Below are 113,050 nucleotides of genomic sequence, written 5' to 3'. Positions count from 1 at the left end.
CGCGGCCAAATACATGCCCGCACTGGCCGATAAGATCGAACACTATTCCGGGCAGCGCCCCATCTTCGACATGTACGGCGTTGAAGATGAAATCCAGCGCGCGCTGGATAAAGAAGTGCCGCTGAAATCTGGTGGCTATTTAGTGATCGATCAAACCGAGGCGATGACCACGGTGGACGTGAACACCGGCAGTTTCTTGGGGCAGCGCAATTTAGAAGAAACGGTTTACCGCACTAATTTGGAAGCTGCGCAGGCGGTGGCGCGACAACTGCGCCTGCGTAATTTGGGCGGGATTATCATTATTGATTTTATCGATATGCATGATGTCGAGCACCGTCGGCAAGTGCTGCGCACGCTAGAAAAATCATTGCTGCGCGACCACGCCAAAACAACGGTGTATGACTTCTCGCCACTAGGCCTTGTGGAGATGACCCGCAAACGCACGGTGGAAAGTCTTGAGCGGCGTCTGTGTGAGCCCTGCCATGAATGCAGCGGGCGTGGCATGGTGAAGACAGGGGAAACCGTCACTTACGAAATTTTCCGCGAGATCGTGCGTGCAGTGCGCCAGTTCGACGCAGCACGGCTGCTGGTGATCGCTTCACCCAAAGTGGTGGCGCGGATTACCGATGAAGAGTCTAATGCGGTGGTGGAGCTGGAAGAGTTTATTGGCAAGTCGATCCGTTTTCAGGCCGATGCGCAGTATCTGCAAGAGCAGTTTGATGTTGTATTGCTCTAATCCGTCTGCGGGGCAAGCATGAGACGCCACTGGCATCTATTTAAGCGTGGAACGTGGTACACGCTGGTGCTGCTATTGGTGCTTGTGGCCGGGCTGAGTATCGCGGCGCGCCAGCTATTACCCGAAATTGATCGCCACCCACAACAGATTCAACAATGGCTAAGTGCGCGTGCGCAGCGGCCGGTACGCTTTGATGCCGTACACACCCGTTGGACACGGTTGGGGCCGCTGCTGGAGCTGAAAAACCTGCGTGTGGGTGAGCCGGCAGATCCGCTTCGTATTGGTGATGCCGAATTAGTGGTATCACCTTTTATCGGCCTGTTGCCAAGTCGCTCGATGACCGAGCTACGCCTGCGCGGTTTAGATTTAACCCTGCAGCGCCAAGCCAACGGGCAGTGGCGGGTGCGTGGCCTGCCGGGGCAGCAGGATGAGGGTGATCCGCTGCAGGCGCTGGAACACCTAGGTGAACTGCAGATTGTCCAAGCCAAACTGCGTGTGTTTGCGCCTGAGCTTGGTCTTGATCTGCGCGTGCCGCGTATCGATCTGCGGCTCAAAGTAAATGGTTCACGGCTGCGCGCAGGCGCGCGCGCATGGCTGCGCGGCACCGGTACTCCGGTAGAAGCGGCGATTGATCTGGATCGCAGCACCGGCAACGGCCGCGTGTATGCAGGCAGCAGGCAAGCCGACCTCAGCGAGCTGGCGGGAACCTTTCGTGTGGGTGGGGTTTCGTTACTTAGTGGGCGTGGCCGTTTGCGCGGCTGGGCTAAATTGGATGCGCATCGAATCGTGGGCATTCGTGTTGATGCTGGGCTGCTTGACGTGCAGCTGCGCGGCGCGCCGCTGCAAGGAAAAGCGCTTGCCTCGCACACGCTTGGCGAGCTGGTGGTGGATGCCAGCTGGGCCGGTACCGTGCAGCAGTGGACGCTGCACATGCCGCGCCTGCGGGTGGGTACAGGTAACCGGCGGCAAACTTTGGATGACTTGATGGTGGCAGGTGGCGCGCACTATGGCTTGCGCGCAAAACAACTCGATGCTGCGCCGCTGCTGCAGTTAGCAACGCTGAGTGATGTGCTGCCCGTGGGCTTGCGGCACTGGCTGCGCACCACAACGCCAGACGTGCGCTTACAGGATGTCGATGTAGTGGGGCAGCGCGGCGGCAGTATGCGTGCGAGTGCCTACATCGGGGACTTCCGCTTCGATCCGGTAGGCCATGCGCCGGGGATGCGCGGCGTGAGCGGCTGGGTCGAGGCCGATCAAAGCGGGCTGCGCATGCGCTTTGATAAAACCGCACAAGTGACCTTCGACTGGCCTGCAGGTTTTGGTGTTCCACATGCCTTCACTCTGGACGGTGAAGCCGTGCTCTGGCATGAACCCGATGGCTGGGCGGTGCGTACGCCTGGGCTTGCGATTGCAGGGGCAGAGATCAATGCAAACGCGCGCGGCGGGATTACCTTTCAAAATGATGGCAGCCATCCGCATTTAGATATTGCAGCCGATATTGGTGATACACCGGTATCGGTGGCGCATGGGTTTTGGATCCACCACCTGATGCCAGAAGGTACGGTGAAGTGGTTAGATGCTGCCCTGCAGGGCGGCACACTGCGCAATACACATGCTGTGGTGGCTGGTGATTTGGACGACTGGCCGTTCCGCAACGAGCCGGGAATGGCGGGGGCGGGCGTATTCCGCGCCGAAACGCGCATCGACAATGGCACGATTAAGTTTCAGCCTGATTGGCCTGCTGCTGATCATTTGGATGCGGATGTGAGCTTTATCGCAGATGGCTTTACCGTCAACGGTCGGGCGCAGCTGGCGGGTGTGATTGTTCCGAATCTGCAGGCAGGCATCGCGCGTTTTGGTGAGGCCGAACTCACAGTGGATGCGGCGACAACAGGCGATGCAAAGCAGTTTCTCAGCCTGCTTCGCGCCAGCCATTTGCATCAAGAATATGGCGAAACCCTAGACGGCTTGCGCGCGGCTGGGCCTGCACAGGCGACATACAAAATGCGGCTGCCGTTGCATCACGATGAGCCTGTGCCGCCAGTGATTGATGGCAGCGTCACGTTAAACGGTGTGCGGCTGCAGGAAACACGCTGGAAGCTGGACTTCACCCAAGTGCGCGGCAGCGCCAAGTTTGATCAGGGCGGGTTTGTAGCCGATGGGCTGCAGGTGCGCAGCGACGGCTTGCCAGGGCAGCTTTCGCTGCGTGCTGGCCCGCATGTGCGTGACCCCGCGCAGGCCTTTGAAGCGCAGTTGCACATGCAGGCAGAGATCGGCCATTTGCTGGATAAGGCAGGTAGCCTCGGCTGGCTCAAGCCGCATATGAGTGGCAGCTCCCTGTGGTCGGTTGAACTGGCGGTGCCGCGTGGGGCCGCGCAGGCGAGCTCAGCGGGCGCGCTGCGGCTGCGCTCTAATCTTGTGGGTACGGCGCTGAATTTGCCTGCACCTTTGCAAAAACCTGCAACACAGGCGTGGCCTACTGCGGTGGATCTGCGCTTGCCCTTTGATAACGGTGAAGTAGAAGTCACCTTGGGGCAGCAACTTTCTCTGCGTAGCCGCACGATGAACGATAAAACCGGGCTGCGCCTGCAATTTGGCGGAGCGCGCGCGGGTGAATCGCCTGCGCATGGGCTATTGGTAGCGGGGCAGGTGGATCGCTTAGATGCGCTCGACTGGATCGAGTTTGCTTCGGCTGGATCCAAAGACGCGGGGCTGCCATTGCTTAAAATTGATCTCAAGGCCAAGCATCTACGTCTGTTAGGGGGCGATTTTGCTGATGCAGGAGTGGTGCTTTCGCCAACGCTGCGCGGTACAGCCGTGCAGATCGACGGTGCAAGTATCGACGGCACTTTGTTGATTCCAGAACAAGACAACGCGGCCGTAACCGCACGCTTTGATCGCCTGTTCTGGGTGCCTGCAGCAGACGAGAAAAATACTGCGCAAGTAACGGCTCCGGCAGCGGCCACGGCGTCGAGCTTCGACCCTTCCAGCATTCCGCCACTGCAAATTGATGTGAGTGATTTCCGCTTAAGTGATACCGAAATGGGCGCGGCGCGTTTCCGCAGCCTTCCGGTGGCGGGTGGGCTGCGCATGGAAGAGTTCACCACCCGCGGCGGCAAGCAGCGCGTCACCGCAACAGGGAGTTGGCTGGGGAAGGGCGCGAACCAGCGCAGCATGTTTGAGCTTGACGTCGAAAGTGATGACATCGGCAAATTGCTCAGCGGCGTAGGGTTTGGTGGGCAGGTCGCCAGCGGCAAGGGCAAACTCAATGCCAATGCCAACTGGCGCGGCGGGCCGGACGCATTTGATGTGCGCACGGTGTCGGCGGCCATGGCGGTGGATGCAAAAGACGGCCGCTTGCTGGAAGTTGAACCCGGTGCAGGGCGTGTTCTGGGGCTGCTAGGCGTGGCCCAGCTGCGTCGCCGCCTGTTGCTGGACTTCAGCGACTTGTTCGGCAAAGGTTTTACGTTTGACCGGGTGCGCGGCAGTGCGCGTCTGAATCATGCTCAGCTCACGACCAACGATTTGATCGTGCGCGGCCCCGCTGCAGAATTGCATTTGCGTGGTAGCACCGATTTGCGCAATCAGCGTTTTGACCAAACCGTTGAAGTGCTGCCTAAATCGGGAGGTTTGCTCACCGCCGTAGGCGCGCTGGCAGGCGGCCCAATTGGTGCAGCGGTAGGCGCAGTGGCCAACGCCGTGCTGGATAAACCCATGCAAGGGTTGGGCGCGAAAACCTATCGAGTGACCGGGCCTTGGGTGGAGCCTAAAATTGAAGTGATAGAGCGCGATGCTGCCGCCCCCACGCCGCGCAAACCTTAATCACTACGCAGTTTCTTTCTTTTTTGGTTGATGAATAGGCATGAATGCACTGACGCAAGCTGAATCAAAATTATTGATACCCACCGGGCTGGATAGCGCCGCGCTAGATCGCGCGTTTTCTGCGCTGCTGGGGCCGGGTGTTGATTTTGGCGACCTCTATTTTCAGCATGCACGCCGCGAAGCGTGGAGCATGGAAGACGGCATCGTCAAAAGCGGCTCGCACAGCATCGAGCAAGGTGTAGGTGTGCGCGCAATCTCCGGTGAAAAAACCGGTTTTGCCTATTCGGACGAACTCGACGCGCAGGCGCTGATTGGTGCCGCGCAGTCGGCCCGCGCCATTGCCCGTGATGGCCGCAGCCATGCGCCGCACGCATTGCAGCGCGAGGCTGGGCGCGGCCTGTACCCGGCGCTGGACCCGATTGATGCGCTGGGCAATGAGGCCAAGGTCGAAGCGCTGCGGCAGGTGGATGCGCTGCTGCGCACATTGGAGCCGCGCGTACAGCAAGTGATGGTGAGCATTACCGGCGGCGTGGATACTGTTTTGGTGGCGCGTAGTGACGGTATCTTGGCCGGTGACGTGCGCCCGCTGGTGCGGATGAATATCCAAGTCATTGTGGAACAAAACGGCCGCCGTGAATCGGGGTTCTCCGGTTTCGGTGGGCGCTATGGGTATGCCGAATTACTCGCCGACGGCAAGCCGGAAAAATTTGCCCGCGAAGCTCTGCGCCAAGCGTTGGTCAATTTGCAGGCCATCGACGCCCCCGCAGGCGTGATGCCGGTGGTGCTGGGCCACGGCTGGCCGGGCGTGCTGCTGCACGAAGCGGTGGGGCATGGGTTGGAAGGCGACTTCAACCGCAAAGGCACTTCCACCTATGCCGGGCGCTTGGGGCAGCAGGTGGCTGCGAAGGGCGTCACGATTGTCGATGACGGCACATTAGAGGGGCGGCGCGGCTCGCTCAATATCGACGATGAAGGCACACCGAGCCAGTGCACCACATTGATCGAAGACGGTGTGCTGGTGGGCTATATGCAAGACACCCACAATGCCCGTTTGATGGGCATGGCGCCCACCGGCAATGGGCGGCGCGAGTCGTTCGCAAATTTGGTGATGCCGCGCATGACCAATACCTATATGCGTGCCGGTACGCACGACCCGGAAGAGATGATCCGATCGGTGAAAAAGGGCCTATACGCGGTGAACTTCGGCGGCGGTCAGGTGGACATCACCAGCGGAAAATACGTGTTTTCCGCCACCGAAGCGTATTTGATCGAAGACGGAAAAATCACCGCGCCAGTCAAGGGCGCTACCTTAATTGGCAATGGCCCAGAAACCATGCAAAAAGTGAGCATGATCGGCCACGACTTAGCCCTAGACGACGGCGTGGGGATCTGCGGTAAAGACGGGCAGAGCGTGCCGGTAGGCGTAGGCCAGCCCTCGCTGCTGATCTCGGAAATTACCGTTGGCGGCACCCAAGCGGGTTAACGGGTGGGTGAATTAGTCGTGCAGTTCGTCTTCGTCCGACGCGTCGTCCACTTGCTCCGTATCGGCATCAGCCGGTTGCGTCAGCAGGTCACGCAGCAGCTTAAACAGCTCGCGGAACGCGCGCGGGGGCTTGTTCTTCGCACGCTCATCGTGGCTGTTGCGCACCAGTTGGCGCAGTTTCTGTCGGTCGGCCTGTGGGTGGTCGGCCAGCAGCGCAGTCAACGCGGCGTCGCCATCTTCGCCCAGCAGTGCTTCGCGCAGTGCTTCAGCGCGGTGCAGTGCGGCGATTTCGCGGCGCGCGTTTTCGCCGTCGCTTGCCAATGCATCGCGGATCGCATCCAGCACTTCGTTGTCCAGCTTGCGCATTTGCTTGGCCAGAAAGGCCAACTGCCGCTTACGCGCGCCGTAGGAGGTCATCCTTTGCGTTTCGCGAATATGCGGCAGCAAATCTTCGGGCAGCGGCAGCTTGTCCAGCTGCGCAGCGGTTTGTTCTACCAACTGTTCGCCCAAGGCCAATACATCCAGCGCGGCGCGGCGTTGCGCGCTGCGGCTGGGGCTAAAGTACTCTCCGGTGTCTTCGTCACGTCCTCGCATCCCTACAGGATAAGCCATTGAACATGTCTGTAACTGAACTTTCTTCCAGCCCGTCTGATGATAGCCAGCCGCGCTTGGCGCGTCTTTCCAGCGTGGCTCAGCATCTGCTTGCGCAGGCGCGCGCAGCAGGGGCTAACCAGTGTGAGGTGGTCTGCAATGAAGATGCCGGGCTTGCCGTCAATGTGCGCATGGGCGATGTGGAAACGGTAGAAGCCACCCGCGACCGCAGCGTGGGGATCACGGTCTATTTTGGCCAGCGCAAAGGCAGTGCCAGCACCGCCGATCTGCGCGAAGACAGCTTGGCCGCCACCGTTGCACAAGCCTGTGCCATTGCCCGGCACACCGAGAACGACCCCTGCGCGGGCTTGGCCGATGCAGCACTGATGGCCAGCACTTTGCGTGAATTTGATAGCTGGCACCCGCAGCCCTTTGACGCCGACCGCGCCATCGACTTTGCGCTGGCCTGTGAAGCCGCAGGACGTGAGCAAGACGCACGGATCGGAAATTCCGATGGTGCCTCGATGAATGCCAATGCTTCACTCAGTGTGTACGCCAATTCACACGGCTTTCTTGGTGCGGAACGTGCCACTTCGTACAGCGCTGGCTGCGCGCTGATCGCGGGTGAGGGCGATGCTATGCAGCGCGACGGCTGGTTTAGCGTGGCGCTGGCGCAATCAGACCTTGAAACCCCTTCCGCCATTGGCCTGAAAGCGGCCCAGCGCACGCTAGCGCGGCTGAATCCGCGTCAGCTTCCCACCGGTCAGGTGCCGGTGCTGTTTAGTGCAGAAATGGCGCGTTCGTTGATTGGCAGCTATCTGGGCGCGGTGTCGGGCGGTGCGCTGTATCGACGCGCCAGTTTTCTGTTGGATAGCGTCGGCACGCAGGTCTTCCCAGCGTGGTTTGGTATTGAAGAAAATCCCTTCCTGCTGCGCGGCTTTCGTTCGGCCGCATTCGACGCCGAAGGTGTGGCAACGCGGCAATCGCCCTTGGTCGAAGATGGCATCGTTTCGCGCTACATCCTTGGCAGCTATTCGGCGCGCAAGCTTGGGCTTGTCACCACCGCCAACGCTGGCGGCGTGCATAACCTTCAGGTCAAAAGCAATGCAGGTGATCTGGCTTCACAAATCAAAGCGATGCAGCGCGGCCTGCTGGTCACCGAACTAATGGGGCAAGGGGTGAATATGATCACCGGCGACTACTCGCGTGGCGCGGCCGGGTTCTGGATTGAACATGGCGAAATTGCCTATCCGGTAGATGGCATCACCATTGCGGGGAACCTCAAGGCAATGTTTGCCGATATTGAAACGGTAGGCAGCGATATTGACCTGCGTTCACACGTTCGCACCGGCTCCATTTTGATCGGCAAAATGACGGTGGCAGGAAACGGCTAAGCGCGTCAACCAAAGCTGCGCAGTGACGTTAGTAGCTCTGTTCCTTGTGGAGCAGCACCATGGTGACCCAGCAGGCGGTAACAGCGGCGAATCGGTTTGGATTAGGCGCACGCGAAGACGAACTTGCAACCATAGGCCAAGACCCACGCGGCTGGCTGCGGATGCAATTAGCACCAGCACCCGCGCTTGAGGCTTTTAATGACCTGCCATCAAGTGCGGCGTATCTGCGGCTTTATGCGCAGATACAGCAGCAGCGGCGGCAAGCGCGCGAGCGCACGGCGGCAGCAGAGGGCGCTGCAGATACAAATGTGGAACCCAAGCGCGTTGGCGGGCGCAATGCGCTACGCCAGGCCTTACAAAACGAACTCGTGCTGCGGCAGGGCGTTGCGGTTACCAGTGCGGTCAGCTTTCGCGAGCGGCTGGTGCGCTTTTGGTCGAACCATTTCGCTATTTCGATAGATAAGCGCATTGCCGCGCTGTTTGCTGCCCCCATGGAGCGCGAAGCCATTCGCCCGCATGCAACGGGGCGCTTCGCAGACCTTTTGCTGGCGGTAGAACGGCACCCCGGCATGTTGTTGTATTTGGATAATGCGCAGTCGATAGGCCGTGATTCGAAATTTGCGCAGCGTGCGGCGCGTCGAGCTGAGAAAAACCCCAAGGCGCGACAGCGTGGGCTCAATGAAAATTTAGCCCGCGAGATCATGGAACTGCATACGCTGGGTGTGAATGCGGGGTACAGCCAAGACGACGTCGTCGAATTTGCCAAGGCGATTACAGGCTGGAGCGTGTCCCGGCCCAACGACGCAACGGAAGAGGGGTTTGTCTTTCGTGGGTTTGCACACGAGCCGGGTGTGCGGCATGTGTTGGGACAGTCCTACCGGCAGCAAGGCGAAGCGCAGGGTGTGGCTATTTTGCGTGACTTCGCAGTGCACCCTGCAACCGCGCATCATCTGTCATTGAAATTGGCGCGGCATTTTGTTGCCGACGAACCTCCGGCCGATTTGGTTGCGCAGATGGCGCGCACTTGGCAAACCACAGGCGGTGACATTGCGCAGGTCTGTCGCACGATGCTGGAGCATCCGTTGGCGTGGACGGATGCAGGGTGCAAGTTCAAAACACCGGATGATTTTTGCATGTCGGCACTGCGTGCTTGCGGTCTTGACGATAGGCCAACACTGACGGTGTCGCTACGGCTGCAGGCCCAGCTTGGGCAGCCCGTGTTTCAGCCACGTTCGCCAGCGGGGTTTGGTGATGTTGCCGCCGATTGGGGCGGGCCAGATGCGCTGTTTAAGCGCGTGCAGGCCGCACAAACGTTGGCTGATCGCCTGCAGACGGTGGATGGCCTAACGCCGCTGCGACTGGCCGCGGCGGCGTTAGGCGAGCGTGTGGATGGGCAGACGACGGCGGCTTTGCGGCGCGCAGAATCGGTACAGCAGGGCGTGGCGCTGCTGCTGGCAAGCCCGATATTCCAATGGAGGGCATGACATGAAACTGGATCGACGCCATTTCCTAGCCGGTGGTGCGGCTGCGTTGGCCTGCACGGCGTTGCCGAAGTTTGCTGTGGCCGCTTCGGCTCCATCGGATACACGGTTTTTGTTGGTGCTACTGCGCGGCGGTTTAGATGGGCTGCACGCGCTGCAACCACTCGGTGACCCAGCGTTTGCCGCGCTGCGTGGCGACTTCGTGCATCAACCATCTCAGCCTGAAGCGCTACATTTGAATGCGGATTTTGCCTTGCACGGCAAGCTGGGTTTTGCTGCTGAGCTTTTCGCACAAAAACAATTGTTGCCGGTGGTCGCTGTGGCGCCACCATACCGTCAGCGTTCGCATTTTGAAGCGCAAGACTGTGTAGAAAACGGTAGCAGCGGCAGTAGTGGTAATAGCGGTTGGCTGAATCGCTGTGTGGCGGCTATGCCGGGTAGTAACGGGCTGGCGCTGGCGGCTGTCATGCCGTTGGCCATGCGCGGTGCCGGTGACGTTACTACGTGGTCGCCACCGCTGGCCAAAGGGCTTGATCCGATTCTTTGGCAGCAGTTGCAGCAACTTTATGCGGCCGATACAACGCTCGCCAGTACATTTTCCGAAATCGATCCACGCATGGAAGCGATGGCCGCAGGAAAGGATAAAACCCCCGCGTTTGCATTACCGCAGGCCATGGCCGCAGCGGCCAAATTTATGGCTGCGCCCAACGGCCCGCGCATTGGGTTTGTAGAAGACACAGGTTGGGATACCCACGGCGGCCAGCTCACCGTGCTCAACCGTAAACTGGCCGAGCTCGATGCGGGTCTGCAAGTGTTTCACGCAGACGCTGCGCCGATCTGGCAGAAAACTGTGGTGGCAGTGGTTACCGAATTTGGGCGCACAGCCGCAATCAACGGCACTGGTGGCACCGACCACGGTACCGGTGGTGCAGCCTTTCTTGCCGGAGGTGCGGTCAACGGTGGGCGCATTGCTGGTGACTGGCCGGGGCTTGGTCGCGCGCAGCTCAATGATGGGCGCGACCTTTTGGCGACCACCGATATGCGTGCGATGTTCAAAGGGGTGTTGCGTGACCACTTTGCCCTAGATGCCAGTGTGCTTGCGCGGTCAGTATTTCCAGAGAGTATCGGGCTTTCGCCGTTGTCGGGTTTATTGCGCACAAGCTGACAAAAATCTGTATAAATTTACGCATTCGTGTTAGAAGTTGCCTTTCACTTATAGGAGTGCACACATGGATCTAAATGACGTCACACAATCGCCACCACCACCGGTAGGCACGCCAAATTCGGAAGAACGCATGTGGGCGATGTTTGCGCACCTGTCTATCTTGGTGGGTGGGATCATCACGGCGGGCTGGGCCGGAAGTCTTGGCAGCATCGTGGGGCCGCTCATTATTTGGCAGATCAAGAAAGATCAAATGCCGTTTGTGGTGGATCAGGCGAAAGAGGCGCTGAATTTCAGCATCATGATCGCGGCGATTATGGTGGCTTTGACCATCCTCGGCGTGGTGACTCTGTTTATCGGCTTTATTATTATCGCGCCGATCATGGGGTTGATTGGTCTGGCCGCTCTGGTGTTCATTATCATCGCGTCGATTAAGGCGCACGAAGGAACGGCGTACCGTTATCCGTTTACGATTCGCTTTATTAAATAATCAACACACGTGTTGGTTACGGCAAAAAGCCAGCGTTCATTCCGCTGGCTTTTTGTATACAGGGCTAATGGTTGCGTGCAACGACCTGCCTAGCGAGCTGCGCAAGCGCTGCAGTATCGACATTCAACTCAGCCAGTGCCGCGTGCATTCCATCATCCAGTGCGCGTAACCGTGCGCGGCTGGCGTCAATGCCGATCAACGCGGGGAAGGTGGCCTTATCTTGTTCGGCATCTTTGCCCGCAGTTTTGCCCAAGGTGGCGGCGTCGCCTTCAATATCCAGTAGGTCGTCTTTAATTTGAAACGCCAGCCCAAGCGCATTGGCATACTGGTCGAGCGCTTGTTGCTGCTCAGCGGCGGCATGGGCCGCCAGCGCGCCAAGACGCACCGCACAGCGCAGTAGCGCGCCGGTTTTAAGCCGGTGCAGCTGCTCTAGCTGCGCAAGCGTAATTTGTTGACCGGTTGCATCCATGTCCAAGGCCTGCCCGCCGCACATACCTGCGACACCAGAGGCGCGGGCAAGCTCGGTGAGCATGGCGACTTTCTGCGCGTTTGGCTGCGGCCCGGTGGCAAGTAGTTCAAATGCCAGTGTTTGCAGCGCATCCCCCGCAAGAATGGCCGTGGCTTCATCAAAGGCAATATGCACTGTGGGCTGGCCGCGGCGCAGGGCGTCGTCGTCCATGGCTGGAAGGTCGTCGTGGATCAGCGAATAACAGTGCATCAGCTCCACTGCGGTGGCGGCTGCGTCGAGTGATTCAAGCGGAGCGCCCAGCGCGCTGCCGGTGGCATACACCAACAGTGGACGCATGCGCTTACCGCCGTTCAGTGCGCCATGGCGCATCGCCGCGTGCAGGCGCTGCGGGGCGGTGGAAACGGAGGGGAGTGCAGCATCGAGCGCGGCTTCGGCCCGCACCTGCCAGTGGCTAAAGTCAGAATGGGGTGCTGTCATGAAGATCGTCAAAGTCGCTGGCTTGCTCAGGTTTGGCGGGGTCGCTTAGCTGGCGCACGCGCAGTTCGGCTTGTTCCAGTGCGGTTTGGCAGCGACGGTACAGCCCAACACCGCGCTCGTAAGCGGCGAGTGATTGCTCCAAGCTCATATCGCCGCTTTCCATTTGATCAACAAGGTCTTCCAGTGATTGCATCGACTGCTCAAAATCGGCTACCGGCGAGACGTCTTCTTGGGGAGTTTTCTTGGCCATGCAGCAAGTTTACGGCAGGCTCTGCCAAGAAAGGTGAGCACCGTGGTTTTTTAGCCAAGTTGTGAGCGTCGCGGAGAGAATTTGATCGCCAGCGGCCAGCAGCGTGCCGTCGGCGGCGCTGAGTAAGGGTAGGCGTTCGCGCTGCCACGGTGGGATGGCGCAGGTTTGCAGTACGTGCTTAAGGCTATGCGAATGTGCGCGTTTGGGCAGTAGGATGCGCTCTCCACCTTGGCGCGCATGCACGCGCAGCGCGGCATCAAATCGCGCCGCGCCGTGTAGCGAAAGCGTGGTACCGGAGGGAAGTAGCAGCGGCTGCGCGCCATCCCACGTACAGGCCCAGTCTTCGGGGAGCACTGGGGTGAGGCGATAGACATAGAGCAGGCCGCGCCAGCGCTGCACGCAGACATCTTGCCAACGAAAGCGGGCCTGCGCGTCCTCTTCGGCGTGCAGTAAGGCGCGTTCAATCTGCTGCACACCTTGCTGCGGAAGTGGTGGCAGTGCAAGCGCATTGATCCAAGCGCGCAGTACACGGCTGCGGCGTGTTGGCGAAAGCGGCTGCAAAGCTGCAATCTCCAGTGCGTCTGGGGCGCGCTGAACATGGGCGAGCGCTGCGGTATCTTCTTGCAACAAAAGGTCTGACGCTTCAGCGCACAACGTAGCGCTGCGCGCCAAGCCGCGCGTGGCCTGCGGCCAGCGTTCGGCGAAATGTGGCAGCACGATATTGCGTAGAAAATTGCGATCAAAGTCGCTACTGGCATTACTGGGGTCTTCGATCCATGGCAAGCCATGCGCGTTGGCATACGCCCGCAGTGCGGCGCGTGGGTGTTGCAGCAGAGGCCGCCATAACCAGCCTTGTGCATAGCGACGCCACGGCCGCATCGCCGCCAGCCCGTCGCAACCAGCGCCGCGCAGAGCGCGCAGCAGAAAGGTTTCGGCCTGATCGTCTTGGTGGTGGGCCAGCGCTAACACCTCGCCATCTTGCAGCGCGTGTGTAAACGCGGCATGGCGTGCCTCACGCGCTGCCGCTTCCAGCCCAAGGCCGCTGTTTGCTGGAACCGTGACGCGAATAATTTGGAATGGAATGCGCAGCGCGGCGCACAGCTGTTCGCAGTGCGCGGCCCAGTGGTTGGCATCGGGGTGCAGGCCGTGATGCACGTGCAAGGCACGCAGCCCATGCACACGCAAGCTGGCTTGCTGGGCCAGCAAATGCAGTAAGACGGTGGAATCAAGCCCCCCGCTGAAACCAATCAGTACGGGGGCCGGGTGCGGGCAGGCAGGCAGGTGCATGCCGCTAGTGTAGGCGGTGCGGCTTAGGCGGCGCTGTCGTAAGCGCCGTAGCTGCGCAAACGCTGGTAGCGGCGTTGCAGAAGTTGCTCCAATGGCAGCTGTTCTAATGCGTCGAGCTCGTTGAGCAGAACCGCTTTCAGCCGCTTGGCCATTTGCAGCGGGTTGCGGTGCGCGCCGCCGGTGGGTTCGCGCACGACTTTATCGACCAAACCAAGGCTGTGTAGGCGCTTGGCGGTGATGCCCATTTGTTCGGCGGCGTCTTTGGCCTTGGCCGCATCCCGCCACAAAATAGAGGCGCAGCCTTCCGGTGAAATGACCGAATAGGTGCTGTATTCGAGCATATTGGTGATATCGCCCACACCAATAGCAAGCGCACCGCCGCTGCCGCCTTCACCGATCACGGTGCAGATAATCGGCACTTTCAGACCAGACATCTCCAGCAGGTTGCGCGCAATCGCTTCCGACTGGCCGCGCTCTTCGGCGTCGATCCCAGGCCAAGCGCCGGGGGTGTCGATGAAGGTGAGCACGGGCAGACCAAAGCGTTCGGCCATTTTCATCAGGCGCAGCGCTTTACGATAGCCCTCGGGCTTGGGCATGCCGAAGTTGCGGCGCACCTTGGTCTTGGTATCGCGGCCTTTTTCGTGGCCAATGACCATTACCGGGCGGCCGTCGATACGGGCAAGCCCACCCACAATGGCGTTGTCGTCGGCAAATGCACGGTCACCGGCAAGCTCTTGGAATTCGCTGCAGATCACCTTGAGGTAATCCTGCGTGTACGGACGCTGCGGGTGGCGCGACAGCTGCGATACCTGCCACGGGGTCAGGTCGCGGAAGATCGTGGCGGTGCGCTTGCGCAGTTTTTCCTGCAACGCATTCACTTCTTTGTCGATATTGAGTGCAGAGCCGCTGCTGGCCTGTCGCAGTTCTTGGATTTTGGTTTCCAAGTCGGCAATGGGCTGCTCGAAGTCGAGATAATTAGGATTCATCTGGCTAAGTTTACCGCAGTCTGAGAACCGTACTGAAGGGTAGGGTTAGCCGCCATTGACCCATGGGCGCGCCAGTTGCATGCTGACGGTGCCAACACCGGGTAGGCGGCGCAGCAGGCCGGGGAGCTGAGCATCGACGCGCAGACCACGGCCACCGTTGATGGTGAGGCGGCCAATACCTGAATGTGTGATCACTTCCAGAAGCACCGGGGTAGTGCCTTGATGAGCTTTGAGTAAGGCTTCGAAGCGGGGAAATGCCTCGGGTTCGCGCAGGTCGATACGGATCGAAATGCGCTGAGCCTGTTGGTTGCATAGCTGGGTGAAGTCCCAGCAGCGGGTTGCGCGCAGGGAATAGCCGCCGTTGAACTCATCTTCGCGCAGGCCGCCTTCCACCACCAAAATTTGGTCGCGGGTGAGCAGAGGAGCAAATTCCTGCCACTGTTCGTTGAAAAAACCACATTCAACGCGCCCACGGCCGTCTTCCAGCTGCACAAATGCCTGTGATTCGCCGCGTTTGCGCACCCCCACCACTTGCCCTGCAAGCACGGTTTGCACCATCGGGCGCCAGCTGCGGCCTTCCTGTGGGCGGTTATTACGCGAGCCGTTTTCCCAAATGGTGGGAACGGCGGAAAGATCGTGCCCCACCAGTTTGCTGACATCGTCGCGGTAGGGGTCCATCGGGTGGCCCGAGAGGTAATGCCCCAGTGTTTCGCGCTCGCCCGCCAGTTTTTGTGCCAGCGGCCATTCCGGAACTTCCACCAGCTCGATGCGGATCTCTGCGCTGCCACCACCGCCAAACATATCGAACATACCCGCCGCACGGTTTTTGGCGGCTTGGTCGGTGGCCTTCATCGCTTCCGGCAACTGCTGCATAAGCGAGGCGCGGTTACTGGCCAGCGCATCAAGCGCACCGGCGTGGATCAGCGCCTCCAAGGTGCGTTTATTCATGCCACCCGCAGACACGCGTTGACAAAAATCAAGCAAGTCTCGGAACGCGCCGCCTTCTTCACGCGCGGCCACAATCGCCTCACACACGCCTTGACCCACGCCTTTCACCGCGCCCAGGCCGTAGCGCAATGTGTTGGGCGTCACTGCTTCAAACATATACAGCGAAGCGTTGACGTCGGGCGGAAGCACGGCAAGGTTCAGTACCCGTACTTCTTCAAGAAAGCCCACCACCTTATCGGTGTTGTCCATATCGGACGACAGCACCGCCGCCATAAATTCGGCCGGATAATGTGCTTTTAGCCACGCCGTTTGGTACGACACCAGCGCATAGGCGGCGGCGTGCGATTTGTTAAACCCGTAGCTGGCAAATTTTTCTAATAGGTCGAAGATGGGGCCAGACACGCTGCCTTCGATGCCGTGGTGCTCCAGCGCACCGGCTTCGAATTTGACGCGCTCCTTGGCCATCTCCTCGGCTTTTTTCTTACCCATCGCGCGGCGCAATAAGTCCGCGCCACCCAGTGAATAACCGGCAAGAATTTGCGCGGTTTGCATCACCTGTTCTTGATACACCACCACGCCGTAAGTGGGTTTAAGCACCGGCTCGAGCAGGGCGTGCGGGTACACCACTTCAGCGCGGCCATGTTTACGCGCAATGAAGTCGGGGATCAGGTCCATTGGGCCGGGGCGGTACAGCGACACTAGCGCGATTAAATCTTCGAAACGGTCGGGCTTGGCGTCTTTGAGCAAGCGGCGCATGCCCGACGATTCAAACTGGAACACCGCCACCGTGTCGCCGCGTGCAAACAGCTCGTAGGTGGGGTGATCGTCCAGCGGCAGCGCAGCAATATCCACCGGCGCTTGCCCTTCGCGCGTGCGGCGTTGGTTGATGGCCTTTACCGCCCAGTCGATGATGGTGAGCGTGCGCAGGCCAAGGAAGTCGAACTTCACCAGGCCTACGGCTTCTACGTCGTCTTTATCGAACTGGGTTACCGGATGCTGGCCGCGCCCGGTGCCGTCGTTTTCTGCATACAGCGGGCAGAAGTCAGACAGCGGAGTAGGGGCAATCACCACGCCACCGGCGTGTTTACCGGCGTTACGGGTAAGGTCTTCTAGCTGTAGCGCTAGGTCAACCAGCTCACGCACGTCTTCTTCGGATTCGTAGCGCGCAATCAGTTCATCCGAGCGCCACGCCTCGTCCGACTTAGATTTTTCCGTGCGGCCCAGTGCATCTTCCAACCCAATACCCAAGGTCATGGGGATGAGTTTGGCTACACCGTCCACAAACCCATAGCCGTTGCCCAGCACGCGCCCGGTATCACGGATCACGGCCTTTGCCGCCATGGTGCCGTAGGTGATGATTTGCGAGACGCGGTCGCGGCCGTATTTGCGCGCCACGTAGTCGATCACCTCATCGCGGCGATCCATGCAGAAGTCGATGTCGAAGTCGGGCATCGACACGCGCTCGGGGTTCAAGAAACGCTCGAACAGCAAGTCGTAGGGCAGCGGATCAAGGTCAGTGATGCCCAGCGCCCAAGCCACTAGTGAGCCTGCACCAGAGCCGCGCCCAGGCCCCACCGGAATGCCGTTTTGTTTGCCCCAGTTGATGAAGTCGGCCACGATCAAGAAGTAGCCGGGGAAGCCCATCCGAATAATCACGCCAAGCTCAATATCAAGGCGCGCGAAATAGTCTTCGCGGGTCTTGCCTGCGGCGATCGGGTGGGTTTCTAAACGCTTCGTGAGGCCCGCATGCGCTTGGCTACGGATCCAACTATCCAGCGTTTCATCATCGGGAACAGGAAAGGCCGGAAGAAAGTACGTGCCAAGCCGAAGCTGCAGGTTGCAACGCTGCGCCAGCGCCAACGTGTTGTCGATGGCGTCGGGAATGTCGGCAAACAGCGCCGCCATTTCATCGGCAGATTTTAAGTATTGCTGCTCGCTGTAGTCGTGTGGGCGCTTGGGGTCATCCAGCACGCGGCCTGTGGCAATGCACACGCGTGCTTCGTGCGCGGAAAAGCCAGAAGGGTCTTTGAAGCGCACATCATTGCTGGCCACCACGGGCAGGCTTAATGTTTCAGCGGCGCTTAACGCATAACCCAACCACGCCTCTTCGCCGGGGCGTTGGGTGCGCAGAAGTTCCAGATGGAGCCGGTTGTCGAACATTGTGTGCAAGTCGCGCAGCGCTTGCGTTGCGTGGTCCTCGCGGCCTGCCGCAAACAACTGCCCCGGTGCCGAATGCGGCCCGGCAATGGCAAACAACCCCTGCGTGCTCTCCCGCAGCCATTTGGGGCGAATCACCACGCCGTCGTTACGGTGGCCTTCCATCCACGCCAGCGTGAGCAGCTGCGATAACCTCAAATAACCATCGTAATTGCGGCAAAGCAGGGTTAAACGGCTGGCCGGTTCGTTGCCTTCGGCAACAAGTACATCGGCCCCGGCAATGGGCTTGATGCCCGCACCTTCCGCCGCCTTCCAAAATTTCACCAGCGCAAATAAATTATTTTGATCGGTAAGCGCTACCGTCGGCAAATTACGCGCAGCACAGGCCGCGACCATTTCCTTAATGCGAAGGGTCGAATCGACTAGCGAAAATTCGCTGTGCAGATGGAGGTGTGCAAAACGGGCGGGCATGAGTCTTCCGCAGGTTGAACGACCAGAGTAGAGCGCCTATCCCTTGGGGGCAAGGCTTGACAGGATGAAGATTGCGCGAACGTCAACGTAGCTGTGGATTAACGAGTAATTCGCCCTGTGCGGGAGCGTTTAGTGCATTCCGCACTGGCGCAAAGCTGCGCCGATGTTGCGGGCAGGGGCCGTATTGTTGGAGGGCCTGCAGATGCTGCGGGCTGGGGTAGCCCTTGTGGCGATCGAAACCGTAGTGCGGATACTGCGCATGCAGTTCCAGCATGCGGTGGTCGCGGCTGACTTTGGCCAGAATAGAGGCCGCCATGATGCTTGGGTCACGGGCATCCCCCCCCACCCAGGCCTCGGCGGGGCAGGGCAGGTCTTTGGGCAGTTTATTGCCGTCAATGCGCGCGCAATCAGCCACATGGGCCACGCCTAGCAGCGCTTCGCGCATGCCGTGCATGGTGGCTTGGAAGATGTTGCGCAGGTCAATCTCTTCGGGTTCAACCACCACAATGCTGTAAGCCAGTGCTGTTTCTAGAATACGCGGGTATAGCGCCTCGCGTTTTTTCTCGGTCAGTGCTTTGGAGTCATTCAGCCCATCAACCGGGATGGGGCCTTTGGGAAATACCACGGCCGCCACCACAACAGGCCCTGCCAGTGGGCCACGCCCGGCTTCGTCGATCCCTGCAATATGGAGCGTCATGGCGTTGGGATGAGTTCGGCGACCGCATCGGCTGCGCGCTGGGAGGCGTCGCACCGTAGTTGCTGGTGAATGGCCGCAAAGCGTGGTTGCAAGGCTTGCGCCGCGCCTGTATCGGTAAACCAGTGTTTCAGCGCCGCGTGCAAGTTGCCCGGGGTGCATTGTTCTTGCAAAAGTTCCGGGATCAAGGCTTCGTTGGCCAATACATTGGGCAGGCTTACAAACCTTGATTTCAGTAAGCCAAATAATTTGACGATGCGGTAGGTCAACGCAGAGATACGGTGGCCAACAACCATCGGGCGCTTGCAGAGCATGGCTTCAAGTGCGGCGGTGCCAGAAGCCAAGAGCACGACATCGCTGGCGATCATGATGCGCTGTGCTTGGCCATCAAAAATCGTAAATCGTGTATCGCTGCCGAGATGCCTATGTATGGCCTCGCGGCATTGTGCATTGGCGGCAGGTACTAAGATGCGCAAATTTGGAATGTCGCCAGCCAAGCGTTGTGCTGCGTTGGCAAAATCCGGCAGCATGCCGTGAATTTCACCGAGGCGGCTGCCTGGTAATAGCGCCAGTATGGGCGCGTCTTGAGGCTGGTTGAGCGCGTTGCGCGCGGCGTTGCGGTCGGGCTGTAGTGCAATGGCATCGGCCAATGGATGCCCAATAAAACGCGCATCCACGCCGTGGCGCGCATAGATGGGGGGCTCCATTGGAAACAGGCACAGTACGCGGTCGGCGCTGCGGCCAATTTTTTCAGCACGCCCCTGTCGCCACGCCCAAATCGACGGGCTCACGTAATGCACAGTGCGCACGCCGCGTTGTTTAAGCCATCGTTCAACGCTGAGGTTGAAGTCGGGTGCATCGATGCCGATGAACACGTCGGGCTGGGTGTCTAATACACGCTGGCGAAAGGCTTTGCGCAGGTGTAGCAAGCGCGGCAAGTGACGTAGCACTTCCACAAGCCCCATTACCGCAAGTTCGTTGGCGTCCCACCACGTTTCCATGCCTGTGGCGCGCATCAAGGGGCCGCCGATACCGACAAATGTCGCCTGCGGATAGCGCTCGCGCAGCGCGTGAATCAACCCTGCGCCTAGCTGGTCACCCGAAGTTTCACCCGCGCAGAGGGCGATGCAAAGACTCATCGCAGCAGCGGGCGTTCGCCAGCTTCGATAAAGTCAAGAAACGCGCGCACGTCTTCGCTCGTTGCCGCAATTTCTGCAAGCTCAGCCTTGGCTTCTTCTAATTTTGTGTCGCCCATATACAGCGCACGATAAGCACGCTTGATGGCACTGATGCGCGCTGTGTCAAAACCGCGCCGCTTCAAGCCTTCTAAGTTGATCCCACGCGGGCGCGAATATTTTTCTTGTGCCACCATCAAAAACGGCGGCACGTCGCCATTGACGAACGCACCCATGCCAATAAACGCATGGTTACCAATGCGGCAAAATTGATGCACGCCGGCAAAGCCGCTGAGGATGACTTGGTTGCCCACCACCACATGCCCTGCAAGCGTGGCATTGTTGGAGAAAATGCAGTCGTCGCCCACGATGCAATCGTGCGCGATATGGCAGTACGCCAGAATCCAGTTGCGGTGACCAAGGCGGGTGATGCCGCCCCCTTCGCCGGTACCACGGTTGATGGTGACAAATTCACGAATGGAATTGCCGTCACCAATTTCTAGCTCTACGCGTTCACCATGATATTTTTTATCTTGCGGCTCGCCGCCGATGGCCGCGTGGCCGTGAAAGACGTTGTCACAGCCAATCCGCGTAGGCCCTTCGATGGTGCAATGCGGGCCAATGCGGGTGTTATCGCCTATGCTGACTTCATCGCCAATCACGGCGTAGGGGCCAATGTGCACGCCCGCACCCAGCACAGCACCGGGGTGGACAACCGCTGTGGGGTGAATCTGCGTGGCGGTGCGTGTGTTCATAAAAATGATGTTAGTCGCGTGCGGCCGCGCACAGGATCTCAGCGCAGGCTACTTGCTGCCCGTCCACCCGTGCAATGCCTACATATTGCGCCATATTGCGGATGCGGCGCTTGAGTTCAACGTCCAGCTCAAGCTTATCGCCGGGCACCACCATATTGCTGAACTTGGCGTTGTCCACTTTAACGAGGAAAAACGTCTGCGTTTGTGGGTTGGCCGGGTCTGACGATAGCTGCGTGAGTAGGCCACCTGCTTGCGCTAATGCTTCAATCACCAAAACGCCGGGCATCACCGGCTTGCCGGGGAAATGGCCTTGGAAGAAGGGTTCATTGATGCTGACGTTTTTGTACGCCAGCACACGCTTATTGGGCTCTAATTCGACGACGCGATCCACCAGCAGGAACGGGTAGCGGTGCGGCAGTAGGCGCTGAATTTCGGTGACATCAACGGGAAGTTGAACAGTAGCGGTGGTATCGGTCATGCGTTGTCCTTATCGCCGCCTGCGCTGCGTCGCGCGATGCGGTCGAGTTGTTTGAAGCGTGCTGCGCTTTTGCGCCAGTCGCGATTATCCATTAAAGGCGTGCCGGATGAATATTGCCCGGGTTGATGGATGGAATGGGTGACCAGCGACATCGCGGTGATAACTACGCGATCGCAGACCTGCAAATGGCCCACCACACCTGCGCCGCCGCCGATCAAACAGTGGCGGCCAATCGTGGCGCTGCCCGCAACGGCCGAGCAACCTGCCATGGCGGTGTGCGCGCCAATGCGCACGTTGTGGCCAATTTGGATCTGGTTGTCGAGGCGCACGTCTTCTTCCAGCACGGTGTCTTCCAGCGCGCCGCGGTCGATGGTGGTATTGGCTCCAATTTCGCAATCATCGCCAATGTGCACGCCACCAAGCTGCGGCACTTTGATCCAATGCCCGGCATCCATCGCAATGCCAAACCCGTCGGCACCGAGTACGGCACCCGGGTGAATCAGTACACGCTGCCCCAAGTGCACGCGGGTCACTAGGGTGACGCGGGCTACGAGGCGGCAGTTTGCGTCGAGGTGGCAGTCGTCACCGATCACGCAGCCGGGGCCAATGACGCAGCCCTCGGCCACCGTGCTGCGCGCACCAATGCACACATGCGGGCCAATGTGGGCGCTGGCTGCGATCGTGGCGCTGGGGTCGATGACAGCGCTGCTGTGAATGCCCGCAGCAGATTGCGGCAGGCGCTCAAACAGTGCGGCGATCTTGGCATAGATGGCATATGGGTCGCGTGCGATGAGCATGCTGCCGGTACGCGCTTCGGCGTCATCGGCGCGCAGCACCACAATGCCTGCCCGTGTCTGCCGCATCTGTTGGCGGTAGTGCGGGTTAGCCAAAAAGCTCAGCTGTGTCTCGTTGGCATCGGCCAGTGTGCCTACGCCACAGACACTGCAGTCTTCGCCGCGCAGTTCAAGCCCAAAGCGCGCAGCGAGTTCGGAGGCGGTGAAGGTCGGCATCGTCATGCCGCAGCTCGGTTAGAGCTGCCCGCCGAAGTTGAACTGCAGGCGTTCGATCTGGTCACCATCTTTCTGGCGCAGCGGCAGCGCGTAGCTGATCGACAGCGGCCCCATTGGCGAGCGCCACAGCAGGGCAATACCTGCCGAAGCGCGCAGATCGTTGGCGCGCACGTTGTCCCAGCCGTCATAGACGTTACCGAAGTCTAAGAATGCAGACACGCGTGCCGAGGGGCTATCAAACAGCTTCGGGAAAATGGTTTCGATCGAGCCTGCCACCAGCACCGAGCCGCCCAGTGGCTGGCGGTAGCCGGAAGACGAGGCCCAATACGGGCCAAGCGTGTTGTCCATAAAGCCGCGCACGCGGCCGCTGGACGAGATGCCACCCGCGTAGAAGTTTTCGAAGAAGGGCAGGCCACGGGCGTGCACGGTCTTCTTGTAATCTGCGGACGTGGGCAGGCATGGGCTGCTGGGGGCAGGGCCTGGGACGTAGGTGTCTGGTGTGCCATCACCATTGGTGTCGGTGAGTGTGGGGGGAGTGAAGCAGAGGTTGCGGGTGAATTCTTTTCCGTAAGAATCACCATAACCAAGGCTTAGGCCGGTACGCAGCACCAACATAGAGCTCAGCGGCCAGTACTTCGAGGCTTCGTATTGCAGTTTGAAATACTGCACGGTGGACGTGGGTAGGGTGATTTCTGCAGACAGGTTCTGCGTGCTGCCCACCACTGGGGTGAAGTAGTTATTACGGGTGTCGCGCCCCCAGCCAATTTGTGCGCGTGAGGAGTGGAAGGTGCGCTGGCCGATCGCGTCGACGTAGTCCACCATCGGCTGCGGGGTGGAGCCCGCATAGGCAAGGATTTCATTGGTATCGATGCCGAGCATGAACGAGATTGAATCGCTCTCGCTGAGTGGCAGACCCATGATGACTTGGAACGCGCCGCTATTGGTGGAGTATTGCGCTACGTTGAAGTTCGAATAATCGAATTCGCGCCACCACAGGTTATAGCCCAGCGACATGCCCTCGTCGGTGAAGTAGGGGTTGACGAACGAGAAGTCGTAGCGCTTTTGATACACGCTGCGCGAAATCGCGGTGGACACGCGGTTGCCGGTGCCGAGGAAGTTATTTTCAGTGAGCTGCAGCGATAGGTTGAGGCCCGAAAGCTGCGAATAACCAATACCCGCAGAGATACTGCCGGAGTTGGTTTCTTTCACGGTATAGACCACATCCACTTGGTCATCGGTCCCGGCCACTGGTTGGTTATCCACCTCTACGGTTTCAAAATAGCCGAGGCGATCCAAGCGCACCTTGCCGCGATCAATCGCGGCCTGCGAGTACCAGCTACCTTCAAACTGACGCATTTCGCGACGCAGTACCGGGTCGGCGGTGCGGGTATTGCCCTTGAAGACGATGCGCCGCACGTTGACACGCGGGCCGGGCTGTACTTGGAAGTTGATGGCGACGGTGCGCTTGTCGCGGTCGATCTCCGGCACCGGGTTGACCCGCGCAAACGCGTAGCCAATGTTCGATAGCCGTGCCGTGATGGCGTTGCCGGCCATTTCTAGCAGCCCGCGCGAGAAGGTATTGCCGGGGCGAATAAACGAAACGATGGTTTCGATCTCTTCCTTCGGCAGCACCGTGTCACCGGATACGGTTACTTCTGCAAAGTTATAGACCTCGCCTTCGGTGATGCCCGCGGTGATGTACATATTTTTGCGGTCGCCACTGATCGCGACTTGGGTGGAATCCATATTGAAATCCACATAGCCGCGGTCGAGGTACCACGAGTTGAGCTTTTCAATATCGCCCGAAAGTTTTTCGCGTGAGTATTGATCGTCGCGCTTGTACCAGCTCATCCAGTTGTGGGTATGCGACTCCCAACCCTTGGTGATGTCTTCTTCGGCAAAACTATCGTTACCAATCAGGTTGATGTGCTGGATCTTGGCGGCCTTGCCCTCTTTGATGGTGAGGGTCAGGTTGACGCGGTTGCGGTCGAGCCGCTCCACGCTGGGCGAGATGGTCACGCTGTACTTGCCGCGGTTGTTGTACTGGCGGGTCAGTTCTTGGGTGACGCGATCAAGGTTCAGCGGGTTATAGGTTTCGCCCTCGGCCAGACCAATGTCTTTCAAACCCTTGGTGAGGTCTTCGGTTTTTAGGTCTTTATTGCCCGAAAGGGTGAGCTTGTTGATCGACGGACGCTCGGTGACGGAAATCACCAAGATGCCGCCTTGGTGGTCAAGGCGAACGTCTTCAAAAAAACCAGTTTTATACAGCGCACGCAGTGCTTCGGCGGCCTTGCCTTGATCCAGCGTATCGCCGCGCTCAACCGGCAAATAGGTGAACACCGTACCGGCACCAATGCGCTGCAAGCCGTCGATGCGGATGTCGCTGACCGTGAAAGGAGTGAACGTCGCCTGTGCCCAAGCTGGCAGCGCAAGCGCTGACATCAGGGCGAGGGTCAACAGACGGCGGGACATAGGTCGGGTCATTCGAGACATCCTGATAGGGGGTTACGACATCAAATGAATGATGTCATTGTAAAAGGCCAAACCCATCAGTCCGGCAATAATTGCCAAACCGATATATTGACCCACGGCCATGACCTGTTCGCTGACTGGGCGACGGATGACCAGCTCGATAAGGTAATACAGTAGGTGGCCCCCGTCCAAGACGGGGATCGGTAATAGGTTAATTAAGGCCAAACTGACCGACAGCAGGGCCAGAAAGTTCAAAAACCACGCTGGGCCACGTTCGGCGAAGGCGTTAGCCGCCCGCGCGATAGTAACAGGGCCAGAAACGGTGTTTTCAACCGACACCCGGCCGCTGAAGGCGCGCTTTAGCATGTCCACCAACTGCTTACTTTGGTAGCGTGTTTCGCGCAGCGCGGCAGGAATGGCTGCCGCCGGGCCAAACCGCAACATGGCATCGTGCGGCACCGGAGTGGGGGCGGCTGCGGCCACGCCAAGGATCCAATGCGGCGGCTTGCCGTCACCTGCGGGTAGCTGTTCGGGGGTGAGCTCTACGGCAAGACGCTCGCCGTCGCGCTCAACTTCTACCATGCCGGGACCGCCGCGTTCGCCGAGGGCGGCCACCAGCGGGGCAATATCTTCAAAACTACTGACCGGGCTGGCGTCGATCGCGGTAATGCGGTCGCCCTCGGCGAGCTTGCCCCAAGCGGGGGTGCCTTCGCGCACGCTGCCCACCAGCGGTGGCACCAGCATATGCCGGGGAATTAGGCCAATTTGGCCGAGTGCGCGCAGCTCGTCGAGTTGTTCGGGAAGCTTTTGTAACGGTAATGTCCGGGTAATTTCACTACCGTTCGGCCGTTTGATTTGCAAGGACACCGGCTGGCGGTCGAGCGCCGCCACCGACAGCGCCATGCCCAGCTCGCTCCAGGTAGGGGTGGCGCGGTTGCCCACGGCAAGTACACGGTCCCTAGGGTGGAGGTCGGCCTGCGCGGCAATGCCGGTGGCCGTGCCCACCACCGAGGCGTAGTCGGGGCGGCCAATGACAAACATGGCCCATAACAGCATAAAGGCCAGCAAAAGGTTCGCCAGCGGGCCAGCGGCGACAATGGCGATGCGCTGCAACACAGGTTTGCGGTTGAAGGCCATGTGCAACTGGTGTTCAGGCACATCGCCCTCGCGCTCGTCCAGCATCTTGACGTAGCCGCCCAATGGGATCGCCGCGATCACATACTCGGTACCGTCTTTGGCGCGCCGTTTCCACAGTGCCTTACCGAACCCCACCGAGAAGCGCAGCACTTTGACGCCGCAGCGACGTGCCACCCAGAAGTGGCCAAACTCGTGAAAAGTGACAAGTACACCCAGTGCAACGACCAGCCACCAGATAGAACTGAAAAACGCGCTCATGCCGCAATCCTTGCGAGGTGTTGATGCGCTAACTGGCGCGCTTGCGCGTCTGCAGCGAGGAGGGTGTCAAGTGAATCCGCAGGCTGGCTGGGCAAGGCGGTGAGTACGGCTGCCACCGTGGCAGGAATGTCCAAAAAGCCGATGCGGCCTTGTAGGAAGGCCGAAACTGCTTCTTCGTTTGCTGCATTGAGCATGGCCGGTGCCGTGCCGCCGCTACGCAGCGCAGAAAACGCCAACGCCAAGCAGGGGAATGCGTCGAGATCGGGCGGTTCAAAATCTAAGCGGCCACCTTGGCTGAGCAGGTCTAATGCGGCAACGCCCGAAGAGATGCGCTTGGGCCAGGCAAACCCAATGGCGAGCGCCGTGCGCATATCGGGCAGACCGAGCTGTGCAAGCGTGCTGCCGTCGATGAAATCGACCATGGAATGCACCAGCGACTGCGGGTGTACCAAGACGCGAATCTGCTCGCCCGGCATGCTGAACAAGTGGTGGGCCTCGATGACCTCTAACCCCTTATTCATCAGGGTGGCGGAATCTACCGAGATTTTCGGGCCCATCGACCATTTTGGGTGGGCCACTGCTTGCGCAGGTGTCACCGCCGCCAGCGCACTGCGCGACCAGCCACGAAACGGCCCGCCCGAGGCGGTAAGCGTGATGCGCGCAGGCGGGTTGCCGTCGGCAAGGCACTGGAAGATCGCGTTATGTTCGCTGTCAATAGGAATGATGCTGGCGCCGTGGGCGTGCGCCTCATGCATCAGCAGCTCGCCCGCGAGTACAAGCGATTCTTTATTGGCCAGCAGCAGGCGCTTGCCCGCACGCGCAGCAGCAAGCGTCGAGGGCAGGCCCGCGGCGCCTACAATTGCCGCGACAACGCTATCGCAGGCGCTTGATGCGGCCAGCTGTTCAATCGCTTCGGCCCCCGCATGGGCTTGGGTACGAAGATTGGCGGCACGCAGGCCGTCACGTAAGGCCGCGTAGCCGTTTGCGTCGGCAATCACAGCGTGGTCTGGCGCGTGGGTTTTACACAGTTCTATGAGCGCATCGACCTTGCTGCCCGCGCTGAGCACGCTGGCACGCAGCGTGTCTGGATGCCGTGCGATGACATCCAGCGCCGAAGTGCCAATTGAGCCGGTGGCCCCGAGAACCGCAATCCGCTGCATCGTCTAAAACCCTAACCAGACCTTGCCCAAGGCAAATACCGGAAGCGCCGCCAGCACGCTGTCTAAACGGTCCAGCGCGCCACCGTGGCCGGGAATCAGGGTGCCGGAGTCTTTCACGTTAGCATGGCGCTTGAGCAGGCTTTCGAATAAATCACCTGCAATCGAGAATACAACGGTCAGTGTTGCAACAACGGCAATGGCCGGAAGTTGGGCGGCTTTGGCCCCAATCAGTAGCGCGCCGATGATGGCCACCAGCAGTGCCAGCGCAACGCCGCCTGCGACACCAGCCAGTGTTTTATTCGGGCTGATGCGCGGTGCCAGCTTGCGGCCGTTGAACCATGTGCTGCCAAACCGGCGACCAGCAAAATAAGCGCCGCTATCGGCCGCCCAAATGAGTAGCAGTGCCAGCAGCAGCCAACGCGAGCCGTTGGGCTGGTGGTGGATCACGGCCAGCGCGCACCACGCGGGAACAACGGCGGCGGTGCCTGCAATCAGTTTGAAAATGCGCGAACGGCTGCCGTTGTCTGCGCAAAAATCGTAATGGCGAAGCCAGAGCAGGGCCAGCAGCCACCACACCACACCCACCATAATTGTGATCTGAAACAGTGGCAGCGCGGTGACGTGGGTACTGCGCGAGCCCCAAGTCAGCGCAACCATCAGCCCGAGGTTGCAGGTAAGCAGCACAGTGCGTGCGAGCGTGTCTTCAATGCCAACAAGTTTGAGCCATTCCCACTGCGCCACTAAAAACAGCAGCGCGGCAAGCAGCATCAGCCAGCCGGTGGGGAGCAGTAGCACGGCGCCAATGGCCACAGGCCCCATTACAAGCGCTGCCAGTACACGGGTTTTGGTCATGGCTTGCCTCCGTTAGAGGAGTGTTGAATTTGAGCGCTGGTGAGGCCGAAGCGGCGCTCGCGATTGGAAAAATCGTTGAGCGCCTGCTGCAAGAGCGCGGCGTCCACGTCGGGCCATAGCGTATCGGTGAACCAGAGTTCGGTATAGGCCATCTGCCAAAGCAAAAAATTACTGATGCGCAGCTCGCCACCGGTACGGATGAATAAATCGGGGGCGGGAAGGTCGGACAGCGCCATTTGCGCGGCCATCGTCTCTTCATTGATCTGCTCAGGCAGCAAGCGCCCTGCCGCAACTTCCAGCGCCAATGCGCGTGCGGCTTGCGTAATGTCTTGGCGGCCACCGTAGCTGGTGGCAATAGACAGGTGCAGCCGCGTATTGCCTGCGGTTAGCGTTTCGGCGGCCTGCATGCGTGCCAGCAGCGCGTCGTCAAAACGCACACGTTCACCAATAAAGCGCAGCCGCGCACCCAAGCGATGCAGCTCATCCACTTCGCGCTCGAGCGCACCGAGAAAGAGCTTCATCAGTCCGCTTACTTCTTCTTTCGGGCGGTTCCAGTTTTCGCTAGAAAATGCAAACAGTGTGAGCGCTTGAACGCCCTGCTGCATGCAGAATTCAACGCTACGCTTAACCGCCTGTGCGCCTGCACGGTGGCCGATCAAGCGCGGGCGGTGGCGCTGCTGTGCCCAACGGCCATTGCCATCCATGATGATGGCAATGTGCTGCGGAATTGCGGGTTCCGGTGGTGCCTTCATGGCGTTCCGGTGCGTGCCGGTCAAACCGACATCAGCTCGGCTTCTTTGGCTTTCACGACTTCATCGACATCTTTAATGGCGGAGTCGGTAATTTTTTGGATTTCTGCCTCGGTGCGCGCGCTTTCGTCTTCCGAAATCTGCTTTTCTTTCAGCAGCTCTTTCACCTGCTGATTGGCGTCGCGGCGTACATTGCGCACGGCTACTTTGGCGTCTTCCCCTTCACCGTGTACGACCTTGGTGAGGTCGCGGCGGCGCTCTTCGGTGAGTGCGGGGATATTCAAACGAATGGTGGTGCCGGCCGTATTGGGGGTTAGGCCCAGATCTGAGGCGAGGATCGCCTTTTCCACCGCGCCTACCATTTGCTTTTCCCACGGGGTGATGACCAGCGAGCGGGCATCACCAACGGCGACGCTGGCCACCTGCGAAAGCGGCATGTCCGAACCGTAGTAATTCACCTTGATGCTATCGACAAGCCCCGTATTGGCGCGGCCTGTGCGCACTTTCACCAAATTATGGCGCAGCGCCTCGATGCTCTTAGCCATACGGGCCTGAGCGTCTTTTTTGATTTCATTTAGCATGGAGGCGGCTCCGAAGTTGTTTTCGTAAACCAGCGATTATAAACAGCTTAGGCGCAATCTTGAGCGCTTTTTGCCGCAGAATTGGAGTTCAGGAGCAGGATCAGGGGCGGGTGCGCACCAAGGTGCCAATCGACTCACCCTGCAGCAGGCGCAGCAGCACGCCGGGCTGGGCCATGTCGAAAATACGCAGTGGCAGCGCGGCGTCGCGGCAGAGTGCAAACGCGGCGGTATCCATTACCTGCAGGTTGCGGGCGATGACTTCGTCGTAATACAGCGTGTCGATCTTCACCGCGTCGTCAAACTTCTTCGGGTCTTTGTCATACACACCGTCCACCTTGGTGGCTTTCAGTAACAGGTCTGCGCCAATTTCAATCGCGCGCAGCGCCGCACCCGAGTCGGTGGTGAAGAACGGATTGCCGGTGCCTGCAGCAAAAATCACCAAGCGGCGCTTTTCCAAATGGCGAATGGCGCGGCGGCGAATATAGTCTTCGCAGACATCGTTGATTTTGAGCGCACTCATCACACGGGCCTTGCCGCCGAGCTTTTCCAAGGCGTCCTGCATGGCCAGTGCGTTGATGACCGTGGCCAACATGCCCATATGGTCGCCGGTAACGCGGTCCATACCGCCTGCGGCAAGGCCGGCGCCACGGAAGATATTGCCGCCGCCGATCACCAGTGCAATTTCAGCACCGGCGTCGCTGGCTTCGATCACTTCTTCGGCGAGCCGGGTCAGTACTTTTGGGTCGATCCCGTAATCTTCATCCCCCATCAATGCCTCGCCGGACAGTTTGAGCAGGACGCGGCGATAAGCAAGATTGGGCATGGTGAGCTCAGATTGAGAAGGTTGTTAAAGTTTAACGAAAATATGCAGGGCGCATGGCATGAAGCGCCCGCTTATTGTGCTTTACGTTAAGCCTCGTCAGAGTGGATCTGGTTGCGGCCTTCGCGCTTAGAACGATACAGCGCATCGTCTGCGGCTTGCAGCAGGGCTTCAACGCTGGTGAAGCGCCCGTCAGCGCCATCGGCACTGGCAAAGCCTGCAGAAAAGGTGATGAAGACAGGCTGGTTATCCACCAGCGCCATCGGTGTTTTGCTTACCTCATTCATTAGGCGCTGGAGCACCTGCAGTGATGAGGCTTTGTCGGCGTAGTTCAAAACCAGTAAGAACTCTTCACCGCCATAACGGGCCACGACATCGGTGGTGCGCAGGGTGCGCAGAACGATTTGGGCAAACTGGCGCAGGACTTGGTCACCAATCAGGTGGCCGTAGCGATCGTTGATGTGTTTGAAATTATCCAAATCCAGCAGGGCCACGGTGAGTGCGGTGCTGGTGTTGCTATTGAACTCACGCTCCAGCACTTCATCCATATGGCGGCGGTTAAACACGCCGGTAAGCGGGTCGCGCCGCGACTGCTCGGAGAGCAGCTTCAGACGGTCTTCCGCCGACTGCGCCAGTTGGCGCGCGTGCTGGGCGTCTTGTACCTGCTGCAGGTTGCGCAAAATCAACAGTTCGCGCGCTTCTTCAGACAATGCCTGCAAGTGTGCTGGGTGGGTGACTTGAATATCAAACGTTGCGCTGACTTCCGGCAGAGCAGCGGCGATCATGGGCAACAAAACATCGAGCAGGGGGGCGTCGAGACCCATTTTTTCCAGCGCACGTTCGCGCGCTGCATCGGCCGTTTCTGCAGTGGCCAGCCATAGGTCAGCGATTGCACCTGAGGCTTGGATGCAGCGGTAGAAGCTGTCTTCTGAGCATTGCTCGTCTTCGCTCTTGTCCGTTGCCTCGATCAAATAATCCGGCAGGCGCCAGCGGCGTGCCAGCCAAGCGCCTACGGTGGCGTGGTTGGAGCCAAGCTCGCTTTCTTCCAACTGGGTGAGATGCGCTTCGCCTTCGGCTTTCTCAGACAGTGCTGCATATTCATCCGGAATGGCTTGCAGCAGTGCAAGGCGGCCGATGTCTTGCAGCAAACCTGCGAGCATTAGGGCTTCGGGGCGCTTTAAGCCTAATTGCTGGCCCATTAGGCGCGCGGCGAGTGCGGATAGCACGCTGCGCTGCCAGATGTGTTCTTGCAATTTTGCGGCGCTGTTGGCGCTGCGCAACCCTTGAATCAGCGAGAACCCCAGCGCCAAGCTCAGCGTGGCATTTAGCCCCAACATCGCCATGGCTTGAGACAGCGACTCCACCCGCCGCCGCGTGGCGTATAAGGGGGAATTGGCGAGGCGCAGCAGGCGCGCGCTGAGCGCAGGATCGAGGTTGATGATCTGTGCAGCGGCGCCCAAGGTGGCGTTTGGATCTTGCGCAAGCGAGATGATTTGCAGCGCCACACCGGGCGGCGAGGGTAGGTTGCGACAATGCAACAGCGTTGATTCGAGTTCCGTTCGCATTACGCAAGAAACCGTGGGGAAAATTAAATTCCTTGCAGTATGCGCAAAAAACGGTATTCAAGTAAACATACGCGGGCGTTTGGTTTTGGGAATTGTGACCTCGGCCAAATGCTGGGGTGAAATCTGAAGTGCGATTAGCTAGAGCGCCGGCTCTAAAGGTCAGATCTAAAGCGTTGCGTTCTTCTCTCGGCGGTGCATCAAGATACCGGCTACCACCACGCCTGCACCGACAACGGTCACGATCAGCGTGGCCAGTGCGTTAATTTCCGGCGTGACACCCAGTTTGACCTTGGAATAGATCAGCATGGGTAGGGTGCTGGCGCCGGGGCCGGAGGTGAAGCTGGCAATGACCAAGTCATCGAGAGAAAGGGTAAAGGCCAATAACCAGCCGGCGAGTAGGGCGGGGGCGATAAGCGGTAGTGTAATTTGGAAGAATACCCGCCACGGTTTTGCACCGAGATCCATCGCTGCTTCTTCAAGGCTGTCGTCCAGCGAGGCCATGCGCGAGCGCACCACCACGGTGACGTAGCAAGTGGTCAGGGTGATGTGCGCGATCATGATCGTGGTCATGCCGCGTTCGGGCCAACCAAGCGCCTGCTGCAAGGTGACAAACAGCAGCAGCGAGGACAGCCCCAGCATCACGTCGGGCATCACCATGGGGGCGGAGTTCATCAGGCTTAGCAGGCCGCGCCCGGGAAAGCGGCCAAACCTTGAAAGCGCCAGCCCACATGCGGTGCCGAGAACGGTGGCGGCACTGGCGGCCACGGCGGCAATGGTCAAGCTGCGCAGCAGGGCCTGCATAATCTGTTCGTTCGAAAACAGCGCGACATACCAGCGGGTGGAAAACCCAGCCCAGACCGTGGCCATACGCGAGGCGCTGAAGGAGTACACGACCATCGAAATGATCGGGATGTAGAGCAGGGCGTAGCCCACTGCCATCGCCAGCCAAAGCCCCCAGTTGCGCTGCTTCATGCGCCGCTCTCCTGACGCTCGCGGCGGTTTTCAACGTATTCAAACAGCAGGGTGGGAATGACTAAAAGCAGCAGCATGGCCACCGCCACAGCAGACGCCAGCGGCCAATCGCGGTTGGTGAAAAATTCGGTCCACAGCACGCGGCCAATGGTGAGAGCGTCAGGGCCGCCGAGGATATCGGGGATGACAAACTCGCCTACAGCGGGAATGAAGACCAAAAGCGCACCCGCGATAATCCCCGGCATCGACAGTGGCACGGTAATACGCAGGAAGGCTTGCCAAGGCTTTGCGCCAAGGTCGGTGGCGGCTTCTAAGAGGCCAAAATCCAGCCGCATCAAGGTAGCGGTGAGGGGCAGGATCATGAACGGCAAATAGTTGTACACGATGCCGATATACACGGCTAAGTCGGTATGCAAAATGGCAGTGCCAGGCGCAACGAGACCCAGTGCAGCGAGCGCACTGGTGAGTACACCATTGGCCTTGAGCATGCCGATCATGGCGTAGGTGCGCAGCAGCGAACTGGTCCAAAAGGGCAGGATCACCAGCACCAGCAGCAGCATGCGCCAGACCGGGCGTGCCCGCGCGATGCCGTAGGCAATTGGGTAGCCCAGCAGCAAGCAAAATAGGGTTGAAACACCCGCAAACAGCAGCGACTTCAAATACGCGGCCACGTAGAGCGGATCTTGCAGCAAAAGTAGGTAGCTGCTGACGTGCAGGCGCAGGCTGGCAGCACCGTCGGCGCTGCGTTCGATCAACGCGGTATAGGGCGGCGACTGCCCAAACACCGCTTCAGCAAAACTGATTTTTAGAACAATGAGAAATGGCACTGCGAAAAACAGCAGTAGCCACAGCATTGGCAACATGGTGGTGAAAAAACGCCCACGACGGGTGCGAAACTCACGACCAACGGCGCGAAACCAGCCGAACAGGTTGTGCACCACGTCGGCCCAAAGCCCACTCCAGCCGGTGTTGCCGTGCACCTGCGTCATGCGGTGAGTACCACCGCGCCGCTGGCGGGCCAGCTCAGCCACAGCGTTTCGCCCCAGTCGTAGTGTGGCTCGGAGCTGCGTTCCACATGGGTTTCTTGCACGCGTACGATCGCGCCTGATTCGGTTTCTACATGGTAGATCGATACGTCACCGAGATAGGCGATGTCACGCACTTTGCCGATGGCCACGTTATCGGCTTCGGGGCGCGATTCGTGTACGTCGATTTTCTCGGGGCGCACCGCTACGCTCACGGCGGTGCCTTCTGGAATTGGGTCGGCGTGGCGTGCCAGCAGCGCCCCACCATCCACGGCATCGCAGGCGATGCGCACGCGGCGTTGGCTGGCGTCGTGGTCGAGTACACGGCCTTCAAATAGGTTGATGCCGCCGATGAACTCAGCCACAAAGCGTGTGGAGGGGTATTCGTACAGCGCCGCAGGTGTGGACACTTGCACGATACGTCCGGTGTCCATCACCGCGATGCGGCTGGACATGGTCATGGCTTCTTCTTGGTCGTGGGTGACCATCACGAAGGTGGTGCCAACACGCTCTTGAATGTTCACCAGTTCAAACTGAGTGCGCTCGCGCAGGCGCTTATCGAGTGCGCCCAGCGGCTCGTCGAGCAGTAATAGCTTGGGCTGTTTAGCCAGTGCTCGCGCCAGTGCCACGCGCTGGCGCTGGCCACCGGAGAGTTGGTCGGGCTTGCGGTTGCCCAGCTGCGGCATCTGCACAAGTTCAAGCATCTGCTGCACGCGGTCTTTGATTTCACCGCTGGGCATGCCGTCTTGCTTTAGGCCAAACGCGATGTTCTGCGCTACGGTCATATGCGGAAACAGCGCGTAGCTTTGGAACATCATATTCACCGGGCGCTGGTAAGGCGGCAGGTGGGTGACGTCCACGCCGTCGATCAAAATGCGCCCGCGATCTGGTGTTTCTAAGCCCGCAAGGATGCGTAGCAGGGTGCTCTTGCCCGAGCCTGAACCACCGAGCAGTGCAAAAAATTCGCCTCGGTACACGTCCAGCGAAATATCGTCGCAGGCATAAAGTTTGCCAAACGTCTTAGTGACGTTTTCAACGCGCAAAAACGGCTGCGCCGCTGGATCTTTCCAAGGTTCCAGCGGCGGAGCGGAGCGGTTCGCTAGCGCCATTGCCTCAGTGACCGCTCTTGATGGCCGTCCATGCGCGCACGCGCTGGCGCTGCACGGTATCGGGCAGCGTGGTGGGGTCCACCAGTTTGGCTTTCACGGCCTCCGGCGGATAAATGCCGGGGGTGTTGGCAATGTCCGGTTCGATGAGCGTGGTTGCGTCTTTATTCGGGTTGGCATAGCCCACCGCATCGGTAATTTCGGCGGCGGTTTTCGGGTCAAGAATATAGTTGATGAAGGCAAGAGCGTTGTTCGGGTGCTTGGCGTCTTTGGGAATGGCCATCACATCGACCCAGCGGATCGCGCCTTCCTTGGGGATCACGTAGCGAATATCCGGCGCGGGCTTGCCGCTGGCTTCTGCCGCGTCGGCAGCCGCGTCGGCCGCGCCGAGAATGTCACCCGAATAGCCCATCACCACGCAGGCGTCGCCATTGGCGAGTGCGTCTTTGTACTCGGCATTATTGAAGGTGCGGATATACGGGCGAATCGCACCGTAGATTTGCTTGACGGTGTCGATCTCGTTCGCGGCACCGGCATTGGGGTTTTGTCCTTTCCAAATCAGCGCCGCACCGAAGGCTTCTTGGTCGTCATCGAGTACGCTGATGCCGCATTTTTCCAGTTTGGCGGCGTTGGCCGGGTTAAACAGTAGATCCCACGAATCAATCGGCGCATTGTCGCCCAGCGCGGCTTTCACCTTATCGACATTGATGCCAAGGCCGGTGGTGCCCCACATATAGGGCAATACGTGCGCATTGTTTGGGTCAATATCGGCCAAGCCCTTCAAAATGCTGGGGTCAAGATGCGAAATATTGGGCAGTTTTGCCTTATCAAGTGCGAGGTACAGCCCTGCCTTCACCTGGCGCTGGGCGAATGGGCGCGCCGACGGAAACACCACGTCGTAGCCGCTGCTGCCCGCGGTGAGCTTGGTTTCTAGGGTTTCGTTTTCAGAATACACATCGTAATTCACCTTGATGCCGGTGGCTTTCTCAAAGTTTTCGATGGTGTCTTCGGCCACGTAGTCGGACCAGTTATAGACGTTTAAGACTTTGTCTTCCGGGCCCTGCGGGGCGGTAGCGTCGGCAGCAGGTTTTCCGCCGCAGGCAGAAAGCAAGAGTACGGCACAGGCGAGAGGGGCGAGGCGCAGGGTCACGGCAGTCTCCAGAAGTGAACCGGGTAATGTTACGCGGAGTTGTAAGCGGATTGGGTAAATCTAGGCTCAATGGCTGCGCAGGCGGCCAAACAAACCCGTGTGCTTTTGTGCTTGCAAAGGGGCGGGCGCTGGCGCGTCGGGTACGTGCTCGGCGTGCTGCGTGGCTAAATTGGCATTGATGCAGTCGGCCACTTCCTCTTCAGGCACCGCGCTGGCTTCGGCAATGGCGGCCACGGTAGCCGGGCCTTTCATCATCGCCGTGGCAATACGGAAGTGCTTGGGAAACTCGCGCTCGGTCTGCGGCCATTTCGTCATTACATAGTGGCCGCTGGTGGGGGCTTTGGACAACAGGCCGCCCAGCCAAAGTAAGCGGGCCATCGGCTGGGCGGGGCCAAGCGATGCTGCGAGGCGCTCCCATGTGGCGTGATCGAGTGGCTGGAAGTCTTCTTCAGTAAGACTGTCTTCAAACCAAGGTGCAAGCGGTTTGAGGGCCGAAGATCCATGCCAAGTATGGGTGTTGAAATCGAGCAGTAGCGACGGCAGCCCGTCACGCTGGAGCTGGGCGTACGCTTGCGGAAGCCCCTGTTGTAACCACTCGAACAGGGTGTGCTGCGCGGCGGCGGGCGATACGTTTGGAGGCGTCTCCGGTTCCGACTCCGGTTCGGGCGCTTCTACTTCTTCCGCGTGAACGATTTGCGGCGCTGCGGTGCTGGGCGGCGCGGCTTCATCGGTGGCGATTTCACTCAAAAGTACGGCAAGGTCGTTGACGTTCACCGGGTGCTGCAGGCGGTATTCGGTTTGGCTGCGCTCCACGGAGGTGAGGCCGATGATTTTTTTGCCGGCCGTATGCAGCTTGAGCAGGCTCATCGGGCCATACAGGCTATCGAGGTCGATGACGACGTAATCCGCATCTGTGGAAGAGGTGAGCGTCCAGCGGTCCCCAGTTTCGGCGTTGGCCGCTTTGAACGCCGCTTGCACGGCCGCTTCGGTCGCGCGATCCATTCCGGTGATTCCCAGCGTCAGTGTCATCCTGCTCCCCTTGCCCCTACGCGCAGTGTTGCGAAGCAGGTGCGCTGAGTCAACGCCTCAGGGCTAGTTGAAAAACAGATCGTTGGCCCGTTTGCGTGGTAGCTGGGCCTTCAGGAAGGCCATTTGGTCGGCCAAGATATTACGGTTCGACAAGATCAAATGTTCCACCCAGCTTGGACGGTAGGGGATGGCGAGCAGGGGCATGTCGGCCTGCTGCGGGGTGCGGTTGCCCTTGCGCGAATTGCAGTGGAAACAGGCGGTGACCACGTTTTCCCAAAGATCACGGCCGCCCTTGGATACGGGCAGGACGTGGTCGCGGGTGAGTGCACTGCGGGTAAACGCTTGGCCGCAGTACAAACAAAGGCCATGGTCGCGGGCGAACAGTGCGGTGTTGGTGAGCGCTGGCGTGGGGTCGAAATGACCGGGTGACACATGACCACGCGCGGCGATGATCGGATGTAAGCCCAGTACGGTACGGGTGCCGCTGTCGCGGTTGATCCCGCCGTGCACAGTAAGGCAAGGGTCGCCGAGGGTCCACGCCACTGCGTCGCGCGCGTAAAGACAGGTGGCGGCCTGCCAGCCCATCCAATTCAATGGGCGGCCGTGCGCGTCTAGGCACAGCAGGCGCAAGCCGCCAGTGGCTCTATCGATCTCCATTGAGAAATCAGTTTATACGCCATCCTTGGCGGTTTGTCGCGTCGCGCTATCGAGCGGGGTTTAGATGGCGCCAAACCCTGCATCGGGCAAGGCCATCAATGCGTCAGCCCCGGCTTCAATCGCGGCCTTGTGGCCGAGCGTGCGTGGCAGCATGCGGGCGTAATAGAAGCGAGCGGTGTCGCGTTTGGCGTCTTTGAACGCCTGTGGCTTGCTGGAGGCGTTAGCGGCGGCCACGCTGCGTGCCCACCAGTAGGCCAGCGTGACATAGCCGGAATAGAATAGATAGTCGGTGCTGGCTGCGCCCAGTTCTTCGGGGTTGCTGGCGGCGCGGGTCAGTACGTCGATGGTGAGTTTGCCCCATTCATTGCATTTAGCACGCAGCGGCGCAATGAACTCAGCCAGCGCGGCCTCGCCTTCGTGCTGTTTGACGAAGGCTTCGATTTCGGCCAAGAACAGCTTGAGCCCTGCACCTTGCGTAGCCGCCGTCTTGCGGCCAATCAGATCCAGCGACTGAATGCCGGTGGTGCCTTCATACAGCGTGGTGATACGGGCGTCACGGGCGTATTGCTCCATGCCATGTTCGGCGATGTAGCCGTGGCCGCCGAAGCACTGCAGGGCGTTGTAGGTGTTCTCAATGCTCCACTCGGTGAGGCAGGCTTTGCTGATGGGCGTAAGGAAGCTCACCAAAGTGTGGGCGCGTTCGCGAACGGCGGCGTCACTGGCGTGTTCGGCTTCATCCAGCAACGAGTAGCAGTGCAGGCTCAGCAAGCGGCCGGCTTCAATCAACGATTTTTGCGACAGCAGCATGCGCCGCACATCCGGCTGTACGATCAGCGGATCGGCCGGCTTGTCGGGGTTCTTCGGGCCAGAAAGCGAGCGCGACTGCAGGCGCTCGCGGGCATAGCGCAGGGCGTTTTGATAGGCGCGTTCAGACAGGCCAAGACCCTGCACGCCCACGCCAAGGCGGGCCGAGTTCATCATCACGAACATCGCCTGCAGGCCTTTATGCGGCTCACCGACGAGATAGCCTTCGGCGCCGTCGAAATTCATTACGCATGTTGCCGAGCCGTGGATGCCCATTTTGTGTTCCAGCGCGCCGCAGCGTACGGCGTTGCGCTCATGCTGGGTGCCGTCGCGTTCCACCTTGAATTTTGGTACGACGAACAACGAAATCCCTTTCGCACCGGGCGGGGCGTCGGGTAGTTTCGCCAACACGAGGTGGATGATGTTGGGTACGAGGTTGTGCTCACCGGCGGTGATGAAAATCTTGGTGCCCGTGATTGAATACTTGCCGTCGGCCAGCGGTTCGGCGCGGGTTTTCAGCAGGCCAAGGTCGGTGCCGCAGTGCGGTTCGGTGAGGCACATGGTGCCGGTCCACTGGCCGGTGATCAGCGGCTTTAGGAATACTTCCTTTTGCCAATCTTCGCCATAGGTTTCCAGTGCTTTTACCGCGCCGTGGCTAAGCATGGGGAAGTTGCCCCAGGCGAGGTTGCCCGCGTCCACCAGCTCGGTCATCACGCCGCCCAAGAGTGCTGGCATGCCTTGGCCGCCGTGCTCGGGGTCGTTGGTGAGGCCCGTCCAGCCACCTTCGGCAAACTGGTCGAAGGCTTCTTTGAAGCCCGGCGGCGGGGTGACATCGCCGGTGGCTTTGTCGAACTTGCAGCCCACTTCATCGCCGACTCGGTTCAATGGGGCCAGTACGGTTTCGGCAAAGCGTGCGGCTTCGTCCAGCACAGCATCCGCAAGCTCGCGGTTGACCTCGGCAAAGCCGAGTTTTTCAAAATGTGCTTCCGCACCAAGAACGTCGTAAAGGGCGAAGCGCAGATCGTCGAGGGGGGCTTTGTAGCTGCTCATGCGAAGGGTTCCCGGTGCGTGCAGACCGGTTTTCGGCCTGCTGAAACCCTGAGCATACTACAGCGTATGGTTAGGCGCGAGTGGGCTTAGCGTAGGGCGCCCGGAATGCCCGGAACTGGCGATAACGCGCTCTCGCGTTTGATCTCCCAACTGCGCTGTTTTTTGTCTTGCGGGGTGGCTGATAGCGTGCCGCTGAGCGTGTACGTCAACCCGCGCCCATCGGCTAGGGCCGAAGCGATACGCGCACGGCCGGCGGGTAGGGGCTCAATGGTGGCGCTGTGCACGTCGGCTGACTCAGGCCCCACTTCCATCGCAGGCTTCATATCCAACCGCGCAGCGGGGCCGTTATCAAAGGTAAGCTCAAGCGCTGTGGTGTCGAACTGCATGGGAATGCTGCTGTAGTTTTGCAGGCGCAACTCAACGTCCCAGCGGCCGTCGGCACGCACGGTGAGCTGTTGAATGCTGGCCGTGGGTTCGGAAACGCGGCGCACCGGCCCGCTGCTGCAGGCGGTTAGTGCAAGTGCAAGCACGGCAGAGCTAATCGTCCAACGAATCATGCGGCTTAGTATCCTTGGCTGATCTCGCTCACGGGGAGTTCGCGAATATATAGGTCCTTGGCGGTGATATACGCTTCGGCGAAGCGGTAGGCCTCGCGCCCCATTTCGATGCGGGCTTCTGGGCTGAGTGGCTGCGAACCGTTGGCGTGCACCAGTTGCGCAAACAGATTGAGGGCGATGTCGTGGATGTCCATGGCGTGCCTTTTCGCAGGTAGAGGCGCGAACATACACCCGTAGCCGGAATCAGGGAACCTCTGCGCTGAAAAAACGAAAGCCCGGTTGCCCGGGCCTTCGTCAAACACTTGCTGGGCAAGGGGTTACCAGATCACTACTTGGGCATCGTCAGTGCGCACCATTGCGTCGCCTGCCTTGCAGCCAAACGCCTGCGCGAAGGCGGGCATATTGCTGGGTGCACCGATGGCGCGGAAGTTGGCCGGTGCATGCGGGTCGGTGTTCAGGCGCACTTTGAGTTCATCTGGGGTGAAGTTACGGCGCCACACCGTGGCCCAGTTGAAGAAAAAACGCTGGTTTTCGGTATAGCCATCGATCTTGTCGTCGCCACTTTTGCCAGCGTCTTTCAATGCTTTTTGGTAAGCGTCGTAAGAGACGTTCAGGCCGCCAAGGTCGGCGATGTTTTCGCCCAGTGTCAGCTCGCCTTTTACATGTAAGCCATCAATGGCCACGTAGTCGTCGAATTGCTTCACAAGACGCGCCGTGCGCGATTTGAAGCCTTCCATGTCGGCAGGCGTCCACCAGTTGTTGAAATTGCCCTTAGCGTCGAATTGGCTGCCTTGGTCGTCGTAACCGTGCAGCATTTCGTGGCCAATAACCGCGCCGATGCCGCCGTAGTTCAGGGCTAGGTCGGCCTTGGGGTCAAAGAACGGCGGCTGCAAGATGGCGGCGGGGAAGACGATTTCATTCATCAGCGGGTTGTAATAGGCGTTAACCGTTTGTGGGGTCATCTGCCATTCGCTGCGATCCACCGGCTTGCCAATTTTGGCCATATCAAAGGCATGGTTGAACTTGGCAGCTGCCATGATGTTGCTCAGGTAGCTATCGCGGCTGGTGACAAGGCCGTCCCAGTTGCGCCACTTATCGGGGTAGCCGATCTTGGGCGTGAAGCTCGCCCATTTTTCCATCGCCTTCTTCTTGGTTTCAGCGCTCATCCATTCCAAGTTTTCGATGCGCGTCTTAAGCGCTTGGCTTAGGTTCTTCACCAAGGTTTCCATTTGTGCCTTGGATTCGGCGGGGAAGTTTTCCTTCACGTACATCTGCCCCAAGGCTTCGCCAGCGCTGCCTTCCACCGTGTTTAGCACGCGCTTCCAGCGCGGCTTCTGTTCTTTTTGGCCACGCAGGGTGCGGGCATAAAAATCGAAGCGCTCGTCGTTGAGTTTATCGCTCAAGAACGGGGCGGCTTCGTCGATCGCGCGAATGCGCAAATATGCCTGCCACTGCGCCACCGGGACGTCGGTCAACATAGCGTTGAATTCGGCAAAGAATTTCGGCTGCGACAGCGAGAAGCCCTCGGCACTCACACCATTGGCCTTGAAGAATTCCGACCAGCTGAAGTTGGGCGATGCTTTATCGGCGTCGGCCATGCTGACGAAGTGATACTGGTTGTTAGGGTCACGCAGTTCGATGGGTGACAGCGAGGCTTGGGCGAGGCGCGTTTCGAATGCGAGCACGTCTTTGGCCTGCTGGCTGGCGGCGTCGGCGGCTACGCCAGCGTTCTCCAGCTGCCTGATGATATGCGCAACAAACGCTTCACGAATGGATTTGTATTTGCCGCTCGGACCGTCTTCAAGGTAATACGATTTTTCCGGTAGCGAGAGCCCGCCTTGGAAGGCATAACCGATTTTTTGGCTGGAATTTTTGAAGTCGGCTTCGGCGGCAAAGCTGAATACGTCACCGCGACCCGCAGCAAATTCGTCGCGCAAATACTGGGCAATATCCGCAGGTGTCTTGAGCGCGCTGACGGCGTCGAGTTGTGGTTGGATCGGTGCGATGCCCGCGGCATTGACCTTGGCTTCGTCCATGCCCGAGGCATAAATATCGCCCACCAATTTTTCAATGCCGGTGGCCGCTTTGTTGTTGGCTGCAGCCTCTGCCAGCAGGTGGCTGGCGGCTTGGGCGCGCTCGTCGAGCATTTCAAAGCTGCCCCAGCTGGTCTTGTCGGCAGGCACAGGGTTGGCGGCGAGCCATTTGCTGTTCACAAAGTCGGCGAGGTTGTTGCACACCTTCTTGCTGGTGTCGAGGTCGTTCACATTGAACGCAGCAAGCGGCGGGAGTTCGGATTTCACGGCAGTGGCCTCTGGTTGCGCAGCGGCAGGAGTTTCTGATTTTTGGCAGCCGCTCAGTGCTGCGGAGATGGCAAGCGATAACAGCAGGTATTTCGAAGTCTTCACGGGTGAGAACTCTTCAGGTGCAGTGGGTAAGAATCGACTGTAGCGCGATACGGGTAGGTGAATAGGTGCTACAGGTCATGTGGGTGGGGAAAAATTAAGGAGAAAAGCGCGGATCGGAAAGCTTGATTTCGGTGACCGGGCCGTACTTTTGCATGATTGGGCGGATAGCACTGGCGTCACCAATGGCCACAATCACGAGGTCTTTGCTCTGCGGGTATATGGCGCGCGCTGCAGCCACTTGCGCGGGCGTGGCGGCTTCGACACTGCTTAAGTAACCATCGATGCTGCTGCGTGGTTCGTCAAACATGGTGAGCCATGCGATAGAGCTGGCAACCTGTGCGCTGGTTTCAAGACTGGGCGGAAACTGCCCGGCGATATAGTTTTTGGCCGATTGCAGCGTGGCCGCATCAAGGCCAGTTTGGTGGAGCTTATCGAGTGTGGCGATGGCAAGGTCAATGGCCGCTTGCGTGGTTTCGGTTTTGGTGAAGCTGGTTAGGTTGACATCACCCGGAAGACGCATGCGGTTGATGCGCGATGTGGCGCCATAGGTGAGGCCAGACTTTACCCGTAACTCGGTATTGAGCATGGACGTAAAGCGCCCGCCGAATGCGGTTTGCACGAGGTTTTGCGCGGCGCGAGCGGGGTCGCTACGGGTGGTGCCAACGTTGAGCAGGCTGAAATAGGTTTGCGTAGCACCGGGCTTATCCACCAGCAGCACACGGCGCCCCTTTTCCGGCTGCTTGGCTTCCACCGTGGGTAAGGTGCCTGTGGCCGCGGCCCAGTGACCAAAGAGTTGTTGCACCTGGTGCGTAATGGCGGCACTGTCAAAGTCGCCTGCAATTGAAATAATTAGGCGGTTGCCGCCCATATGTAGGCGGCGGAACTCTTGCAGGTCTTGCAGCGTAATGTTTGCAAGGCTGGTCTCATTTTCGGCTCGGCCATAAGGATGGTTCTGAAACAGCCATGCGTCGGCGTAAGTGCCGACCAATCTGCGCGGGTCAGAGTCCTTGGCGGTGGCGATGCTGTCGATCGCATTTTTGCGCAACTTGTCGAACTCGGCCGCGTCCATGCGTGGGTGCTGTAGTGCATCGGAGAGCAGCGACAGCATGAGCGTGCTGTCTTTGGATAGAAACTGCGCGTTTGCAACAACCGCTTCGCTTGTGCTGCTAAGTGACAGGCTGCCGCCCGCATTATCGACGGCTTCTGCAAACGCGGCTGCATTGCGGTCTCCAGCGCCTTTTTCCAGCATGCCTGCGGTGAGTTCGGCAACCCCTTCTTTACCCGCAGGGTCGGCAAGGCTGCCGCCGCGCACGAGTACGGTGGTGGCGATAAGCGGCACGTCTTTGCGCGGCGTCAGTAGCAGTGTGGCGCCGTTATCAAGGGTGATGGTTTGAAAGTCGGGAAGTTTGACTTCAGCAGCACCAGCGCGACCCAATGCAAACATGCAGCAAAACGCGATAAGTAGGCCGAGGCGGTTCATGGGGTGGTCTCCTTGGAGGCGGTTTGCACGGAGGGCAAAATGCTTCCTGTTGTGCGGTTTTGCTTGCGCAAAATCTTTTTGGCCAGTGTTTGTATGTCTGTAGCGGTTACAGCATTAAACGCGGCTGGCACGTCAAACGCTTTCCGAAAATCACCTTCAAACACTTCGGCGCTGCCCAGCGCTTGTGCTTTGCCGTTGATCGTGGACATGCCGCGCCAAAATTCGGAAAGCTTCAGATTGCGCGCTTTTTCTAGTTCGACCGCGCTAACACCATCTGTTGCAATTTTGCTTAACTCATCATCAAGCAGGGCTTCTACCTGCGCGAGGTCACCCCCCGGGGGCAGCATGGCGTACACCCAAAGCAGGCCAGGGTCAAAACCGGCTTCGGCAAATGCGCCTGCAGATACCGCAGCTTGTTCTTGTTCTACTAAGCGTTGATGCAGGCGCGAAGATTGGCCCTCAGCAAGGATCGTACTGAGTAGTTCAAGTGTAGGGTGGTTTTTGCTGCCAGCACCTAGGCCAGTATGAAAGGCGTAGGCCAAAATTGGCGACTGCGCATCGGCGCGCTCCACCACAAGCCGCCTCTCGCCTAATTGCTCTGGCTCAACAGTGGTCACCGGTGTGGGCGCGGGCTGTTTGGCCAGCGGGGCAAGGTGGCGGTTAGCCAGTGCAAACACTTCATCGGGGTTTACATCGCCCACGATCACTAAAACGGCGTTATTAGGCGCGTAATAGGTTTTGAAAAATTGCTTCAGGTCGGCCGATGTCCAGTGCTCGATATCGCTGGGCCAGCCGATGGTAGGGATGTGGTACGGGTGGGCGATATAAGCCGCTGCCTGCATCTGCTCCATCAGTGTGCCGAAGTTGTCGTTATCCACGCTGGAGCGGCGCTCGCTGTACACCACCTCGCGCTCGCTTTCGATCACTTTGGGGTCAAAGGCAAGGTTGGCCATGCGGTCGCCTTCGAGATCAAAAATAGTGCCTAGTGCGCTAGCCGGAAACCAGTCTGTATAAATGGTGAGGTCGCTGCTGGTGCTGGCGTTATTGCTGCCGCCGCTGGCCTCCATGGTGCGGTCGAACTCGCCCGGTGCGCGCTTGCTGGTGCCGTTGAACATCATATGTTCGAAGAAGTGCGCAAGCCCGGTGATGCCGGGGCGTTCATTGCGGCTGCCTACTTTGTAGAAGGTATAGTAGTTGGCGCTGGGAATGGCGTGGTTAGGCCAAACGATAATTTTCAGCCCATTAGCAAGCGTGTGGCTAACAATGGCCTCACTGCCGGGGACGTGGGTGACCGGCGCGGTGGGCGTTGCAGCAAAACTGGCCAACGACAACGCGCCCAGCGCAGCGGCGCAGGCAAACGAAAGAAGGCGCATAACGGTTTCCCTTGTGACAAGTGTGCATAGAGTGCCGAAGTAGCTCAAAAATCGCTACATGCCAAAAGTGGCTACTTGTAACGCCGCCAAAACTCGCGCTACAATTCGCGCCCCTGCAGAAGGGGATAGCGGGCGGTTAGCTCAGCGGTAGAGCACTACCTTGACATGGTAGGGGTCACAGGTTCGAACCCTGTACCGCCCACCACGTAGTAGACTACGTGGTAACGAACTCGGAGAAAGGTGGCCCACGGAAACGTCGGTCGAGCGTGCGACATGAACACTACAAGCGCCCACAGCTAATTCTGCCGACGCATTCGCACCCTTTGTTTTGTGGTAACGATAGGCGCTTCGGCGTCTTTTTTCGTTTATGCCCTGAGGTATTTTTATGATTTCGATTACGCTCCCCGATGGCGCGGTTCGTCAGTTTGAACACCCGGTAACGGTGGCCGATATTGCGGCCTCCATTGGTGCAGGCCTAGCCAAGGCGACGCTCGCCGGTAAAGTGGATGACAAACTGGTGGACGCCAGTTACTTGATCGATCACGACGCTTCGCTGGCCATCATTACCGATAAATCGCCGGAAGCGCTGGACGTGCTTCGTCACTCCACCGCGCACCTGTTGGCGCAAGCCGTGCAGCGCCTATTTCCCGGTGCGCAGGTCACCATCGGCCCGGTGATCGATAACGGTTTTTATTACGACTTCGCTTATGAGCGCCCGTTCACCCCGGAAGATCTGCCCGCTATTGAGGCGGAGATGCAGAAGATCGTGAAAGAAGCGCTGCCGCTGAGCCGTAGCGTGAAATCGCGCGATGACGCGGTGGCCTTCTTCAAGGGCATTGGTGAAGCCTATAAGGCGGAAATCATCGAGTCGATTCCTTCCAATGAAGAATTGTCGCTCTACACGCAGGGCGAATTCACCGACCTCTGCCGTGGCCCGCACGTACCGGGTACCGACAAGCTGCGCGCGTTCAAATTGATGAAGGTGGCCGGTGCCTATTGGCGCGGCGATTCCAATAACCAAATGCTGAGCCGCATCTACGGCACCGCTTGGCTCAACGATAAAGACCTCAAGGCCTATCTGCATCAGATTGAGGAAGCCGAGAAACGCGACCACCGCAAAATTGCCAAGGCGCAGGACTTGTTCCACCTGCAGGAAGAAGGTCCAGGCCTGATCTTTTGGCACCCCAAGGGCTGGTCGGTGTGGCAAGTCGTGGAGCAATACATGCGTCGCGTGTACCGTGAAACCGGCTACGGCGAAGTGCGCTGCCCGCAGATTCTCGACGTGACGCTGTGGCAGAAGTCCGGGCATTGGGACAACTACAAAGACAATATGTTCTTCACCGAGTCCGAAAAAAGGACCTATGCAGTGAAGCCGATGAATTGCCCCGGCCACGTGCAGGTGTTCAACCAAGGCCTGCACAGCTACCGCGACTTGCCCATTCGCTATGGCGAGTTCGGTGCCTGCCATCGCAACGAACCCTCCGGCGCGCTGCATGGCATCTTGCGTGTGCGTGGCTTCACCCAAGACGATGGTCATATCTTCTGCACCGAGGGCCAGATTGAATCGGAAGTACGCGCGTTCCACGAGCAGGCGCTGAAGGTGTACGAGGATTTCGGTTTCACCGATATCCAAATCAAAATCGCGCTGCGCCCCGAGCCGCGTTTGGGTGATGATGCCACTTGGGATAAGGCAGAAGCTGCGCTGCGTAACGCATTGCGCGCCTCTGGTGTGGAGTGGGAAGAGCTTCCGGGCGAGGGCGCGTTCTACGGTCCAAAGATTGAATATCACCTCAAGGATGCGATTGGCCGCACTTGGCAGCTGGGCACGATGCAGGTCGATTTCATGATGCCGGGCCGCTTGGGCGCGGAGTATGTGGATGAAAATAGCCAGCGCAAACACCCGGTCATGCTGCATCGTGCGATCGTCGGTTCGATGGAGCGTTTTATCGGTATTTTGATCGAGCACCACGCCGGGCAGTTCCCGGTTTGGCTGTCACCGCTGCAGGCGGTAGTGATGAATATCACCGATGCGCAGGCTGATTTTGTTCAGGAAGTGCATAAAAACCTTGCAAATCAAGGCTTCCGAGTAAGCACCGATTTGCGGAACGAAAAGATCGGCTATAAAATCCGCGAGCATACGTTGCAGCGGGTGCCGTATCTGCTCGTGGTTGGGGACCGCGAAAAAGAAAACGGCACGCTGTCTGTACGTACGCGGAGTGGGGAAGATCTCGGCAGTATGTCCGTTGATGCCTTTATTTCACGTTTGCGTGAAGAAGGGGCTGCCTGAGGTTTTGTCTGCTCCGCTTAAGCCCGGCCATCGCCTTCCCGGTGGTGGCCGCATTGGCCCATTCGGGCCCACCTTTGGAGATTGCCACAATCAGTACCACCGACAACAAGCAGAACCGCCGGAATCATGAAATTCGTGTGCCGCGTGTTCGCGTTATTGGCAGCGATGGCGAAATGATCGGCGTGCTTTCGCGCGACGAAGCCCTGCGCATGGCAGAAGAGGAAGATCTCGACCTCGTTGAGATTCAGCCCAATGCCGAGCCGCCGGTCTGCAAGATCATGGACTTTGGCAAGTTCAAGTTTGAGCTGCAGAAAAAAGCCAACGAAGCCAAGAAAAAGCAGAAGCAGGTTGAAATTAAGGAAGTCAAATTCCGCCCGGTGACGGACGAAGGTGACTACCAGATCAAGCTGCGCAAGATGCGTGAGTTCTTGGCCGAGGGCGACAAGATTAAGGTCAATATCCGCTTCCGTGGCCGTGAAATGAGTCACCAAGAGTTGGGCCGTGAAATGGCCACTCGGATTGAAACCGATCTTGGTGAAGACATCCTCATCGAATCGCGTCCGCGCCTAGAAGGCCGGCAGATGGTGATGATGATCGCGCCGAAGAAGAAGTAATACCCAAAGATTTGCCAGACGTTTCGGGCTCGTGCATAATGGCGGGCCCGGTTCGCCGGTTTGTTGTACAGGACCTGCCCGTTTCCGTTCCGGATTCAGGGCTTACCCACCGATACAGGCAGGATGGAAAGCGTGACCGCGCCGCAAGGCAACGTTGCCGCCTGGATTAGTTTGAGATTTCGCAAGGATTCCCAATGCCCAAGATTAAGACCAATCGGGCGGCGGCCAAGCGCTTCCGGAAGACCGCTTCCGGCAAGTACAAGTGCGGCCACGCCAACAAGAGCCACATCCTCACCAAGAAGGCGACCAAGCGTAAGCGTAACCTGCGGCAGACGAACCACGTTCGTGCCGAAGACGCGGGCCGTTTGGACCGCATGCTGCCGTATTTGTGAGGAGATAAGACATGGCACGAGTTAAACGTGGTGTTACGGCGCGTCGCCGCCACAAGAAAATCATCAGCCAGGCGAAGGGCTACTACAATGCCCGCCGCAAGGTATTCCGCGTCGCTAAGCAGGCCGTTACCAAGGCCCTGCAGTACGCCTATATCGGTCGTAAGCAGAAGAAGCGTCATTACCGCACCCTGTGGATTGCGCGTATCAACGCTGCTGCACGCGCCAATGGCCTGAGCTACAGCCGCTTCATCAACGGCCTGCTGAAGGCTGGCATCACCTTGGATCGCAAGGTGCTGGCCGACATCGCCGTGCATGACGCTGCGGGCTTTACCGCGCTCACCGAAAAGGCAAAGAGCGCTTTGGCAGCGTAAGCTGCTAGTCCACACGCAAGCAATATCCGGCGGCATATGGCCGCCACGACGTGGGGAAGGGCGCAAGTCCTTCCCCATGTTTGTTTTTGGCTCCGGGAAATCCCATGACCACTATCGAATCGTTGTCTCAAAACGCGCAGGCCGAGATCGCGGCGGCATCTACCCCTGATGCGCTGGAAGCATTGCGCGTTTCTTTGCTAGGCAAAAGCGGCAGCATTACCGCGCAGCTCAAAACGCTGGGCGCGCTGCCGCCGGAGGCGCGGAAAGCGGCCGGTGAGGCGATCAACCAAGTGCGCGATACCATTGGCGCCGCGCTTACGGCGCGCAAAACCGTGCTGGAATCGGCGGCACTGGAAGCGCGCTTGGCGCAAGAAGCTGTGGATGTCACCCTGCCGGGGCGCGATGCCGCGCGCGGTGGTGTGCACCCGGTTAGCCGCACCTTGGAGCGCATCACCGAAATTTTTGGTCGCCTTGGCTACGAGCTGGCCGATGGCCCCGAGATCGAGGACGACTGGCACAATTTCGAAGCATTGAATTTCCCGCCGCATCATCCTGCGCGGGCGATGCACGACACCTTCTACTTCCCCGACGGCCGCCTGCTGCGCACGCATACCTCGGGCGTGCAGGTGCGCTATATGCAAGACCTGCTGGCCAAGGGCGGGCAGCCACCGCTGCGCATGATCGCTGCGGGCAAGGTGTATCGCAGCGATTCCGACCAAACCCACACGCCCATGTTCCATCAGGTGGAAGGCTTGCTTGTGGACGAACATGCCAGCTTTGCCGACCTCAAAGGCACGCTGGTGGAGTTTGTGCGCGCGTTTTTCGAACGTGATTTTGAAATGCGTTTCCGCCCCAGCTATTTCCCCTTCACCGAGCCGTCGGCGGAAGTGGATATTGCGTGGCAGCAACCGGATGGCAGCCAGCGCTGGCTTGAGGTATTGGGCTGCGGCATGGTGCATCCGAACGTGCTGAAAAGTGTGGGCATTGATTCGGAAAAATACACCGGCTTTGCGTTCGGCCTTGGCGTTGAGCGTTTCGCCATGTTGCGCTACGGCGTGAATGATCTGCGCTCTTTCTTCGATAACGATGTGCGCTTCTTGCGCCAGTTCGCCTAAGGTGCTGCGATGAAATTTTCAGAAAACTGGTTGCGTCAGCACGTTAAAACAAACGCCACGCGCGATGCGCTGTCGGCCACCCTGACCGCCATTGGTTTAGAGGTGGAAGAACTCACGCCGCTGGGCGAACAGCTCGACCATGTGGTGGTGGCAAAAATTGTGTCTGCGGAAAAACACCCGCAGGCCGATAAGCTGCAAGTTTGTCAGGTGGACGCGGGGCTAGGGACGCCGCTGCAAATCGTCTGCGGCGCGCCGAACGCGCGCGCTGGGCTGATTGCACCGCTGGCCATGGTGGGCGCGCAGTTTGGCGACTTCAAAATTAAAGCCGCGAAGCTGCGTGGTGTGGACTCCAACGGGATGCTGTGCTCGGCTAAAGAGTTGGGTATTGATGCTGATGCGTCTGGCCTGCTGGAGCTGCCGAGCGATGCCCCGGTGGGCACGCCGTTGGCGGATTATTTGGGGCTGCCCGATGCCAGCATTGAGCTGAAGCTCACGCCTAACCGCGCCGATTGTTTCGGCGTGCACGGCATCGCGTTTGACGTCGCCGCTGCAACTGGCTGCGAAGTTGAGCCGTTGGATACGACGGCGGTTGCGCCGACAGTATCTAGCAGCGTACCGGTTGAACTAAACGCCGGTGCCGATGCGCCGCGTTTTGTGGGGCGTGTGATTGAAGGTGTCAATGCGCAGGTGGCCACACCGCTGTGGATGGCGCAGCGTCTGCTGCGCAGCGGCGTGCGCCCGGTGAGCTTCCTCGTTGACGTCACCCAGTATTTGATGCTTGAACTCGGCCAACCGATGCACGCCTACGACCGCGGTCTGTTGCAAGGGCCGGTTGGCGTGCGTCATGCGCGCGCGGGTGAGGCGCTGCTGCTGCTCAATGGCGATGAAGCCAAATTGGATGAACAATTTCTCGTCATCACCGACGCTGATCGCGTGGTGGGGCTGGCGGGCATCATGGGCGGTAACGACACCAAGGTGAGCGATGCCACCCAGTCTGTAATGCTGGAAGCGGCGCATTTTGCGCCCTCGGCCATCATTGGCCGCAGCCGCCGTTTGGGGCTGCATACCGATGCTGGACATCGTTTTGAGCGGGGTGTGGACCCGGAGCTGCCACGCATTGCGGTGGAGCGCGCAACGCAGCTGATTCTGCAGATTGCAGGTGGGCAGCCTGGGCCAGTGGTAGAGGCCGTGTTACCCGAACATTTGCCGCGGCCGCAGCCGGTGGCACTGCGCCGCGCGCGTCTTGCGCGGGTGCTGGGCACGCAGGTAGACGATGCTGAAGTCACGCGCATTCTGACGGCGCTTGGTCTTGCGGTTGAAGTGACGGCAGCGGGTTGGCAAGTAACACCGCCGGCACGTCGTTTTGACCTAGCCATCGAAGAAGACCTGATCGAAGAAGTGGCGCGCATCCACGGTTACGACACCATCCCGGCCACGCTGCCGGGGGGCGCAACGCGTTTGGTTTCCCCCAGCGAAACCCGGAGCAGCGAGCACGATGTGCGTCGCCAGCTAGTGGCGCGGGAGTATTTGGAAGCAATCAATTTCTCCTTCATCGACGCGGGGCTGTTGGTGAAGTGGCAGCTGCAAGAAGGTGGCGTAGCGCTGGCGAATCCACTCAGTGCAGAACTTGGCGTGATGCGTACACAGTTGCTACCGGGGCTGGTTGCAGCGCTGGCGCGCAATGTAGTGCGCCAGCAGCCGCGCGTGCGGCTATTTGAGCTAGGGCGCACATTTGCTGCAACCGCCGATGCGCCGCAGGAGACGCGCAAAATCGCGGCGGTGGCCTGTGGTGAGGCCAGTGCGGAGCAGTGGGGAATGGGCGCACGTAAGCTCGACTTCCACGATATCAAGGGTGACTTAGAGAGCCTTGCCGCGCTGTCTGGTGCGCAGTTGGAATATCGCGCCTCGGCGCGCCCGTTCGCGCACCCCGGCCGCAGCGCGGATGTGTATCGCAACGGTGTATGCATCGGTTGGATCGGGCAGTTGCATCCGCGTCTTCAGCAGCAGCTTGATCTTGATCTCGATGTGTATGCGTTCGAACTGGAATTAGACGCACTGCTGGAGCGCGCGCTAGCGCGTGCGTCGGTGCTGTCGCGCTATCCATCGGTGCGCCGAGACTTGGCCTTTGTGGTGCCAGAAACGGTGCAGTGGGACGCGCTGCGTGCCACCGTTGTGGCGCATGCAGGCAGCTTACTGAAGCAGGTCGATATATTTGATCGTTATGTCGGTAAGGGCGTGGAAACGGGATGCAAAAGTTTGGCCGTCAGCTTGATTTTGCAAGACGAATCGCGCACTCTCACAGATTCCGATGTGGATGACGTTGTAGCGAAGGTCGTGACTGCGCTGGGGGACCAGCATGCCATCACGATTCGGCGCTAACAGGGGGCTGGTGTGGCATTGACCAAAGCTGAAATGGCCGAAAAATTGTACGAAGAGGTTGGCCTCAATAAGCGTGAGGCCAAAGAGTTCGTGGACGCGTTTTTCGATACTCTGCGACAGGCACTTGAACAAGGACGGCAGATCAAATTGTCTGGTTTCGGTAACTTTGATCTGCGCCGCAAGAACCCGCGTCCGGGCCGCAACCCGAAGACCGGTGAAGAGATTCCAATTACCGCACGCACGGTGGTGAGTTTCCGCCCCGGGCAGAAGCTGAAAGAGCGCGTAGAAACCTTCGCGGGAGCCGCCAATGCTTGATCCGGGCAGCAACCGCGAACTTCCGCCGATCCCGGCCAAGCGCTACTTCACCATTGGCGAAGTGAGCGAACTCTGCGACGTGAAGCCGCATGTGCTGCGCTACTGGGAGACCGAGTTTTCCTGCCTAGAGCCATCTAAGCGGCGTGGTAATCGCCGTTACTACCAGCGCCACGACGTGCTGGTGGTGCGCCAGATCCGCAGCCTGCTGTACGAACAGGGCTACACCATCGGCGGCGCGCGGCTGCGCTTGGAAGATGAAAGCACCAAGCAAGAAACCGGGCTAAGCAACCAGATCATCCGCCAAGTGCGCGCTGAATTGGAAGAAGTTTTACAGCTTTTGCGCCGATAAAACCGCGCATCTTCGCGATTGAATCGGCTATAATGCCGGGCCACACTTCGGGGTATAGCGCAGCCTGGTAGCGCACTTGTCTGGGGGACAAGTGGTCGTCGGTTCAAATCCGGCTACCCCGACCAATTCACCGATAATTCGGTATCCACCTCGCTACGGCGAGGTTTTTTATTGCCCGCGTTCCGCGTCAACAAACCGCCAGTGCCAAGGCTCGTAAATAATTCCATGCGGGTTATTGCGCGGGTAGCTCATGCGAAAGCCGAAGCCTTCTGCGTGCTTGCACAGCCAAGCAAACGCAGGGGTAGATTCAAACGATTCTTCTGCAGGCGGCGCGTCTAACGTGCCAATATCCAGCGCAAACCCGGAATGATGTTCGGAAAAGCCCGGTGCGGCGTTGACGGCGAGAATGTCTTCAACACTAAGCCCGCGCGCGCGCTTGCGTTCAAAAATACCTAGCTGATAGTCGTGGCTGCGGTAGCCGGAAATAGACTCCAGTACGATGCCGTCACCAAGGGCCGTGGCTTGCATATGCAGCCAAGCGCGTGCGGCGTTGATGTGTAGCCAGAGCGGGCGGCGGAAAAGATCGAAGCCAGCAAATGCCAACCAGTTGGGCTCGGCAACAAGGGTAAGACCGCTGTGGGCGGCGTAGGCATCGGCATCAAGCCCTAGTGTGGCCAGACGCTCATGCAGACGATGCAGCGGCAATGTGTTGACGTGTTCCAACCCGCGGCGTGTGTGTTGTTGAAGTGTTTTAAGTACACCCTGTGCAGCCGCTAGACCCGGTTCGCGCTGTAGGTTTGGCAGTAGCGAATGCAGGCCTTCATGAGTGATCGCAGCAAGATAGCGGCCGTCACGCTTGCGCCGGAGTACGGTCTTGGCGCGCGCAAGTAAACGGGCATCGGCATTACTACGCGCATGCAATAAGCCCGCCGGCCAGAGCTCGATGTCGGGGGTGTTGCGTAGAACGTGTTTTAGCGGAATAGGCGGCTGGCGGGACATGGTTTAAGCATAAGTCAATCAGCGGGCGCTGGCGCGCAGCGCGTCCAGCGCCGCCTGCGGGCGTTCAAGGCTCAGCAGGATGTGTTGCTTGCCATCGAGCAGGGGTAGCCATAACACGCGTTCGCGTTGGGTGAGGAGGCAAAAGATTTTCCCTAAGCCATTGCGCGCTTGGAAGTGGCCTGCATCAAAACCAAAGGTGGAATAGCCATTGGATTTCCAGCTAGGGCGTAGCTCGGTGCGTTCTTCAAGGTTCACCACGCGCGCGCGGGAAAAGTCGATATCGTTTGCGCGCACTTCCTTTTTGTAAAACGTTGCGCGGACTGTCAGCGTACCGTCTTGCACACTGACCGCGCGCCAGCGCATCAAAAGCAATAGGGCGATGGTAAGTAGGATGACGAAGGCAATGGGAACAGCGATGCCATAAGAAGAAAATGCGCGGGCCGGGCTTCTCGAGAGCGTGGCTAGAATGAACCCGGTGGGGACGACCGCCGCCAAAATAATCATGGACATGGGGGCCAGGGGCGACGGCGGGCTGACTTCAAAAGACTGCGGTGTTGTTGTCATGGTTCAATGTGCCTTTACCCAAGTGGCAATGTCTTTGATCAGTTGGGCGTCAACGTGGCCCGGTTGCTGATATTCAGCCAATGAGCCTTCGCCTTTACCGGCAATACCAAGGTGGTTGAGCGTGTCGTATAGTTTGAAGCGCACAGTGGCATTGCCATCAAAAGCATCGCGCCAGTTTTGCCAGTCGGCATCGACCACTTGAATGTCGCGCGCGCCCTGTAGCAGCAACATGGGCAGTTTTACGCGCTCGGCTTCGGCGATAGGATCAACCGCGTCCACGCTGCGCCAATAGCCCGCGGGGAGGCCCATTACGGTGTGTGTCGATGGGTCGGTTTTGCTGTCGCGTGTTTTGCGTACTTCGTTCACTAAAACATTGATTGCGGTGCGTTCGGCGTCGTCGATCTTGCCGTCGTTGAGCGCGGCAAGGCGGCGGTTTTGTTCGATCACAATATCCAGCAGTGGGCGCGACGGCGCGGCAAGCAATACCAGCCCAGCCACGTGCCCAGAGACCGCGGCAATACGCGGCGCCATCATGCCGCCTTGGCTATGGCCCAGTACGAAAATATGCTTCGGGTCGATGCCATCCACTTTACGCAGCGTATCGACGGCGAGCACCGCATCATTTGTGGTTTCATCGTCAATGGTGAAGTTGCCGCTGGCAAAATCTTGCGGGCGGGCCTTGGTGCGCTTTTCGTAACGCAGCACGGCGATCCCTTGTTCGGCGAGGCCACGCGCAAGGTCGAGGAAGGGCTTGTTCGCTCCAATGCTTTCGTCGCGATCTTGCGGGCCGGAACCGTGCACCAGTACCACAGCGGGGAAGGGGCCGTTACCTTTCGGCATGGCGAGGGTAGCGGGGAGTGCGCGTTCACCACTGCCGACGCTCAATTCGCGCTCGCTGAACTTGGCATCAGCGGTGATGGCAGGGGCGGGTAATGCCGCGGCCGTTTGGGCGGGCTGAATGACGAAGCCGATTACTTGCCCAGCGGGGTTGATGGCGATCTTGGCGACGAGCTCGGCTTTTTCGTAGTGCAGCGGGATTTGCACCAGCGTATTGTCGGCAAGCGTGCCGATGTGTGCGTCGCCGCGTCCGGTGGATTTGCCCACTTGCGCGGGTAGCGATTCCCAAACAGCCTTGAGCTTATCGGCGGGTACGGCCTGCGCCATGTCGCGGCCGAATAGGGTTTCTGCTTTGCTGTATTGGCCTGAGTCCAATAGATCCAGCACCTGTGTTGCCAGTGTGCTGGGTGCGACCGTTTGGGCGTGAAGGCCTGTACTCAATGCAAGTGCTGCACTGAGCGCTGCGGCGATGAGTGAAGGGTGCATATCAGGCCTCTTTTTTGAAAATCAGTGTAGGAGAGGAAACGGTCGGTGTGGCGTGAACGATATTCACCAGCTCCCAACCGAGGCGGCCTTGTTTGTCGAGTTCTTCTTGCAACGCTTCCAATCTGAAGCCGCCCATCAAGCCAGTTTTCACTTCAATAACGAGGTACTTCCAATTTTTGCTCATTTATTTGCTTCCTTTATTGGCTTAGCTGTTGGCAGGCGCCCGGCCTTGCGCAGTGCGTCGCGCAAGACATATTCGATTTGAGCGTTCAGGCTGCGCAGCTCATCATCGGCCCAGCGCTGCGCGGCCGCGAGGATCTCGGCGTTGATGCGCAGCGGGTAGGCTTTTTTCTCGGCCATGGCTTAGTACAGGCTGCCGGTGTTGACGATGGGCTGGGTGGCGCGTTCTCCGCACAGCACCACCAAGAGGTTGCTGACCATCTGGGCTTTGCGCTCTTCGTCTAGTTCTACCACAGCGTTTTTCTTCAGTTCCGACAGCGCCATTTCCACCATGCCTACCGCGCCGGCAACGATGCGTGTGCGCGCGGCGATAATGGCGTTTGCTTGCTGGCGCTGCAGCATGGCTTGAGCAATTTCAGGGGCGTAAGCAAGGTGACTGATGCGCGCATCAATGACCTGAACGCCCGCGTCGGCCAAGCGTTCGGAAAGTTCATCGCGCAAATGTTGGGAGACTTCAGTGGCATGGCTGCGCAGTGCGACTTGGCCATCTTCGTGCTGGTCGTAGGGGTAGCTGGTGGCCATTGTGCGTAGCGCCGACTCAGACTGGATGTGCACAAAGCTTTCGTAATCGTCGACGTTGTACACCGCTTCGGCGCTGTCTTGCACCTGCCAGACGATGACGGCGGCAATTTCAATGGGGCTGCCTTCCAGTTCGTTGACCTTGAGCTTGCCCGATTCAAAGTTGCGCACGCGCAGCGAGATTTTCTTCTTGGAATAAAACGGGTTATTCCAGCGCAGGCCGGTGTCTTTCACCGTGCCCACATATTTGCCAAATAGGCTGAGCACGGCGGATTGATTGGGTTGCACGGTGTACAGGCCAATGAGGCTGAGGAAGGCGATGAGCACCATCAGTAGGCCGTAGGCGATATTGGCCCCAGAGGCAACGCCAAGCGCGTCTGGGTCTGGGCCTATGCCCTGTTTGGTGAGCCAGATACCGGTAATGCCGAGAAGTAAGACAAACAGCAGAAACGGGATGCCGGGTAGGGAGCGGATGGGGTTCTCTTTCATGGTCGGTCTCACGTGAGTCGGTGATTATTTGATATCAAAATGATATCAAATTAGCAAATGCGAGCCGACAAACGGTTAGACCAGACGTTTTTCGATGGGCTAATGCTGGGGGACGAGGTAGAAGATCGGTGCAGGGCGCGATTCGCCGGTGGCATACAGGCCCGCGCCGCCTGCGCTCCAACCTAAGGCCTCGGCTTGTGGAATCAGCGGCACGTCGTGCGTCTCGGGGGTATGCGCCACGGCATCGGCCCAGGTTTCATGAGCATTGCGGCGGTAAAACAGCACACTGCCGTAGGTGAGCACCGCCAAGGTACTGCGGTCGGGGGAGATATCGGCCGATGTTACCTGCGAGAACAATGCGGCCAGTTTAGGGTTCTTCTCACGCAGTGCTTCGCTGGTCTGCGGTACGCCTTGCAGGCGGCCGATACGGCGCGCTTCGCGTAGCTGCCCGTGCGGGTTGGCCAGCGGCAGTGAAAAAAGCTCAGGCGGAACGCGTTTTTTCGAGATCAGTAGCACTTCCTTTTGCTGCGCGTCCACGGCCACGGCTTCGCAATCGCGTGGGCCGTCGGGCCAGCGTCCGTGGATCGACCATGCAGGCTTTAACGTGCCGTTCTTGAGCGTTTCTGGTTCTTCAAATACATGCAGGTAGAAGTCGCGGCGGCGGCCTGCGTTATCGCCTGTGTCGGCAAGCAATAGGTAGTGCTTGTCATTGAGGGTAAAACTGGCGAGGTCTTCCCAGTCGATATTCTTTGCGCCTTCAATGTCAAATTTAGCAATGAGCCTGCCGCGACGGCTAATGGCATAGAGGCGCGCTTTGTTCTCGCTGTCGTTGTGTACCCAAAGCACGTCATCGTGAATATGCGACGCGGCAAGCCCTGAAATTTCATCCAACTGACTGTGGGTAACCAGCCCCGCTAAGCGCGAAAACGGCAGCGATGGCTGTGAGCAGCCAGCAAGGCAGAGAAGGATGAGCGCAAGCGTGGCGCGGCAAAAAGGAAGCGGCGGCATGCCTACAGGATCGCACGGGAGCGGCAGCTTGTCCCGTGCTGGCCTAGAATGCGGCGATATAGATGATTGAGCACAGCCCGATGTTGACGTTCGAGCGGAGTGGATGGGAAGTAACAGGTAATACCTTTTGGGGCGCGTGTTTAGAATTTTTCGATAGCCTGCTGCGCGGTATCGGGCAGGTGATGTTTCAGAACAATAGCTATACGGGGCTGCTGTTTCTGCTGGGGATTGCGTGCAATTCTTGGCTGTTTGCCGCAGCAGCATTAGTGGGGGCGGCTTCCAGCACGGCGGCGGCAGTGGCGCTGGGCGCGCCGCGTGAGCAGGTACGCTCGGGCATGTTTGGTTTCAATGGCGTGCTGGTGGCCATCGCGCTGCTGTACTTCTTAACACCAAGCCCACTCACATGGAGCTGTGTTGTGGTGGCCGCGGCAGGTTCAAGCGTATTGATGGCCGCGCTCATGGAGTTATTCAAACGCTGGCAGTTGCCGGTGCTGACGGCGCCATTTGTGCTGACGTCGCTTGGGTTTTTCCTTGCAACCGCACGCTTTGGCCGCCTGCAATCAACGCAAATGTTGCCCACTGCAGGTTTGCCAAAATCCACGCTAGTAGAGGGCGTGGTAACGCAGACAACAGTATGGGAAGGCACGCTTAATGGCGTGGCGCAGGTGTTTTTTCAGGGAAGCCTGCTTACCGGTGCGCTGTTTTGTGCTGGCCTGCTGCTGAGCTCACGAAGCAGCGCGGTGCTGGCGCTGTTCGGTGCATTGATTGGCGTTGTTGTCGCTTGGGGAATGGGGGCGGCCGAGCCTGCCATTCGCGCGGGGGCATTTGGTTTTAATAGCGCACTCACTATGCTGGCGGTGGGTGGTGTCTTTTTGCACACATCAAGGCGTTCTGTGTTCTACGCCGCTTTTGCGGCCGCGTTGGCGGCGGTGGTACATGCAGCGCTATCGGCAGCGCTGGCTCCTTTAGGGATGCCTGCAATGACCTCAGCCTTCGTTGTGGTGACGTGGATCTTTGTGCTGGCGGCGCGTGGTTTTTCAGGGCTTCGCCCGTCGGCTTGAGTGTTGTGCTGCCCCGCTAGGCGCGTATGCTGTTTCAATACGTAGATAAAGGGTTTGCACATGGCTGAAGTATCTGGCTACGCTGTATTCTTGTTCCCACAAGCGCTTGAGGCCTTGGGTGATGCCATTCATCCCTATCTTGCTGGCGGTCCAGCGGGGCCGTTTGTGCCGTGCCGAGAAGTAGATACCGGCGGGCCGTTTATTGAGCTAACCCTTGAAGGAAAAGCGCCCGATGGACGTACCGTGGAAGTGGAGTTAATGATCCCCGGAACGATGGTGCGCATGATTGTCTCTGCGCGTAGCGATAGCGAGTTTGGGTTTTATGACCGTAACCGCCCGGAGGCGGCAGCAGTGGCAGCGCAGCCAAGCAGGGAGGCGGCGGCCGCGGCCGCACCAAATCCAAAACCTGAGGGCTAGAAAGGTTCCCAGCTGCGCCCGTTGAATTGCTCTAGCGGATGAAAGTGGCGCTTGTAGTCCATCTTGGAATGCCCTTCGATCCAATAGCCTAAATAGAGATGTGCGCGCTGCTCGCGGTGCGCCCACTCAAGCTGTTTCAAAATGCCGAGTGTGCCGAGGCTGCGCGCGGTTTCGTTGGGATCATAGAAGGTGTACACCGCCGAAAGTGCGTCGGTAACAAGGTCGGTTACCGCAAGCCCTAACAGCAGGTGCGTGCTGCGTTGACGCAGTTCCATAAAGCGGCTGGTGCTCCATGAGCCGATCAAAAACTGTTCGAATTCGTGCATCCCGTGTTGATCCATGCCGCCGCCACGATGCCGCGAGGTGAGATAGCGCTGATACAACGCGAGATATTCATCGTTGCTGCTTGGCATCACGATGTGGCATTCAATATCTGCATTATGGGCAAGGCAGCGCCGCTGGCTGCGGTTAGGTATAAACGCGGCAACAGGAATGCGCACGGGAATGCAGGCGCGGCAGCCGTTGCAGCTAGGGCGATACACGATATCGCCAGAGCGGCGAAAGCCCCACTGTAAAGCCATGGCATAGAGTTCTGGCAAGCGCGGGTCGCGCGGGTCTAATACCAAGTCGCGCGCTTGCCGGTCTGGCCAATAACCGCAGGGGTGCGGGGCGCTGTGGAATAAACGCAGGTTGTCGTTATTGCTTTCCATGGCTGAAGCATAGCGCTCTCGTTCAGCTACGCGCAGGGGGGACGGTCAACCAAATGTGTGGCGGGACGTTTTTATCTGCAAGCCCGGACGGTACCGGGAGGAGATGATCAGATGAAAAAGATGCACCTGATGGGGCTGGCCGTTGCCGTTGCGATGGCTTCTACCTTTGCGATGGCCCAAACCAAGCCACAGACGCAGCCGCAGGTTCAGCCGCAGCAGCAACCGGCGCAGCATCGCATGAAGCAGATAGACACCAATGGCGATGGGCGTATCAGTAAAGAAGAAGCGGCCAAAGCTCCGAAGTTCGCCGAGCGCTTCGATCAGATGGATGTCAATAAAGACGGATTTGTGGACAAGGCCGACCGCGAGGCGCGGATGGCGCAGCGTCGCAACGAGTGTTTCGATAAGGCCGACACGGATAAGAACGGTCAGCTAAGCCGCGATGAGTTCAGCAAAATGCACCAAGTGTGTGGAATGGATCGCAGCAAGATGGAGCACGGCAAGATGCGCGGCTCCATGCAAAAGCATGGCATGCACCACAAAATGGATGCAACACCTGCAGCGCAGCCAGCCAAGAAATAATGGGTGCTGTTTCAGGGCAGGGCTTAGCGCCTGCCCTGAATGCTCCAGCTGTGCCCCTCGCGGCTGACGTGCAGTGTTTCAGCCGAGTTTCCAACGGTAAGTGTGGCCTCGCCACTGCCGCTGCCGTCGGTGATGTAGCGGCTTACGTCGATGCGCGTTGTGGCTGCGTCTTGGCAAGCGGTAATTGGGTGCAATGCGGTGTTGCTATTGGCAATGGCCTGCATCACATTGTTGGAGGGCGCTTTCCCGTCAACGCTGATACAAGCCGTTTTGAGTTGATGTTCTTCTAGCGCTTTGCGTACTAATGCCGCAGCAAGTGCTGTAGGAACGTCGGCTTGGTAGGATGCAAGTTCGGTAATCGTTTCAGGGATCAAAGGCGCAGGAGGTGCCTTCACCGCCACGGCAGGCGGCGGGGCGGGTACTGTTTTTTTCTTCAAAAGCTGGGGGAGCTGTGTGCCGAAAGCGATCAGCCCAATACCCGCCACGATCAGTACCAACAGCCCCAGCTTGATGCGTTTCGCGGTGAAGCCGCCGCGCGTGTCTTTTTCAGAATGTCGGCTCGCAAGAACGTAGCTCTCGCTGGGGTTGCGCGTGCTTTCGAGCAAACCCATGTCGCGCAGCATTTGGCGTCCACGCGGTTGGTCTTCTGAACGCAGAATCCAAACGGCGGGCATGCTCTCGGCTTGCTTGCGCGTGTCATAGCTAAAGTTGCCGCGCCGATGGCCGCGATAGGAGCGACCGTTTTCAATTTTGACTTCGATCCCCGCATCACGTAACAACTGGGCTACGGCTTCGACGTTTTCCAGCCGTTGACTGGAGAAAACCTTTCTCACGGTGCCGCCTTGTCGGGTAGAACGCGGATCATGCCTTCTTGCGCGGTGCTGGCAATTAAACGCCCACTGCGATCAAAAATCTGGCCACGCGCCAAGCCGCGTGAGCCTTGCGCGCTGGGGCTGTCGATGGAGTACAGCAGCCAGTCGTCGGCGCGGAAGCTGCGGTGAAACCATAGTGCGTGATCAAGCGAGGCCATCTGCACGTTCGGCTGGTAGTAGCTGATGCCGTGCGGGAAGGTGGCGGTGCCAAGGAGATGGAAATCACTGGCGTAGGCCAGTAGCGCGCGGTGTAGCTCGGGCGCATCGCCTACGCGCTCGGTTAAGCGAAACCAGACCTGCTGGAACGGCGGGCGCTTGGGTGGGTTGAGCTCATCACGCGGATAGACGTGGCGAAACTCAAACGGGCCGTCGCGGTCGAGCCAGCGCTGCACTTTGATGGGGAGCAGGGCCAGTTTTTCCGGCGGGATCATCGGCGCGGGTTCCAAATCTTCAGGCTTGGGGACTTCTGGCATGCTGAGCTGGTGCTCGGCGCCAGGTTCTTCGTCCTGAAACGATGCAGCGCAGAAGAAAATCACTTTGCCGTGTTGGATAGCCGTGACCCGACGCACCGAGAAACTACCGCCATCGCGTGTGCGATCCACGTCATAAACGATCGGTGCTTCGATATTGCCCGCGCGTAAGAAGTAGGCATGCAGCGAATGCGCATGGCGTGGCTGGGCCAGTGTGGCTTGGGCTGCGGATAGCGCCTGCCCTAAAACTTGCCCGCCAAAAACGTATTTAGTGCCAATATCACGGCTTTGGCCGCGGAATAGGTCATCTTCTAAGCGCTCAAGCGAGAGGAGGTCGATCAGTTCGGAGACGGGGGCATTCATGCCGTAAATTATACGGGGCGCCGCGCCTTAAAGCCGCCGAAGATGAATGGCACCTAGCACTTTCTCCCACGGGAACATCGGGCCTGGGTCCAGTTTGCGTCGAACGTGCAGGTCGGCGTTGTCGCTGGCCTCAACTTCCCCGCGGTCTAGGTCTTCATGCCCGGCGATTTGAGTTAGGCCTTCAAACTGGCTGGAAAGCCACTGCAGCAGCGCAATGAGCGCAGTGATTTGGATTTCTGAATAAGGCTCGTTCATGCTCTGGTGGCGCGAATCCAGCCAGTCCGGATAGCGCCCGGTATTGACCAGCTCGATACCAATACTGCGCGGGTTCCAGCCTTTAGTGTGGTGGGCCACGCGGGCGGGGGCTACGTATTCTTCAATTCGTCCGTCACGGTCGATGTAGTAATGCCCGCTATTGCCGGTGCCGGAGTCATACAGCGCACGCTCACCGTATTCGCGCGCAGTGGCGAGATCTGGAAGTTCGGTGCAGTGGATCACCACGGTGTCGATGGCGTCCACGGAACGGGCGTCCAGCGACATGACGTAGGGGAGGGGATTCGGATGAATTGCGAATGAGTACATCCGGTGAATGCTAGCATTCTCTGATGAAAGGACACTGCATACTCTCGCACGGCTTCGAAAGTGGCCCCCACGCCACGAAAGTGACGGCTTTGGCCGAGGTGGCCGGACGCCTCGGCTTTAGCTACGAATGCCCGGATTACACCGACCTTGATCGCCAGCAAGACAAGGGCGCGCATGGCGATGTGCCTGCACGGGTGGCGCGGCTGCTGGGCTTGGTACAAGCGGCGGCAACGCGTGGGCCAGTGGTGCTTGCAGGGTCCAGCCTTGGTGCGTATATCAGCGGCTATGTGTCGCAGCAGGTGGCGGTGGCAGGGCTATTTTTAATGGCACCGCCAGTGGCGATGCGCGCCGCACCGCCGATGCCGGCCGCCGACGTGCCGATGTCGATTATTCACGGCTGGCAGGATGAATTGATCCCCGCGCAGCAGGTGGTGGATTGGGCCGCGCCGCGCAAGGCGCGCCTGCTTTTGGTGAATGACGGGCACCGCCTGTCTGAGCATGTACAGGCCAGCGCAGAAGCGTTTGCCGCGTTATTGGAGTCTTTGTAAGTCATGAAGTTTTTTGTTTCCTGCGGCAAGGGGTTGGAATACCTGTTGGTGGATGAGCTCATTCAGCTTGGCTGCGTGCGCGCTACCGCCACCATGGCCGGCGCCAATGTGGAAGGCAGCACGCAGGACGCGCAGCGTGCAGTGCTGTGGTCGCGCCTGGCCAGCCGGGTGCTGTGGCCGATCGCCGAGTTCGACTGCGCCGACGAACACGCGCTGTACACCGGGGCCGCGGCGGTAGATTGGGCCGCACATATTGGCCCGATGCACAGTATTGCGATTGACGCGCACGTTTCCGGCGAGGCCATCACCCACGCCCGCTACGCCGCGCAGCGGGTGAAAGACGCGATTGTCGATCGCTTGCGCCAACAGACCGGGCAGCGCCCAGATGTGGATGTGGAATCACCTGATGTGCGTATTAGTCTGGTGCTGCGCAAGGGCCGCGCGCTGCTGTCGATTGACCTTTCCGGCGGGCCGATGCACCGCCGCGGCTGGCGCAAAGTGCAAGGCCTCGCACCGTTGAAAGAAACTGTGGCCGCTGCGGTGCTGCTGCGCGCGAAGTGGCCGCAGGCCTATGCCGAGGGCGGCGACCTGCTCGACCCGATGTGCGGCAGCGGCACGCTATTGATCGAAGGCGCGCTGATGGCCGCCGATGTGGCGCCGGGGCTGCGCCGTCACGGCGGTCTGCCGCCTACGCGCTGGCGCAATTTTGATAGTGCAAGCTGGGAAGCCCTCTACGTTGATGCACAGCAGCGCGCCCAGCGCGGCTTGGCGGGCTTACGTCCGTGTTTTCACGGCAGTGATCTGGACCCGCACGCGATCCGCGCGGCGCGTGAAAATGCGGAAGTGGCTGAAGTGCTGGAAGCCATCTCCTTCGCTGCCTGCGACGTGGCTTTCCTGCCGAAGCAAGAGAATCCGCTGGGCGTGGTGGTGTGTAACCCGCCGTATGACGCCCGCCTGCAGGCCGACCCGGCGCTATACCGCGCATTGGGCGATGCCTTGAAACAATCTGCACCCAACTGGCGTGCGGCGCTGCTATGCGGCGATGCTGAGCTGGCGCGCGCCACCGGATTGCGCGCTAAGAAGAGCTACCAGGTCTTCAATGGTGCGATCGAATGCAGCTTGATTGCGGTGGATCCCATCGCGCCGCCGCAGCGCGAGGGCGTGGTCAAGCGCGAGCTGCCGGAAGGCGCGCAGATGGTGGCCAATCGCCTGCGCAAGAACCTCGACAAACTGGCGCGCTGGCGGCAGCAGGAGCAGGTCAGCTGCTTCCGCGCCTATGACGCCGACATCCCCGAATACGCCTGCGCGGTGGACGTGTACACCAGTGTGGACGGCGAGGTGTGGCTGCACGTGCAGGAATACGCCGCGCCCAGCACGATCCCCGAGGCCACCACCCGCAAGCGCTTGAACGACCTGCTGCTGGGCGTGCGCGAGGTGTTCGGCCTGCCCAAGGAACGCGTTGCGGTGAAGACCCGCAGCACCGGCAAGGGCGGCAGCAAGTATGGCCATTTCGACCATCGCGGGCAGTTCTTCGCGGTGGAAGAAGGCGCGGCCAAGCTGCAAGTCAACCTGTTTGACTACCTCGACACTGGCCTGTTCCTCGACCATCGCCCGCTGCGTGCGCGGATGGCGCTGGAGGCGCGCGGCAAGCGCTTCCTCAACCTGTTCTGCTACACCGGCGCGGCCACCGTGCAGGCGGCGGTGCAGGGCGCGGCGGAGACCACCAGCGTCGATCTTTCCAGCACCTATCTGGAATGGCTGGCCGACAACCTGCGCGGCAATGGCGTCGGCGGCACCCGTCACCGGATTGCCCAGGCCGATGCGCTGAAGTGGCTGGAGGCCGATACCGGCGAATTTGATGTGATCTTCTGCGACCCGCCCACCTTCTCCAACTCCAAGCGCGCCGATGACTTCGACGTGCAGCGCGACCATGTGCGCCTGCTGCGTGCGGCGCTGGCGCGGCTGGCGCCCGGTGGCGCGCTGTACTTCAGCAACAACTTCCGCCGCTTCAAGCTGGACGAGGCCGCGCTGGCGGAGTTCGCGCGGGTGGAAGACATTAGCGCCAGCACCATCCCGCCGGACTTCGCCCGCAATGCCCGCATCCATCGCGCGTGGAGGTTGACGCGGCGCTAAGTCGGCTTAGTTCGCACGATCGGCTTTTTTATTCTCTCTGCTTTGCGCAGCCACGGCTTACAATAGCGGCTTTCGTCCTGCGGAGTTCCGCCTTGATTAAGCCGCGTACCCCCACCGGGGTGATGGAGTTGTTGCCGCGCGATCAGATCGCGTTCCAGCGCATGCTCGACACGATTCGCCATACTTTCGAGCAATTTGGTTTTTTGCCGGTGGAGACGCCGGTGATGGAGCTCACCGACGTGCTGCTCACCAAATCCGGCGGCGAGACCGAACGACAGGTGTATTTCCTGCAGTCCACCGGATCGTTGGAAAAACAGGGGGATGGGCTGCCGGAATTGGCGCTGCGCTTTGATCTCACTGTGCCGCTGGCGCGCTATGTGGCCGAGCACGAGCACGATCTGGCGTTCCCGTTCCGCCGGTATCAGATGCAGCGCGTGTACCGTGGTGAGCGCGCACAGCGCGGGCGGTTCCGCGAGTTCTATCAGTGCGACATCGACGTAATCGGCAAGGACACACTGTCGCCACGTTTCGATGCCGAAGTGCCCGCAGTGATTGCCTCTGTGTTTGAGCGCCTCGCCATTGGCGAATTCACCATTCAACTCAATCACCGCAAGCTGCTGCGTGGCTATTTTGAAGGGCAGGGTATTGAGGGTGACGCGCAAATGTTGGTGCTGCGCGAGCTGGACAAGCTCGATAAACGCGGAGCCGATGCGGTGCGTGCAACGCTTGCAGGCGAAGGCTTTGGCTTGTCTGAAACGGTGATCGACAAACTGATGACGTTCTCGCAGGTGCGCTCCACCGGGCATGCCGACGCGCTGAGTAAGCTTGATGCATTGGGTGCAGGCACGGCGATGTTTGAAGAAGGACGCAGTGAGCTGCGTGCGATCTTGAACCAACTCAAGGCGCTGGGCGTGGCTGAGACGCGCTATGCCTTGAATCTGTCGATTGCGCGCGGCCTCGATTACTACACCGGCGTGGTGTATGAAACCACACTCAATGCGTATCCACAGATCGGTTCCATTTGCTCGGGTGGGCGTTATGAAAACCTCGCCGGACATTACACCAAGTCCAAGCTGCCGGGCGTAGGCATTTCCATTGGGCTGACACGTTTGTTCTTCCAGCTCAAAGACGCGGGGCTTGTGGCCACGGCCGATAGCTCGGTAGATGTGTTGGTGGCGCTGATGGATGAAGCGGGCTTGGAACATGCGTTGGCGCAGTCGCAACGCCTGCGTGCAGCAGGGTTGAATGTGGAAACCCAATTAGAGCCGCGTAAGCTGGCTAAACAGTTGCAGTATGCCGACAAAGCCGGAATTCGCTTCGTAGTGATGCGTGGTGAAGACGAGGCCGCACGCAATGTGGTGACGGTGAAAGATCTGCGCCGTGGCGAACAATTTGAAGTGGCGGAGACCGAACTGGCGTCTTCGCTATTGGTAGAACGTGAGCAGCTGCGTGGCGCAGCGGGGAATGCGTAATGAGCAATATTGTGCAATTAGATGGCCTGTCGCTGCAGCGTGAGCAATTAGTGGCGGTAGCGCGCGGGGCACGGGTAGCGTTGGATGAAACCGCGCTGGTGCGCGTGGCGCGTGCTGCGGAATTTTTAGCTGCGCAGGTGGATAAACAAGAGCCAATCTACGGCGTATCCACTGGCTTTGGCAGCAATGCCGACAAGCTCTTGGGCGCGCACCGCCTGCGTGACCAACTACCCGGCGCAACCAAGTCCGCGCAGCCGCCGCATATCGAACTGCAACGCAACCTCATCGTTACCCATGCCGTGTGCGTGGGGGAACCGTTCGCGCCGGAAGTGGTGCGGGCGATGCTGTGCATCCGGATCAATACCCTGTTGCGCGGGCATTCCGGCATTCGCGTGCAAACGCTGCAAGCCTTGGCCGATATGCTCAATGCCGATATCGTGCCGGTGGTGCCGCAGCTGGGCTCGGTGGGGGCGTCGGGCGATCTTGCGCCGCTTTCGCACTTGGCTATTGTGCTGTTGGGTGGTGGCGAAGCCTTCGTTGATGGTGTGCGCATGGCCGGTGGCGAAGCCCTTAAACGTAAAGGGTTAACGCCGGTTGAGTTGTCGTATAAGGAAGGGCTAGCACTAAATAACGGTACCGCGCAGATGCTGGCCACCGGCGTGCTGGCACTGCAGCAGTTGGAAGACTTGCTTGATACCGCAGACCTTGCCGCTGCGATGACGATCGACGCGTTCGCAGGCCGTTTGGGTGCGTTCGCACCGGAAGTGCACGCACTACGTCCGCATCCTGGGCAGGTGAAGACCGCCGCGAATTTGCTACACGTGCTGGAAGGCTCCACGCTATCGGATATCGCCTATCACTTAGTGCCGAAATTCCGCAGCTGGCAGCCTTCGAGCTGGGATACGCCCGCATCGCAAGCGCTGGGGTTCGATATCGGCTGGGATTGGGTGCCGCTCAATCAGCGTCATGGACGCGAGAAGTTCTATCAACGTTTTCTGCCGTTCCGTGGCGGCAAAAAACACCAGCCACAAGATAGCTATTCGCTGCGCTGCATTCCGCAGGTACATGGTGCTGTGCGCGATGCAGTGGAACAGGCCAAGCGCGTGCTCGACATCGAGCTTAATGCACTAACCGATAACCCTATCGTGTTCCCCGACAAGGTGAATGCCAAGCATGTAGAAGAGCAAGTCATCTCCGCAGGGCACTTCCACGGGATGCCGCTGGCGCTAGCGATGAGCTATGTGAAAGCCGCTATCCCGGTCTTGGCGTCTATTAGCGAACGCCGCCTCAACAAATTGGTGGATTCTGCCAATAACGATGGTTTGCCTGCATTCCTCATCGGTAATGAAGATGGTACGGAATCTGGTTTTATGATCGTGCAGTACACCGCTGCGGCGATCGTGAATGATCTTGCCAGCCGCGCCATGCCCGCATCCGTGTATTCCATTCCTACCAGTGCTAATGCCGAAGACCATGTGTCGATGGGCGCGAACGAAGCACGCCATGTGCTGGCGATGGTGGGCGACTTGGGCAAAGTGTTGGGGCTTGAACTTTATACCGCCGCACAAGCACTGGACCTGCGCCGCGACATGATCAATGCCGCGTGCGAGCTGGCCCGCCGCAGCGATGCCGCAAGCTTTGCCGCCAAGGTCTCTGGTGGCCCGCTGCCCGATTCGGCTGACCGCGCAGAGTTTCTTGCCGAAGTGGATGCGCTGCGCGTACAGCTGGCACAAGCAGGTGAATTCCGCCCTGGCAAAGCCGTGGCGGCCGCTCATGCTGCAATTCGCGCGCGTCTGCCCTACCTAGAACGCGACCGCGCACTTGATGGAGAAGTAGCCGCGGCCGTAGCAATGGTGGCAGAGGGGAGTGTGCTGAAGGCGGCGCGTAGCGTTTAATGCGGTTCTAAAAAGAGCGCGACGCAGTGGTGCGTCGCGCTTTTCGCGCGTCCCATTTTTTAGAAGCTGGCGCGAATGCCAAGGCGATAAAAGCGCACATCCTTATAGAATTCGGCTTCACCAACTAGGCCAAAGTTGGGAGTAAAACGGTACTGAAAACCAATGTTGCCGACGCCAGAATTGTCAATCAAGAAATTCTCATCTACACGCAAATAACCGCCTTTAAGCCAAAGCTCTAAACTGGAAGTGGGCCGAGCGCGGATACCGAGCATCAATTTCCCAGCGTTTAGATGGTCAGTGCCGTCGAGGTTATTCAGTGGGTTAGCTGTATCACTATAATCGACGTCTCCATCCAGCCGCACCAATGAGAGCTCGCTGATGAAGTCCGTGCTTGCGGATAGCGGTAGGCGTGTGCCAAAGCCAATTTCCGTTTGGTTAATAGCGACGCTTAGCTTCTCAGTGTCCTGGCTCCAGCTTTTTTGTGCACGGTCATAACCGGCGAACAGATAAAGATTATTGGTGACGGCAGCGGACCCGCGCACATAACCGCCGTTACCGTTTTCATTGACACCATACATGTCAACATCAAGCCTGCCTACGCCGCCTTCGATATAGCTATAAGAGGGGCTTTCTGCTGCTGCTTTGGCCGTGGTAACGGGGGCGTAAGCGGGTGCAGACACGGTGGCGGGCGGTGCCGCAGGCTGTGCTTCATTCTGTACCGGCACGCTTTGAGCCCTCGCTGCAGCAGCGGCCTGCTCATTTTTGGCTTTTTGCTGTTCCCACCACGACGTCTGCTGTGCTTGGGCAATGTTTGGCAGCCAGCTCAGTGCTAAAAGTATGCTAACGCCAAGGCAGGTAGAGGCAACTTCCTTTTTCATACGTTTATTTTCCTTGTGTTGAGCGCCTCATTTTACAGATTGCAAAAGGCTGAGGCGTAGAGTCTTTTGTCTAAAGTAAATGAGATTTATAAGCAATAGAATTATAGGCAGTAGATTTATTAACTGTAGATTGTCAAGCTGTAGTCGCTGATTCTGGCCTGTATGGCTAAAGTCGCGCCCGCTTATATTTCTGCCAGACAGCGTATCTCCCGCAACATTCGGGCGCTGTGCAGTGAGCGTGGGTTGAGCCAAGAGCAATTAGCGGAATTGGCTGATTTCCATCGCACCTATGTGTCGCAGCTGGAGCGCTGTGTCACGAATATCAGTATTGATGGGCTGGAACGACTGGCAGCAGCGCTGCGCGTTGACGTTGTTGATTTGCTGATTGTTGAAGGGCGCTGATTGATGCTATTCGAGAATCAAACAGACCACCCTTCCGGCATAGGGATCCATTCTTGATGGTCCGCGTCGGGAAGTTTCATGCGCCCGGCTTGCCAGTCGTGAGCGGCGGCGCGCAGGGTGTCTTTGCTGGAAGAAACAAAATTCCAAAGCATGAAGCGCTCACCAATCGGTTCGCCGCCCAGCAGCATGACCACCGAGGGCGTGGTAGCGGTAATGGTGACGGCTTTGCCTGCTGAAAGGACGGCCATTTGACCGGGTGCTAACGGTTGCCCATCTACTTGCACTTGGCCGCTGGTAAGGTACACCGCGCGTTCGCTATAGGTAGGGGGCAGGCTGTGACGCGCACCTTCTTGCATGTTGAGATGTTGAAAAAACATCGGTGAGTAAGTGGTTGCGGGTGCCGTTAGGCCATCTATTTCCCCGGCAATCAAGCGTCCCTGTACGCCATCACTTTCCCATGTGGGAAGAGCGCTAGCGGCGTGGTGCTGAAACATTGGGTCCATCTGTTCTTTGTCATCAGGCAGCGCGACCCATGCTTGAATGCCATGCATATCGGCGCCGTGCGCGCGGGCGTATTCCAAGCGTTCGCTATGGGTGATACCTTTGCCTGCGGTCATCCAATTTACTGCGCCGGGGCGGATCTCCTGTTCAAACCCCAAGCTGTCGCGGTGCGTGATTGCCCCGCTATAGAGATAGGTGACCGTCGATAAGCCGATATGCGGGTGAGGGCGCACGTCGAGTTCACGCGGGATGCCTGCTTCCAGCGTGAGCGGGCCAAGGTGATCCCAGAAAATGAAAGGACCCATCATGCGCCGCTTCCGGAATGGCAGTACGCGGCCAACGACAAAGCCCCCGCCGAGGTCGTGTGTACGCTTCTCAATGAGTAGCTCGATGCTCATCGGGTGCTCCTAACGCTTAAATTTGCGTTATAACAAAGACTAATTAAAAAGATGTCATTTTGACCTGTTTATTGCGCTGCTTTCGTTGTGCTGTGGGTGAGGCACAGCTGCACTTGTGAACGGAGGGGGAGTGAGCAAACGTACCATTTTGGTAGTCACAATTTTTGCGGGTTTGTTAACGATAGCCTTGCCCATTGCAATTTCATTGCATCTTGCAGATAAGGCAGCTCTAGATCGTGGGCGCGAATATGTTTTAACCTTTGCTGATGAGGTGATTACGCGCTCGGATCTTGCGGCGAGTCAGGCAATCCACGCGCGCGACGTTATGCAGTCGCTGCCGTCCACACAGCCTTGTGATGAGCTGCACGTGACGATGATGCGTCGGCTTGCGTTTTCCTCCAACTATCTCAAAGCTGTGGGGCATGTTGAGCAGGGGCGGCTACTTTGTTCATCCATTGGCGGCGCGCTAGGGGATTTCAACCTTGGGCCTGTGGATGTGTACCAGCCCAATGGTGTCACGATCAGAAGTAATGTTGAATTTTCCTTTCTTCCGAACGAACGTTTTTTTGCACTTGAGCAAAATGGTTTTGTGGCCTTTGTTCAAAAGGAAATGCCGCTTGATATTTCGCGCCATCGCAGTGAGCTGTCGGTTGCGGTGCTTTCAAAGATTGGCGATAAGCCCCTGAGTGCGCAGGGGTATATTGATCCGAGATGGATCAAAAAGATGTGGGAAGGTCAGCGCATGACGTTCCTTGATCGTGGCTATCTTGTGGCTGTTGTGCCGTCGCAAACGAATTGGATTGGTGCTGTTGCTGCACTGCCTCTTTCGGAGGTCAATTCCTCTGCGCTTGCGCGTGTGATCGTACCTCTAGGCGTTGTCGCCTCGGCGTTGTTGACGATGCTTCTGATTTATCTGGCAAGACAGCAATTGTCTATGCCCTCCGCCATTAAATCTGGGTTGCGACGGAACGAATTTCATCTTGAGTACCAGCCTGTCATTGAGTTGGCCACAGGGTGCTGGGTGGGTGCCGAAGCCTTGATGCGTTGGACACGTCAGGGTGGGGAACGTGTGCGCCCTGATTTATTTATTCAAGTGGCTGAAGATAGCGGCTTGATTGGGCGTATCACAGCGCAGCTCGTGCAGTTGCTTAAGAGAGACTGGGTTGTTTTGCTGCCAAGCGAACGCAAATTTCATATTTCGATCAATGTTTCAGCGGCAGATTTGCGAAATAAAGAGTTGCCCGCATTGCTTCACAGCATGTGTCAAGGCGCGGGGCAGGCGCCCTGTAGGCTTATCGTTGAAATTACTGAGCGTTGCTTTCAGGATCCTGAAGCGACCCGGCAAGCAGTTCAAGCGTTACGTGAGAAAGGGATCGAAGTTGCGATAGATGATTTTGGAACGGGCTATTCAAGCCTCTCCAGCTTGGAGCATTTCGAGCTTGATTACCTAAAAATTGACAAGACATTTGTGGACACGATTGGTGTAGAGACAGCCACCAGCCACGTGATTTTCCACATTATTGAAATGGCGAAGGCACTGAATTTGCAGATGATTGCTGAAGGTGTTGAGACCGAAGAACAGGCAGAATTTTTGCGTAATCACGGTGTGCAGTACGCGCAGGGATGGCTGTTCTCTAAGCCGTTACCGTTACCTGTATTGCTGAAAAAGCTTGAAATTTAGCGGCCCTTGCTTCGGTGTGATGGGCGGGTGATGGTGCAGTAGTCACTTGACATTAGTAAATTGCTTGACTAATGTAACAGCACGCTATTACATTAACGCAATGAAACAACGCCCCGATCCCCTGCCGCAATACGATGCTGCCGTTGCTATCAATGCACTGGCGCAGGTGCTTGCATCGCTAAAAGATGCGGAGGAAGTACGGGCGTTTCTTGAAGATCTCTGCACGCCTGCAGAGCTGGAGTCGATGGGTGACCGCTGGAAGGTGGTGCCGTATCTCTTGCGGGGCGTGCCTTATCGCGAAATCCACGAACGCACCAAGGTCAGCGTAACGACCGTTGGCCGCGTTGCGCGTTGTCTGGAGCGCGGTGCCGGTGGCTACGGTGCGGCCGCGCGCCGTATGCATCTTATTCCCGAATCCCATTGAGGCCACCGCCATGAGTCCTGCCGCAAGTGCGGCAGTGCGCGACCGTCTGCGCATTGCCATCCAAAAATCTGGCCGCTTGAGCGAGCCTGCGCGTGCGCTGTTGTCTTCAGCAGGGTTGAGTTGGCGTGAAAGCCGTGATCGCTTGTTTTGCTACGGCGAATCGCTGCCGGTGGATTTGCTGCTGGTGCGCGATGACGATATTCCCAGCTTGATTGCCGAAGGCGTGTGTGACCTCGGCATTGTTGGGCGCAATGTGCTGAATGAAGAAATCGACGGACGCAGCGCGTCCGGTCAGCCCGCAGCGTTCCGTGAATGGCGGGCGTTGGGTTTTGGTGGTTGCAAGTTATCGGTGGCCGTACCGGAGGGGGGGGACTGGCGCGGCGCGCAACAGCTCACGGGCAAACGCATCGCGACCACTTATCCAAATCAGCTCCGCACATGGTTGCGTGCACAGCAGGTAGAGGCTGACATTGTGGTGCTCAACGGCTCGGTAGAAATTGCGCCGCGCCTCGGCCAAGCCGATGCAATTTGTGATTTGGTTTCAAGCGGGGCAACGCTGGCCGCAAATCAGCTCAAAGCCGTTCAGGACGTGATGTTGAGCGAAGCCGTGTTGGCGGGGCCGGTGCAGCCATTTGGTGATGTGCGTGCAGAACTTGCAGATCTGTTGCTGCGGCGGATGGACGGCGTGCTGCGCATTCGCGATAGCAAGTTGCTGCTGTTCCAAACCGCGCGCGACAGTTTGCCGCAGGTGTTGCAGTTGTTGCCCGATGCCGAGCCCCCCACGATGTGCGCGGTGGATGGGGCTGACACGCTGGCACTGCAGGCGCTTTGCCACGGCGCGATGACATGGCAGCGCTTGGAAGACTTAAAGCGCGCCGGTGCGCGCGGTCTGATGGTGTTGCCGGTGGAGCGGATGCTGGCATGAAGATCATCAACTGGAATCAACTGGATGCTCAGACGCGTGCGGCGCTGCTGCAGCGCCCGGTGCAGGCAGTATCGGACGCGGTACGTGCAGGTGTCACAGCGATCTTTGCCGAAGTGGAGGCGCGTGGTGATGCCGCATTGCGTGCCTATACGCAGCAGTTTGATGGCGTGGCGCTGGAACGTTTTGAAGTAGAGGAAGCCGAGTTCGCCCAGGCACGCACGCAAGTGGCGGCGGATGTTCAGGCCGCTATCGTGGAAGCCGCCGCACGGATTGAGGCCTATCACCGTGCGGGGATGGCGGCGAGCTATGCCGTAGAAACTGCAGCGGGGCTGCGCTGCGAACGCGTGCAGCGGGCAATTTATCGGGTAGGTTTGTATGTGCCAGCGGGTAGTGCACCGTTGCCATCTACGGCGTTGATGTTGTGCATTCCCGCGCGCTTGGCGGGCTGTAAGGAGGTTGTGCTGTGCACGCCGCCGCGCAGCGACGGCAGCGCAGACCCGGCGGTATTGTTGGCCGCGCAGCAGGCTCCGGGCGTGCGTGTGTTCAAACTAGGCGGCGCGCAAGCGATCGCTGCACTGGCACTTGGAACGGACAGTATCCCGCGCTGCGACAAGTTATTTGGCCCCGGCAATGCTTGGGTGGACGAGGCCAAACGGCAGGCCGCGCAGCGCCCCGGTGGGCTGGCGATTGATATGCCCGCAGGGCCATCGGAAGTTTTGGTGATTGCCGATGCGGGCGCGAACGCGGCCTTCGTTGCGGCAGATTTACTTTCGCAGGCCGAACACGGTCCCGATTCGCAGGTGCTATTGCTGAGTGATAGTGACGTATTGCTGCAAGCTGTGGCGGCAGAAGTTGCGTTGCAGTTGCCACTGTTGTCGCGTTCGGAGATCGCAGAGCGTGCGCTGGCTAATTCACGCTTGCTGAAGGTGGACACCATCGCGCAAGCAATCGAAGTAAGTAACACCTATGCGCCTGAGCACCTTATTTTAAGCGTGCGCGAGCCACAGGCATGGCTTGCTCAGATTGATAACGCGGGCAGCATTTTTCTAGGAGACTGGACGCCAGAAGCACTGGGTGATTATTGCAGTGGCAGTAACCATGTGCTGCCTACAGGCGGCGCGGCGCGGGCGTGGAGTGGGCTTTCGGTGGCAAGCTTTCAAAAGGCGATCACGGTACAAGAAGCTACGCGCGTGGGGATTCAAAATGCGGGCCCTTGTGCCGCCACGTTGGCGCATGCCGAAGGGCTCACCGCACATGCGCGCGCGGTGGAACTGCGTTTGGAGCAAGCCGCATGAGTACGACAGTGAATGCTTTGCTGCGCGCCGACCTGCGTGATTTCGGCGGCTATAAATCGGCGCGTAGTGAAACGCTGGCAGGAAGTATTTGGCTTAATGCCAATGAGTCGGCGTGGGCGAATGCTGCGGATTCTTCCGCACTCTTGCGGCGCTATCCGCAGCCGCAGCCGGAAGTCTTGTGCGCGCGCCTAGCGCAGTTGTATGGCGTTGCACCCGCGCAGCTTTTGGTGGGACGTGGTAGCGATGAGGGGATTGACCTTTTGCTGCGCGCGTTCTGTATGCCAGGCCAAGGCAAGGTGGTGATCGCGCCACCAGTATTTGGTATGTATGCGGTCTGTGCGAAATTGCACGGCGCGCAAATCATCAATGTGTCGCTGCATGATAGCGAAGAAGGCCTTTGCGCCGACTTGCAAGCGATGGGCGATGCGGCACTCGCGCAGAACGCGTCATTGCTATTTCTGTGCACGCCGGGCAACCCATCAGGAGAGCTACTTGCGTTGCAGGCCGTTGCGACGCTTGCACAGCGCCTACGCGGAACATGCATTGTGGTGGTGGATGAGGCCTATCTTGAATACGCCGATGCACCGTCGGCTGCAACGCTGCTGAGTGATTTCGACAATATCGCCGTTCTACGCACGTTATCGAAAGCACACGCACTGGCCGGGGCGCGGGTGGGCTGTGTGCTCGCGGGCGCGACACTGATCGATGCGCTGCGTCGCTGCCAAGCGCCTTACCCCATGCCGCAGCCGGTGGTAGAAGCCGCGCTGGCCGCCGTGGGTGATAGTGAACTGGCGCTCACGCGTAGCCGCATGGCCGCAGTGCGCGAAACGCGACTGCGGCTGGCGGATGGCTTGCGCGCGCTGCCCTTGGTGCGTCGCGTCTATACCTCGGCAGGAAATTTCTTGTTGGTGCGTTTTACCGATGCCGATGCGGCGTTTACTTCGCTGCTAGCTGCTGGTGTTGTCGTGCGCGATATGCGCGCTATGCCGCAGCTTGGCGACGCGCTACGGATCACGGTGGGCAGCGCCGACGAGTGTCGGCAGGTGTTAAAAGCACTGGATACGCGCGTGTGGGAGGCGGCGGCATGAGCCTGCACCCTATTTTATTTGTGGACCGCGATGGCACTTTGATTGAAGAGCCAGAAGACTTCCAGATTGATGCATTTGAAAAACTACGTTTTGTGGCTGGCGTGATCCCAGCCATGCTTAAACTGCGCGATGCAGGCTATCAGTTTGTGATCGTGAGTAATCAAGATGGTCTTGGAACAGCGGCTTACCCGCAAGCCAGCTTCGATGGCCCGCACGCGTTGATGCGGCAGATCTTTGCCAGCCAAGGCATCGTGTTTCGCGATGAATTTATCGACCCCAGCCTGCCCACCGACAACAGCCCCAGCCGCAAGCCCGGCATCGGTATGCTCACCGCCTACCTGCAAGATAGAAGTATCGACTGGGCGCGTAGTGCGATGGTGGGGGATCGCCCAACCGATATCGCTTTTGCCGAGAATATGAACATTCGCGGCTTCCAGTTGCGCAGTGAACAATTCGGGGGCGATTGCGATTGGAGCGACATTGCCCACACCCTTGCCGATGCGCCGCGCACCGCCTGTGTGCAGCGCGATACGAAGGAAACGCAGATTCGCATTGTCGTAGATTTAGACAAAATCGCCGAGCCTAAGATCAGTACCGGCTTAGCTTTTTTCGATCACATGCTGGAGCAGATCGGCAAACACGGCGGCTTTGCGCTAGAGATCGAAACCAAAGGCGATTTGCATATCGACGAACATCACACCGTGGAAGACACTGGCTTGGCACTAGGGCAGGCGCTACGCGAGGCGCTGGGTGATAAGCGCGGAATTGGTCGCTATGGGTTCACACTACCGATGGACGAATGTTTGGCGCAGGCTGCGTTGGATTTTTCCGGCAGGCCGTATTTCGTATTTGAAGGTGCATTCACCCGCGAGCGTGTAGGTGATCTTCCTGCCGAACTAGTGCCGCATTTTTTTCGTTCGCTATGCGATGCCGCTGGTCTCAATCTCAACCTTAAGGTGGAGGGAGAGAATGCGCATCACCAGATTGAAGCCTGTTTTAAAGCCTTTGCGCGCGCACTGCGGCAGGCGATTAAGCGCGAAGGAAGCGAGCTTCCTTCCACCAAAGGCATGTTATGAAGCTGGCACTGATTGATGCAGGAGGCGCCAATCTAGGCTCGGTGCGTTATGCCTTAGAGCGTCTTGGCGTTACGCCAACGCTGGTGCGCACTGCGGAAGAGTTGCAGGGCGCGGAGCGCGTCATTTTGCCCGGTGTTGGTGCGGCGGAAGAAGGTATGCGCCGCTTGCACGCGCAGGGGTTAGTAGAAGCGCTGCGTGGCCTACAAGTGCCGCTGCTGGGGATTTGCTTAGGCATGCAATTATTGTTTGAGTCTTCTGAAGAAGGTGGTGTGGCGTGCTTAGGGCTGCTTTCTGGCTGCGTGCGCAAATTACAGGGGAGCGCAGAGTTGCGCGTTCCACATATGGGCTGGAATGGCTTGGATTTGCTGCAGCCGTCACCGTTGTTGGAAGGTATTAACGCTGAAGCACAGGCCTATTTTGTGCATAGCTATGCTGCGCCTGTCACCGAAGAGTGCATTGCCGCGTGCACACATGGCGAACGCTTCGCCGCGATGGTGCAGTGTGGGCGCGTGGCAGGTGCGCAGTTTCACCCCGAGCGTTCTGCTGCGGTGGGCGCACGTGTGCTGGAAAATTTTTTAGCATGGAACCCCGCATGAGTTTTACCGTGTACCCGGCAATTGATGTGCGCGGCGGGCGTGTGGTGCGCCTGCGGCAAGGTGATTACACCGAAGAAACCCGCTATGGCGATGACCCTCTGGCCTTCGCGCAACGCTATGCCGAGGCAGGCGCAACATGGCTGCATTTGGTTGATTTAGATGCGGCCAAGGCGGGGGGCTATACCCTTTTGCCGCTGCTGCGCGCTATTCGTACCCATACGCACTTGCAGGTGCAAACCGGCGGTGGTGTGCGCAGTAGGGACGATGTGCAAGCGCTGCTCGATGCTGGCGCATCGCGCGTAGTGGTGGGCTCGCTGGCAGTACGCGAGCCGGATACTGTCATGGGTTGGTTACGTGCATTTGGATGCGATGCGCTCACCATTGCATTGGATACTCGACAGGATGCCGATGGCATGTGGCGTCTGCCGATGCACGGTTGGACACACACCGCAGAACACACGTTGGAGGAAGTATTGGCAGGCTATGCACGAGCGGGGCTGCAGCATCTTCTTTGCACCGATATTGCGCGTGACGGCATGCTCTCTGGCCCCAATCTGGAACTGTATCGCCACATCTGCACGTCGCACCCTCGCGTGCAGGTGCAGGCCAGCGGTGGCGTACGCGATGTGGACGATGTACGCGCCGCACGTAGTGTTGGCTGCGCTGGTGCGGTATTGGGCAAGGCACTGCTGGAAGGGCGCATCGCGCTGAGTGAGGCGCTGGTATGTTGAGCCGCCGTATTATTCCGTGTCTGGATGTGCGCGATGGCCGCGTGGTGAAGGGGGTACGCTTTCGTGATCATATGGATATGGGCGATATCACCGATCTGGCGCTGCGCTACCGCGATGCCGGTGCCGACGAACTGGTGTTCTACGACATTACCGCCAGCCCCGAAGGGCGCAGCGCAGATTGCACTTGGGTAGAACGCATTGCGCGCGTGCTCGATATTCCTTTCTGTGTGGCGGGTGGTATCCGCAGCGTGGAGGATGCGCGCACGCTGCTGCACGCCGGTGCGGATAAGGTGTCCATCAATACACCCGCGCTAGAGCGCCCTGCGTTGATTTCTGAATTGGCAGCAGCCTTTGGTGTGCAGTGTGTGGTGGTGGGGATCGATTCGCTGCAAGAGGGCGATGGCCAGTGGCGCGTGCGCACGCATACCGGCAGCCCAGACGCGATGCGTGCGCCCAATAAACGCACCTTAGATTGGGTGGTGGAAGTGCAGCAGCTTGGTGCGGGTGAGATCGTGCTGAACTGCATGGGCAGCGACGGTGTACGTGCCGGTTACGACATCGAACAGCTGCGCGCCGTGCGTGCGCTATGCACTGTGCCGCTGGTGGCCTCAGGTGGGGCAGGTGCTGTTGCGCATTTCACCAAGGTTTTTCGCGATGCCGACGTCGATGGCGCGCTCGCTGCTAGCGTCTTTCACTCTGGCGCGATTGCTATCCCCGAACTGAAGCGTGCATTGCACGCACAAAACATCCAGATACGGCTATGACCACTTCATTGACCATCGATACATTGGCCTGGGACAAACAAAACGGCCTACTGCCTGTCATTGTGCAAGATGCCGATACCTTGCGCGTGCTGATGTTGGGCTATATGAATCACGAAGCACTCGCTACCACCCTAGAAACAGGGTTTGTCACCTTTTATAGCCGCAGCAAACAGCGGCTTTGGAAGAAAGGTGAGGTGTCTGGCAATGTGCTAACGCTTGTCGCGGTTGAAACAGACTGCGATAGCGACACCCTGCTGGTGCAAGCGCGCCCCACTGGCCCCACCTGTCACCTTGGCCGCGTTAGCTGCTTTCCTGATGCGCCGGGTGATGGCTTGGCTGAACTGAGTCTGTTGATTGAACAGCGCGAACGTGAGCGCCCACAGGGGAGTTACACCACGAAGCTGTTTGAATCTGGCGTGCGCCGCATCGCGCAAAAAGTAGGCGAAGAAGGCGTGGAAACCGCACTGGCGGCGGTGGCGCAAGATGACGCCGCACTACTGGGTGAGGCGGCTGATTTGTTGTATCACCTTATCGCGCTGCTGCGCGCGCGCGGCCTGTCGCTTGATGGTGCGAAGGCCGTACTGGCGAATCGGCGCGGCTAAGTGTGCGCATAATAGGCGGATGCGACATTATCTTTCTATCCTATTTTTTTTAACGGCTTCTGTTGTTGCACCCACAGCACTGGCGGAGTGTGTGCCGGTTACGGTGGAGGCGCCGCAGGCGCTGCCTAAAAATACGAAGGCTTCGGCTGCTGGATGTATCCATTACCAGCGCGCTGCGGCAACGCTGCAGGGCGAGCAGGCGCAGGTATTGGTGTTTGGTGATCCGCAGGTGAAGTCGCAAGCCGATGTTGGCTACTTTCGACGGGCGATCACGCAGCCGCTGCAAGGCAAGCACGATGCCGTATTGGGCGTTAGCTTGGGCGACCTCGTGGATGATGCGCCGCAGCTTTATCCCGATGTAAAACAGGCGATGGCGGCGCTCGGTGTGCCGTGGATGCACACTCCCGGTAATCACGATGTGGATGTAGATGCACGCAGCGATGACGCCTCACTTTCGGCGTTTCATAAGGCGATTGGCCCGGATACGTTTGCGCGTGAAACGGCGCTGGCCAATCTCGTGGTGCTCGACGATGTCATCGTGCAGCCCGGGCAAAAGTCCGCCTATGTGGGTGGATTACGTGATGAGCAGTTTGCCTTTCTTGAGCGTTGGTTACCCACGCTTGCTAAGCAGAAGCTGCTGGTGTTGGCGATGCATATTCCACTAGCAAAACGCGATGCGGCAGATAGCTTCCGCGAGGAAGACCGTCAGCGGCTGTACGCGCTACTTAAGCCGTTCCCGCATGTGTTGGTGCTAAGCGCGCATACGCATGTGCAACAGCAGTTCTTTCACACAGAGGCAATGGGTTGGGGCGACTCCCAGGCGCTGCATGAATACAATGTGGGCGCGGCCTGCGGTGCATTTTGGTCGGGTGTGAAAGACGCGCAGGGCGTTCCTGCTTCGACGATGGCCGACGGCACACCCAATGGCTACGCGGTGATGACGGTGCGCTCAAACGGCGGCTATGCGCTGGCGTGGCACAATGCGCGGGACGCCGCTGATACGCAGATTGGGCTGCATGCGCCTAAGGTGTTGCGAAAAGGGGCTTATCCGGCGTGGGGTGTTTTCGCCAATTACTACATGGGCGATGCGCAGTCGAGGGTTGAGTTTCGTGTGGATGGCAGTACGTGGAAACCCATGCGTCAGGTGCTGCAAGCCGATCCAAGGTTGTTAGCCGAGAATATGCGTGACGATGAAGCCGAGGCGCTGCGTGGCTATGACCGATCGCCCGAAGCCAAACCATCCACGCATCTTTGGCGCGGCGCACTGCCCACCGATCTTTCAATTGGCGAGCATCGTATTGAGGTGCGTGCGTTTGATCGTTGGCGTGGAGAAGTGCAGGCAAGCACCACATATCGTTTGCAGGAAGCACAGCCGTAGCGATTCATTGCAACAATTGGTGAGCGTAGCTGTGCCTAGGGTATGTTCGAGCGCGCCAAGGATGGTGCGCGGCCGCGCATCGTAGCCGGATGCGGAGTTTAAGCGGCGAACATACCCTAGGCACAGCTACGTGATGTATTAAATCCGAATCTCCGCAAATGACTCCACACGTGTATGCCCGTTGGCGTCTGCACCGAGGCGTGGCTGCGGATAGTCTTTCCGTCGGTCGAGCAAAACTGTACGCATGCCTGCATCACGCGCGGCGTTGAGTTCTTCCACAATATCGGAAAGGAAAATTATGTCAGCCGCTGGCGTTTGCAGCCGCTGAGTGATGGTGCGATAGCTGCTGGTCTCGCGCTTGCCGCCCACTTCGGTGTCGAAAAAATCAGAAAACAACGGAGTGAGATCACCTGCATCGGTATGCGAGAACAGCAACTTCTGCGCGGGTACCGACCCAGATGAATAAACGGCTAAACGATGCCCTGCGGCCTGCCACGCGCGTAGTGCAGGCGCTACATCAGGGTAGAGCGGTGCGGTGAAATCACCGTCTTTGTAACCGGCTTCCCACACCATGCCCTGTAGCGCTTTAAGCGCGGTGTGTTTACGGTCGGCGTCGATCCAGCCCTGCAATGCCTCAACGATAACGGCGTCTTGGCAGGCACTGGCGGCGATTTCAATGGCCACTGCGTCCAGCCAGCGGCGCACGCGCTCCTCGTGGCCGTGTTCGCGCACGAAGGCCGGTAACTTGGCGCGAGCATACGGAAACAGCACATCCTTGACGAAAGAAATGCTGGAGGTGGTGCCTTCGATATCGGTGAGTATCGTGCTCAAAGCGCTTGTCCTGCTTCATAGCGAGGGAACTGCTGCGCAATGGTGCTGCCGGTGAAATAGCCCACCCAGCCGTCCGGTGCGGTAAAGAAACGAATGGCGACGAAGCTGGGGGTTGGGCCCATGTCGAACCAGTGCGTCGCACCATCGGGTACAGAAATTAGGTCGCCTGCTTCACACAGCACTTCGTACACGTTGCCGTTTACATGTAAATCGAACAGGCCGGAGCCCGCAACGAAGAAGCGTACTTCGTCTTCCTTATGCGCGTGCTCGTCAAGAAATTTGGCGCGCATCGCTTCGCGATTGGGGTTATCTGGCGCAATACTCACCACGTCCACGCTTTTGAAGCCACGCGTGGACATTAAGCGGTCAATATCGCTGCGGTAGGCGGCAAGAATTGCTTCGGGCGCATCGCCGGGCTGTACCGGGTGGCTTGGCTCCCAGCGCTCAAAATCCACACCGATGGTCTTTAGCGTTGCGGCGATATCCGCATGGGTTGAAGTGGTGGACAGTGGCGCCTCTGGGGCGTGCGCTGCAAAAATGCGTAAGCGGCTCATGGGGTTCCTTAGGCGCGTAGGCGCCGCAGTTCTAGCTCGCAGCCGAGCATAAATTCAAAAGCATCAAGATGACGGCGGGCTTCGGCGATGTCACGCCCCCACGCGTAGAGGCCGTGCCCGGCGATCAGATAGCCCCAGCTGTTCGGCGTGGTGAGCACCGCATCCACACTGGCGGTGAGCACGTCCATATCTTGCGAGTTCGGCACCACGGGGAGATCCACTTCAACCTCGTGAGTGCTGTGGCCGCGCAGTGCCTTGAACAGCTCGTAGCCGCGCAGTGGGACGTGACCTTGCTCAGCAAACAGCAGGCCCATAATGGTTTGCACCGGCGAATGGGTGTGCAGTACCGCGCCCACGTCGGGATAGCGGCGGTATAAGTGGGTGTGCAGGGCGGCTTCGGCCGACGGGCGGTGGTGCGTGGCAACAGGGTTGTTGGCCATGTCCACCACCATGATGTCGGCTTCGGTGAGGCGGCCTTTGTCTTTACCCGAAATGGTGATGGCCGCGTGTTCTGGCCCCATGCGGATAGAGAAATTTCCTGCTGTGGCTGGGGTAAACCCTTTTGCGGCCAATTCGCGGGTATGGCTGATGATCTGCGCGGCGCAGCCGGCGTAAAGGTTATGGTCGAAAGCGGGTGTGTTCATCCGCCCAGTGTAGCGGGTAGCGCCTTGGTTCTTAAATGCTAATTGGAATAGTGAGCATCATCTCTATTCGGGTTTGCGCTGTTGGCCATAGGTTTTGAATTTTTCCAGCACTACGGCCATTTCTTCTGGCGGCAGGTTGCGGGTTGGGCCAAGCGAGCGCGCCAGCAGATATTGACGCGCGAGGTTTTCCACTTCCTCGGCCAGTGCATAGGCGGCCGACAAACTACTGCCGGTGCTCACTTGGCCGTGGTTGGCCATGAGGCAGGCACGAAAGCCGCCGCGCATGGCGCTCAAAATGCTTTCGGAAAGTTCGGCGGTGCCAAACGTGGCGTAAGGCGCGCAGGGGATGCGATCGCCGCCCGCAACGGCCACCATGTAATGAAAGGGAGGGATTTCTTCACCCAAGCAAGCCAGCGCGGTGGCATGGGTGGAGTGCACATGCACCACCGCATTCGCCTCGGGAAAGGCGTTCAAAATGTCGCAGTGGAAATGCCATTCGCTGGACGGCAGCAATTGCCCCGGAGGGCAGTGGCCATCGGCGTGCAGATAAACGATGTCGTCTGGCATTAGACGGTCGTAGCTGCGCCCGGTGGGGGTAATCAGTAGGCCATCGCGCCAGCGGATGCTGGCATTGCCGGATTTGTTGAGCGATAGGCCACTGGCGTTCATCGCCCGACAGTGGTCGATCAAGGATTGTCGTGCGGCGCGTTCGTGGTCATGCATAACGAAAAATTATAACGAAAAACCCGGCCGAAGCCGGGTTTCTCATCACGCGATTGAACGTTGAGACTTAGGCCTGCGGGCCTTCGTGGAAGTTGGGTTCATCGCCCATCTTCGGCGCGCCCGGGTGGTCCACACCGCGTGCTAGCTCGCTCTTGCGGTAGCCGTATAGCGCATAAACCACGAGGCCAATGATCGCCCAAGCGAAGAACAGGCCAATGGTGTACATCGACAGGTTCAAGAACAGCAGCAGGCAGCCTAGGATGGCCAGCGGGCACACGATCCACGCCATCGGGGTGCGGAACGGGCGGCGGCGGTTCGGGTCGCGCTTACGCAGAATCAGCACACCCGCCGACACTGCCATAAAGGCGAATAGCGTGCCGGAGTTGGAGATATCGGCCAAGATGCCCACCGGGAACATCGCGGCGAACAGGGCCACAAATACGCCAGTGATCATGGTGACGATGTGCGGGGTGTGGAACTTCGGGTGCACCTTGGACAGAATTTCCGGCAACAGGCCGTCACGCGACATGGTGAAGAAGATGCGGGTCTGGCCGTAGATCATCATCAACACCACCGACGGCAGCGCCAGTGCCGCGGCAAGGCCAATCAGGTTGCCGAAGCTGGCAAAACCCATCACCTTCAAGACATGGGCCAGCGGTTCTTTGCTGCACACCAGTGCGTCGGAGCCGGCGCAAGCAGCGGCCATTTCCGGCGTGCCGGGATGAATGGCAACGCCCGCGGCGTTAAACATCGGCTGCGAACCAATCGCGCCTACCGCGCCATAGCCCACCAGCAGGTAGAACACGGTGCAGACCAAGAGCGAACCAATCAGGCCAATCGGGATGTTGCGGTTCGGGTTTTTGGTTTCTTCGGCCGCAGTGGATACCGCGTCGAAGCCAACATAGGCGAAGAAGATCGACGCCGCCGCGCCCAGCACACCAATGCCGCCCAGCGGGCTGCCCCATCCGGTGGGGAAGAAGGGTTCAAAATTGCTGTCTTTCACCGCTGGCACCGCAACGATGATGAAGCCAGTCAGCGCGATCACTTTGATCAACACCAGCACCGCGTTGACCTTGGCCGACTTCGATGTGCCAATCACCAACAAACCGGTGATGACCAGCGAGATCAAGAAGGCGAGCAGGTTGAACGCGCCGCCGTCCATCGGGCCGGTTTTAAGGTAGAGCGGTAGATCAAGGCCTGCGCTGGTCAAAAGGCCGTTCATATAGCCCGACCAACCCACCGCCACCGCGCCTGCAGCCACGGCGTATTCCAGCACCAAGGCCCAGCCCACGGTCCACGCGATGGCTTCGCCCATCACAGCGTAAGTGTAGGTATAAGCCGAGCCTGCCACAGGCACCATTGAGGCAAGTTCGGAATACGCCAGCGCGGCCAGTGCGCAGACCACCGCCGCAATGACGAAGGCCAGCATCATCGCCGGACCGGCCTTTTGGCCCGCTTCAGCGGTGAGCACGAAGATGCCGGTGCCGATGATGGCGCCGATCCCCAGCAGAGTCAGTTGAAAGGCGCCAAGCTGGCGGGTAAGTGCTTTTTTCTCGGCCGTCTCGAGAATCTTATCGAGCGGCTTGACTCGCTGGAACAGCATCAGGCAAATCCCCCATCTATCGAATTATGTGAACGGCCCGTGAGCAGGCCATAAGCTGCCGACCTTATACGCTTAGGGGTATTCGTTACAAGCACCACAGGTCATGAAGGAGGATAATTGGCGCATTCATGATTGAAGTTGGAAGGAACCCATATGCACGCAATCCCTGCTTTGGCGGCTGATTTTCAAGACTATGCCGTGCGTTGGCCGGGAGAAGCCGATGTTGTTGCTCTGTTTCAAGAGCTGCTGACGGATACAGAAAACCCATTTGTGCGCGAACGCTTGGCGGGGCATTTCACCGCGTCATGCTGGCTGGTGAGCGCCGATGGTGCGCGCGTGTTATTGACCCATCACCGCAAGTTGGGTCTATGGCTGCAGCTGGGTGGGCATGCCGATGGCCAATGTGAATTACACTTGGCAGCGCTGCGTGAAGCGCAGGAAGAGTCGGGGTTGCAGGGACTGACGGTGGTCAATCAAATTTTTGATTTGGATCGCCACCGTATTCCAGAGCATAAAGGGGTGCCAGAGCACTGGCATTATGACGTGCGCTATGTGGTGCATGTGGGTGAAGATGAGGCCTATACGGTGAGCGAAGAGTCGCTGGATCTTGCGTGGCGCACTATTGACGAGTTGGCGCAAAACGCGGCGACTGACCCTTCCGTGCGGCGGATGGCGGGCAAGTGGTTGGCCCGCGGGTAATTCAAACATACCTGTGGTTGTTGTTAGGGTTGTGGTTTGCCGCAGCCCCGGTACATGCGTCTGGGCACTTCGCGCGCTGGGCGGGGGTGTATGAAGATGCGCGAGTGCGTGGAAGTACGGCATTGGCGCAAACACCCGACGGTTTTCTTTGGGTGGGCAGCGAGTCGGGCTTGATTCGCTTTGATGGGCTGACCTGGTATGAAGAAAAAGGGTTTTCTGCGCAGCCCTTTGCTGTCAACGATTTATTGGTAGACCCCCGTGGCCGGTTATGGGTAGCCAGTGCGAATACGCTGCTGTGGCGGCAGAACGGTACCTTGCAGGTGGTGGCGACACTGCCAGAGCAGGATGCGCAGATTCGGCGTTTACGCTGGATTGGTGGAGCGGTCTATCTGGCAGCGAGGACGGGTGTTTATCGTTTCGATCCTGTGCACGGTTTGGTGCGTCTAGGAAGCCCAGATCGCTTTGGCGCATATGACATCGCGGTTGATGTGGGTGATAAAGGGCTGCTTGCGGTCAATGAAGGAGGGGTCTTTGTCTGGCGCGGTGCGCAAGGCTGGCAACGGCGATCACTCGATGCCCCCGGACAACTGGTAACGAGCATGCAGCGCGATGCTCATGGAACGCTTTGGCTAGGGGGCTATACCCTGCGCGCACTGTCTGCAGAAGGGCGAGAAGGGCCGAGCGAAGGCCCGGCAAAGCGCATTCGAAAATTATTGCTGCTCCGCAATGGTGAGCTTTGGGTGGCGACCCATTCAAACGGGATCTATATCCGCAGCCGCGACGGCCATTGGCGCGCCGGTAGCAGGCGCCTGCATGGCGAAATGATCACGGCGTTGCTGGAAGATAGTGTGGGTAATGTCTGGGTGGCTGCGGGAACCGGTTTGCATCGGTTTGTACTGAGTGATTCGGAGTGGATCACAACGGCCGATGGTTTGCCAACGACACTCATTGCATCCGTGGCGACGGAAGATGCGAATACAACCTGGGTGGCCACCTACGGCAATGGTTTGTTGAAGGTGGATGAAGACCGCCGCGTACAGCCCGTGTCAACGCCGTGCGGTGAGATGTTACTAAGCCTTGCGTGGCAAGCCCCGCAAACGCTGTGGCTTGGGGGCGAGACGGGCTTGTGTCGCTACCAAGGTGGGCGCGTGGAGCGTTTGCCTGACGTGGACGAAGTGCAATCCTTGGCCGTGGCGAGTGATGGCGGGCTCTGGGCGCTCAATCGCAAGACGTTGTTTCATCTTACCAATGGGGTAGTCGATCGACGCGTTCAGCGGCTTGATCCAGAGCGGCTATCCAGCGTTTTTTATATGCAAGACGCGGGTGATGGTAGCGTTTGGCTGGCCAGCGGTACCGGCGTGGCACGGGTTGATCGCGATGGATGGCACGCGGTGGATCAGCACGGGGAAGTGGATGCGCTACTGGCGAACAGCCCGAATTACGCGTGGTTGCTACAGGCAAAAAATTTGGTGCTGCTGATGCAAGACGGACAGCGCTATGTGCAGCCTGCGCTTTCTGGGGCTTGGCTGCTGTGGCGTGATGCGGCTGGAAACCTGTGGCAGATCGGTCGTAAAGGAAAGGCGCGGGTCAATGAGCAGAGGCTGTACAACGCCCTTCGCGCAGGGCAGAGGGTGCCCGCATGGGAGCAGTTTGCCGGTGGGGTAGAGCAAGAAGAAGGCGTGCCACCAAGCCAAATTGGAACGCCGTCGATCGCTGCGGTAAATGCAAACCGTGTGGCCATTGCGGCACTTGGGCAAGTGCGTATTGGTAGTTTGGTGCCTGCTTCAGCGCCGCAAACACCACCACAGGTTGAGGTGCTGTCGGTTTCAAGTGCTGAGGTCAAACAAGCGCAAGAGGGGCAAAAATTTGCATTCGGCGACGCCATCCAAATTCGGTTTGTGGCGGCCAATTTGCAAAACCCACAAGCACTTCGTTTTCGCTATCGGATACTCCCCATTACAAAAGCGTGGTCGCAGGAAACAACCGAGCGCGGCGTGAGTTTCGCGCAGCTTCCACCGGGCCGTTATTTGTTTGAAGTGCGGGCGTGTTTACCGGGTGCGGAGGGGAAGACCCCCGCACGCGTGACGTTTAGCGTACTGCCGCGCTGGTATCAGTTGGGTTGGGTGAGGCTGCTCGGCGTCTTTGCGTTGCTGGTAATGCTAGGGGCGGCGATTACGCTGCTGCTGCGCTGGCGCGTGCGGCGTTTGGTGGCGCGTAAATATGAATTAGAGCGAGAGGTTCGGCTGCGCACGAGCGAGTTACAGGAGGCTAATCGGCGTTTGGCTGAGCTTGCGAGCACGGATACATTGACTGGAATTGCGAACCGGCGCGCTTTTCACGATGCCTGCCAGCAGGCGTGGGCGGCGGTGCAAACTGGGTCAGGAAGCTTGGCTGTGCTGATGATCGACGTGGATTATTTCAAGCCCTATAACGATACCCATGGCCACGCCGCGGGTGATGAAGTGCTGCGCAGCGTGGCGCAAACGCTGCGTGCCAGTGTGCAGGCGGAAGAGGCGCTTGTTGCGCGTTATGGCGGTGAGGAGTTTGTGGTGTTATTGCCTCGGCACAATCTCGCCGCGGCTTTGCCTGTTGCAGAAGGCATTCGCAAAGCCGTGGAAGCCTTGGCTATTCCGCATCACGGACGCAAAGACTTGGCGATTGTCACCGTCAGCATTGGCGCGGCGGCCTCAACACTGCGGGATGAAGAGTTTGATGCCGTGCTGACCCGCGCCGATATGGCGCTTTATACGGCCAAGAGTTCTGGCCGTAATTGGGTGTGTGGCGATTAAAGTACCGCCTATCCTTAGTACAAGACGCGGGTGCGCAGGGTTCCTTCGATCGCGGCTAGCTCTTCCCGAATCGTATGCACCTGCGCTTCGCTAGCGCTCACATCAATCACCACATAGCCCAGTTTAGGGTCGGTGCGCAGGAACTGGCCGTCGATATTCAGTGCATGACGGCTGAAGATTTCGTTGATCTTCGATAACACACCCGGCACGTTGCGATGGATATGCAACAGACGCAGGCTGCCTTCGTGCTCGGGCAGGGTGACTTCGGGGAAATTGACCGACGACAGCGTGCTGCCGTTATCGCTATAGCGCACCAGTTTGGCCGCGACTTCCACGCCGATATTGTCCTGCGCTTCCAGCGTGCTGCCACCGATATGCGGGGTAAGGATCACGTTGTCTAGCCCGCGCAGCGGCGACAAAAATTCATCACCATTGGCCTTCGGCTCGGTGGGGAATACATCCACCGCCGCGCCGCCCAAATGGCCGGACTGAATGGCCTCGGCCAACGCTTCGATCACCACCACGGTGCCGCGCGCGGCATTGATGAGATGCGCGCCAGGCTTCATCTTTGCAATCTGCTCGGCGCCGATCATCCACTGTGTAGAAGGCGTTTCCGGAACGTGCAGGGTGACGATATCCGCACGCGCAAGCAGGTCGTCGAGGCCGTTTGCCGCCTGCGCATTGCCCAGCGAGAGTTTGGATTCGATATCGTGATAAATCACGTGCATGCCCAGCGCCTCGGCCAGCACGCCTACTTGGGTGCCGATATGGCCATAGCCGATGATGCCCAGCGTCTTGCCGCGCACCTCGTGGCTACCGGTTGCCGCTTTCGACCAACCACCGCGGTGGCACTGCGCATTTTTCTGCGGAATGCCGCGCGCCAGCATCACCGCCTGCGCCACCACCAGTTCGGCCACGCTGCGGGTATTGGAATAGGGCGCGTTGAAGACCGGAATGCCGGCCAGTTCGGCGGTTTCAAGGTCCACTTGGTTGGTGCCGATGCAGAAGCAGCCGATCGCGATCAGGCGCTTGGCTTCGGCCAATACATCCGCGGTGAGCTGGGTGCGTGAACGCAGGCCGATGATGTGGGCTTCAGCAATGCGCGCTTTTAGCTCATCTTCGGGGAGCGCCTTGGTGTGGTATTCAATCTGGCTGTAACCGGCGGCTTTGAAGGTGTCCACCGCATTTTGACTCACCCCTTCCAGCAGCAAAACGCGGATGTCTTGTTTTGGGAACGAGGTCTTCTTCGGTGACATGATCAAGTCCATCAGCTGCAGTAAGGAGGGATTTGACTATGCCAGAAAAATCCCGTTTATTGTGCGCTGCAATATAAATTTTTCTCCGCCGCTTATGCCTCCGGAACCATCCATGACTCAGACACGGCTTGCACGTCTTCGTAGCGCTTTCCCCCATGTGCGCTTGCTCACAGAGCCAAGTGATCTTGAGCACTATGGCCGCGACTGGACCCGCCGCTGGGCTCCCGCGCCGCTAGCCATAGCGCTGCCAGACACCATCGAGCACGTGCAGGCGCTGGTGCGCTGGGCGAATGCAGAAGCCGTGGCGGTGGTGCCTTCGGGGGGGCGCACTGGCTTGTCGGGTGGCGCGGTGGCCGCAAACGGTGAGCTGGTGGTGAGTTTTGAGCGCATGAATAAGGTGCTGGGCTTTGACGCGGTGGACCGCACTCTCACCGTACAGCCGGGGATCGCGCTGCAGGCGGTGCATGATGCGGCGCGTGAACATGGCCTGCAGTACCCGGTGGATTTTGCCGCACGTGGCAGCTGCAGTATTGGCGGCAATATCGCCACTAATGCCGGCGGCATTCGCGTGCTGCGCTATGGCAATACCCGCGAGTGGATCGCGGGATTGAAGCTTGTGACCGGCACCGGCGAGTTGTTGGAAGTGGGGCGCGCACTGGTGAAGAACTCCAGTGGGTATGACCTTAAACACCTTGCGATTGCCTCGGAGGGCACGCTTGGTTTGATTGTTGAAGCCACGCTTAAACTCACCGACCCAGCGCCACCGACAAACGTGATGCTGCTGGCGCTGCCCTCGTTTGAAGCCTTAATGCAGGTGTTTGCCAACTTCCGCGGGCACCTGCAGCTGCAGGCGTTTGAGTTCTTGACCGATGTCGCGCTGAAGCATGTACTGGCACACGGCGCGCAGGCTCCGTTCACGGAAACCTATCCGTTTTACGTGGTTACCGAATTTGCCAGCGATGAGGCTAGTGAAGCCGAGGCACTGGCGGCGTTTGAGGCCTGCATGGAACAGGGGCTGGTGAGCGATGGTGTGATTAGCGCCAGCGACGCGCAGGCCGCGCAGCTATGGCGGCTGCGTGAAGGCATTACCGAAAGCGTGGCGAAGTATGTGCCGTACAAAAATGATGTTTCGGTGCGTATTTCAGCGATGCCCGCCTTCCTTGCCGAAACCCAAGCGCTCTTAGGCCGCGAATACCCGCATTTTGAAGTGGTGTGGTTTGGCCATATCGGCGATGGCAATCTGCACATCAATATTTTGAAGCCGGATGATTTAGCGCAAGACGCCTTCGTGGCCGACTGCGAGCGTGTGACCAAGCTCTTGGCGCAGGTACTGCAGACGCATGGCGGCAGCATTTCCGCCGAGCATGGCATCGGCTTAGTAAAAAAGCCCTATTTGAGCTGCACGCGTAGTGCGGAAGAAATTGCGGTGATGCGCGGAATCAAAGCCGTATTGGATCCGAATGGGTTGATGAATCCGGGGAAATTATTGGACTTGTAAGTGCGTTCATGCGGCGCTTGCGTGCAGCCGTTATGCTGAGCCGCCCGAAACAATAATTTCCCAGCCTTATGCGCCATGTGTTGATCGTTGCCGCTTTACTCATTTTGAGTGCGCCTGTAGTTGCCAGTAGCTTTGCTTCTAGCGCGTCTTCCGCCGGTTCTGCAACGTCTGGAAGCACGTCGGGTGATGACAAGGTGGTGTTGCAAGCGCGTAGCGATGCTGCTGGCTTTGTGGCCAGTGCGGGGCAGATTCGCAGTGCGTGTTTAGAGGCCGCTTTGCGCTTGCTGCGCGAACGTAGCGTGGATGCGCGGCGCGCAAGCGATATGCAGCTAGCGCAGGCCATCCTCGCCCGCTGAGGGGCTTGTGCATTGGCGATGCGCCGTAGTGAAACTGCTGCTTGCGCTGTGTGTGCTGGCGGTGGTTCCAGCAAATGCGGCACAGCTTCAATTTGACCAAACCGATTTAACCCCAGCCGAGCGGGCAGCGAGTGCCTCTTTACTGAAAGAAGCACTGCACCGGCTACCACCGCGGTGGCGGCAAACGCTGGATGCACGTCTGCAGCTGCGCTGGAGTGATGATCTTCCAAGCGACGTGCACGGGCGCACGCAGGCGGGCCGCATCAGCCTGCGGCGTGATTTGCTGCGGCAGTTGCCGCATCAGTCGTTAGAAGACACGCCTGCACTGCGCGCGCTGCTGCACGAACTGGCACACGTCTATGATCGTTCGCCGCAGGGCGGGCTCTCGCACAACCCGCACCTACTGGATTTAGCCGGCTGGCAGCAGCGCCCGCTGCACTTTGGGCGCCGCAGTGCGCACAACCCATTTACCGGCCGTAGCCCGGATGAATACGAGCTCACCAATCCGCGTGAATATGTGGCGGTGAATCTGGAGTGGTTTCTGCTTGATCCGGAGTACGCCTGCAGGCGACCTGCGTTGGCGCGCCTCTTCGCTGCGCATTTCAACTGGCAGCCCGCTGCGGCGGCCTGCGCGCCAGGGTTGGTATTTATGCGCGCCGAGGGGCGAACGGGGCAGCTTGAACAGTTAGACCCGAAGCGGGTGTATGCGGTGGATTATCTACTGGCCGAAGGCAATGCTGCGCCGATGAGCCGCTGGGGGCATAGCATGTTGCGGCTGGTGATCTGCGCGCCCGGCCGGGCGCCTGGCCCCGATTGCCGCTTGGATCTGCAGTATCACCGGGTGCTGAGCTTTCGCGCGTTTGTCGAGGATGTGCAGATTTCCAGCCTGCGCGGGCTAACCGGGCGCTACCCGTCGCGGCTGTTTCTGCTGCCGCTCGATCAGGTGATCGACGAATACACCAAAACCGAACTACGCGGCTTGCAATCGCTACCACTGCGCATGACGCAGGAGGAGATAAGCGCGCTGCTCACACGCGCGGCGCAGCTGCATTGGAGCTATGACGGTCGTTATTACTTTGTCAGCAATAACTGCGCGGTAGAAACGTGGAAGCTGCTGCACGATGCGTTGCCGCGCTATGCCCGCGCTCATTTACGCAGCGTCTTTCCACGCCGTTTGTTAAGGCGGCTTGCGCGTGCGGGTTTGGTTGAGACAGCGGTGCTGGAAGATCGTGCTGCAGCGGTTCGGCAAGGCTATTACTTTGAACCAATGGATGCGCACTACCAAGCCTTGTTTACGGTGGCGCACGAGGTCCTGAGACTGCCGCAAGTGCGCGTGGAAGAGTGGTTGGCGCTTTCCCCCATGCAGCGCGCACCATGGCTTGGGCGCGGAGATCTACGTGCCACCGCAGCCCTTTTGGTGTTAGAAGAAGCGGCGCAGCGGCGCGCCGAGCTGCGCGCGCGTGACGTGCTTAAGCGGCGCTTATTGGATGCGCGTGTGGACGATGGAGCGCGCACGCAAGTGCGCTCGGTGCTGGCAAAAACGGCTCTACTGATGTGGCCAGCGAGCCTTGATGGAGGCGGTTATGGGTTGCCGCAACAAGAGCGTGCCGTGCTAGAAGCGCAAGCGCGGGCGCTGGCAGGGCAAACAGAGACCGCATGGGCCGAATTATGGGAGCAAGCACAAGCGGCGCTGCCCGCGCGCGAACAGGTGCAACTGGCAGGTGTTACGCAGAATTTAGAGGTCTTGGGGGCGCGTCTGCGTGTGCTTGCAGATAAGCCGCAATAAGCCGATAGGCAGACTCATGCAGCACAACAGCGTGTAGGCTTGCGGTATACAGGCGTTGCTGTTGCTTCAGCGCTTCTACTACATCGGGTTGCTCGAACCCGTTGTAGTAAAGATAGTCCTGCCCTTCAATCAGCTGATCGCGCACGCGTTTGAACGCGATAAATGCGCTGCCTTTAACGCGCCCAAAGGCTTGGTCAATTTCTTTGAATGTCCAAGTGGGCGCGTTATCGGGCATGGGGTTAATCAGCGCGGCCAGCGAATTCGCCGGTGGTCGTATTGACCCAAACCTTTTCGCCGTTGCCAATGTACTCGGGCACCATGATTTCGATCCCGGTATTGAGCTTGGCCGGTTTCGGACGCTTGGTGGCGGTGCCGCCTTTGAGTTCCGGCGGGGTTTCGACCACGGTTAAGGCTACCGACTGCGGCAGTTGGATGGCCACCGGCGCATCTTCGATCAGCTGCACATAGATGCCGGTGAGGTCATCCACGATATAGCCTGCGGCGTCGCCAATGGCATCGGCGTCCAGCGTGTACGGGGTGTAGTCTTCGTCATCCAAGAACACGAAGGCTTCGCCGTCTTTGTAGGAATAGGTGCACTGGCGGCGGCTCATGTCCACTTCGCGCAGATCGTCGTCACCGTCGAAGCTGGAGTCGAGCTTGTTGCCACCGGGGATGGAGTACATCACGAAGCGGAAGCGCACGTTGCCGCCACGGCCCTGCGGGCTGCTGCGTTCGATGTCACGGATTTGATACACGCCGTTGTTGAATTCAACAACATTGCCTTTCTTAATATCGTAAGCCTTCATTGCTGTGCCTTATTTCGGAGCGAGACGGGTAGCGCCATCCAGACGGATGGTTTCGCCGTTGAGGTAGGTATTGGTGAGGATATAAGCAGCGAGGTCGGCGTATTCCTGCGGCTGGCCGAGACGCGAAGGGAAGGGGATGGTGGCCGCGAGCGATTTCTGTACATCGTCCGGCATGCCATCGACCATCGGTGTCCAGAACACGCCGGGGGCAATGGTCATTACGCGGATACCAAAACGCGCCAGCTCACGCGCCATTGGCAATGTCATGCCCACCACACCGCCCTTGCTGGCCGAATACGCAGCTTGGCCGATCTGCCCCTCGTAAGCCGCCACCGACGCGGTGTTGATGATCACGCCGCGCTCGCCATCGGCGCCCGCCTCGTTATGCTGCATCAGGTCGGCGCAGGTCTTGGCAACATTGAAGCTGCCTACCAAATTCACCATGACCGTGGTTTGAAAATGTGCCAGCGCCATCGGCCCGGTTTTACCCAGCACGCGGCCCGCACCCAAGATGCCAGCGCAGTTGATGGTGGCATTTAGGCCGCCCATAAAGGCTTTGGCCGCCGCCACGTTATCGGTTACTTGCGCTTCATTAGTAACGTCGGTTTTGAAGAAACGCGCGTGGGCATCGCCCAGTTCGGCCACTGCCGCAGCGCCTTTTTCTTCGTTGACGTCAAACAGAGCAACCTTGCCGCCGTGCGCGACAAGATGCTTGGCCACGGCGAAACCGAGGCCGGAAACGCCGCCAGTAATGACGGCGCGTGCGTGGGAAAGCTGCATGGGGAATCCTGCTGCGGGAAAACGCTGATTTTACCGGTTCTTGCGCGCAGCAGGCAGGCTTTAGGGCAATGCCCAGCCCGCCATCAGCGTGGCCATCAGCAGGCCAAACCCTGTGCCGAGGATATAGCCCAGCAGCGCCAGTAAAATACCTACCGGCACCAAGGCTTTGGAATAGCTGGCGGCCAAGATGGGCGTAGCGGCCACACCGCCCACATGCGCCAGTGAGGAAATTCCGCAGAGGAATAGATCGAAATGGAATAGCCGCGCCAGCAGCACCAGCACCAGCGCATGCACTAGCAGCACGCACAGCCCCATCAGCACATACAGCGGCGCGGCGGCGATACCTTCAAAATTACTTTGTGATGCCAGCACCGCCACCACGGCGATGAGCATGGCGCTGGAGATTTGGCTGGCCCCTGGAAAGCGCGCCAACGGCGTGTGCGCAGCCACAAGGCCCAGCGATGTGGCGATCAAAATGGTCCACGTGGATGCGCCCAGCACGCCGGAGGTGGGCATATAACCAGCAGCCCACGCGGAACAGGTAGAGGCGGCGAGCGCGAGCCCAAGCCAAATCAGCACCGCGTCCCAGCTCACTGGGCCGGTGCTGCGCAGTTCGTGCACGGGCAGGTCGCCGGAATTTTTCGCCCGCGTCCAGCGGTTAAATGCCGGAGCGAGGCGGGCGACCGAAAACAGCACCACCACCCATACCGAATAGCCAATCGCGTCGGTGAGTAACGACATGGCCAGTAAATCATCGGACATGCCGATTGCTTGCTTCACCGCAATCTGGTTGGCCGTGCCGCCCACCCAACTGCCCGACAGCGCCGCCAAGGGCTGCCATGCAAGGCCCGTAAGCGATGAGCGGAACAGGAAGAAGGTGGCCACAAATGCAACGAATAGGCTAAACGTGGTGGAAAAAAACACGCCCAATACGCGCGGCCCCAAGCGGCCAATGGCGCGCAAGTCGCAGTTGATCATCAGCAGAAATAGCAGTGCCGGTACGCCCTGTTTCACCAAGACGCTTTGCGCCGTTTTAATTTCGGCATTGATCTGCCACAGCCCGAGCGCGGCCAGCGCTGTGACCAGTAAATACACCAGCACGATAGGCGGCAGTACCGAAAAAAACTTCCAGCCGGTGCGTTTTTCCAATGCGGGGAGTGTGCCGGCAATGAGCAGCAGCACGGCAAGATAGGGCCAGACCGATTGGATCACGCAATGCTCCTAAGCGAGGTATCGAGGGTCATGAAAGCGTAAAAACAGGTGCAATGGAATAGGTAATTCCAAATTATATGTTTAATTTCATAATTTATTGACGTGTATTGCTGCGCCGTGTTACACAGGTAAAGACGTTGCGTTTCGCTTACCGAGATAGTGCACTATGTTGAAGTTGAATCGTGTGGGGCTGCGTGCGGGCATTGCTGCTGCCGCTGTAGCGCTACTTTTGGCGGGCTGTGTGACCACCCAGCCGAAGAATCCATTGGCGCAGTGGGAAGCGTCGAAGAATTTTGACCTGCGCCGCCCGGTGCTGGTGGTGCTGCACTACACCCAGCAGCATTCGGTAGAGCAGAGTCTTGAAACACTGAAAACGGCCAATAGCAAAGGGCCGGTAAGCGCGCATTATTTGGTGGGAAAAGACGGCAAGCTGTATCAGCTGGTATCTGAAACGCGCCGTGCTTGGCACGCGGGGCCGGGACGCTGGGGCACGATTACCGACGTCAATTCCGCCTCGATTGGAATTGAAATTGATAATGACGGCAGTTCGCCGTTTACCGATGTGCAGATTGACAGCGTCATTCGCCTGTTGGGTGATATCACAAAGCGTCAGCATATTCCGCCAAGCCAAGTCATTGGACACTCAGACCTGGCCCCAACGCGCAAAGTGGATCCGGGTAAATTATTTCCGTGGCAGCGCCTTGCCGAAGCAGGTTATGGCCTGTGGATCAAAGGCGAATTGCGTGACCCGCCACCGGGCTTTGATCCGTGGCTGGCGCTTGCTTCAATTGGCTATTCCTTAGACGATCGCCCAGCGGCGGTGCGCGCCTTCCATCAGCATTTTCGCGGCAGCGACGCGACCGAGTTGGACGCAGAAGATATGCGCGTGCTCGACAATCTTTCCCAGCAGCAACTGGGTACTGCTTCGCCTTGAGCCTATGGGTTAGTGCAGCTGCGCGCTCAGGCGTTCAGTGAACTCGTGCGCAGGTAGCCCAGGCGCGTAGAGAAAACCTTGGCCAATGTTGACGCCAAGTTTGAGCATAAAGTTGCGCTGGAGTTCGTTCTCGATGCCTTCAGCCACCATATCTAGCCCAAGGCTTTGCGAAATACCCGTTACCGTTTGGCAAATAGCGACGTCAGAAATGGCATTGGGCACGCCTTTCATAAAGCTATGGCTGAGCTTGAGGCCATGAATGGGGAGGCGGCGCAGATAGTTGAGGGCGCTATAGCCTTCGCCAAAATCGTCGATCGATAGGCGCACGCCGAGGCGGCGCAGGCGGTCGAACACTTGCTCGGTATCGCTTGTGTCTTCGGCCAGCAGGCGTTCGGTGAGTTCAAGTTCCAGTGCGTGGCCGGGTAGGTCGGCTTCGGCCAATAAACGTTCAACCGTATCGGCAAGGTTTTCACCTAGGAATTGGCGATACGACACATTGACCGCAACCCGTTGGATGTAGAGATTTTGCTCGCGCCAGCGGCGCATCTGCGCGCAGGCTTCGCTCAGCACCCAATGGCCGATACGCACGATTTCGCCCGTGGTTTCGGCCAGTTCAATGAAACGATCGGGGCGCATTTCACCCAGTTCTGGGTTATGCCAACGGATCAGCGCTTCGGCGGAAATAATTTTTCCGCTGCGCAGATCCACCTGCGGCTGATACACCAAGCGGAATTCGTTGTTATCCAGTGCGCGGCGCAGACGCGTTTCGATGAGCAGCTGCTCTTGCTGGTGGCTGGCCATTTCTTGGGTGAAGGCTTGGAAGCCGTTGCGCGCGCGGCGCTTGCTGACATACATCGCAACGTCAGCATTTTGAATGAGCTCTTTGGGCGTGCGGCCGTCGGTAGGTGCGCGCGAAATGCCAATGCTGGTTGTGACATTGAATTCGTCGGTGCCCAGTTTGAACGGCGATAGAAACGCGCACTGGATTTGCCGCGCCAAGCGTTCGGGACGGGTGGGGTCATCACTGGTGCGGCAGGCGGCGAGAAACTCATCGCCACCGAAGCGCGCAATTGTGGCTTCCCCCTCCACTGCGCAGCGGATGCGATGCGCAGCTTCCATCAGAAGTTGATCGCCAGCGCTGTGGCCCAGCACATCGTTGACGATCTTGAAGCGATCGAGGTCGATATACAGCAGGGCGATATCGGCTTTGCCCGCCGCGTGCAGACGCGTGGCGATATGCCCAAGAATGGCGTCGCGATTGAGTAGGCCGGTAAGTGCGTCGGTTTGCGCCTGTTGGCGAAGCGCTTCTTCGGCGTGTTTGCGTGCGGTGATGTCTTGCAGCGTGCCGCTCAGTGAAGCATGGGTAGGGTCGTGCGGATCAGGCTCGCCAATCATGCTGATCCAAAAGGGGGTTCCGTTGGCACTTTCACCCTGTAGCTCTAAATCAAAGCCGGTGCCGTCGCGGATTTCTGCAAGGGTTTTTTGCAGGCGCTCACGGTGGCTTTTGCAGAGGCAAGACTGCAGCGCCGACATCGTGCCAAGCGCGTGGTTACGGCGCAAAATGCGGTGCGCTTCTTCGGTTAAAAAAAGGCTGTCGTCATTGCGGTTCCACTGCCAGCCACCAATTTGTGCGAGCTCTTGCACGCGGCGAAATAGCAATTTGTCGCGTTGCAGGTTGTGGATGGCGGTGGTCAGCGCTGGAATGGCGTCGGCGCTGGAGTTGAATTTGGTCGTTTTGGAGGCAGGGGCGGCATTGGGTTTAGCCAGTGCTTGCGCGGCTTGCAGCAATAGTTTGCGAACGGAATAGCTGTATTCGGAATGACGGGCGGCTTCGGTGAGGGCTTGCAGTAAAGACTCGGCATCGTCGCTGGGTTTTCCCTCGGTAGGGTGCTTGCGACCGAAAACCGGTTGACTGCTCATCGTGCCCCCAATGCCTTTCCAACTTTACTGCCGGTTTCGCGCCCCAGCAGACCAGCGAGCCAGCGCCCGGTATCGGCGAGGCGTTCAAGATCGATCCCGGTATGGATGCCGAGCCCGTGCAGCAGATACACCACATCTTCGCTGGCGACATTGCCACTTGCACCTTTTGCATACGGGCAGCCACCGGCACCAGAAACGGCGCTATCGACCACCGCAACGCCTTCTTCGATGCAGGCCAAGACGTTGGCAAGCGCCTGCCCATAGGTGTCGTGGAAGTGGATAGCAAGCGCGCTCATCGGTACTTCGGTGGCCACGGCTTTCAGCATGGCACGTGCTTTGAGCGGTGTGCCAACGCCAATCGTGTCGCCCAGCGAGACCTCATAACAGCCCATCGTATGTAGGGCTTTGGCCACGCGTACGACGTCGGTGATCGGTACATCGCCCTGATAAGGGCAGCCGAGTACGGTGGAGACATAGCCGCGCACCTTCACGCCGTCGGCTTGGGCGCGCGCGAGCACCGGCGCGAACCGCTGTAGGGATTCGTCGATCCCTGCATTGGTGTTCTTTTTGTTGAAGGCTTCCGAGGCGGCGGTAAATACCGCAACTTCGGTAGCCCCTGCCGCAAGCGCGCGTTCGTAGCCTTGTTCATTGGGAACCAGAACAGGGTAGGCGATGCCGGGCTGACGGATGATGCCCGCCAAAACCTCGGTGGCATCGGCCATTTGTGGCACCCATTTTGGGCTAACAAAGGCAGTGGCTTCGATACTGCGCAGGCCCGTATGTGAGAGGCGGTTGATCAGTTCGATTTTGGCTGCAGTGCCAATATCGACCTTCTCATTTTGTAGGCCGTCGCGCGGGCCAACTTCTACAATGCGAACGGCGGCAGGAAAGGCCATCGTCATTGCTCCAGCGTCACCAGCACGGTGTCGGCTTCAACGAACTCACCGGCCTGCGCGCGCACTTCTGCAATCACGCCGTCGCGTGGCGCTTTCAGCGCCAGTTCCATTTTCATTGCCTCAAGCACCAGCACTACATCCCCTGCACTGACGGTATTCCCCGCTGCAGCATGTACCAGCACCACGCGGCCAGGCATGGGCGCACGGATTTTGTTTTCTGCAGCAGCACTCTCCCCTGACAGCCGACGATACACCGATTCAAACTGTAAGCGAAGCCGTTTTTCGCCATCGTGCACAAAAAATTCGCTGTCGTGGGTATTGACGTGAAAACGGCGCATGCCACCATCGAGGCGCAGGCTGAGTGCGTCTTGTTCTAAGCGCGCGCCGCTAATGCCGTAGTCGTGGCCATCGAGGCTGATGAGATAGTCGCCTGCATAGCCGCGTGCCTGTAGTTCGATTTGCTGCTCACCGTGCAGGAAGGCCATGCGCCGCAGGCCGCCGTGGCCTAAACGCCAGCCATCGGCGCTGGCCCATGGGGATGTGGCATCGCTGCTGTGCTGCGCGGCGCTGCGCGCGTCGGCTTCTTGCTGCAGCAGTTGGCGCGTGGTGGCGGCCAGCAGCAGCGGTGTGTCCACTTGTGTGGGGGTTACGAATTCATCGAGGTGGCGATCGAGATAGCCGGTATCGATGGTGGCATTCACCACGGCCGGGTGACGCACAAGGCGTTCAAGGAAACCGATATTGGACTTCGGGCCACGCACGGCGCATTGCGCCAAGGCTTCGCGCATACGCGCCAGCGCACGCGGGCGGTCTTCATCCCAAACGATGAGTTTGGCGATCATCGGGTCATAGAAGATCGTGACGGTATCACCTTCCACCACACCCGAATCAATACGCACATGCTCCGATGCGGGCGGCAGTTGCAGGGTATGCAGGGTGCCGGAGCCGGGCAGGAAGCCCGCATCGGGGTCTTCGGCGTAGAGCCGCACTTCAATGGCGTGGCCGTGGTGCGCAATTTGGTCTTGCGCCAGCGGTAGCGACTCGCCGTTGGCGATACGGAGCTGCCATTCCACTAGGTCAAGCCCGGTGACTTCTTCGGTAACCGGGTGTTCTACCTGTAGGCGGGTATTGATTTCCATGAAATAGAAACCGCCATCTTGGCCAACGATGAATTCCACCGTGCCCGCGTTGGCGTAGTGAATAGCGTGCGCGGCCATCACTGCGGCGCTGCCCATGCGTTGCCGCAGTTCTGGGGTCACAAAGGGGGAAGGCGATTCTTCCAGCACTTTTTGGTAGCGGCGCTGCGATGAGCACTCGCGCTCGCCTAGGTAAATTGCGCCGCCGTGGCTGTCACCAAAAATTTGAATTTCGATATGGCGCGGGTGTTCGATATAGCGTTCCAGCAGCACGCGGTCGCGGCCAAAAGCGTTTTTTGCTTCGCGCTGACAGCTTTCTAAATTGGGTAAAAATTCATCGATGCTGCGTACGATGCGCATGCCTTTGCCGCCGCCACCGTAAGCGGCTTTGATCATCAGCGGATAGCCAATACGGTTGGCTTCATTCAATAGTAGGTCAGGGGATTGGTCTTCGCCGGTATAGCCCGGCACCACCGGCACGCCTGCGGCAGCCATCAATTCTTTGGCCCCCGCCTTGCTGCCCATCTTGCGCATGGACGCGCCGGATGGGCCGATAAAGGCGATACCCGCGGCGGCAACAGCGTCGGCGAAATCGGCGTTCTCTGAGAGGAAGCCATAGCCAGGGTGAATGGCTTGTGCGCCGGTTTGTTTGGCCACCGCAAGAATGGCGTCACCGCGCAGGTAGCTGTCTTGCGGGCGCGGCCCACCGATGCAGTGCGCTTCGTCGGCAAGGCGCACATGCTGGGCGTCGGCATCGGCTTCAGAAAATACGGCCACCGTGCGGATCCCTAGCTTGCGCGCAGTGCGGATCACGCGGCAGGCAATTTCACCACGGTTGGCAATCAGAATTGTGGAGAACATCAGGCATTGATCCAGTTGGGCTTGCGCTTGTCGAGAAAGGCAGACAACCCTTCTTGACCTTCTGGGGAAACACGCAGGCGGGCGATAAGGGCGGCGTTGTCGGCATCGTGCTGGGCCGCGTTGCTGTGGGCGCAGACATTGCGCACCAGTTGTTTGGCGCTGGCCGCAGCTACCGGGCCTGCTTTCAGAAGAAAGCCGATATGCCGCTGCACGGCTTCATCTAAAACGTCGGTGGCGACTACTTGATGCAGCAAGCCGATACGCAGCGCTTCGTGGGCATCAAAAATTTCGGCGGTGGCGAAATAGCGGCGCGCCTGACGCGGGCCGATCGCTTGGATGACATACGGAGAAATAACCGCAGGCAGCAGGCCGAGCTTGCTTTCGGTGAGACCAAATTTAGCTTCTGTAGTGCCGATGGCAATATCGCAGCAGGCCACCAGCCCCACACCGCCGCCGAAGGCGGCGCCTTGAACGCGCGCGATGGTGGGTTTTGGGAGTTCGTTGAGTGTGCGCATCAAGCGGGCGAGGGCGAGCGAGTCTTGGCGGTTGGCTTCCTCGCTGGCCTTGGCCATGCCGCGCATCCAGTTGAGGTCAGCACCGGCAGAAAACGAAGGGCCTTCGGCTTCAAGTACCAGCACGCGCACGCTGTCATCGTGAGCCATGCTGTCTAAGGCGGCGGTCAGTTCGGCGATGAGGTGATCATCAAACGCGTTGTGCACCTCTGGGCGCGCCATGCGCAGGCGAGCCACCGGGCCATTGTGATGCAGTTGCAAGGCTGAACTCATAGTTACCACGCATTTCGAAGAAATTCAGCCCTACATCATACCGGTAGGGGAAATGCTAGAATTGAGAACAATTCCCATTTGTTAAACGGTACTGTTTCGATGCGATTGACCGAACTGAAAAAACGCTGGCCAGCCGTTGTCGAAACTGTAGAAGAACAGACCCCAAACGACCCCATTGCTCAGCGCCTGCGCGATCTTGGGTTTGTGGCCGGCGAGGGGGTAGAAGTGTTGGCTTCAGGGCCTTTGGGGGCCGAGCCGCTGCTGGTGCAGGTGGGCTTTACCCGATTTGCGCTGCGGCGTAGCGAGGCCGCGCGGGTGCGGCTGCGTGCGGAGGCGGGCGTATGACGGCCGAAGCAATGGTGCTTCCGCGTATTGCGCTGGTCGGAAACCCCAATTGCGGTAAAACCGCGCTGTTCAATCTGCTTACCGGCAGCCGCCAAAAGGTGGCCAATTACGCGGGTGTCACCGTGGAGCGCAAAGAAGGCCGTTTGCGCGTGCCGTCGGGGCGCGAATTGGCGGTGCTGGACTTGCCCGGTGCCTATAGCCTCAATGCCGCAAGTTTGGACGAAGCAGTCACGCGCGATTTGATCCGTGGGTTCTACCCCGGCGAAGCGGCGCCCGACTTGCTGGTGTGCGTGGTGGATGCCACCAATTTGCGCTTGCACTTGCGCTTTGCGCTGGAGCTGCGCGCGCTGGGGCGGCCCATGCTTATTGCGCTGAATATGATGGACGCCGCGCGCCGTCGCGGTATTGCGATTGACGTGGCGGCGCTGCAGCGCGAGCTGGGCGTGCCGGTGGTGGAAACAGTGGCGGTGCAGCGCGATGGTGCGAAGGCATTGCTGCATCATTTAGAGCAAGACGCCGTGCAACCTACGCTGCAAACGCCGCTTGAAGGTGAGGCGCTGCACGCTGAAGTGCGCCGTCTGTTGTCGGTGGCGGTGACGATGCCGCGCCGCACGGCCGAAGTGGACGACGCGCTTGACCGTTGGCTGCTGCACCCGGTGTTTGGGCTGGTGGTGCTGACGGTGGTGATGTTCCTGATCTTCCAGGCGGTGTACGCTTGGGCAACACCGATGATGGACGGGATCGAAGCGGCCACCGCGTGGCTGGGTGAAACCGTGGGCGCGTGGGTGCCGGACGGCCCGCTGCGTAGCCTGTTGGTGGACGGCATCATCGCGGGGTTGGGCGGCGTGGTTGTCTTTCTGCCACAAATTTTGGTGCTGTTCGCCTTTATTCTGGCGCTGGAAGAGTCGGGCTATCTACCGCGCGCGGCATTTTTGCTTGACCGTACCATGGCGGTGGCGGGGTTATCTGGGCGTAGCTTCATTCCGTTGCTGTCGAGCTTTGCTTGCGCGGTGCCGGGCATCATGTCCACACGTTCGATCCAAGACCCGCGCGACCGCTTAGCCACCATCTTGGTGGCGCCGCTGATGACCTGCTCGGCGCGCCTGCCGGTGTATGCGCTGTTGATCGGCGCATTTGTGCCGCAGAAAGATATTGGCTGGTTTAACCAGCAAGGCTTGGTGTTGTTTGGGCTATATGTCGCAGGGATCGTAAGCGCGCTGGCGGTGGCGTGGACGATGAAGCTATGGCGGCGCGATAAGAGCGAGCACCCGCTGCTGATGGAATTGCCGTCGTACCGCATTCCGCATCTGCGTGACGTAGGTATTGGCCTGTGGGAACGCGCAATGATTTTCTTAAAGCGCGTGGGCGGCATTATTTTGTCGCTCACTATTCTGCTGTGGTTCCTGCTTAGCTTTCCCGGTGCGCCGGAAGGGGCTACCGCACCGGCGATTGACTACAGCTTTGCCGGGCAAATTGGCCAATGGATGACGGCGATCTTTGCTCCGATTGGGTTTAATTGGCAGATCTGCATCGCACTGATCCCCGGCATGGCGGCGCGTGAAGTCGTGGTGTCGTCGCTGGCCACGGTGTACGCACTTTCTGCGGTGGGTGATGAAGCGGCCGCGCAGGCACTTTCGCCCATTATTCAATCGCAGTGGACGCTGGCTACCGCGTTGTCGCTGCTGGTGTGGTTTATCTACGCGCCGCAGTGCGTGTCCACGCTGGCCACTATTCGCCGCGAAACTCGCTCGTGGAATCAAACTCTGTTTGCCGCAGGCTATCTGTTCGCACTGGCGTATTTGGCTTCGCTGCTGACCTATCAAGTGGCTGTTGCGCTTGGAGCGGGCTAATGAACACGGGCCTGATCGCGCAGTATTGCGTCGTAGCACTGGCGGTCTTGGTGAGCGCCGCTGTGGTGATGCACAAACAGTTCCCCAATGCCACGCGCAAGCTGCGTGTGGCCCTAGCCCTGCCGCTGTTGGCGGAAGGGCGGCCCGCGTGGATGCGTCAACTGGCGCGGCGTATCGCGCCACCGGGCAGCGGTGGTAAAGACTGCGGCGGCTGTAACGGTTGCGGTTAAGCGCGGCTTATTCGCCGGGTGGGTTTGCTTCGCTCACGGCTTGTGAGGCTGCACGGCGGGCAAGCACCGCTTCGCGATGGGCGATGTAGAAGGTCGATGTCAAAATAATACCCGCGCCCACAAGGGTGGCGGTGCCTACGCGCTCATCAAATAATAGCCAACCGGCGAAGGTGACTAACGGCAGCTGGGTAAAGCTAATGGGCGTGAGTGCGGATACATCGCCTAATTTAAGCGCGCGCGTCCACAGCAGCTGCCCCACTGTGCCCATCAGGCCAATCGCCAGCAACCACACCCACGTGATGCCACTAGGGGCCTTCCAGTCCAGCAGGGCGGGCAGTAGCGACATCGGCACCCACAGTGCATAGGTCCAAAACACGATGGTGTCGGCGTGGTCAATTCTCGACAGCTGCTTGATTTGAATCGCCACCAGTGCGCTGAGCATGGCGGCGGCCACCGCCACAAGTGAGCCGAGGCTAAACGCATGCGACCACGGTTGGACGATGACGAGCACGCCGATAAAACCGCAGACCACCGCGCTCCAGCGGCGCGCACGCACGCGCTCGCCCAGCATAAAAATGGCGGCGATGGTGACGAAGATTGGTGATGAGTATGTAAGCGAAATCGCCTGCGCCAAGGGTAGGTTGGCGATGGCCCAGAACCCGCAGAACATGCTGACGATGCCAATCGCGGTGCGGATGAAATAGCGTGGTAGCTGTTGGGTGCGCACGCTTTGTGCGAACGCATGCAGCGGGCGTGACTGTTTGAACGCTGGCCATGCCAGCACTGGCAGCAAGCTAAGAAAACCAAATAGGTTACGGAAAAAGGCGACTTCCCAAGTGGGCAGCGAATGCGAAGCAAGGCGAATAAAGATGGCCATCAGGCCAAACCCTACGGTGCTCCCTAGCATCAGTAGGGCGGCGCGTGCGTGGGTATTGCGCGGTGCGTTCACCAGCGCGCACCTACCACGCGTGGCTCAGGCTCAATCACTACACCAAAGCGCGCCTGCACCGACTCCGCAATACGCCGCGCCAAAGCGAGCAGTTGCTGTCCGCTGGCGTTGCCGTGGTTGACCAGCACCAACGCGTGCTCGGCGGATACGCCCGCGTCACCGTCGCGGTGGCCTTTCCAACCGCAGGCGTCGATTAGCCAAGCGGCCGAAAGTTTGCGTAGCCCTGTATCTTGGGTACGAAATACCGGCAATGCTGGGTGCTCTTGCAACAGTGCTTCGGCCTGCGCGGCTGGGAGAATCGGGTTTTTGAAGAAACTACCTGCATTGCCGATGACCGCCGGGTCGGGCAGCTTGTGGCGACGGATGTGCATCACCGCTTCGGCTACCTGCGAGGCGCGCGGCGCTTCGGTGATGCCCATGGCGCTTAATTCACTCGCGATACCTGCATATTCAAGACGCGGAACAAAAGAGCGCGATAGGCGAAACTCCACCGCCGTAACCAGATAGCGATCAAGGCTATGTTTGAACAGCGAGTCGCGGTAGGCAAACGCGCATTGGCTGGCGTTTAGCCGAACAAAACCGCGTGTTTCGCGATCAAAAGCTTCCACGAGATGCACGCGTTCGCACACCTCCACGCCGTAAGCACCAATATTTTGAATGGGCGCTGCGCCCACCGTGCCGGGGATCAGGGCGAGGTTTTCGAGCCCCGATAGGCCGTGGCCTAGTGTCCACAGCACAAAGTCGTGCCAAAGTACGCCCGCATCGGCACGGATCAGTGCGGTATCGCCATCGTCGTCTAATAACGTAATGGCGCGTGTATTTAGTGCAATGACGGCCCCCGGCGCATCGCCAGCAAAGAGCAAATTGCTACCGCCGCCTAGCATCAACAGGCCAGCGTCTTGCAGCATGGCGTAGCCAAACAGCTCGGGCAGGGCGTCATTGCGGTGTACTTCCACCAGCATCGGCGCGCGCGCAGGCACACCAAATGTATTGCGCGCGTCGAGGCGCGCGTTTTCAATCAGGCGGTAAGGATCGGCCATACTCAGACGTGATCGGGGGGGAGATTGCCGCGGCTTGGGGCTTCTTTGCGGCGGCGTAAGGCTTCCACGCATTCGCCAATCAGCGCAGGGCCGCGATAGATCAGCCCGGTATAGGTTTGCACTAAAACCGCACCTGCGGTCTGCTTGGTGGCCGCATCGGCCCCTTGCATGATGCCGCCCACACCGATCAGCGGGATATTGTCCGGCAGGCGCGTGCGCAGCATGCGCAGCACGGTGGTGGATTGTGCCATCACTGGTGCGCCGGAAAGCCCGCCGGTTTCCTGCGCCAGCGGCGAGGATTCAACGCCATCGCGGGCAATGGTGGTATTGGTGGCGATCACGCCGTCGACGTGCAGATCGCCCAGTACGCGTGCGGCCGCGTCAATATCGCTTTCAGAAAGATCTGGAGCGACTTTCACCAGCAGTGGCACGCGGCGGGCATGAATGCCAGCGAGCTTTTCCTGCTCATCGCGTAGGGTGCTGACCAGCTTGCGCAGCGCTTGTTCTTCCTGCAGCTCACGCAGACCCGCAGTATTGGGCGAAGAAATGTTGACCGTGATGTAGTCGGCCAGCGGGTACACCTTGCGCAGGCACAGCAGATAGTCGTACTCGGCGCGCTCGTTTGGTGTGTCTTTGTTTTTGCCGATATTGATGCCCAGCAGCCCACCCTTGCGCTGCGAACGTTCGACGTTGCGCACCAGCGTATCCACGCCGAGGTTATTAAACCCCATGCGGTTGATGATGGCCTCGTGCTCCGGCAGGCGGAACAGGCGCGGCTTGGGGTTGCCACCCTGCGGCAGCGGCGTCACGGTACCTACTTCCACAAAGCCAAAGCCAAGCGCGAGCAAGGAATCGATATGCGCGCCGTTTTTATCTAGCCCTGCGGCTAAACCCACCGGATTTGGGAAGGTGAGACCGAACGCTTTTGTAGGCAGCGGCTTTGGCGGCGTGGCTAAAAGTGAGCCAAGACCGCAGCGGTGGGCCGCTTCAAGACCAGCCAACCCAAGGCCGTGCGCGCGCTCAGCATTGAACGCAAATAGAAAGGGGCGAGACAGTGCGTACAAACGTTAATGCCCCGCAGCAACAAAGGCCAGCAGTGCCGCCAGCCCGCCGAAAAATAGAATGGTCGCAAGGATACCCAAAATGCCGAGGCCGATGATGAGATAGCCCATCACCAGCCCCGCCACGGCGAGCCCATCCCCTTCCAGTTGCCCCGCCGATTGGCGGATTTCCTTGCGCGCCATGTGGCCGGTAATTACCGCCACTACGCTGCCGATAAATGGCAGCAAGTTCCAGCCCAAAATGCCGAAGACGAGGCTAACAACAGCCAGTGTGCTGGTTTGGCGAACAGGAAGGGGTGTGCTCATGCAACGTCCTTAGAGATCAAATTTGATGCCCTGGGCCAGAGGCAGTGCATCCGAGTAGTTGATTGTATTGGTTTGGCGACGCATATACGCACGCCATGCGTCGGAACCGGATTCGCGGCCACCGCCGGTTTCCTTCTCGCCGCCGAACGCACCGCCGATTTCTGCTCCGCTGGTGCCAATATTGACATTAGCGATGCCGCAATCGCTACCCGCTGCCGACAGATATTTTTCAGCACGCTTGAGGTTGGTGGTGAAAATGGCAGAAGACAAGCCCTGCGGCACGGCATTTTGCATGTCGATGGCGTCGTCCAGATCGCGGTACTTCATGACGTACAGGATCGGTGCGAAGGTTTCGTGCTGGACGATATCGGCGTCGTTGGTAAGCCCGGTAATGATCGTGGGCAGGACGAAATTACCCGGGCGGTCGATTGCAGCGCCTCCGGTTTCCACCTTGCCTCCAGCGGCCTTGGCTTTTTCAATTGCAGCTAAGAAGGCGTTCACACCGTCTTTGCTGTTCAGCGGGCCCATCAGGTTGGAAGGGTCGGTGGGGTCGCCAATTTTGCCTTCCACCTGCTTATATGCCGCAATCAATTTCGCCAGCACTTCGTCGTACATGGATTCGTGCACGATCAGGCGGCGGGTGGTGGTGCAGCGCTGGCCCGCCGTGCCCACGGCACCGAAGGCAATTGCTGGGATGGCCAACTTCAGATCAGCAGTTTCATCCACGATAATGGCGTTATTGCCGCCTAGCTCCAGCAGGCTGCGGCCCATACGGCGTGCCACGCGCTCGCCGATGGTGCGGCCCACTTGGGTGCTGCCGGTGAAGCTGATCAAGGCCACGCGCTTGTCGTCCACAAACTCTTGCGCCAGCTCGGTGCCTGCGTCGTTGAACAGGAAGAAAATATCGGGGAAGCCGCCCTTACGCAGCGCTTCATTGCAGATTTTCATCGAAGCGATGGCCGACAGGGGCACCTTCGGCGAGGGCTTCCACAGGGTGATGTCACCGCAGATGGCGGCGATAAAGCTGTTCCACGCCCACACTGCAACCGGGAAGTTGAACGCGGAAATGACGCCCACCAAGCCGATGGGGTGCCACTGCTCGTACATGCGGTGGCCGGGGCGTTCGCTGTGCATGGTCAGGCCGTACAGTTGGCGCGACAGGCCTACGGCGAAGTCGCCGATGTCGATCATTTCCTGCACTTCGCCGTCACCTTCCGGCTTGGATTTGCCCATTTCCAGCGCCACCAGCGAGCCCAGCGCGTCTTTATGCGCGCGTAGTGCTTCGGTGCACAGGCGCACGGCCTCGCCGCGACGCGGGGCCGGGGTGGTGCGCCACACTTTGAATGCGGCTTGGGCGCGCTCGATGATCAGCGCGTAGTCGGCCTGCGAAGAGGCATGCACGCGGCCCAGCACTTCACCCGTGGTGGGGTTGATGGGCTCGATAATGCCGGCGTCGGTGGTCTTCGACCATTCGCCGTTACCAAGATAGGTGCCAGATTCAGTGGCGCTCAGACCAAGTGCAGTGAGTACGGGGTGGGACATGGCGAAACCTCCGAAGTGCAGAAAAATACTGGCGACCCCGGCCCGATTCGAACGGGCGACCTTCCCCTTAGGAGGGGGACGCTCTATCCAGCTGAGCTACGGGGTCATGACCGATTATTATTGCAGCTATGCGTAGGTTTGAACAATTTGCCGGTGATAAAGTCAAAACGTCGGATGTGTCTTCGCAAAGTGCCGTAGAAAATCACCAATTTCGTAAGGTGTTTTCCAATATTGCCGCATCATTGGGCAGTGCTTCTGCGTGATCCGCGTTGTCATATGGCAACTCTATTGCCTATAATTTTTATAGGTTATATGCTGCGCGCAATGGAGCTGTATGAGTGTGCATATGGTTGCGAAGAAGGTTGTGCAGTTTCGCATGACGAATGCTTCGGCAAAGCGGGTGCTTGCGCAAATTGCAGAGGATAGTGGGAAGGTTGTTTTCACCAGCCACGCCATACAACGGATGAAGCAACGCCACATCACGCGCACACAGGTGTTGAACTGCTTGCGGCGTGGTCTCATCACTGAAGCACCGCTACGAGACGTACACGGAAATTGGACGCTACGCATTGAGCGCTATGCATGTGGAGAAAACATAGGATGCGCGGTTGCCATTGAAGACGGGCTAGAGAGAAGCATCGTAATTACAGCATTTTGGGTGACACCATGAACAAGATGTACCACTACACCGATTGCGGCTTGCGCAACGTGTGGCTGTCCAATGGGTTTGCCATACACGATACCCCTTACGGGAAAGGGGTTACGATTCACGATGTGGAAGGTCTGCACCGCGTGCTTGCGCGTGCGCTCGTGCATAAACCGGGGAAGCTGTCGGGTACGGAAATTCGTTTTTTGCGTAAGGAAATGGAGCTTTCGCAAGCCTCCCTTGCTGCGAGCCTTGGTGTGAATGCGCAGACGGTGGCGCTATGGGAGAAAGGGCGCGGGCGCATTCAAGGCCCAGCTGACAAGATGCTGCGGGTGTTGGTGTCTGGGCATTTCACCAACCATGTGCGCGTGCGGCGTTTGATTGACCAGCTAAACGAGCTGGATCAACTTGTGCATGAAGACAAGATGATCTTTCGCGAAACAGGCAAGAAGTGGCAAATAGCGGCGTAACAAATAAGCACGGCGCCGCGGGCTTGTATCGGATATTAAGTTACTACGCATCGCTCCATATTTTTACAGACTGCCTCAATTATTCACCAATTTCGTAAGGTGTTTTCCAATATCGCCGCATCATTGGGTAGCGCTTCTGCGTGACTTGCGCGGGTGAGCATGGCGGCTAGTGCGGGTGGGGGGGGGGCTCTTGCCCCAGCAGTGGTTCGACGACTT

The 113,050-nt window shown here is 59.0% G+C and carries 106 protein-coding genes, 3 tRNA genes and 2 pseudogenes (1 of these 111 cut by a window edge); 47 read left to right on the top strand and 64 right to left on the bottom strand.

The window, feature by feature from the left end; translation table 11 throughout:
- The 3 genes in view from rng to tldD are tightly spaced (at most 34 nt apart) and all read left to right on the top strand, a layout consistent with a single transcriptional unit that may run on beyond the window.
- Positions 1-736: the end of a ribonuclease G gene (gene rng, locus KUL77_RS00555; RefSeq protein WP_297142151.1), read on the top strand. 758 nt of this gene lie to the left of the window's left edge; 736 of the gene's 1,494 nt are visible here — the last part of the coding sequence; the start codon falls outside the window, past its left edge; its stop codon occupies positions 734-736.
- A gap of 18 nt (positions 737-754) precedes the next feature.
- The gene (locus KUL77_RS00550; RefSeq protein ID WP_297142148.1) at positions 755-4,558 is read left to right on the top strand and encodes a YhdP family protein; all 3,804 of its coding nucleotides are present in this window, start codon (positions 755-757) and stop codon (positions 4,556-4,558) included.
- Between the two features lie 34 nt (positions 4,559-4,592).
- Positions 4,593-6,041: a metalloprotease TldD gene (tldD, locus tag KUL77_RS00545; RefSeq protein ID WP_297142215.1), complete on the top strand. Its 1,449-nt coding sequence runs from the start codon at positions 4,593-4,595 to the stop codon at positions 6,039-6,041.
- Between the two features lie 12 nt (positions 6,042-6,053).
- On the opposite strand, the gene yjgA is transcribed toward tldD, so the two are convergent.
- The gene (gene yjgA, locus KUL77_RS00540; protein ID WP_297142145.1) at positions 6,054-6,635 is read right to left on the bottom strand and encodes a ribosome biogenesis factor YjgA; all 582 of its coding nucleotides are present in this window, start codon (positions 6,633-6,635) and stop codon (positions 6,054-6,056) included.
- 23 nt (positions 6,636-6,658) lie between these two features.
- On the opposite strand from yjgA, the gene pmbA reads away from it, so the two are divergent.
- The 4 genes from pmbA (at position 6,659) to KUL77_RS00520 (ending at position 11,159) form a co-directional block, all read left to right on the top strand.
- Positions 6,659-8,026, top strand: a complete 1,368-nt coding sequence (gene pmbA, locus KUL77_RS00535) for a metalloprotease PmbA (protein WP_297142142.1) — start codon at positions 6,659-6,661, stop codon at positions 8,024-8,026.
- Between the two features lie 59 nt (positions 8,027-8,085).
- Complete coding sequence (locus tag KUL77_RS00530) at positions 8,086-9,510, top strand: DUF1800 domain-containing protein (protein ID WP_297142139.1); 1,425 nt, start codon at positions 8,086-8,088, stop codon at positions 9,508-9,510.
- Between the two features lies 1 nt (position 9,511).
- The gene (locus KUL77_RS00525) at positions 9,512-10,672 is read left to right on the top strand and encodes a DUF1501 domain-containing protein (protein WP_297142137.1); all 1,161 of its coding nucleotides are present in this window, start codon (positions 9,512-9,514) and stop codon (positions 10,670-10,672) included.
- 64 nt (positions 10,673-10,736) lie between these two features.
- Positions 10,737-11,159 (top strand): DUF4870 domain-containing protein, encoded by a 423-nt coding sequence (locus KUL77_RS00520; RefSeq protein ID WP_297142135.1) that lies wholly within the window; start codon positions 10,737-10,739, stop codon positions 11,157-11,159.
- A gap of 64 nt (positions 11,160-11,223) precedes the next feature.
- Here KUL77_RS00520 and ispA read toward each other — a convergent pair whose 3' ends face one another.
- The 30 genes and pseudogenes from ispA to KUL77_RS00370 all read right to left on the bottom strand — a co-directional run bounded on the left by ispA (position 11,224) and on the right by KUL77_RS00370 (position 45,518).
- Positions 11,224-12,105 carry a (2E,6E)-farnesyl diphosphate synthase gene (ispA, locus tag KUL77_RS00515; protein ID WP_297142133.1) on the bottom strand — a complete coding sequence of 294 codons (882 nt, stop codon included), beginning with the start codon at positions 12,103-12,105 and terminating at the stop codon, positions 11,224-11,226.
- Positions 12,086-12,355 carry an exodeoxyribonuclease VII small subunit gene (locus tag KUL77_RS00510; protein ID WP_297142129.1) on the bottom strand — a complete coding sequence of 90 codons (270 nt, stop codon included), beginning with the start codon at positions 12,353-12,355 and terminating at the stop codon, positions 12,086-12,088. Before KUL77_RS00510 ends, ispA begins: the two co-directional genes overlap by 20 nt.
- Before the next feature lie 9 nt (positions 12,356-12,364).
- Positions 12,365-13,642 carry a tRNA lysidine(34) synthetase TilS gene (gene tilS, locus KUL77_RS00505; protein WP_297142126.1) on the bottom strand — a complete coding sequence of 426 codons (1,278 nt, stop codon included), beginning with the start codon at positions 13,640-13,642 and terminating at the stop codon, positions 12,365-12,367.
- A 23-nt stretch (positions 13,643-13,665) separates the two neighbouring features.
- Positions 13,666-14,628: an acetyl-CoA carboxylase carboxyltransferase subunit alpha gene (locus KUL77_RS00500; protein ID WP_297142123.1), complete on the bottom strand. Its 963-nt coding sequence runs from the start codon at positions 14,626-14,628 to the stop codon at positions 13,666-13,668.
- A gap of 45 nt (positions 14,629-14,673) precedes the next feature.
- Positions 14,674-18,204 carry a DNA polymerase III subunit alpha gene (gene dnaE, locus KUL77_RS00495; RefSeq protein ID WP_297142120.1) on the bottom strand — a complete coding sequence of 1,177 codons (3,531 nt, stop codon included), beginning with the start codon at positions 18,202-18,204 and terminating at the stop codon, positions 14,674-14,676.
- 82 nt (positions 18,205-18,286) lie between these two features.
- The gene (locus KUL77_RS00490) at positions 18,287-18,901 is read right to left on the bottom strand and encodes a ribonuclease HII (protein WP_343231520.1); all 615 of its coding nucleotides are present in this window, start codon (positions 18,899-18,901) and stop codon (positions 18,287-18,289) included.
- Positions 18,898-20,037, bottom strand: coding sequence for a lipid-A-disaccharide synthase (gene lpxB / locus KUL77_RS00485; protein WP_297142117.1), 1,140 nt, complete (start codon positions 20,035-20,037; stop codon positions 18,898-18,900). The genes KUL77_RS00490 and lpxB overlap by 4 nt, the downstream gene beginning before the upstream one ends.
- Positions 20,034-20,828, bottom strand: coding sequence for an acyl-ACP--UDP-N-acetylglucosamine O-acyltransferase (gene lpxA, locus KUL77_RS00480; protein ID WP_297142114.1), 795 nt, complete (start codon positions 20,826-20,828; stop codon positions 20,034-20,036). Before lpxA ends, lpxB begins: the two co-directional genes overlap by 4 nt.
- Positions 20,829-20,838: 10 nt before the next feature.
- The gene (fabZ, locus tag KUL77_RS00475; protein ID WP_297142112.1) at positions 20,839-21,306 is read right to left on the bottom strand and encodes a 3-hydroxyacyl-ACP dehydratase FabZ; all 468 of its coding nucleotides are present in this window, start codon (positions 21,304-21,306) and stop codon (positions 20,839-20,841) included.
- Positions 21,303-22,322, bottom strand: coding sequence for a UDP-3-O-(3-hydroxymyristoyl)glucosamine N-acyltransferase (gene lpxD, locus KUL77_RS00470; protein ID WP_297142109.1), 1,020 nt, complete (start codon positions 22,320-22,322; stop codon positions 21,303-21,305). The genes fabZ and lpxD overlap by 4 nt, the downstream gene beginning before the upstream one ends.
- Positions 22,323-22,334: 12 nt before the next feature.
- Complete coding sequence (gene bamA / locus KUL77_RS00465) at positions 22,335-24,800, bottom strand: outer membrane protein assembly factor BamA (protein ID WP_297142106.1); 2,466 nt, start codon at positions 24,798-24,800, stop codon at positions 22,335-22,337.
- Between the two features lie 21 nt (positions 24,801-24,821).
- Positions 24,822-26,183: an RIP metalloprotease RseP gene (gene rseP, locus KUL77_RS00460; protein WP_297142105.1), complete on the bottom strand. Its 1,362-nt coding sequence runs from the start codon at positions 26,181-26,183 to the stop codon at positions 24,822-24,824.
- On the bottom strand, positions 26,180-27,343 hold the full coding sequence (locus KUL77_RS00455) for a 1-deoxy-D-xylulose-5-phosphate reductoisomerase (protein ID WP_297142103.1): 1,164 nt from the start codon (positions 27,341-27,343) through the stop codon (positions 26,180-26,182). Before KUL77_RS00455 ends, rseP begins: the two co-directional genes overlap by 4 nt.
- Before the next feature lie 3 nt (positions 27,344-27,346).
- Positions 27,347-28,195, bottom strand: coding sequence for a phosphatidate cytidylyltransferase (locus KUL77_RS00450; protein ID WP_297142100.1), 849 nt, complete (start codon positions 28,193-28,195; stop codon positions 27,347-27,349).
- Complete coding sequence (gene uppS / locus KUL77_RS00445) at positions 28,192-28,947, bottom strand: polyprenyl diphosphate synthase (protein ID WP_297142098.1); 756 nt, start codon at positions 28,945-28,947, stop codon at positions 28,192-28,194. Before uppS ends, KUL77_RS00450 begins: the two co-directional genes overlap by 4 nt.
- A gap of 20 nt (positions 28,948-28,967) precedes the next feature.
- Positions 28,968-29,525 carry a ribosome recycling factor gene (gene frr, locus KUL77_RS00440; protein WP_297142096.1) on the bottom strand — a complete coding sequence of 186 codons (558 nt, stop codon included), beginning with the start codon at positions 29,523-29,525 and terminating at the stop codon, positions 28,968-28,970.
- Between the two features lie 100 nt (positions 29,526-29,625).
- Positions 29,626-30,348: a UMP kinase gene (gene pyrH, locus KUL77_RS00435; protein ID WP_297142093.1), complete on the bottom strand. Its 723-nt coding sequence runs from the start codon at positions 30,346-30,348 to the stop codon at positions 29,626-29,628.
- 86 nt (positions 30,349-30,434) lie between these two features.
- On the bottom strand, positions 30,435-31,910 hold the full coding sequence (locus KUL77_RS00430) for a GGDEF domain-containing protein (RefSeq protein ID WP_297142091.1): 1,476 nt from the start codon (positions 31,908-31,910) through the stop codon (positions 30,435-30,437).
- Positions 31,911-32,075: 165 nt separating this feature from the next.
- Positions 32,076-32,882, bottom strand: a complete 807-nt coding sequence (locus KUL77_RS00425) for an ABC transporter permease subunit (RefSeq protein ID WP_297142088.1) — start codon at positions 32,880-32,882, stop codon at positions 32,076-32,078.
- Positions 32,879-33,745: an ABC transporter permease subunit gene (locus KUL77_RS00420; RefSeq protein WP_297142212.1), complete on the bottom strand. Its 867-nt coding sequence runs from the start codon at positions 33,743-33,745 to the stop codon at positions 32,879-32,881. Before KUL77_RS00420 ends, KUL77_RS00425 begins: the two co-directional genes overlap by 4 nt.
- Positions 33,746-33,867: 122 nt before the next feature.
- Entirely contained in the window at positions 33,868-35,016 is a 1,149-nt protein-coding gene (locus KUL77_RS00415; protein WP_297142083.1) for an ABC transporter ATP-binding protein, read from the bottom strand.
- Between the two features lie 4 nt (positions 35,017-35,020).
- Positions 35,021-36,163: a polyamine ABC transporter substrate-binding protein gene (locus tag KUL77_RS00410; protein ID WP_297142080.1), complete on the bottom strand. Its 1,143-nt coding sequence runs from the start codon at positions 36,161-36,163 to the stop codon at positions 35,021-35,023.
- 66 nt (positions 36,164-36,229) lie between these two features.
- Positions 36,230-37,192 (bottom strand): hypothetical protein, encoded by a 963-nt coding sequence (locus tag KUL77_RS00405; protein WP_297142078.1) that lies wholly within the window; start codon positions 37,190-37,192, stop codon positions 36,230-36,232.
- Positions 37,193-37,255: 63 nt separating this feature from the next.
- Positions 37,256-37,822: pseudogene (locus KUL77_RS00400) on the bottom strand (HNH endonuclease); the annotation flags it as partial.
- Between the two features lie 87 nt (positions 37,823-37,909).
- Positions 37,910-39,703, bottom strand: a complete 1,794-nt coding sequence (locus tag KUL77_RS00395; protein ID WP_297142072.1) for an acyl-CoA dehydrogenase C-terminal domain-containing protein — start codon at positions 39,701-39,703, stop codon at positions 37,910-37,912.
- Between the two features lie 86 nt (positions 39,704-39,789).
- Positions 39,790-40,260, bottom strand: a complete 471-nt coding sequence (locus tag KUL77_RS00390; protein WP_297142068.1) for a hypothetical protein — start codon at positions 40,258-40,260, stop codon at positions 39,790-39,792.
- Positions 40,261-40,265: 5 nt separating this feature from the next.
- A complete protein-coding gene (locus KUL77_RS00385; protein WP_297142065.1) occupies positions 40,266-40,454 on the bottom strand; it encodes a hypothetical protein in 189 nt (62 codons plus the stop codon).
- Positions 40,455-40,577: 123 nt separating this feature from the next.
- Positions 40,578-42,665: a M13-type metalloendopeptidase gene (locus tag KUL77_RS00380; RefSeq protein WP_297142062.1), complete on the bottom strand. Its 2,088-nt coding sequence runs from the start codon at positions 42,663-42,665 to the stop codon at positions 40,578-40,580.
- A gap of 94 nt (positions 42,666-42,759) precedes the next feature.
- Positions 42,760-44,145: a pitrilysin family protein gene (locus tag KUL77_RS00375; RefSeq protein ID WP_297142059.1), complete on the bottom strand. Its 1,386-nt coding sequence runs from the start codon at positions 44,143-44,145 to the stop codon at positions 42,760-42,762.
- Complete coding sequence (locus KUL77_RS00370; RefSeq protein WP_297142057.1) at positions 44,142-45,518, bottom strand: pitrilysin family protein; 1,377 nt, start codon at positions 45,516-45,518, stop codon at positions 44,142-44,144. Before KUL77_RS00370 ends, KUL77_RS00375 begins: the two co-directional genes overlap by 4 nt.
- 130 nt (positions 45,519-45,648) lie before the next feature.
- On the opposite strand from KUL77_RS00370, the gene KUL77_RS00365 reads away from it, so the two are divergent.
- The 10 genes from KUL77_RS00365 (at position 45,649) to KUL77_RS00320 (ending at position 53,465) form a co-directional block, all read left to right on the top strand.
- Positions 45,649-45,723 (top strand) — tRNA-Val (locus KUL77_RS00365).
- 180 nt (positions 45,724-45,903) lie between these two features.
- Positions 45,904-47,805 (top strand): threonine--tRNA ligase, encoded by a 1,902-nt coding sequence (gene thrS, locus KUL77_RS00360; RefSeq protein WP_297142054.1) that lies wholly within the window; start codon positions 45,904-45,906, stop codon positions 47,803-47,805.
- An 89-nt stretch (positions 47,806-47,894) separates the two neighbouring features.
- Entirely contained in the window at positions 47,895-48,419 is a 525-nt protein-coding gene (gene infC, locus KUL77_RS00355) for a translation initiation factor IF-3 (RefSeq protein WP_297142210.1), read from the top strand.
- A gap of 194 nt (positions 48,420-48,613) precedes the next feature.
- Positions 48,614-48,811: a 50S ribosomal protein L35 gene (gene rpmI / locus KUL77_RS00350; protein WP_027083463.1), complete on the top strand. Its 198-nt coding sequence runs from the start codon at positions 48,614-48,616 to the stop codon at positions 48,809-48,811.
- Positions 48,812-48,822: 11 nt separating this feature from the next.
- Positions 48,823-49,182 carry a 50S ribosomal protein L20 gene (rplT, locus tag KUL77_RS00345; RefSeq protein ID WP_297142051.1) on the top strand — a complete coding sequence of 120 codons (360 nt, stop codon included), beginning with the start codon at positions 48,823-48,825 and terminating at the stop codon, positions 49,180-49,182.
- 104 nt (positions 49,183-49,286) lie between these two features.
- Entirely contained in the window at positions 49,287-50,297 is a 1,011-nt protein-coding gene (pheS, locus tag KUL77_RS00340) for a phenylalanine--tRNA ligase subunit alpha (RefSeq protein WP_297142049.1), read from the top strand.
- A gap of 9 nt (positions 50,298-50,306) precedes the next feature.
- Positions 50,307-52,676, top strand: coding sequence for a phenylalanine--tRNA ligase subunit beta (gene pheT / locus KUL77_RS00335; RefSeq protein ID WP_297142046.1), 2,370 nt, complete (start codon positions 50,307-50,309; stop codon positions 52,674-52,676).
- A gap of 12 nt (positions 52,677-52,688) precedes the next feature.
- Complete coding sequence (locus KUL77_RS00330) at positions 52,689-52,991, top strand: integration host factor subunit alpha (RefSeq protein ID WP_297142043.1); 303 nt, start codon at positions 52,689-52,691, stop codon at positions 52,989-52,991.
- A complete protein-coding gene (locus KUL77_RS00325) occupies positions 52,984-53,340 on the top strand; it encodes a MerR family transcriptional regulator (RefSeq protein ID WP_297142040.1) in 357 nt (118 codons plus the stop codon). The genes KUL77_RS00330 and KUL77_RS00325 overlap by 8 nt, the downstream gene beginning before the upstream one ends.
- A 48-nt stretch (positions 53,341-53,388) precedes the next feature.
- Positions 53,389-53,465: transfer RNA gene (locus tag KUL77_RS00320), tRNA-Pro, on the top strand.
- Positions 53,466-53,508: 43 nt separating this feature from the next.
- On the opposite strand, the gene KUL77_RS00315 is transcribed toward KUL77_RS00320, so the two are convergent.
- The 7 genes from KUL77_RS00315 to KUL77_RS00285 all read right to left on the bottom strand — a co-directional run bounded on the left by KUL77_RS00315 (position 53,509) and on the right by KUL77_RS00285 (position 58,482).
- Complete coding sequence (locus tag KUL77_RS00315) at positions 53,509-54,339, bottom strand: M15 family metallopeptidase (RefSeq protein ID WP_297142037.1); 831 nt, start codon at positions 54,337-54,339, stop codon at positions 53,509-53,511.
- An 18-nt stretch (positions 54,340-54,357) separates the two neighbouring features.
- The gene (locus KUL77_RS00310; RefSeq protein WP_297142034.1) at positions 54,358-54,849 is read right to left on the bottom strand and encodes a PH domain-containing protein; all 492 of its coding nucleotides are present in this window, start codon (positions 54,847-54,849) and stop codon (positions 54,358-54,360) included.
- Between the two features lie 57 nt (positions 54,850-54,906).
- Complete coding sequence (locus KUL77_RS00305) at positions 54,907-56,226, bottom strand: alpha/beta fold hydrolase (RefSeq protein WP_297142032.1); 1,320 nt, start codon at positions 56,224-56,226, stop codon at positions 54,907-54,909.
- A gap of 1 nt (position 56,227) precedes the next feature.
- On the bottom strand, positions 56,228-56,410 hold the full coding sequence (locus KUL77_RS00300; RefSeq protein ID WP_297142028.1) for a DUF4177 domain-containing protein: 183 nt from the start codon (positions 56,408-56,410) through the stop codon (positions 56,228-56,230).
- The gene (locus tag KUL77_RS00295; RefSeq protein ID WP_297142025.1) at positions 56,407-56,586 is read right to left on the bottom strand and encodes an Arc family DNA binding domain-containing protein; all 180 of its coding nucleotides are present in this window, start codon (positions 56,584-56,586) and stop codon (positions 56,407-56,409) included. Before KUL77_RS00295 ends, KUL77_RS00300 begins: the two co-directional genes overlap by 4 nt.
- A gap of 3 nt (positions 56,587-56,589) precedes the next feature.
- Positions 56,590-57,474: an SPFH domain-containing protein gene (locus tag KUL77_RS00290; protein ID WP_297142023.1), complete on the bottom strand. Its 885-nt coding sequence runs from the start codon at positions 57,472-57,474 to the stop codon at positions 56,590-56,592.
- A 99-nt stretch (positions 57,475-57,573) separates the two neighbouring features.
- On the bottom strand, positions 57,574-58,482 hold the full coding sequence (locus tag KUL77_RS00285) for a hypothetical protein (protein WP_297142020.1): 909 nt from the start codon (positions 58,480-58,482) through the stop codon (positions 57,574-57,576).
- Between the two features lie 62 nt (positions 58,483-58,544).
- Here KUL77_RS00285 and KUL77_RS00280 point away from each other — a divergent pair, with 62 nt between their 5' ends.
- Entirely contained in the window at positions 58,545-59,543 is a 999-nt protein-coding gene (locus KUL77_RS00280) for an urea transporter (RefSeq protein WP_297142017.1), read from the top strand.
- Between the two features lie 60 nt (positions 59,544-59,603).
- Entirely contained in the window at positions 59,604-59,960 is a 357-nt protein-coding gene (locus KUL77_RS00275; protein ID WP_297142013.1) for a hypothetical protein, read from the top strand.
- Here KUL77_RS00275 and KUL77_RS00270 read toward each other — a convergent pair.
- Positions 59,957-60,670 carry an arginyltransferase gene (locus KUL77_RS00270; RefSeq protein WP_297142010.1) on the bottom strand — a complete coding sequence of 238 codons (714 nt, stop codon included), beginning with the start codon at positions 60,668-60,670 and terminating at the stop codon, positions 59,957-59,959. The genes KUL77_RS00275 and KUL77_RS00270 overlap by 4 nt on opposite strands.
- 237 nt (positions 60,671-60,907) lie before the next feature.
- Here KUL77_RS00270 and KUL77_RS00265 point away from each other — a divergent pair.
- Positions 60,908-61,252 (top strand): annotated as a pseudogene (locus KUL77_RS00265) (EF-hand domain-containing protein); the annotation flags it as partial.
- A gap of 23 nt (positions 61,253-61,275) precedes the next feature.
- Here the strand turns inward: KUL77_RS00265 and KUL77_RS00260 are convergent.
- The 3 genes from KUL77_RS00260 to KUL77_RS00250 are packed head-to-tail and all read right to left on the bottom strand — an operon-like array spanning position 61,276 to position 63,497.
- Positions 61,276-62,085, bottom strand: a complete 810-nt coding sequence (locus tag KUL77_RS00260) for a hypothetical protein (protein ID WP_297142007.1) — start codon at positions 62,083-62,085, stop codon at positions 61,276-61,278.
- Positions 62,082-62,957, bottom strand: coding sequence for an acyl-CoA thioesterase II (gene tesB / locus KUL77_RS00255; protein ID WP_297142002.1), 876 nt, complete (start codon positions 62,955-62,957; stop codon positions 62,082-62,084). Before tesB ends, KUL77_RS00260 begins: the two co-directional genes overlap by 4 nt.
- A 27-nt stretch (positions 62,958-62,984) precedes the next feature.
- Positions 62,985-63,497, bottom strand: a complete 513-nt coding sequence (locus KUL77_RS00250) for an N-acetylmuramoyl-L-alanine amidase (RefSeq protein ID WP_297141999.1) — start codon at positions 63,495-63,497, stop codon at positions 62,985-62,987.
- Positions 63,498-63,559: 62 nt separating this feature from the next.
- Between KUL77_RS00250 and KUL77_RS00245 the strand changes: the two genes are divergently transcribed.
- The 4 genes from KUL77_RS00245 to KUL77_RS00230 all read left to right on the top strand — a co-directional run bounded on the left by KUL77_RS00245 (position 63,560) and on the right by KUL77_RS00230 (position 69,587).
- Entirely contained in the window at positions 63,560-64,087 is a 528-nt protein-coding gene (locus KUL77_RS00245) for an alpha/beta family hydrolase (protein ID WP_297142208.1), read from the top strand.
- A 3-nt stretch (positions 64,088-64,090) separates the two neighbouring features.
- Complete coding sequence (gene rlmKL / locus KUL77_RS00240; protein ID WP_297141995.1) at positions 64,091-66,220, top strand: bifunctional 23S rRNA (guanine(2069)-N(7))-methyltransferase RlmK/23S rRNA (guanine(2445)-N(2))-methyltransferase RlmL; 2,130 nt, start codon at positions 64,091-64,093, stop codon at positions 66,218-66,220.
- Positions 66,221-66,312: 92 nt separating this feature from the next.
- Entirely contained in the window at positions 66,313-67,692 is a 1,380-nt protein-coding gene (gene hisS / locus KUL77_RS00235; RefSeq protein ID WP_297141992.1) for a histidine--tRNA ligase, read from the top strand.
- Entirely contained in the window at positions 67,692-69,587 is a 1,896-nt protein-coding gene (locus KUL77_RS00230) for an aromatic amino acid ammonia-lyase (protein ID WP_297141990.1), read from the top strand. Before hisS ends, KUL77_RS00230 begins: the two co-directional genes overlap by 1 nt.
- A 59-nt stretch (positions 69,588-69,646) precedes the next feature.
- Here KUL77_RS00230 and KUL77_RS00225 read toward each other — a convergent pair whose 3' ends face one another.
- Positions 69,647-70,465, bottom strand: coding sequence for a hypothetical protein (locus tag KUL77_RS00225; RefSeq protein WP_297141987.1), 819 nt, complete (start codon positions 70,463-70,465; stop codon positions 69,647-69,649).
- Between the two features lie 162 nt (positions 70,466-70,627).
- On the opposite strand from KUL77_RS00225, the gene KUL77_RS00220 reads away from it, so the two are divergent.
- Positions 70,628-70,867, top strand: a complete 240-nt coding sequence (locus KUL77_RS00220) for a helix-turn-helix transcriptional regulator (RefSeq protein WP_297141984.1) — start codon at positions 70,628-70,630, stop codon at positions 70,865-70,867.
- 17 nt (positions 70,868-70,884) lie between these two features.
- Here KUL77_RS00220 and KUL77_RS00215 read toward each other — a convergent pair whose 3' ends face one another.
- Positions 70,885-71,766, bottom strand: a complete 882-nt coding sequence (locus tag KUL77_RS00215; RefSeq protein WP_297141981.1) for a pirin family protein — start codon at positions 71,764-71,766, stop codon at positions 70,885-70,887.
- A 130-nt stretch (positions 71,767-71,896) separates the two neighbouring features.
- Between KUL77_RS00215 and KUL77_RS00210 the strand changes: the two genes are divergently transcribed.
- The 11 genes from KUL77_RS00210 to KUL77_RS00160 all read left to right on the top strand — a co-directional run bounded on the left by KUL77_RS00210 (position 71,897) and on the right by KUL77_RS00160 (position 82,326).
- Positions 71,897-73,447: an EAL domain-containing protein gene (locus KUL77_RS00210; RefSeq protein WP_297141978.1), complete on the top strand. Its 1,551-nt coding sequence runs from the start codon at positions 71,897-71,899 to the stop codon at positions 73,445-73,447.
- A gap of 100 nt (positions 73,448-73,547) precedes the next feature.
- Positions 73,548-73,871 (top strand): YerC/YecD family TrpR-related protein, encoded by a 324-nt coding sequence (locus tag KUL77_RS00205; RefSeq protein ID WP_297141975.1) that lies wholly within the window; start codon positions 73,548-73,550, stop codon positions 73,869-73,871.
- 10 nt (positions 73,872-73,881) lie between these two features.
- Positions 73,882-74,796, top strand: coding sequence for an ATP phosphoribosyltransferase (gene hisG / locus KUL77_RS00200; protein WP_297141972.1), 915 nt, complete (start codon positions 73,882-73,884; stop codon positions 74,794-74,796).
- Entirely contained in the window at positions 74,793-76,091 is a 1,299-nt protein-coding gene (gene hisD, locus KUL77_RS00195; protein WP_297141969.1) for a histidinol dehydrogenase, read from the top strand. The genes hisG and hisD overlap by 4 nt, the downstream gene beginning before the upstream one ends.
- Positions 76,088-77,179, top strand: a complete 1,092-nt coding sequence (hisC, locus tag KUL77_RS00190; protein ID WP_297141967.1) for a histidinol-phosphate transaminase — start codon at positions 76,088-76,090, stop codon at positions 77,177-77,179. The genes hisD and hisC overlap by 4 nt, the downstream gene beginning before the upstream one ends.
- Before the next feature lie 2 nt (positions 77,180-77,181).
- Positions 77,182-78,255 carry a bifunctional histidinol-phosphatase/imidazoleglycerol-phosphate dehydratase HisB gene (gene hisB / locus KUL77_RS00185; RefSeq protein ID WP_297142206.1) on the top strand — a complete coding sequence of 358 codons (1,074 nt, stop codon included), beginning with the start codon at positions 77,182-77,184 and terminating at the stop codon, positions 78,253-78,255.
- Entirely contained in the window at positions 78,252-78,851 is a 600-nt protein-coding gene (gene hisH, locus KUL77_RS00180; RefSeq protein WP_297141965.1) for an imidazole glycerol phosphate synthase subunit HisH, read from the top strand. The genes hisB and hisH overlap by 4 nt, the downstream gene beginning before the upstream one ends.
- A complete protein-coding gene (gene hisA / locus KUL77_RS00175; protein ID WP_297141962.1) occupies positions 78,848-79,582 on the top strand; it encodes a 1-(5-phosphoribosyl)-5-[(5-phosphoribosylamino)methylideneamino]imidazole-4-carboxamide isomerase in 735 nt (244 codons plus the stop codon). Before hisH ends, hisA begins: the two co-directional genes overlap by 4 nt.
- Positions 79,576-80,346, top strand: coding sequence for an imidazole glycerol phosphate synthase subunit HisF (hisF, locus tag KUL77_RS00170; RefSeq protein WP_297141961.1), 771 nt, complete (start codon positions 79,576-79,578; stop codon positions 80,344-80,346). Before hisA ends, hisF begins: the two co-directional genes overlap by 7 nt.
- Positions 80,343-80,948 carry a bifunctional phosphoribosyl-AMP cyclohydrolase/phosphoribosyl-ATP diphosphatase HisIE gene (gene hisIE, locus KUL77_RS00165; protein WP_297141958.1) on the top strand — a complete coding sequence of 202 codons (606 nt, stop codon included), beginning with the start codon at positions 80,343-80,345 and terminating at the stop codon, positions 80,946-80,948. The genes hisF and hisIE overlap by 4 nt, the downstream gene beginning before the upstream one ends.
- Positions 80,949-80,967: 19 nt before the next feature.
- Positions 80,968-82,326, top strand: a complete 1,359-nt coding sequence (locus KUL77_RS00160; RefSeq protein WP_297141955.1) for a calcineurin-like phosphoesterase C-terminal domain-containing protein — start codon at positions 80,968-80,970, stop codon at positions 82,324-82,326.
- 138 nt (positions 82,327-82,464) lie between these two features.
- Here the strand turns inward: KUL77_RS00160 and mtnC are convergent, their stop codons facing one another.
- The 5 genes from mtnC to KUL77_RS00135 form a co-directional block, all read right to left on the bottom strand.
- Entirely contained in the window at positions 82,465-83,157 is a 693-nt protein-coding gene (mtnC, locus tag KUL77_RS00155) for an acireductone synthase (RefSeq protein WP_297141952.1), read from the bottom strand.
- On the bottom strand, positions 83,154-83,711 hold the full coding sequence (locus KUL77_RS00150) for an acireductone dioxygenase (protein WP_297141949.1): 558 nt from the start codon (positions 83,709-83,711) through the stop codon (positions 83,154-83,156). Before KUL77_RS00150 ends, mtnC begins: the two co-directional genes overlap by 4 nt.
- An 8-nt stretch (positions 83,712-83,719) precedes the next feature.
- Positions 83,720-84,355 carry a methylthioribulose 1-phosphate dehydratase gene (locus tag KUL77_RS00145; protein ID WP_297141945.1) on the bottom strand — a complete coding sequence of 212 codons (636 nt, stop codon included), beginning with the start codon at positions 84,353-84,355 and terminating at the stop codon, positions 83,720-83,722.
- Positions 84,356-84,418: 63 nt separating this feature from the next.
- Entirely contained in the window at positions 84,419-85,078 is a 660-nt protein-coding gene (locus KUL77_RS00140; protein ID WP_297141943.1) for a class II aldolase/adducin family protein, read from the bottom strand.
- 67 nt (positions 85,079-85,145) lie between these two features.
- Positions 85,146-86,681 carry an amino acid permease gene (locus KUL77_RS00135; RefSeq protein ID WP_297141941.1) on the bottom strand — a complete coding sequence of 512 codons (1,536 nt, stop codon included), beginning with the start codon at positions 86,679-86,681 and terminating at the stop codon, positions 85,146-85,148.
- A gap of 153 nt (positions 86,682-86,834) precedes the next feature.
- On the opposite strand from KUL77_RS00135, the gene KUL77_RS00130 reads away from it, so the two are divergent.
- Both KUL77_RS00130 and KUL77_RS00125 read left to right on the top strand, forming a co-directional pair.
- The gene (locus KUL77_RS00130; protein ID WP_297141938.1) at positions 86,835-87,380 is read left to right on the top strand and encodes an NUDIX hydrolase; all 546 of its coding nucleotides are present in this window, start codon (positions 86,835-86,837) and stop codon (positions 87,378-87,380) included.
- A gap of 17 nt (positions 87,381-87,397) precedes the next feature.
- Positions 87,398-90,169 carry a ligand-binding sensor domain-containing diguanylate cyclase gene (locus KUL77_RS00125; protein ID WP_297141936.1) on the top strand — a complete coding sequence of 924 codons (2,772 nt, stop codon included), beginning with the start codon at positions 87,398-87,400 and terminating at the stop codon, positions 90,167-90,169.
- 14 nt (positions 90,170-90,183) lie between these two features.
- Here the strand turns inward: KUL77_RS00125 and serA are convergent, their stop codons facing one another.
- A complete protein-coding gene (serA, locus tag KUL77_RS00120; protein ID WP_297141933.1) occupies positions 90,184-91,425 on the bottom strand; it encodes a phosphoglycerate dehydrogenase in 1,242 nt (413 codons plus the stop codon).
- 112 nt (positions 91,426-91,537) lie between these two features.
- Between serA and KUL77_RS00115 the strand changes: the two genes are divergently transcribed.
- The 3 genes from KUL77_RS00115 to KUL77_RS00105 all read left to right on the top strand — a co-directional run bounded on the left by KUL77_RS00115 (position 91,538) and on the right by KUL77_RS00105 (position 95,065).
- Complete coding sequence (locus KUL77_RS00115) at positions 91,538-92,923, top strand: FAD-binding oxidoreductase (RefSeq protein ID WP_297141930.1); 1,386 nt, start codon at positions 91,538-91,540, stop codon at positions 92,921-92,923.
- A gap of 68 nt (positions 92,924-92,991) precedes the next feature.
- Positions 92,992-93,279 carry a DUF2388 domain-containing protein gene (locus KUL77_RS00110; protein WP_297141929.1) on the top strand — a complete coding sequence of 96 codons (288 nt, stop codon included), beginning with the start codon at positions 92,992-92,994 and terminating at the stop codon, positions 93,277-93,279.
- 28 nt (positions 93,280-93,307) lie between these two features.
- Complete coding sequence (locus tag KUL77_RS00105; RefSeq protein ID WP_297141927.1) at positions 93,308-95,065, top strand: DUF4105 domain-containing protein; 1,758 nt, start codon at positions 93,308-93,310, stop codon at positions 95,063-95,065.
- Here the strand turns inward: KUL77_RS00105 and KUL77_RS00100 are convergent.
- Genes KUL77_RS00100 through KUL77_RS00085 form a run of 4 tightly spaced genes read right to left on the bottom strand, consistent with a single transcriptional unit; the run spans position 95,004 to position 97,863 of the window.
- Positions 95,004-95,300: a hypothetical protein gene (locus tag KUL77_RS00100; RefSeq protein ID WP_297141924.1), complete on the bottom strand. Its 297-nt coding sequence runs from the start codon at positions 95,298-95,300 to the stop codon at positions 95,004-95,006. The two genes, KUL77_RS00105 and KUL77_RS00100, sit on opposite strands and share 62 nt — an antisense overlap.
- A gap of 4 nt (positions 95,301-95,304) precedes the next feature.
- Positions 95,305-95,871, bottom strand: coding sequence for an elongation factor P-like protein YeiP (gene yeiP, locus KUL77_RS00095; protein ID WP_297141922.1), 567 nt, complete (start codon positions 95,869-95,871; stop codon positions 95,305-95,307).
- Between the two features lie 9 nt (positions 95,872-95,880).
- A complete protein-coding gene (locus KUL77_RS00090; RefSeq protein WP_297141920.1) occupies positions 95,881-96,651 on the bottom strand; it encodes an SDR family NAD(P)-dependent oxidoreductase in 771 nt (256 codons plus the stop codon).
- A 60-nt stretch (positions 96,652-96,711) separates the two neighbouring features.
- On the bottom strand, positions 96,712-97,863 hold the full coding sequence (locus KUL77_RS00085; protein WP_297141917.1) for a DUF819 family protein: 1,152 nt from the start codon (positions 97,861-97,863) through the stop codon (positions 96,712-96,714).
- 166 nt (positions 97,864-98,029) lie between these two features.
- Here KUL77_RS00085 and KUL77_RS00080 point away from each other — a divergent pair, with 166 nt between their 5' ends.
- The gene (locus KUL77_RS00080) at positions 98,030-98,797 is read left to right on the top strand and encodes an N-acetylmuramoyl-L-alanine amidase (protein ID WP_297141915.1); all 768 of its coding nucleotides are present in this window, start codon (positions 98,030-98,032) and stop codon (positions 98,795-98,797) included.
- Between the two features lie 9 nt (positions 98,798-98,806).
- Here KUL77_RS00080 and KUL77_RS00075 read toward each other — a convergent pair whose 3' ends face one another.
- The 4 genes from KUL77_RS00075 to KUL77_RS00060 are packed head-to-tail and all read right to left on the bottom strand — an operon-like array spanning position 98,807 to position 104,395.
- Positions 98,807-100,717, bottom strand: a complete 1,911-nt coding sequence (locus KUL77_RS00075; protein ID WP_297141912.1) for a GGDEF and EAL domain-containing protein — start codon at positions 100,715-100,717, stop codon at positions 98,807-98,809.
- On the bottom strand, positions 100,714-101,613 hold the full coding sequence (locus KUL77_RS00070) for a hydroxymethylglutaryl-CoA lyase (RefSeq protein ID WP_297142204.1): 900 nt from the start codon (positions 101,611-101,613) through the stop codon (positions 100,714-100,716). Before KUL77_RS00070 ends, KUL77_RS00075 begins: the two co-directional genes overlap by 4 nt.
- Before the next feature lie 2 nt (positions 101,614-101,615).
- Positions 101,616-103,610 (bottom strand): acetyl/propionyl/methylcrotonyl-CoA carboxylase subunit alpha, encoded by a 1,995-nt coding sequence (locus KUL77_RS00065; protein WP_297141909.1) that lies wholly within the window; start codon positions 103,608-103,610, stop codon positions 101,616-101,618.
- Positions 103,610-104,395, bottom strand: a complete 786-nt coding sequence (locus tag KUL77_RS00060; protein WP_297141907.1) for an enoyl-CoA hydratase/isomerase family protein — start codon at positions 104,393-104,395, stop codon at positions 103,610-103,612. The genes KUL77_RS00065 and KUL77_RS00060 overlap by 1 nt, the downstream gene beginning before the upstream one ends.
- Positions 104,396-104,494: 99 nt before the next feature.
- On the opposite strand from KUL77_RS00060, the gene KUL77_RS00055 reads away from it, so the two are divergent.
- Genes KUL77_RS00055 through KUL77_RS00045 form a run of 3 tightly spaced genes read left to right on the top strand, consistent with a single transcriptional unit; the run spans position 104,495 to position 106,820 of the window.
- Positions 104,495-104,740, top strand: coding sequence for a FeoA domain-containing protein (locus KUL77_RS00055; protein ID WP_297141904.1), 246 nt, complete (start codon positions 104,495-104,497; stop codon positions 104,738-104,740).
- A complete protein-coding gene (feoB, locus tag KUL77_RS00050) occupies positions 104,737-106,590 on the top strand; it encodes a ferrous iron transport protein B (RefSeq protein ID WP_297141902.1) in 1,854 nt (617 codons plus the stop codon). Before KUL77_RS00055 ends, feoB begins: the two co-directional genes overlap by 4 nt.
- Entirely contained in the window at positions 106,590-106,820 is a 231-nt protein-coding gene (locus KUL77_RS00045; protein WP_297141897.1) for a DUF6587 family protein, read from the top strand. The genes feoB and KUL77_RS00045 overlap by 1 nt, the downstream gene beginning before the upstream one ends.
- A 7-nt stretch (positions 106,821-106,827) precedes the next feature.
- On the opposite strand, the gene KUL77_RS00040 is transcribed toward KUL77_RS00045, so the two are convergent.
- From KUL77_RS00040 to KUL77_RS00015, 6 genes are all read right to left on the bottom strand, one after another.
- The gene (locus KUL77_RS00040; RefSeq protein WP_297142201.1) at positions 106,828-107,727 is read right to left on the bottom strand and encodes a DMT family transporter; all 900 of its coding nucleotides are present in this window, start codon (positions 107,725-107,727) and stop codon (positions 106,828-106,830) included.
- A gap of 38 nt (positions 107,728-107,765) precedes the next feature.
- The gene (gene murB, locus KUL77_RS00035) at positions 107,766-108,809 is read right to left on the bottom strand and encodes a UDP-N-acetylmuramate dehydrogenase (protein WP_297141894.1); all 1,044 of its coding nucleotides are present in this window, start codon (positions 108,807-108,809) and stop codon (positions 107,766-107,768) included.
- A gap of 2 nt (positions 108,810-108,811) precedes the next feature.
- Positions 108,812-109,873, bottom strand: coding sequence for a quinone-dependent dihydroorotate dehydrogenase (locus tag KUL77_RS00030; protein WP_297141891.1), 1,062 nt, complete (start codon positions 109,871-109,873; stop codon positions 108,812-108,814).
- Positions 109,874-109,876: 3 nt separating this feature from the next.
- Positions 109,877-110,176, bottom strand: coding sequence for a DUF4190 domain-containing protein (locus KUL77_RS00025; protein ID WP_297141889.1), 300 nt, complete (start codon positions 110,174-110,176; stop codon positions 109,877-109,879).
- Between the two features lie 9 nt (positions 110,177-110,185).
- Positions 110,186-111,718 carry an aldehyde dehydrogenase family protein gene (locus tag KUL77_RS00020; protein ID WP_297141886.1) on the bottom strand — a complete coding sequence of 511 codons (1,533 nt, stop codon included), beginning with the start codon at positions 111,716-111,718 and terminating at the stop codon, positions 110,186-110,188.
- A 29-nt stretch (positions 111,719-111,747) separates the two neighbouring features.
- Positions 111,748-111,824: transfer RNA gene (locus KUL77_RS00015), tRNA-Arg, on the bottom strand.
- A gap of 228 nt (positions 111,825-112,052) precedes the next feature.
- Here KUL77_RS00015 and KUL77_RS00010 point away from each other — a divergent pair.
- Both KUL77_RS00010 and KUL77_RS00005 read left to right on the top strand, forming a co-directional pair.
- Positions 112,053-112,388 carry a DUF4258 domain-containing protein gene (locus KUL77_RS00010; RefSeq protein ID WP_297141884.1) on the top strand — a complete coding sequence of 112 codons (336 nt, stop codon included), beginning with the start codon at positions 112,053-112,055 and terminating at the stop codon, positions 112,386-112,388.
- A complete protein-coding gene (locus KUL77_RS00005; RefSeq protein ID WP_297141881.1) occupies positions 112,385-112,834 on the top strand; it encodes a helix-turn-helix domain-containing protein in 450 nt (149 codons plus the stop codon). Before KUL77_RS00010 ends, KUL77_RS00005 begins: the two co-directional genes overlap by 4 nt.
- Positions 112,835-113,050: the final 216 nt, after the last annotated feature.

Origin of the sequence: Thermomonas sp. (assembly GCF_019104945.1) — a bacterium.
GTDB lineage: Bacteria > Pseudomonadota > Gammaproteobacteria > Xanthomonadales > Xanthomonadaceae > Thermomonas.
Note: the sequence above shows the minus strand (reverse complement) of the source record. Positions and strands in the feature narration are given on the sequence as shown.

Bases quoted from the DNA above. Each gene is read 5' to 3' on its own strand.
- KUL77_RS00550 (WP_297142148.1), top strand. From the start codon at position 755: ATGAGACGCCACTGGCATCTATTTAAGCGTGGAACGTGGTACACGCTG.
- yjgA (WP_297142145.1), bottom strand. From the start codon at position 6,635: ATGCGAGGACGTGACGAAGACACCGGAGAGTACTTTAGCCCCAGCCGC.
- pmbA (WP_297142142.1), top strand. From the start codon at position 6,659: ATGTCTGTAACTGAACTTTCTTCCAGCCCGTCTGATGATAGCCAGCCG.
- KUL77_RS00530 (WP_297142139.1), top strand. From the start codon at position 8,086: ATGGTGACCCAGCAGGCGGTAACAGCGGCGAATCGGTTTGGATTAGGC.
- KUL77_RS00525 (WP_297142137.1), top strand. From the start codon at position 9,512: ATGAAACTGGATCGACGCCATTTCCTAGCCGGTGGTGCGGCTGCGTTG.
- KUL77_RS00520 (WP_297142135.1), top strand. From the start codon at position 10,737: ATGGATCTAAATGACGTCACACAATCGCCACCACCACCGGTAGGCACG.
- ispA (WP_297142133.1), bottom strand. From the start codon at position 12,105: ATGACAGCACCCCATTCTGACTTTAGCCACTGGCAGGTGCGGGCCGAA.
- KUL77_RS00510 (WP_297142129.1), bottom strand. From the start codon at position 12,355: ATGGCCAAGAAAACTCCCCAAGAAGACGTCTCGCCGGTAGCCGATTTT.
- tilS (WP_297142126.1), bottom strand. From the start codon at position 13,642: ATGCACCTGCCTGCCTGCCCGCACCCGGCCCCCGTACTGATTGGTTTC.
- KUL77_RS00500 (WP_297142123.1), bottom strand. From the start codon at position 14,628: ATGAATCCTAATTATCTCGACTTCGAGCAGCCCATTGCCGACTTGGAA.
- dnaE (WP_297142120.1), bottom strand. From the start codon at position 18,204: ATGCCCGCCCGTTTTGCACACCTCCATCTGCACAGCGAATTTTCGCTA.
- KUL77_RS00490 (WP_343231520.1), bottom strand. From the start codon at position 18,901: ATGACGCTCCATATTGCAGGGATCGACGAAGCCGGGCGTGGCCCACTG.
- lpxB (WP_297142117.1), bottom strand. From the start codon at position 20,037: ATGAGTCTTTGCATCGCCCTCTGCGCGGGTGAAACTTCGGGTGACCAG.
- lpxA (WP_297142114.1), bottom strand. From the start codon at position 20,828: ATGAACACACGCACCGCCACGCAGATTCACCCCACAGCGGTTGTCCAC.
- fabZ (WP_297142112.1), bottom strand. From the start codon at position 21,306: ATGACCGATACCACCGCTACTGTTCAACTTCCCGTTGATGTCACCGAA.
- lpxD (WP_297142109.1), bottom strand. From the start codon at position 22,322: ATGACGATGCCGACCTTCACCGCCTCCGAACTCGCTGCGCGCTTTGGG.
- bamA (WP_297142106.1), bottom strand. From the start codon at position 24,800: ATGACCCGACCTATGTCCCGCCGTCTGTTGACCCTCGCCCTGATGTCA.
- rseP (WP_297142105.1), bottom strand. From the start codon at position 26,183: ATGAGCGCGTTTTTCAGTTCTATCTGGTGGCTGGTCGTTGCACTGGGT.
- KUL77_RS00455 (WP_297142103.1), bottom strand. From the start codon at position 27,343: ATGCAGCGGATTGCGGTTCTCGGGGCCACCGGCTCAATTGGCACTTCG.
- KUL77_RS00450 (WP_297142100.1), bottom strand. From the start codon at position 28,195: ATGACCAAAACCCGTGTACTGGCAGCGCTTGTAATGGGGCCTGTGGCC.
- uppS (WP_297142098.1), bottom strand. From the start codon at position 28,947: ATGAAGGCACCACCGGAACCCGCAATTCCGCAGCACATTGCCATCATC.
- frr (WP_297142096.1), bottom strand. From the start codon at position 29,525: ATGCTAAATGAAATCAAAAAAGACGCTCAGGCCCGTATGGCTAAGAGC.
- pyrH (WP_297142093.1), bottom strand. From the start codon at position 30,348: ATGCCCAATCTTGCTTATCGCCGCGTCCTGCTCAAACTGTCCGGCGAG.
- KUL77_RS00430 (WP_297142091.1), bottom strand. From the start codon at position 31,910: ATGCGAACGGAACTCGAATCAACGCTGTTGCATTGTCGCAACCTACCC.
- KUL77_RS00425 (WP_297142088.1), bottom strand. From the start codon at position 32,882: ATGAAGCAGCGCAACTGGGGGCTTTGGCTGGCGATGGCAGTGGGCTAC.
- KUL77_RS00420 (WP_297142212.1), bottom strand. From the start codon at position 33,745: ATGTTGCCAATGCTGTGGCTACTGCTGTTTTTCGCAGTGCCATTTCTC.
- KUL77_RS00415 (WP_297142083.1), bottom strand. From the start codon at position 35,016: ATGGCGCTAGCGAACCGCTCCGCTCCGCCGCTGGAACCTTGGAAAGAT.
- KUL77_RS00405 (WP_297142078.1), bottom strand. From the start codon at position 37,192: ATGACACTGACGCTGGGAATCACCGGAATGGATCGCGCGACCGAAGCG.
- KUL77_RS00395 (WP_297142072.1), bottom strand. From the start codon at position 39,703: ATGAGCAGCTACAAAGCCCCCCTCGACGATCTGCGCTTCGCCCTTTAC.
- KUL77_RS00390 (WP_297142068.1), bottom strand. From the start codon at position 40,260: ATGATTCGTTGGACGATTAGCTCTGCCGTGCTTGCACTTGCACTAACC.
- KUL77_RS00385 (WP_297142065.1), bottom strand. From the start codon at position 40,454: ATGGACATCCACGACATCGCCCTCAATCTGTTTGCGCAACTGGTGCAC.
- KUL77_RS00375 (WP_297142059.1), bottom strand. From the start codon at position 44,145: ATGAACCGCCTCGGCCTACTTATCGCGTTTTGCTGCATGTTTGCATTG.
- KUL77_RS00370 (WP_297142057.1), bottom strand. From the start codon at position 45,518: ATGCGCCTTCTTTCGTTTGCCTGCGCCGCTGCGCTGGGCGCGTTGTCG.
- thrS (WP_297142054.1), top strand. From the start codon at position 45,904: ATGATTTCGATTACGCTCCCCGATGGCGCGGTTCGTCAGTTTGAACAC.
- rpmI (WP_027083463.1), top strand. From the start codon at position 48,614: ATGCCCAAGATTAAGACCAATCGGGCGGCGGCCAAGCGCTTCCGGAAG.
- rplT (WP_297142051.1), top strand. From the start codon at position 48,823: ATGGCACGAGTTAAACGTGGTGTTACGGCGCGTCGCCGCCACAAGAAA.
- pheS (WP_297142049.1), top strand. From the start codon at position 49,287: ATGACCACTATCGAATCGTTGTCTCAAAACGCGCAGGCCGAGATCGCG.
- pheT (WP_297142046.1), top strand. From the start codon at position 50,307: ATGAAATTTTCAGAAAACTGGTTGCGTCAGCACGTTAAAACAAACGCC.
- KUL77_RS00325 (WP_297142040.1), top strand. From the start codon at position 52,984: ATGCTTGATCCGGGCAGCAACCGCGAACTTCCGCCGATCCCGGCCAAG.
- KUL77_RS00315 (WP_297142037.1), bottom strand. From the start codon at position 54,339: ATGTCCCGCCAGCCGCCTATTCCGCTAAAACACGTTCTACGCAACACC.
- KUL77_RS00310 (WP_297142034.1), bottom strand. From the start codon at position 54,849: ATGTCCATGATTATTTTGGCGGCGGTCGTCCCCACCGGGTTCATTCTA.
- KUL77_RS00305 (WP_297142032.1), bottom strand. From the start codon at position 56,226: ATGCACCCTTCACTCATCGCCGCAGCGCTCAGTGCAGCACTTGCATTG.
- KUL77_RS00300 (WP_297142028.1), bottom strand. From the start codon at position 56,410: ATGAGCAAAAATTGGAAGTACCTCGTTATTGAAGTGAAAACTGGCTTG.
- KUL77_RS00295 (WP_297142025.1), bottom strand. From the start codon at position 56,586: ATGGCCGAGAAAAAAGCCTACCCGCTGCGCATCAACGCCGAGATCCTC.
- KUL77_RS00290 (WP_297142023.1), bottom strand. From the start codon at position 57,474: ATGAAAGAGAACCCCATCCGCTCCCTACCCGGCATCCCGTTTCTGCTG.
- KUL77_RS00285 (WP_297142020.1), bottom strand. From the start codon at position 58,482: ATGCCGCCGCTTCCTTTTTGCCGCGCCACGCTTGCGCTCATCCTTCTC.
- KUL77_RS00280 (WP_297142017.1), top strand. From the start codon at position 58,545: ATGATTGAGCACAGCCCGATGTTGACGTTCGAGCGGAGTGGATGGGAA.
- KUL77_RS00275 (WP_297142013.1), top strand. From the start codon at position 59,604: ATGGCTGAAGTATCTGGCTACGCTGTATTCTTGTTCCCACAAGCGCTT.
- KUL77_RS00270 (WP_297142010.1), bottom strand. From the start codon at position 60,670: ATGGAAAGCAATAACGACAACCTGCGTTTATTCCACAGCGCCCCGCAC.
- tesB (WP_297142002.1), bottom strand. From the start codon at position 62,957: ATGAATGCCCCCGTCTCCGAACTGATCGACCTCCTCTCGCTTGAGCGC.
- KUL77_RS00250 (WP_297141999.1), bottom strand. From the start codon at position 63,497: ATGTCGCTGGACGCCCGTTCCGTGGACGCCATCGACACCGTGGTGATC.
- rlmKL (WP_297141995.1), top strand. From the start codon at position 64,091: ATGAAGTTTTTTGTTTCCTGCGGCAAGGGGTTGGAATACCTGTTGGTG.
- KUL77_RS00230 (WP_297141990.1), top strand. From the start codon at position 67,692: ATGAGCAATATTGTGCAATTAGATGGCCTGTCGCTGCAGCGTGAGCAA.
- KUL77_RS00225 (WP_297141987.1), bottom strand. From the start codon at position 70,465: ATGAAAAAGGAAGTTGCCTCTACCTGCCTTGGCGTTAGCATACTTTTA.
- KUL77_RS00220 (WP_297141984.1), top strand. From the start codon at position 70,628: ATGGCTAAAGTCGCGCCCGCTTATATTTCTGCCAGACAGCGTATCTCC.
- KUL77_RS00215 (WP_297141981.1), bottom strand. From the start codon at position 71,766: ATGAGCATCGAGCTACTCATTGAGAAGCGTACACACGACCTCGGCGGG.
- KUL77_RS00205 (WP_297141975.1), top strand. From the start codon at position 73,548: ATGAAACAACGCCCCGATCCCCTGCCGCAATACGATGCTGCCGTTGCT.
- hisG (WP_297141972.1), top strand. From the start codon at position 73,882: ATGAGTCCTGCCGCAAGTGCGGCAGTGCGCGACCGTCTGCGCATTGCC.
- hisD (WP_297141969.1), top strand. From the start codon at position 74,793: ATGAAGATCATCAACTGGAATCAACTGGATGCTCAGACGCGTGCGGCG.
- hisC (WP_297141967.1), top strand. From the start codon at position 76,088: ATGAGTACGACAGTGAATGCTTTGCTGCGCGCCGACCTGCGTGATTTC.
- hisH (WP_297141965.1), top strand. From the start codon at position 78,252: ATGAAGCTGGCACTGATTGATGCAGGAGGCGCCAATCTAGGCTCGGTG.
- hisA (WP_297141962.1), top strand. From the start codon at position 78,848: ATGAGTTTTACCGTGTACCCGGCAATTGATGTGCGCGGCGGGCGTGTG.
- hisF (WP_297141961.1), top strand. From the start codon at position 79,576: ATGTTGAGCCGCCGTATTATTCCGTGTCTGGATGTGCGCGATGGCCGC.
- hisIE (WP_297141958.1), top strand. From the start codon at position 80,343: ATGACCACTTCATTGACCATCGATACATTGGCCTGGGACAAACAAAAC.
- KUL77_RS00160 (WP_297141955.1), top strand. From the start codon at position 80,968: ATGCGACATTATCTTTCTATCCTATTTTTTTTAACGGCTTCTGTTGTT.
- KUL77_RS00150 (WP_297141949.1), bottom strand. From the start codon at position 83,711: ATGAGCCGCTTACGCATTTTTGCAGCGCACGCCCCAGAGGCGCCACTG.
- KUL77_RS00145 (WP_297141945.1), bottom strand. From the start codon at position 84,355: ATGAACACACCCGCTTTCGACCATAACCTTTACGCCGGCTGCGCCGCG.
- KUL77_RS00140 (WP_297141943.1), bottom strand. From the start codon at position 85,078: ATGCATGACCACGAACGCGCCGCACGACAATCCTTGATCGACCACTGT.
- KUL77_RS00135 (WP_297141941.1), bottom strand. From the start codon at position 86,681: ATGCTGTTCCAGCGAGTCAAGCCGCTCGATAAGATTCTCGAGACGGCC.
- KUL77_RS00130 (WP_297141938.1), top strand. From the start codon at position 86,835: ATGCACGCAATCCCTGCTTTGGCGGCTGATTTTCAAGACTATGCCGTG.
- serA (WP_297141933.1), bottom strand. From the start codon at position 91,425: ATGTCACCGAAGAAGACCTCGTTCCCAAAACAAGACATCCGCGTTTTG.
- KUL77_RS00115 (WP_297141930.1), top strand. From the start codon at position 91,538: ATGACTCAGACACGGCTTGCACGTCTTCGTAGCGCTTTCCCCCATGTG.
- KUL77_RS00110 (WP_297141929.1), top strand. From the start codon at position 92,992: ATGCGCCATGTGTTGATCGTTGCCGCTTTACTCATTTTGAGTGCGCCT.
- KUL77_RS00100 (WP_297141924.1), bottom strand. From the start codon at position 95,300: ATGCCCGATAACGCGCCCACTTGGACATTCAAAGAAATTGACCAAGCC.
- yeiP (WP_297141922.1), bottom strand. From the start codon at position 95,871: ATGAAGGCTTACGATATTAAGAAAGGCAATGTTGTTGAATTCAACAAC.
- KUL77_RS00090 (WP_297141920.1), bottom strand. From the start codon at position 96,651: ATGCAGCTTTCCCACGCACGCGCCGTCATTACTGGCGGCGTTTCCGGC.
- KUL77_RS00080 (WP_297141915.1), top strand. From the start codon at position 98,030: ATGTTGAAGTTGAATCGTGTGGGGCTGCGTGCGGGCATTGCTGCTGCC.
- KUL77_RS00075 (WP_297141912.1), bottom strand. From the start codon at position 100,717: ATGAGCAGTCAACCGGTTTTCGGTCGCAAGCACCCTACCGAGGGAAAA.
- KUL77_RS00070 (WP_297142204.1), bottom strand. From the start codon at position 101,613: ATGGCCTTTCCTGCCGCCGTTCGCATTGTAGAAGTTGGCCCGCGCGAC.
- KUL77_RS00065 (WP_297141909.1), bottom strand. From the start codon at position 103,610: ATGTTCTCCACAATTCTGATTGCCAACCGTGGTGAAATTGCCTGCCGC.
- KUL77_RS00060 (WP_297141907.1), bottom strand. From the start codon at position 104,395: ATGAGTTCAGCCTTGCAACTGCATCACAATGGCCCGGTGGCTCGCCTG.
- KUL77_RS00055 (WP_297141904.1), top strand. From the start codon at position 104,495: ATGCGATTGACCGAACTGAAAAAACGCTGGCCAGCCGTTGTCGAAACT.
- feoB (WP_297141902.1), top strand. From the start codon at position 104,737: ATGACGGCCGAAGCAATGGTGCTTCCGCGTATTGCGCTGGTCGGAAAC.
- KUL77_RS00045 (WP_297141897.1), top strand. From the start codon at position 106,590: ATGAACACGGGCCTGATCGCGCAGTATTGCGTCGTAGCACTGGCGGTC.
- KUL77_RS00040 (WP_297142201.1), bottom strand. From the start codon at position 107,727: ATGCTAGGGAGCACCGTAGGGTTTGGCCTGATGGCCATCTTTATTCGC.
- murB (WP_297141894.1), bottom strand. From the start codon at position 108,809: ATGGCCGATCCTTACCGCCTGATTGAAAACGCGCGCCTCGACGCGCGC.
- KUL77_RS00025 (WP_297141889.1), bottom strand. From the start codon at position 110,176: ATGAGCACACCCCTTCCTGTTCGCCAAACCAGCACACTGGCTGTTGTT.
- KUL77_RS00020 (WP_297141886.1), bottom strand. From the start codon at position 111,718: ATGTCCCACCCCGTACTCACTGCACTTGGTCTGAGCGCCACTGAATCT.
- KUL77_RS00010 (WP_297141884.1), top strand. From the start codon at position 112,053: ATGAGTGTGCATATGGTTGCGAAGAAGGTTGTGCAGTTTCGCATGACG.
- KUL77_RS00005 (WP_297141881.1), top strand. From the start codon at position 112,385: ATGAACAAGATGTACCACTACACCGATTGCGGCTTGCGCAACGTGTGG.